The 115,343-nt window shown below is 70.0% G+C and carries 102 protein-coding genes and 3 tRNA genes (2 of these 105 only partly in view); 53 read left to right on the top strand and 52 right to left on the bottom strand.

The features are described from left to right. Positions 1–713: the 3' portion of a TetR/AcrR family transcriptional regulator gene (locus ABD798_RS08535; RefSeq protein ID WP_344872398.1), read on the top strand. It extends 13 nt beyond the left edge of the window; the window shows 713 of its 726 coding nt (coding positions 14–726); its start codon lies off the left edge, out of view; its stop codon occupies positions 711–713. 10 nt (positions 714–723) lie between these two features. Here the strand turns inward: ABD798_RS08535 and ABD798_RS08530 are convergent, their stop codons facing one another. The 8 genes from ABD798_RS08530 to ABD798_RS08495 all read right to left on the bottom strand — a co-directional run bounded on the left by ABD798_RS08530 (position 724) and on the right by ABD798_RS08495 (position 12,916). Continuing rightward, on the bottom strand, positions 724–1,176 hold the full coding sequence (locus ABD798_RS08530) for a macro domain-containing protein (protein WP_344872397.1): 453 nt from the start codon (positions 1,174–1,176) through the stop codon (positions 724–726). Between the two features lie 30 nt (positions 1,177–1,206). Further along, a complete protein-coding gene (locus tag ABD798_RS08525) occupies positions 1,207–2,757 on the bottom strand; it encodes an alpha/beta hydrolase (RefSeq protein ID WP_344872396.1) in 1,551 nt (516 codons plus the stop codon). Between the two features lie 78 nt (positions 2,758–2,835). Then, entirely contained in the window at positions 2,836–5,694 is a 2,859-nt protein-coding gene (gene leuS, locus ABD798_RS08520; protein WP_344872394.1) for a leucine--tRNA ligase, read from the bottom strand. A 214-nt stretch (positions 5,695–5,908) separates the two neighbouring features. Continuing rightward, entirely contained in the window at positions 5,909–6,514 is a 606-nt protein-coding gene (locus ABD798_RS08515; protein WP_344872392.1) for a Uma2 family endonuclease, read from the bottom strand. A gap of 51 nt (positions 6,515–6,565) precedes the next feature. Continuing rightward, positions 6,566–8,911, bottom strand: coding sequence for a serine hydrolase (locus ABD798_RS08510; RefSeq protein ID WP_344872390.1), 2,346 nt, complete (start codon positions 8,909–8,911; stop codon positions 6,566–6,568). Next, positions 8,911–10,590: a glycoside hydrolase family 3 protein gene (locus ABD798_RS08505; protein WP_344872388.1), complete on the bottom strand. Its 1,680-nt coding sequence runs from the start codon at positions 10,588–10,590 to the stop codon at positions 8,911–8,913. Before ABD798_RS08505 ends, ABD798_RS08510 begins: the two co-directional genes overlap by 1 nt. Positions 10,591–10,633: 43 nt before the next feature. Then, complete coding sequence (locus ABD798_RS08500; protein WP_344872386.1) at positions 10,634–11,728, bottom strand: esterase-like activity of phytase family protein; 1,095 nt, start codon at positions 11,726–11,728, stop codon at positions 10,634–10,636. 45 nt (positions 11,729–11,773) lie between these two features. Further along, positions 11,774–12,916, bottom strand: coding sequence for an esterase-like activity of phytase family protein (locus ABD798_RS08495; RefSeq protein WP_344872384.1), 1,143 nt, complete (start codon positions 12,914–12,916; stop codon positions 11,774–11,776). 86 nt (positions 12,917–13,002) lie between these two features. On the opposite strand from ABD798_RS08495, the gene ABD798_RS08490 reads away from it, so the two are divergent. Beyond that, entirely contained in the window at positions 13,003–13,449 is a 447-nt protein-coding gene (locus ABD798_RS08490) for an SdpI family protein (RefSeq protein WP_344872382.1), read from the top strand. Here ABD798_RS08490 and ABD798_RS08485 read toward each other — a convergent pair. Both ABD798_RS08485 and ABD798_RS08480 read right to left on the bottom strand, forming a co-directional pair. After that, positions 13,427–14,464 (bottom strand): ADP-ribosylglycohydrolase family protein, encoded by a 1,038-nt coding sequence (locus ABD798_RS08485; protein ID WP_344872380.1) that lies wholly within the window; start codon positions 14,462–14,464, stop codon positions 13,427–13,429. The genes ABD798_RS08490 and ABD798_RS08485 overlap by 23 nt on opposite strands. After that, positions 14,455–15,036 (bottom strand): YqgE/AlgH family protein, encoded by a 582-nt coding sequence (locus ABD798_RS08480; RefSeq protein WP_344872378.1) that lies wholly within the window; start codon positions 15,034–15,036, stop codon positions 14,455–14,457. Before ABD798_RS08480 ends, ABD798_RS08485 begins: the two co-directional genes overlap by 10 nt. A gap of 107 nt (positions 15,037–15,143) precedes the next feature. On the opposite strand from ABD798_RS08480, the gene ABD798_RS08475 reads away from it, so the two are divergent. Beyond that, positions 15,144–16,469: an MFS transporter gene (locus ABD798_RS08475; protein WP_344872376.1), complete on the top strand. Its 1,326-nt coding sequence runs from the start codon at positions 15,144–15,146 to the stop codon at positions 16,467–16,469. A 179-nt stretch (positions 16,470–16,648) separates the two neighbouring features. On the opposite strand, the gene ABD798_RS08470 is transcribed toward ABD798_RS08475, so the two are convergent. Both ABD798_RS08470 and ABD798_RS08465 read right to left on the bottom strand, forming a co-directional pair. Beyond that, a complete protein-coding gene (locus tag ABD798_RS08470; RefSeq protein ID WP_344872374.1) occupies positions 16,649–17,005 on the bottom strand; it encodes a PASTA domain-containing protein in 357 nt (118 codons plus the stop codon). 20 nt (positions 17,006–17,025) lie between these two features. After that, positions 17,026–18,522 carry a CCA tRNA nucleotidyltransferase gene (locus tag ABD798_RS08465; RefSeq protein WP_344872372.1) on the bottom strand — a complete coding sequence of 499 codons (1,497 nt, stop codon included), beginning with the start codon at positions 18,520–18,522 and terminating at the stop codon, positions 17,026–17,028. Between the two features lie 32 nt (positions 18,523–18,554). Here ABD798_RS08465 and ABD798_RS08460 point away from each other — a divergent pair, with 32 nt between their 5' ends. From ABD798_RS08460 to ABD798_RS08420, 9 genes are all read left to right on the top strand, one after another. Further along, a complete protein-coding gene (locus ABD798_RS08460; protein WP_344872370.1) occupies positions 18,555–19,064 on the top strand; it encodes an NUDIX hydrolase in 510 nt (169 codons plus the stop codon). After that, complete coding sequence (locus ABD798_RS08455; protein WP_344872368.1) at positions 19,061–21,235, top strand: DUF6049 family protein; 2,175 nt, start codon at positions 19,061–19,063, stop codon at positions 21,233–21,235. Before ABD798_RS08460 ends, ABD798_RS08455 begins: the two co-directional genes overlap by 4 nt. Then, positions 21,235–22,893, top strand: coding sequence for a murein biosynthesis integral membrane protein MurJ (gene murJ, locus ABD798_RS08450; protein WP_344872366.1), 1,659 nt, complete (start codon positions 21,235–21,237; stop codon positions 22,891–22,893). Before ABD798_RS08455 ends, murJ begins: the two co-directional genes overlap by 1 nt. A 98-nt stretch (positions 22,894–22,991) precedes the next feature. Continuing rightward, complete coding sequence (locus ABD798_RS08445; RefSeq protein WP_344872364.1) at positions 22,992–24,560, top strand: protein kinase family protein; 1,569 nt, start codon at positions 22,992–22,994, stop codon at positions 24,558–24,560. A gap of 48 nt (positions 24,561–24,608) precedes the next feature. Beyond that, positions 24,609–25,226 carry an RNA polymerase sigma factor SigM gene (sigM, locus tag ABD798_RS08440; protein ID WP_344872362.1) on the top strand — a complete coding sequence of 206 codons (618 nt, stop codon included), beginning with the start codon at positions 24,609–24,611 and terminating at the stop codon, positions 25,224–25,226. After that, the gene (locus ABD798_RS08435) at positions 25,223–26,035 is read left to right on the top strand and encodes a hypothetical protein (protein ID WP_344872360.1); all 813 of its coding nucleotides are present in this window, start codon (positions 25,223–25,225) and stop codon (positions 26,033–26,035) included. Before sigM ends, ABD798_RS08435 begins: the two co-directional genes overlap by 4 nt. A gap of 103 nt (positions 26,036–26,138) precedes the next feature. Next, entirely contained in the window at positions 26,139–27,101 is a 963-nt protein-coding gene (trxB, locus tag ABD798_RS08430) for a thioredoxin-disulfide reductase (RefSeq protein ID WP_344872358.1), read from the top strand. 30 nt (positions 27,102–27,131) lie between these two features. Further along, on the top strand, positions 27,132–27,455 hold the full coding sequence (trxA, locus tag ABD798_RS08425) for a thioredoxin (protein ID WP_344872356.1): 324 nt from the start codon (positions 27,132–27,134) through the stop codon (positions 27,453–27,455). A gap of 198 nt (positions 27,456–27,653) precedes the next feature. Next, positions 27,654–28,802 carry an N-acetylmuramoyl-L-alanine amidase gene (locus tag ABD798_RS08420; protein ID WP_344872354.1) on the top strand — a complete coding sequence of 383 codons (1,149 nt, stop codon included), beginning with the start codon at positions 27,654–27,656 and terminating at the stop codon, positions 28,800–28,802. 65 nt (positions 28,803–28,867) lie between these two features. Here ABD798_RS08420 and ABD798_RS08415 read toward each other — a convergent pair whose 3' ends face one another. Beyond that, positions 28,868–29,503: a GNAT family N-acetyltransferase gene (locus ABD798_RS08415; RefSeq protein WP_344872352.1), complete on the bottom strand. Its 636-nt coding sequence runs from the start codon at positions 29,501–29,503 to the stop codon at positions 28,868–28,870. A 174-nt stretch (positions 29,504–29,677) separates the two neighbouring features. Here ABD798_RS08415 and ABD798_RS08410 point away from each other — a divergent pair, with 174 nt between their 5' ends. Both ABD798_RS08410 and ABD798_RS08405 read left to right on the top strand, forming a co-directional pair. Beyond that, the gene (locus ABD798_RS08410; protein WP_344872350.1) at positions 29,678–31,036 is read left to right on the top strand and encodes an aminotransferase-like domain-containing protein; all 1,359 of its coding nucleotides are present in this window, start codon (positions 29,678–29,680) and stop codon (positions 31,034–31,036) included. Between the two features lie 105 nt (positions 31,037–31,141). After that, a complete protein-coding gene (locus ABD798_RS08405) occupies positions 31,142–32,089 on the top strand; it encodes a D-alanine--D-alanine ligase family protein (RefSeq protein WP_344872348.1) in 948 nt (315 codons plus the stop codon). A gap of 89 nt (positions 32,090–32,178) precedes the next feature. Here the strand turns inward: ABD798_RS08405 and ABD798_RS08400 are convergent, their stop codons facing one another. The 8 genes from ABD798_RS08400 to rpmH form a co-directional block, all read right to left on the bottom strand. Next, positions 32,179–33,156, bottom strand: a complete 978-nt coding sequence (locus ABD798_RS08400) for a ParB/RepB/Spo0J family partition protein (RefSeq protein ID WP_344872346.1) — start codon at positions 33,154–33,156, stop codon at positions 32,179–32,181. Next, positions 33,153–34,049 (bottom strand): ParA family protein, encoded by an 897-nt coding sequence (locus tag ABD798_RS08395; protein ID WP_344872344.1) that lies wholly within the window; start codon positions 34,047–34,049, stop codon positions 33,153–33,155. The genes ABD798_RS08400 and ABD798_RS08395 overlap by 4 nt, the downstream gene beginning before the upstream one ends. Before the next feature lie 97 nt (positions 34,050–34,146). Beyond that, positions 34,147–34,860 (bottom strand): 16S rRNA (guanine(527)-N(7))-methyltransferase RsmG, encoded by a 714-nt coding sequence (gene rsmG / locus ABD798_RS08390; protein ID WP_344872342.1) that lies wholly within the window; start codon positions 34,858–34,860, stop codon positions 34,147–34,149. Positions 34,861–35,276: 416 nt separating this feature from the next. Further along, the gene (locus tag ABD798_RS08385) at positions 35,277–35,819 is read right to left on the bottom strand and encodes a Jag family protein (RefSeq protein ID WP_344872340.1); all 543 of its coding nucleotides are present in this window, start codon (positions 35,817–35,819) and stop codon (positions 35,277–35,279) included. A gap of 27 nt (positions 35,820–35,846) precedes the next feature. After that, entirely contained in the window at positions 35,847–36,887 is a 1,041-nt protein-coding gene (gene yidC / locus ABD798_RS08380; RefSeq protein ID WP_344872338.1) for a membrane protein insertase YidC, read from the bottom strand. 4 nt (positions 36,888–36,891) lie between these two features. Next, a complete protein-coding gene (gene yidD, locus ABD798_RS08375; RefSeq protein ID WP_344872336.1) occupies positions 36,892–37,215 on the bottom strand; it encodes a membrane protein insertion efficiency factor YidD in 324 nt (107 codons plus the stop codon). Next, the gene (gene rnpA / locus ABD798_RS08370) at positions 37,212–37,619 is read right to left on the bottom strand and encodes a ribonuclease P protein component (protein WP_344872334.1); all 408 of its coding nucleotides are present in this window, start codon (positions 37,617–37,619) and stop codon (positions 37,212–37,214) included. The genes yidD and rnpA overlap by 4 nt, the downstream gene beginning before the upstream one ends. 14 nt (positions 37,620–37,633) lie before the next feature. Beyond that, complete coding sequence (gene rpmH, locus ABD798_RS08365) at positions 37,634–37,771, bottom strand: 50S ribosomal protein L34 (protein ID WP_010849920.1); 138 nt, start codon at positions 37,769–37,771, stop codon at positions 37,634–37,636. A 543-nt stretch (positions 37,772–38,314) separates the two neighbouring features. Between rpmH and dnaA the strand changes: the two genes are divergently transcribed. From dnaA to ABD798_RS08305, 12 genes are all read left to right on the top strand, one after another. Beyond that, entirely contained in the window at positions 38,315–39,862 is a 1,548-nt protein-coding gene (dnaA, locus tag ABD798_RS08360) for a chromosomal replication initiator protein DnaA (protein WP_344872332.1), read from the top strand. Between the two features lie 906 nt (positions 39,863–40,768). Then, positions 40,769–41,902, top strand: a complete 1,134-nt coding sequence (gene dnaN, locus ABD798_RS08355; RefSeq protein ID WP_344872330.1) for a DNA polymerase III subunit beta — start codon at positions 40,769–40,771, stop codon at positions 41,900–41,902. Between the two features lie 53 nt (positions 41,903–41,955). Then, positions 41,956–42,843, top strand: coding sequence for a phosphogluconate dehydrogenase (NAD(+)-dependent, decarboxylating) (gene gnd / locus ABD798_RS08350; protein WP_344872328.1), 888 nt, complete (start codon positions 41,956–41,958; stop codon positions 42,841–42,843). 12 nt (positions 42,844–42,855) lie between these two features. Further along, positions 42,856–44,010: a DNA replication/repair protein RecF gene (gene recF, locus ABD798_RS08345; RefSeq protein WP_344872326.1), complete on the top strand. Its 1,155-nt coding sequence runs from the start codon at positions 42,856–42,858 to the stop codon at positions 44,008–44,010. A 94-nt stretch (positions 44,011–44,104) separates the two neighbouring features. Then, positions 44,105–44,677: a DciA family protein gene (locus ABD798_RS08340; protein WP_344872324.1), complete on the top strand. Its 573-nt coding sequence runs from the start codon at positions 44,105–44,107 to the stop codon at positions 44,675–44,677. Positions 44,678–44,900: 223 nt separating this feature from the next. Next, on the top strand, positions 44,901–46,859 hold the full coding sequence (gene gyrB / locus ABD798_RS08335) for a DNA topoisomerase (ATP-hydrolyzing) subunit B (RefSeq protein WP_344872322.1): 1,959 nt from the start codon (positions 44,901–44,903) through the stop codon (positions 46,857–46,859). A gap of 55 nt (positions 46,860–46,914) precedes the next feature. Beyond that, the gene (gene gyrA / locus ABD798_RS08330) at positions 46,915–49,518 is read left to right on the top strand and encodes a DNA gyrase subunit A (RefSeq protein WP_344872320.1); all 2,604 of its coding nucleotides are present in this window, start codon (positions 46,915–46,917) and stop codon (positions 49,516–49,518) included. A gap of 120 nt (positions 49,519–49,638) precedes the next feature. Further along, positions 49,639–50,508 carry a DUF3566 domain-containing protein gene (locus ABD798_RS08325; protein WP_425549192.1) on the top strand — a complete coding sequence of 290 codons (870 nt, stop codon included), beginning with the start codon at positions 49,639–49,641 and terminating at the stop codon, positions 50,506–50,508. Between the two features lie 71 nt (positions 50,509–50,579). Next, positions 50,580–50,654: transfer RNA gene (locus ABD798_RS08320), tRNA-Ile, on the top strand. A gap of 60 nt (positions 50,655–50,714) precedes the next feature. Then, positions 50,715–50,837 (top strand): DLW-39 family protein, encoded by a 123-nt coding sequence (locus tag ABD798_RS08315; RefSeq protein WP_210407818.1) that lies wholly within the window; start codon positions 50,715–50,717, stop codon positions 50,835–50,837. 78 nt (positions 50,838–50,915) lie between these two features. Beyond that, positions 50,916–50,988: transfer RNA gene (locus tag ABD798_RS08310), tRNA-Ala, on the top strand. 232 nt (positions 50,989–51,220) lie between these two features. Next, complete coding sequence (locus ABD798_RS08305) at positions 51,221–51,772, top strand: DUF2020 domain-containing protein (protein ID WP_344872316.1); 552 nt, start codon at positions 51,221–51,223, stop codon at positions 51,770–51,772. Between the two features lie 139 nt (positions 51,773–51,911). On the opposite strand, the gene ABD798_RS08300 is transcribed toward ABD798_RS08305, so the two are convergent. Further along, entirely contained in the window at positions 51,912–52,532 is a 621-nt protein-coding gene (locus ABD798_RS08300; RefSeq protein ID WP_344872314.1) for a hypothetical protein, read from the bottom strand. An 87-nt stretch (positions 52,533–52,619) separates the two neighbouring features. Here ABD798_RS08300 and ABD798_RS08295 point away from each other — a divergent pair, with 87 nt between their 5' ends. Together ABD798_RS08295 and ABD798_RS08290 are read left to right on the top strand one after the other, a co-directional pair. Continuing rightward, complete coding sequence (locus ABD798_RS08295; protein WP_344872312.1) at positions 52,620–53,174, top strand: peptidylprolyl isomerase; 555 nt, start codon at positions 52,620–52,622, stop codon at positions 53,172–53,174. A gap of 10 nt (positions 53,175–53,184) precedes the next feature. Further along, positions 53,185–54,081 carry a rhomboid family intramembrane serine protease gene (locus tag ABD798_RS08290; protein WP_344872310.1) on the top strand — a complete coding sequence of 299 codons (897 nt, stop codon included), beginning with the start codon at positions 53,185–53,187 and terminating at the stop codon, positions 54,079–54,081. On the opposite strand, the gene ABD798_RS08285 is transcribed toward ABD798_RS08290, so the two are convergent. Both ABD798_RS08285 and crgA read right to left on the bottom strand, forming a co-directional pair. Beyond that, positions 54,067–54,501 carry a PH domain-containing protein gene (locus ABD798_RS08285; RefSeq protein ID WP_344872308.1) on the bottom strand — a complete coding sequence of 145 codons (435 nt, stop codon included), beginning with the start codon at positions 54,499–54,501 and terminating at the stop codon, positions 54,067–54,069. The two genes, ABD798_RS08290 and ABD798_RS08285, sit on opposite strands and share 15 nt — an antisense overlap. 205 nt (positions 54,502–54,706) lie before the next feature. Next, a complete protein-coding gene (gene crgA / locus ABD798_RS08280) occupies positions 54,707–54,973 on the bottom strand; it encodes a cell division protein CrgA (RefSeq protein WP_344872306.1) in 267 nt (88 codons plus the stop codon). Positions 54,974–55,124: 151 nt separating this feature from the next. Between crgA and ABD798_RS08275 the strand changes: the two genes are divergently transcribed. Genes ABD798_RS08275 through ABD798_RS08260 form a run of 4 tightly spaced genes read left to right on the top strand, consistent with a single transcriptional unit; the run spans position 55,125 to position 57,955 of the window. Then, positions 55,125–55,859, top strand: a complete 735-nt coding sequence (locus tag ABD798_RS08275; RefSeq protein ID WP_344872304.1) for a DUF881 domain-containing protein — start codon at positions 55,125–55,127, stop codon at positions 55,857–55,859. Continuing rightward, positions 55,856–57,139: a class E sortase gene (locus tag ABD798_RS08270; RefSeq protein WP_344872303.1), complete on the top strand. Its 1,284-nt coding sequence runs from the start codon at positions 55,856–55,858 to the stop codon at positions 57,137–57,139. The genes ABD798_RS08275 and ABD798_RS08270 overlap by 4 nt, the downstream gene beginning before the upstream one ends. Positions 57,140–57,141: 2 nt before the next feature. Continuing rightward, entirely contained in the window at positions 57,142–57,297 is a 156-nt protein-coding gene (locus ABD798_RS08265) for a hypothetical protein (protein WP_169748560.1), read from the top strand. 13 nt (positions 57,298–57,310) lie between these two features. Next, positions 57,311–57,955, top strand: coding sequence for an aminodeoxychorismate/anthranilate synthase component II (locus tag ABD798_RS08260; RefSeq protein ID WP_344872300.1), 645 nt, complete (start codon positions 57,311–57,313; stop codon positions 57,953–57,955). A 28-nt stretch (positions 57,956–57,983) separates the two neighbouring features. Here ABD798_RS08260 and ABD798_RS08255 read toward each other — a convergent pair whose 3' ends face one another. The 8 genes from ABD798_RS08255 to ABD798_RS08220 all read right to left on the bottom strand — a co-directional run bounded on the left by ABD798_RS08255 (position 57,984) and on the right by ABD798_RS08220 (position 68,046). After that, the gene (locus tag ABD798_RS08255; RefSeq protein ID WP_344872298.1) at positions 57,984–58,385 is read right to left on the bottom strand and encodes a nuclear transport factor 2 family protein; all 402 of its coding nucleotides are present in this window, start codon (positions 58,383–58,385) and stop codon (positions 57,984–57,986) included. Positions 58,386–58,470: 85 nt separating this feature from the next. After that, positions 58,471–60,399: a Stk1 family PASTA domain-containing Ser/Thr kinase gene (gene pknB / locus ABD798_RS08250; protein WP_344872296.1), complete on the bottom strand. Its 1,929-nt coding sequence runs from the start codon at positions 60,397–60,399 to the stop codon at positions 58,471–58,473. A 71-nt stretch (positions 60,400–60,470) separates the two neighbouring features. Next, on the bottom strand, positions 60,471–61,931 hold the full coding sequence (locus ABD798_RS08245) for a serine/threonine-protein kinase (RefSeq protein WP_344872294.1): 1,461 nt from the start codon (positions 61,929–61,931) through the stop codon (positions 60,471–60,473). Between the two features lie 3 nt (positions 61,932–61,934). Continuing rightward, the gene (locus ABD798_RS08240) at positions 61,935–63,404 is read right to left on the bottom strand and encodes a peptidoglycan D,D-transpeptidase FtsI family protein (RefSeq protein ID WP_344872292.1); all 1,470 of its coding nucleotides are present in this window, start codon (positions 63,402–63,404) and stop codon (positions 61,935–61,937) included. Next, a complete protein-coding gene (locus ABD798_RS08235; RefSeq protein ID WP_344872290.1) occupies positions 63,401–64,864 on the bottom strand; it encodes an FtsW/RodA/SpoVE family cell cycle protein in 1,464 nt (487 codons plus the stop codon). Before ABD798_RS08235 ends, ABD798_RS08240 begins: the two co-directional genes overlap by 4 nt. Further along, the gene (locus ABD798_RS08230) at positions 64,864–66,270 is read right to left on the bottom strand and encodes a PP2C family protein-serine/threonine phosphatase (RefSeq protein WP_344872288.1); all 1,407 of its coding nucleotides are present in this window, start codon (positions 66,268–66,270) and stop codon (positions 64,864–64,866) included. Before ABD798_RS08230 ends, ABD798_RS08235 begins: the two co-directional genes overlap by 1 nt. Then, positions 66,267–66,731, bottom strand: coding sequence for an FHA domain-containing protein FhaB/FipA (locus ABD798_RS08225; protein WP_344872286.1), 465 nt, complete (start codon positions 66,729–66,731; stop codon positions 66,267–66,269). The genes ABD798_RS08230 and ABD798_RS08225 overlap by 4 nt, the downstream gene beginning before the upstream one ends. A gap of 49 nt (positions 66,732–66,780) precedes the next feature. After that, positions 66,781–68,046 carry an FHA domain-containing protein gene (locus ABD798_RS08220; RefSeq protein WP_344872284.1) on the bottom strand — a complete coding sequence of 422 codons (1,266 nt, stop codon included), beginning with the start codon at positions 68,044–68,046 and terminating at the stop codon, positions 66,781–66,783. A 201-nt stretch (positions 68,047–68,247) separates the two neighbouring features. Here ABD798_RS08220 and ABD798_RS08215 point away from each other — a divergent pair. The 3 genes from ABD798_RS08215 (at position 68,248) to ABD798_RS08205 (ending at position 71,145) form a co-directional block, all read left to right on the top strand. Further along, a tRNA-Leu gene (locus tag ABD798_RS08215) sits at positions 68,248–68,330 on the top strand. A 334-nt stretch (positions 68,331–68,664) separates the two neighbouring features. Further along, positions 68,665–70,146, top strand: coding sequence for a family 43 glycosylhydrolase (locus tag ABD798_RS08210; protein WP_344872282.1), 1,482 nt, complete (start codon positions 68,665–68,667; stop codon positions 70,144–70,146). A 375-nt stretch (positions 70,147–70,521) separates the two neighbouring features. Continuing rightward, the gene (locus ABD798_RS08205; protein ID WP_344872280.1) at positions 70,522–71,145 is read left to right on the top strand and encodes a hypothetical protein; all 624 of its coding nucleotides are present in this window, start codon (positions 70,522–70,524) and stop codon (positions 71,143–71,145) included. A gap of 29 nt (positions 71,146–71,174) precedes the next feature. On the opposite strand, the gene ABD798_RS08200 is transcribed toward ABD798_RS08205, so the two are convergent. Next, on the bottom strand, positions 71,175–72,497 hold the full coding sequence (locus tag ABD798_RS08200; protein ID WP_344872278.1) for a D-arabinono-1,4-lactone oxidase: 1,323 nt from the start codon (positions 72,495–72,497) through the stop codon (positions 71,175–71,177). An 89-nt stretch (positions 72,498–72,586) separates the two neighbouring features. Here ABD798_RS08200 and ABD798_RS08195 point away from each other — a divergent pair, with 89 nt between their 5' ends. Next, the gene (locus ABD798_RS08195) at positions 72,587–73,795 is read left to right on the top strand and encodes an amino acid deaminase/aldolase (protein ID WP_344872276.1); all 1,209 of its coding nucleotides are present in this window, start codon (positions 72,587–72,589) and stop codon (positions 73,793–73,795) included. 9 nt (positions 73,796–73,804) lie between these two features. On the opposite strand, the gene ABD798_RS08190 is transcribed toward ABD798_RS08195, so the two are convergent. The 3 genes from ABD798_RS08190 to ABD798_RS08180 all read right to left on the bottom strand — a co-directional run bounded on the left by ABD798_RS08190 (position 73,805) and on the right by ABD798_RS08180 (position 76,187). Then, a complete protein-coding gene (locus ABD798_RS08190) occupies positions 73,805–74,419 on the bottom strand; it encodes a TetR/AcrR family transcriptional regulator (RefSeq protein WP_344872274.1) in 615 nt (204 codons plus the stop codon). A gap of 1,164 nt (positions 74,420–75,583) precedes the next feature. Continuing rightward, positions 75,584–75,913, bottom strand: coding sequence for a hypothetical protein (locus tag ABD798_RS08185; RefSeq protein WP_030427917.1), 330 nt, complete (start codon positions 75,911–75,913; stop codon positions 75,584–75,586). A gap of 10 nt (positions 75,914–75,923) precedes the next feature. Continuing rightward, complete coding sequence (locus tag ABD798_RS08180; protein ID WP_086823355.1) at positions 75,924–76,187, bottom strand: hypothetical protein; 264 nt, start codon at positions 76,185–76,187, stop codon at positions 75,924–75,926. Positions 76,188–76,428: 241 nt separating this feature from the next. Between ABD798_RS08180 and ABD798_RS08175 the strand changes: the two genes are divergently transcribed. The 3 genes from ABD798_RS08175 to ABD798_RS08165 all read left to right on the top strand — a co-directional run bounded on the left by ABD798_RS08175 (position 76,429) and on the right by ABD798_RS08165 (position 79,276). After that, the gene (locus ABD798_RS08175) at positions 76,429–77,856 is read left to right on the top strand and encodes an NsdA family TPR-like regulatory protein (protein ID WP_344872269.1); all 1,428 of its coding nucleotides are present in this window, start codon (positions 76,429–76,431) and stop codon (positions 77,854–77,856) included. Next, entirely contained in the window at positions 77,853–78,767 is a 915-nt protein-coding gene (locus ABD798_RS08170; protein ID WP_344872267.1) for a phosphotransferase enzyme family protein, read from the top strand. Before ABD798_RS08175 ends, ABD798_RS08170 begins: the two co-directional genes overlap by 4 nt. 203 nt (positions 78,768–78,970) lie before the next feature. After that, positions 78,971–79,276, top strand: a complete 306-nt coding sequence (locus tag ABD798_RS08165; protein WP_086823420.1) for a hypothetical protein — start codon at positions 78,971–78,973, stop codon at positions 79,274–79,276. Positions 79,277–79,392: 116 nt separating this feature from the next. On the opposite strand, the gene ABD798_RS08160 is transcribed toward ABD798_RS08165, so the two are convergent. The 4 genes from ABD798_RS08160 to ABD798_RS08145 are packed head-to-tail and all read right to left on the bottom strand — an operon-like array spanning position 79,393 to position 82,289. After that, positions 79,393–80,403 (bottom strand): copper resistance D family protein, encoded by a 1,011-nt coding sequence (locus ABD798_RS08160; protein WP_344872265.1) that lies wholly within the window; start codon positions 80,401–80,403, stop codon positions 79,393–79,395. Positions 80,404–80,406: 3 nt separating this feature from the next. Beyond that, positions 80,407–80,991 carry a copper resistance CopC family protein gene (locus ABD798_RS08155; RefSeq protein WP_344872263.1) on the bottom strand — a complete coding sequence of 195 codons (585 nt, stop codon included), beginning with the start codon at positions 80,989–80,991 and terminating at the stop codon, positions 80,407–80,409. Next, complete coding sequence (locus tag ABD798_RS08150) at positions 80,988–81,698, bottom strand: YcnI family copper-binding membrane protein (protein WP_344872261.1); 711 nt, start codon at positions 81,696–81,698, stop codon at positions 80,988–80,990. The genes ABD798_RS08155 and ABD798_RS08150 overlap by 4 nt, the downstream gene beginning before the upstream one ends. A 45-nt stretch (positions 81,699–81,743) precedes the next feature. Continuing rightward, complete coding sequence (locus ABD798_RS08145; protein ID WP_344872259.1) at positions 81,744–82,289, bottom strand: hypothetical protein; 546 nt, start codon at positions 82,287–82,289, stop codon at positions 81,744–81,746. Positions 82,290–82,788: 499 nt separating this feature from the next. Here ABD798_RS08145 and ABD798_RS08140 point away from each other — a divergent pair, with 499 nt between their 5' ends. From ABD798_RS08140 to ABD798_RS08120, 5 genes are read left to right on the top strand one after another with little or no spacing between them, the layout of a single operon-like run. Further along, complete coding sequence (locus ABD798_RS08140; protein ID WP_344872930.1) at positions 82,789–84,486, top strand: BCCT family transporter; 1,698 nt, start codon at positions 82,789–82,791, stop codon at positions 84,484–84,486. After that, positions 84,483–85,127 carry an ABC transporter permease gene (locus ABD798_RS08135; RefSeq protein WP_344872257.1) on the top strand — a complete coding sequence of 215 codons (645 nt, stop codon included), beginning with the start codon at positions 84,483–84,485 and terminating at the stop codon, positions 85,125–85,127. The genes ABD798_RS08140 and ABD798_RS08135 overlap by 4 nt, the downstream gene beginning before the upstream one ends. Beyond that, positions 85,124–86,254, top strand: a complete 1,131-nt coding sequence (locus ABD798_RS08130; protein WP_344872255.1) for an ABC transporter ATP-binding protein — start codon at positions 85,124–85,126, stop codon at positions 86,252–86,254. Before ABD798_RS08135 ends, ABD798_RS08130 begins: the two co-directional genes overlap by 4 nt. A 34-nt stretch (positions 86,255–86,288) precedes the next feature. Next, positions 86,289–87,050: an ABC transporter permease gene (locus ABD798_RS08125; RefSeq protein ID WP_344872253.1), complete on the top strand. Its 762-nt coding sequence runs from the start codon at positions 86,289–86,291 to the stop codon at positions 87,048–87,050. Further along, positions 87,047–88,033 carry a glycine betaine ABC transporter substrate-binding protein gene (locus ABD798_RS08120; protein WP_344872251.1) on the top strand — a complete coding sequence of 329 codons (987 nt, stop codon included), beginning with the start codon at positions 87,047–87,049 and terminating at the stop codon, positions 88,031–88,033. The genes ABD798_RS08125 and ABD798_RS08120 overlap by 4 nt, the downstream gene beginning before the upstream one ends. Here ABD798_RS08120 and ABD798_RS08115 read toward each other — a convergent pair. Next, a complete protein-coding gene (locus ABD798_RS08115) occupies positions 88,030–88,473 on the bottom strand; it encodes a DUF6474 family protein (protein ID WP_344872249.1) in 444 nt (147 codons plus the stop codon). The genes ABD798_RS08120 and ABD798_RS08115 overlap by 4 nt on opposite strands. Before the next feature lie 139 nt (positions 88,474–88,612). Here ABD798_RS08115 and ABD798_RS08110 point away from each other — a divergent pair, with 139 nt between their 5' ends. Further along, positions 88,613–90,253: a TM0106 family RecB-like putative nuclease gene (locus ABD798_RS08110; protein ID WP_344872247.1), complete on the top strand. Its 1,641-nt coding sequence runs from the start codon at positions 88,613–88,615 to the stop codon at positions 90,251–90,253. 9 nt (positions 90,254–90,262) lie between these two features. Here the strand turns inward: ABD798_RS08110 and ABD798_RS08105 are convergent, their stop codons facing one another. Both ABD798_RS08105 and ABD798_RS08100 read right to left on the bottom strand, forming a co-directional pair. Further along, positions 90,263–91,021, bottom strand: a complete 759-nt coding sequence (locus ABD798_RS08105; RefSeq protein ID WP_344872245.1) for an SDR family NAD(P)-dependent oxidoreductase — start codon at positions 91,019–91,021, stop codon at positions 90,263–90,265. A gap of 289 nt (positions 91,022–91,310) precedes the next feature. Beyond that, entirely contained in the window at positions 91,311–92,273 is a 963-nt protein-coding gene (locus ABD798_RS08100; protein WP_344872243.1) for an aldo/keto reductase, read from the bottom strand. A 152-nt stretch (positions 92,274–92,425) separates the two neighbouring features. Between ABD798_RS08100 and ABD798_RS08095 the strand changes: the two genes are divergently transcribed. The 3 genes from ABD798_RS08095 to ABD798_RS08085 all read left to right on the top strand — a co-directional run bounded on the left by ABD798_RS08095 (position 92,426) and on the right by ABD798_RS08085 (position 96,308). Beyond that, a complete protein-coding gene (locus ABD798_RS08095; protein ID WP_344872241.1) occupies positions 92,426–93,724 on the top strand; it encodes a UDP-glucose dehydrogenase family protein in 1,299 nt (432 codons plus the stop codon). 310 nt (positions 93,725–94,034) lie between these two features. Continuing rightward, the gene (locus ABD798_RS08090) at positions 94,035–94,472 is read left to right on the top strand and encodes a DoxX family protein (protein WP_344872239.1); all 438 of its coding nucleotides are present in this window, start codon (positions 94,035–94,037) and stop codon (positions 94,470–94,472) included. Positions 94,473–94,520: 48 nt separating this feature from the next. Next, positions 94,521–96,308: a gamma-glutamyltransferase family protein gene (locus tag ABD798_RS08085; RefSeq protein WP_344872237.1), complete on the top strand. Its 1,788-nt coding sequence runs from the start codon at positions 94,521–94,523 to the stop codon at positions 96,306–96,308. 7 nt (positions 96,309–96,315) lie between these two features. Here the strand turns inward: ABD798_RS08085 and ABD798_RS08080 are convergent, their stop codons facing one another. Further along, positions 96,316–96,648, bottom strand: coding sequence for a hypothetical protein (locus ABD798_RS08080; protein ID WP_344872235.1), 333 nt, complete (start codon positions 96,646–96,648; stop codon positions 96,316–96,318). A gap of 224 nt (positions 96,649–96,872) precedes the next feature. Here ABD798_RS08080 and ABD798_RS08075 point away from each other — a divergent pair, with 224 nt between their 5' ends. Then, positions 96,873–97,160 carry a hypothetical protein gene (locus ABD798_RS08075; RefSeq protein ID WP_344872233.1) on the top strand — a complete coding sequence of 96 codons (288 nt, stop codon included), beginning with the start codon at positions 96,873–96,875 and terminating at the stop codon, positions 97,158–97,160. A 59-nt stretch (positions 97,161–97,219) separates the two neighbouring features. Here ABD798_RS08075 and ABD798_RS08070 read toward each other — a convergent pair whose 3' ends face one another. The 4 genes from ABD798_RS08070 to ABD798_RS08055 form a co-directional block, all read right to left on the bottom strand. Then, complete coding sequence (locus ABD798_RS08070) at positions 97,220–98,647, bottom strand: alpha-amylase (protein ID WP_344872231.1); 1,428 nt, start codon at positions 98,645–98,647, stop codon at positions 97,220–97,222. A gap of 88 nt (positions 98,648–98,735) precedes the next feature. Beyond that, a complete protein-coding gene (locus ABD798_RS08065) occupies positions 98,736–99,398 on the bottom strand; it encodes a response regulator transcription factor (RefSeq protein ID WP_344872229.1) in 663 nt (220 codons plus the stop codon). Continuing rightward, on the bottom strand, positions 99,395–100,810 hold the full coding sequence (locus ABD798_RS08060; RefSeq protein WP_344872227.1) for a sensor histidine kinase: 1,416 nt from the start codon (positions 100,808–100,810) through the stop codon (positions 99,395–99,397). Before ABD798_RS08060 ends, ABD798_RS08065 begins: the two co-directional genes overlap by 4 nt. Then, positions 100,807–101,142 carry a hypothetical protein gene (locus ABD798_RS08055; RefSeq protein ID WP_344872225.1) on the bottom strand — a complete coding sequence of 112 codons (336 nt, stop codon included), beginning with the start codon at positions 101,140–101,142 and terminating at the stop codon, positions 100,807–100,809. Before ABD798_RS08055 ends, ABD798_RS08060 begins: the two co-directional genes overlap by 4 nt. A gap of 122 nt (positions 101,143–101,264) precedes the next feature. Here ABD798_RS08055 and ABD798_RS08050 point away from each other — a divergent pair, with 122 nt between their 5' ends. The 3 genes from ABD798_RS08050 (at position 101,265) to ABD798_RS08040 (ending at position 107,362) form a co-directional block, all read left to right on the top strand. Further along, on the top strand, positions 101,265–103,610 hold the full coding sequence (locus tag ABD798_RS08050) for a transketolase-like TK C-terminal-containing protein (RefSeq protein ID WP_344872223.1): 2,346 nt from the start codon (positions 101,265–101,267) through the stop codon (positions 103,608–103,610). A 456-nt stretch (positions 103,611–104,066) separates the two neighbouring features. Further along, a complete protein-coding gene (locus tag ABD798_RS08045; RefSeq protein WP_344872221.1) occupies positions 104,067–105,416 on the top strand; it encodes a glycosyltransferase family protein in 1,350 nt (449 codons plus the stop codon). Then, positions 105,413–107,362 (top strand): glycosyltransferase, encoded by a 1,950-nt coding sequence (locus ABD798_RS08040; RefSeq protein ID WP_344872219.1) that lies wholly within the window; start codon positions 105,413–105,415, stop codon positions 107,360–107,362. The genes ABD798_RS08045 and ABD798_RS08040 overlap by 4 nt, the downstream gene beginning before the upstream one ends. Before the next feature lie 50 nt (positions 107,363–107,412). Here the strand turns inward: ABD798_RS08040 and ABD798_RS08035 are convergent, their stop codons facing one another. Continuing rightward, the gene (locus ABD798_RS08035) at positions 107,413–107,910 is read right to left on the bottom strand and encodes a hypothetical protein (RefSeq protein ID WP_344872217.1); all 498 of its coding nucleotides are present in this window, start codon (positions 107,908–107,910) and stop codon (positions 107,413–107,415) included. A 284-nt stretch (positions 107,911–108,194) separates the two neighbouring features. Here ABD798_RS08035 and ABD798_RS08030 point away from each other — a divergent pair, with 284 nt between their 5' ends. Then, complete coding sequence (locus ABD798_RS08030) at positions 108,195–109,223, top strand: serine hydrolase (protein ID WP_344872215.1); 1,029 nt, start codon at positions 108,195–108,197, stop codon at positions 109,221–109,223. Here ABD798_RS08030 and ABD798_RS08025 read toward each other — a convergent pair whose 3' ends face one another. The 3 genes from ABD798_RS08025 to ABD798_RS08015 all read right to left on the bottom strand — a co-directional run. Further along, complete coding sequence (locus tag ABD798_RS08025) at positions 109,224–112,844, bottom strand: glycosyltransferase (RefSeq protein ID WP_344872214.1); 3,621 nt, start codon at positions 112,842–112,844, stop codon at positions 109,224–109,226. Then, positions 112,844–114,184: a hypothetical protein gene (locus ABD798_RS08020; RefSeq protein WP_344872212.1), complete on the bottom strand. Its 1,341-nt coding sequence runs from the start codon at positions 114,182–114,184 to the stop codon at positions 112,844–112,846. Before ABD798_RS08020 ends, ABD798_RS08025 begins: the two co-directional genes overlap by 1 nt. Before the next feature lie 79 nt (positions 114,185–114,263). Then, a protein-coding gene (locus ABD798_RS08015) for a hypothetical protein (RefSeq protein WP_344872210.1) crosses the window boundary here: on the bottom strand, positions 114,264–115,343 show its 3' portion. The gene runs 480 nt beyond the window's last position; only the last 1,080 of its 1,560 coding nucleotides appear in the window; the start codon falls outside the window, past its right edge; it ends in the stop codon at positions 114,264–114,266.

The following is a 115,343-nucleotide window of genomic DNA, read 5'->3' as shown; positions in this document are numbered from 1 at the left end:
CTCGGCGCGAGAAACTGCGGGCCGACACGGAGCGCGAGATCCTCGCCTGCGCGCGCCGCCTGCTCGTCGAGGACGGCAGCCACGCCGTGACGCTGCGCGCCATCGCCCGTGAGCTCGGCATCACCGCCCCCGCGCTGTACCGCTACTACGACTCGCGCGCCGACCTGCTGCGGCACGTCTGCGACGACATCTCCGCCGACCTCGCCGCGACCCTCACCCCGCAGATCGCCGCCGTCCCGCTCGACCAGCCCGCCGAACGCGTCTTCACCGTCTGCCGCGCCTTCCGCCGCTGGGCGCTCGCGCACCCCAGGGAGTTCACGCTCGTCTTCGCCACCAGCCCGGAGGAGACCAACACCCCGGTCAACCGCCCAGCCCAGGACCACTTCGGCCGGGTGTTCCTGGAGATCGCCGGGCAGCTGCTGTCCGAGCACAAGATCTTCCTGTCGGAGTCCCTCGACGTGCCCGAGCCCCTGCGCGCCGAGCTGGCCGCCTACCGCGACGACGTCAGCGCGAGCCTCGCCGCGACCGGCATCCGCGTGCCCGAGGAGAAGCTCCAGCTCGGCACCATCTACCTGATGCTCCAGTGGTGGGCGCGGTTGTACGGGCACGTGGCACTGGAGGTCTTCGGCCGCTTCCCGTTCGCGGTGCCCGACGCCGAACCCCTCTTCGAGTCCATGCTCACCGAACTCGCCTCCGTCGTCGGCTTCTCCTGACCCACCGGGCTCAGCGCGGCGGGAAGAGCACCACGTCGACCCCGGTCAGCGGTTCGAGGTGGGCGAGCAGCACGGAGTGCACGCGGTCCCAGTCAAGCTCGCCGAGCCCGCAGCCGAGCGCGGGCACCGCGACGGACGGGATCTCGTTCTCCCGCAAGGCGTCCGCGAGCGCGACGACTCCGGCCTCCACGTCCTCGATGCGGCTGCGCGAACGCCAGTGCCGCTTCGTCGGAAGATTGACTATCCACTGTGGACAGTTGCCTGCGCCCCGGTCGACCACGTGCGGCCGCCCGGGCGCGAGCCCGCCGCTGCCGCACAGCGCGCGGTACGGCTCGAAGATCTCCGGGAACCTGGACCGGAACTCCTTCGCGAGCCCCTTCCCCATGGTGCCGACGCAGTTCACCGGGTTGACCAGCGCAGCGACGGGCTCGTCGAAGAGGCTTCCGGACGAGGTTCTGACCATGCGCCGGACGCTACGTGCGACCCCTGACAGTCAGCCGCTGAACGGGACGGTGTTGGGCTTGCAGGTGGTGCCGGGTTGGGGGAGTGCGCCGGTCACGAGGTAGTCGGAGGTGGCGGTGATCGCGCAGGTCGACTGCTGCGCGGCGATGTGGCCCCAGCCCTCGGCGATCAGCAGGCGGCTGTTCAGCGTGCGGCTCAGCTCGACGGCTCCGGAGATCGGCGTCGCGGGGTCGTAGCGGTTGTTGATGATCAGCGCGGGCCGCGCGTTCTTCGGCCGCCACGGGCCGGTGTAGCGCTCCTTGGGCTTGGCCTGCCACGACGCGCACTGACTGGTCTCGTAGGCGCGCAGCGTCGCGAAGTTCGGCGCGATCCGCTCCCGGCGCTCGGCCGCCTTCCACCACGCGAGCGCGAACTTGGACGTGTCGTCGTCGTTGCACGTGAAGGCGCTGTAGGCCGGAGTCAGCTCGTTGTACGGGTTGTCGGGCTCGAACTCGTCCAAGTAGGACACCACCTGGGCCAGCTCGGAAGCCGCCTGGCCACCGGGTTCGGTGAGGGCGCGGTGGGTCAGGTCGAGCATGTAATCGATCCCCGACCACGCATCGGTTTGGTAGAGCCGCCCGCCGATGTACACGACGAGCTTGGAGTAGGTCAGCGAAACCGGCTTGCCCTCCGGCGTGGTCAACGCCAACGGCTCCGCACGGAGCGCCGCGAGCAGGTCGCGGTGGGCGCCAGGTCCGTACTTGGCGAACTGGCAGGTCTTTCCCTGCGCGCACAACCGCAGGAACTCGCGCATGGTGTCGCGGGTCGAGTTGTCCGTACCGCTCCGTTCGGACTGCACGGAGCCGATCGCGCCCGTCGTGGTGATCGCCGGGTTCACCACGCTGTCCAGCACCAAAGCCCCTGTGCGCGCGGGGAACATGTTGGCGTAGACGGTGCCGAGCGCGACGCCGTAGGACTGGCCGAGGAAGTTCAACCGCTGCTCGCCGAGCGCCGCGCGCACCAGGTCGAGGTCCCGTGCGACTGTGGCGGTCGACAGGTGGTCGAGGAGCTTTCCGCTGTGCTTGCGGCACTCCGACGCGAACTCGGCGTCCTTGGCGGCGCGCTTCATCACCTCGGCCAGGCTCACCGGAACCGTGGGCACACCAGCTCCGAACGCCGCGGCAGCCTCCGGAGTGGCGAAGCACTTCACGGTGGGCGTCGCCTTGCCAACGCCGCGCTGGTCGAGCGCGATCACGTCGTAGCGGTCCCACACGCGGTCGTCCCACGGCGCGGGCAGGTGCTTGCCCTTGATCAGCTCCAGGTACTGGATGGTGGAGAAGCCCGGACCGCCGCGGTTGACCACCACCGAGCCCAATCGCTCAGCCTGCTTGCGCGCGGGCGCCTTGACCAGCGCGAGCGTGACGCGTTCCCCGCGAGGATCGGCGTGGTCCAAAGGCACGTCGAGCGACGCGCACTTCAACTCCGCGCAGTCCTTCCACGACAACGGGTTCGCCTGCGCCGGCGTGGCGCACACCAGCACCGCCGCGCCCACGACGCCCGCCATGAGCAGCGCGCGACGCCGTCCCCCCGTTGCACCGATCATGAACCCGAACGTACCCAACAAAGCGCCGCCCACTGCGTTGTTTCACAGCGGGCGGCGCAGAGTTCACGAAAAGACTTGCTACAGCACCACGTTGACCAGGCGGCCGGGCACGACGATCACCTTGCGGGGCTCGCCACCGGCCAGCGCTGCGACGATCTTCTCCTCGGCCAGCGCGGCGGCCTTGACCTGGTCGACCCCCGCGTCGGCCGGAACGACCACGCGCGAGCGGACCTTGCCGTTGACCTGGATCGGGTACTCCACCGAGTCCTCGACCAGGTACCGCTGCTCGGCGACCGGGAAGGGCCCGTGCGCCAGGGATTCCGCCGAGCCCAGCCGCGACCACAGCTCTTCGGCCAGGTGCGGGCACAGCGGCGCCAGCATCAGCACCATCGCCTCGGCCACCTGGCGCGGCGTGCCCGCCTCGGCGGAGAAGCGCTTGGTGACGTGGTTGTTCAGCTCGATCAGCTTCGCGGCGGCGGTGTTGTTGCGCATGTTCTGGTAGTCCTCGCGGACCCCGGAGATCGCCTTGTGCAGCGCGCGCAGCGTGTCCTCGTCCGGCTCCGCGTCGGTGACGCGCAGCCCGCCGGACTCCTCGTCGATCAGGTTGCGCCACAGCCGCTGCAGGAACCGTTGTGCGCCAACGACGTCCTTGGTCGCCCACGGCCGGGACAGCTCCAGCGGCCCCATGGACATCTCGTACAGCCGGAAGGTGTCGGCGCCGTAGTTGTCGCACATCTCGTCCGGCGTGACGACGTTCTTCAGGCTCTTGCCCATCTTGCCGTACTCGCGGTTGACCTCCTGGTCCTGCCAGAAGTACTTGCCGTCACGCTCGACGACCTCTTCGGCGGGCACGTAGGAACCGCGCGAGTCGGTGTAGGCGTAGGCCTGGACGTAGCCCTGGTTGAACAGCTTCCGGTAGGGCTCCTCGGCCGTCACGTGGCCCAGGTCGAACAGCACCTTCTGCCAGAACCGCGAGTACAGCAGGTGCAGCACCGCGTGCTCGACGCCGCCGATGTACAGGTCGACGCCGCCGGGGTCGCTCGCGCCGTGCTTCGCCGGGTCCTTGCCGACCCAGTACTGCTCGGCGGCCGGGTCGCACAGCGTCTCGGCGTTGTACGGGTCGATGTAGCGCAGCTGGTACCAGCAGGAGCCCGCCCAGTTCGGCATCGTGTTGATGTCGCGGCGGTAGGTCTGCTTGCCCTCGCCCAGGTCCAGCTCGACCTCGACCCAGTCGGTGGCGCGGCCCAGCGGCGCGAACGGCTCGCTCTGCGCGTCCTCGGGGTCGAAGGTCTTCGGCGAGTAGTCGTCGACCTCGGGCAGCTCGATCGGCAGCATGCTCTCCGGCAGCGCGCGCGGCACGCCGTCGGCGCCGTAGACGATCGGGAACGGCTCGCCCCAGTAGCGCTGCCGCGAGAACAGCCAGTCGCGCAGCTTGTACTGCACGGTGCCCTCGCCGACGCCGCGCTCCTGCAGCCACTCGATGATCTTCGGCTTGGCCTCGGCGACCGTCATCCCGTCCAGGAAGCCGGAATTGATCGCCACCCCGTCACCGGTGAAAGCCTTGCCCTCGAAGCCTTCCGAGGGCTTGACGGTGCGGATGATGGGCAGCCCGAAGGCTTCCGCGAAGTCCCAGTCGCGGGTGTCCTGGCCGGGCACCGCCATGATCGCGCCGGTGCCGTAGCCGCTCAGCACGTAGTCGGCCACGAAGACCGGGATCTTGGCCCCGTTGACCGGGTTCTCCGCGTAGGCGCCGACGAAGACGCCCGTCTTGTCCTTGTTCTCCTGGCGCTCCAGCTCGGACTTCATCGAGGCGGCGCGGCGGTAGGTCGCGATCGCCTCGGCCGGGGTCGCCGCACCCGAGGTCCACCGAGCGTCCACATCGGACGGCCACGCGTCCGGGACCAGCGAGTCCACCAGCGGGTGCTCGGGCGCCAGCACCATGTAGGTCGCGCCGAACAGCGTGTCCGGGCGGGTGGTGAAGACCTCGATCGAGTGCTCACCGGAGGCGAAGCTGACCCGAGCGCCCTGGGAACGGCCGATCCAGTTGCGCTGCATGGCCTTGACCTTGTCCGGCCAGTCCAGCCGGTCCAGGTCGTCGACCAGACGGTCGGAGTAGGCGGTGATCCGCATCATCCACTGGCGCAGGTTGCGGCGGAACACCGGGAAGTTGCCGCGCTCGCTGCGGCCGTCGGCGGTGACCTCCTCGTTGGCCAGCACAGTTCCCAGGCCGGGACACCAGTTCACCGGCGCCTCGGACAGGTAGGCCAGGCGGAAGGAGTTCAGCTCGCGCTGCCGGTCCGAGGCGCTCAGCTCGGCCCAGGCGCGACCGTCGGAGGTGGCGCGCTCACCGGCGGCGAACTCCGCCTCCAGCTCGGCGATCGGCCGGGCGCGGTTCACCCGCGCGTCGAACCAGGAGTTGTAGATCTGCAGGAAGATCCACTGCGTCCACTTGTAGTAGCCGGGGTCGATCGTGGAGATCCGCCGCCGGTCGTCGTGGCCCAGGCCCAGCCTGCGGATCTGCCGCAGGTAGGTCTCGATGTTGGCCTCGGTGGTCTTGCGCGGGTGCTGCCCGGTCTGCACCGCGTACTGCTCGGCGGGCAGGCCGAAGGCGTCGAAGCCCATGGTGTGCAGGACGTTGCGGCCGTTCATCCGGTGGAAGCGGGCGAAGACGTCCGTGCCGATGAAGCCCAGCGGGTGGCCGACGTGCAGCCCGGCCCCGGAGGGGTAGGGGAACATGTCCTGGACGAACAGCTTCTCGCGACCGGCAGCGGCGCCCGGGTCGGCCAGGGAGCCAGCGGGGTTCGGCGCGTGGAACGTGCCGTTGTCCTCCCAGTGGTCCTGCCAACGCCGCTCGATCCGGCCGGCCAGCGCCGCGGTGTACCGGTGTGCCGGTACCGCGTCCTGGGTGCCGCTCTCGGCGGCTGCCTCGGTGCTCATCGTCGTTCCCTTTCCTTCCCGGGTGCGGGCGTCCCCGCGCGAACACTTCTGGCCCTAGCAACAACAAACCCCCCAGCCCAGGGAGGGCATGAGGGGTTGCCGCGCGGACCGTTCCTACGGTCAGCGCGGCTGGCTAAGGAGCAGAAAACCAGTGCTCACACCTTCAGAGTACTCCCCGTGTTCAACCCCCTTGGCGCCCGGGCTCGCGCGCCGGTCACCGGCTCCGCCGCTCCGGGGGAAGGATGTCGTGCACGATCAGCTTGACCACGACCTCGTCCGTCACCGACACCTCGGCGGTGGCCGTGCCGTCGGCGAAGGCCACCTGCCGGTAACTACCGCCGTCCAACTCGTAGCAGAAGATCGTCGGAGTCCGTGCCGTGGAGAACTCGACCCGCCAGTAGCGGGGGATTCCGGCGGCGGCGTACGCGGCCGGTTTCTCCAGTCGATCGGCCCTGACGGTCGAGGGTGACATCACTTCCACGGCGAGCAGGATCTCTTCGGCAGGCGTCACCACGGAATCGGTCAGCCCGCAGACCGCGACATCGGGAATGTAGCCGCGGTCGCCGACGCGGACGTTGATCCCGGTGACCGCGACCAGCCCGAGCCACTTGACCGCGTTCTGCAGAACGACCCTCAGTTCGTCCGCGACGTAGTTGTGCAGCATGGCCGGAGCTGGGCTCATGACGTAGTGCCCGTCGACAAGCTCAACGCGGTAACCCTCCACCGGCTCAAGGTTCAGCCAGTCGTCCAGGGTGTAGGGACCCAACTGCACGGCGCTGGACATCTCATTCACCGCCTCTCGCTGGTCTTCGTCGTCCACGTCTATTCTCCCGCGCTCTCCCGATTGCCAAAAGGGGAAGCCAAACGCACTCTAGGTAGCACTCGGAGCGAATCCTGAAGCAAGGAGTTTTGCCTCGTCAACGGGCTTCCCATCGACCCGGATCGCGTCCACGTACACACCTCGCCCCTGCATTTCCGCGTTGTTCCTTTGCCACCACCGCAAATGCACGGCGGTCGCGGGCAGAGTGGTCGACGCCCGCGCCCACGAGCGTCCCAGGAATCCGGAAACGGTGCCGGGCGAGGACCACGCGCCGTCGGAATCGCGCAGCGAGAAGGGAAGCGGTTGCCACGCGACACCGTCCGAGGACGTCTCCAACGAGAACGTGTCACCGGGTTCGGTGTCGACCCACAGGCCGAACTCCACGGCTGAGCCTCCCTTGACGGGCAGCGTCAAGGTGGAGGTCGGCGCGGTCGCCAACCACGCGGTGGGCCCGGACAGCGGCCGGACGGGCACCGATCGGGCCACGGCGTCGGCGATGGCCTGGCGCTGGGGACTCAGGGAGGGGCCGGACGACGTGGGGTGGACGCGGTTGGTCATCAAGATCAGGATCGAGCGCGTCACGGGATCGATGACCAGCGAAGTTCCCGTGAAACCGGTGTGCCCCACGGTCGACGGCGCGGCCATCGCGCCCATGAACGAGTGCTTGTAGATGTCGAGCCCGAGCCCACGATCGGCGCCGACGAACGCGGCGTTCCAGTTCGTGGTCATGGCGCGCACGCTGTCCGGCGACAGCACCTGTGCGGAGCCGTAGCGCCCGCCGTTGAGCAGCATCTGCGCGAACACGGCGAGATCGGCGGCGGTGCTGAAAACCCCCGCGTGGCCAGCGGTTCCACCGAGGTTCCAGGACGTCGAGTCGTGCACCACACCCCAGATCAGCCCGCGCGCGGCGGTGACCTGCGTCGCAGCGATGCGGCTGCGCAGAGACGACGGCGGGGTGTACATGGTGTCGCGCAAGCGAAGCGGCCCGGTGATGCCGTCAGCGACCAGCTCCGGCAGCGCGCGCCCGGACACCCGCTCCAGAACCTTGCCGACGATGATCAGGCTCAGGTCCGAGTACTCGTAACGGGTTCCCGGCGCCGAGCGCAGGCCGACGCGGTAGATCGCCGCGAGCCGCTCGGGAATCGTCGGGATGGAGCCGATCGCGAGCCCGGCGGGAAGCCCGGAGGTGTGCGTCAACACCTGCCGGAGCGTCACGTTCTCCTTGCCGTTGACGGCGAACTCCGGCAGGTGGCGAGCCACGGGTGCGTCGAGGTCGATGCGCCCGCGCTCGGCGAACTGCATCGCGACGACGCTGGTGAACAGCTTGGAGATCGACGCGACGTCGAAGATCGTGTCCGGCCGCATCGGCAACCGCGAAGCAGGCGGCAGCTCGCCGGTCTCGTTGTGCCGCAGCGCGTCCCCGAACGCGGAGTGCTCGAAGATCACGCCGTCCCGAACGCCGAGCACGACTCCGCCCGGATAAGGCCCGTCCTTCGCGATCGGAGCGAGCGGGGGCACGGCGGCGGTTCCCTTGCGCAGCACCTCGCTCGCCGCACCCCACGGCGAGCGAGGTCGCGGCAGCACGATTTCGCCGAGCACGGGGAGGTGGTCGGACACAGGGCTGACCAGCACGTCGATCGACCGGAACCGCACAGGCGAGGACGCGGTGATGTAGTCGATGCGCTTCTCCGGCGGGTCAACGGGATACGTGAGCCCGCCGGAGCGCCCGTGAACCGCCGACCACCCGTCGCTCAGCTCTGTCCACAGTGGACCAAGCTCGGGCGCGTCCGGGCCCGCGTTGAAGTCGCCGACGAGAATCCTCGGCGCGCCACGGTCCTGGCCGAGCACCTTCACCGTGTCCGCGACCTGCATCCGCCGCACAGCGGGATCGCCCCGGTAGTCCAGGTGCGTCGTGTAGACGTGGGTCCGCACTCCGTGGACGTCGATCACGATCTCCGGGAAGCCTGGCATCAGCTCGGGAACCGGATTGCCGCTCTGCGTGGAAAGCCGCGTGATCTTGTGGTTCTCCGCCGACAGGATCGGGAAGCGGCTCAACAGCGCGACACCGAACTGCCGTCGAGGTTTGCCCGCCTGCACCGGGTCGAGGTCGTAGATCGGCGCGAAGAACACGTGCATCCCCAGCGCGGACGCGAGCGAGGACGCCTGGTCGGCCCAGTTGCTCCGCTCCGACCAGTGCACGTCGACCTCTTGCAGGCCAACGACATCCGCCTTGGTGGCACGGATCGTCTGCGCGACGCGGGTCAGGTCGAGCCGGTTGTCCACGCCGATGCCGGTGTGGATGTTGAACGACAGCACCCGCAGACCGGCAGGTGAAGCGAGCGCGGCCGTCCCGGTGAGCAGGAGCGCCGCGACGACGAGGAGAACGAGGCGGCGCATCAGATCCTCCAGCTCAGCCCGTGGCCGAACGCGAAGTGGCCGGGCACCGTCACGGGGAGCTTGCCGCGCGGAGCGACCTCGCCGTAGATGACGCGAGCCGCCGACTCCAACGCCGGGCGCGAGTAGGAGTACGTGGCCAAGTACGTCCCGGTCAGCGAAGCGGCTTCGTAGGGCTCGCGGACGCCGATCACCACGACGCGCTTCCCCGTGCCCTGCAAGGCTTTGACCAGCTGTTGCTGTTCGACGGAGGCGTTGTTGGTGATGACGACGTTGAGGTCGGCGGCAGCCGCGACGGCCGCGTCGATCTGCGCCTGCGTCGGCTTCGCCCCGGTCGGCAGCACGGTCGTGGCCGCACCTCGCCGTGCCAGGGACTCGCCGAGCTTGGCCGGAGCCGGTTCTGCCGCCGTTCCCCACCCCGTGACCAGGACCTTCGACGGCTTGTCCCGCAAAGGCAACACCGAGTTGCGCAGCACGGTCGTGCCACGATCAGCGACCTCCTGCGCGGCGCGGAGGCTCCCGGGCATGCCCACGACCGGCTTCGGGTCGACGAAGCGGTTGGCGAACAACCCGCGCTGGCGCTTCATCTTGAGGATGCGGCGCACTGACTCGTCGATCCGCGCCTCCGTCAGCTCGCCGTCGCGCACCGCCTTGAGCACGGCGTTGTAGGCGAGGTCGATGTTCGGCGGCTTCAGCAGCTGGTCGACGCCCGCCTTCAGCGCGAGCACCGGAACGCGCGCGTCGCCGTACTTCTGTCGCACGCCGGCCATGCCGAGCGAGTCGGTCACCACCACGCCCCGGAAGCCCAGCTTCTCGCGGAGCAGGCCGGTGATGATCGGCTCGGACAGCGTCGCCGGATCGCCGGAGGCGTCGAGCGCGGGCACGACGAGGTGGCCGGTCATGATCGAGTCGATGCCGCTGGCGATGGCCGCGCGAAACGGGGGAGCGTCGAGCCGTTCCCACTGCTCCCGGCTGTGGTTGATCACCGGGATGCCGGTGTGGCTGTCCACGTTGGTGTCGCCGTGGCCGGGGAAGTGCTTGGCGGTCGCGACCACGCCGCCGCGCTGGTAGCCCTCGACCTGAGCGGCGGTCAGCCGCGCAGCGAGCTTCGGGTCCTCGGCGAAGGACCGCGCGCCGATCACCGGGTTGGCCGGGTTGACGTTGACGTCCGCGTCGGGCGCGTAGTTCTGGTTGATGCCCAGCGCGCGCAGCTCCCGCCCGGCGATCCGTCCGGCGTCCTCGGCGAGGTCGGCGGAGCGCGAGGCGCCCAGCGCCATGCTGCCGGGGAACTGCGTCGCGGGTTCGCCGACGCGGTAGACCACGCCGTGCTCCTGGTCGGTGCTGATCAGCAGGGGCAGCTTCGACGCGGTCTGGAGCCCGTTGGATAACCCGGCGGTCTGCGCGGGTTTGTCGGTGTTGCCCGCCCACGCGAAGTAGATGACACCGCCGAGGTGGTACTTCTCGATGAGCTGCTTGGCGTTGTCGACGCCGAGTTCCTTGCGGTTGGCGGCCACGTGCGCCGGGTCGGTGGTGTCGGCGGTGGCCCCGTAGGCGTAGGTGACGAAGAGCTGGCCGACCTTCTCTTCGAGGCTCATCCGCGACTCCTCGGCCGCCGACGCCGGGGTGGCGGCGGCGACCGAGAGCGCGGTCACGAGTCCGATCAGGTGAAGTCTTTTCGCCATGTCGACTCTCCCGGTGAGTTGCTGACAACTCCGGGAGTGGACGCTACGGCCAGCGCAGCGCGAGCGCGATCACCTGAGTGGCCTCCTCCTGCGTGAAGTTGTCGTCCCCCACCAGCACCAACGACCGCTCACCCGTGGACAGCGGCGGGCCCCAGGTCATGCCCTCGATGTTGAACACCGCCTTCATCGGCAGCTCGGCCAGATCCAGCAGCAGCCGCTTGCTCACGGGCTTGACCTGCGTCTTCGCCAGCGAGTCCACGTCCTTCACGTCAGTGGCGCCGCGCGTGGAGATCTCGTAGACGCGTGCCTTGTAGCCCGGACCGGGCACGTAGGTCCGCTCCAGCACCAGGTAGCGGCTCGGGTCGACGGGGTCGGCCAGGATCGACGCGACGCCGGTGTCCGCGTGCCACGGGCTGCTCGGATCGGACTCCGCGTACAGCGGTTCCTGCTTGTAGGCGTGCTGCGCGAAGACTCCACCGCCGCGCGAGTGCAGGGTGATCCGCGAGAGCGCGCCCGCCTTCGTGGTCGGCACCGGGCCGTCCTCCAGCAGCGGCCCCTCCATCGCGCTGGTCAGCACCGCGCCGCGACGGCTGAAGGTGATCGCTTCGAGCACCAGGTTCTGCCGGGGGCCGCGCTCCGCCGTGACCTGGTAGTTCGCCGGGAGGGGGAGTTCACCCGCGTGCGCCCCGGTGCGCTCGGCCCGGTGGATCGTCGGCTGGATCGTCGGGTTGGCGCGGTTGCCCTCCTGGCTGATCCAGTACTGACCGCTCCACGGGTCGACCCGGATCTCCTCGGGGTCGATCCCGTTCAGCGGGTAGGTCGAGCCGTCCGGGCGGCGCAGCGGCTGGGTGCCGGTGAAGCGCACCGAGCGCAGCGCGGTCCTGTCGATGTCGATCCGCGCGCGGTAGACCCGCGCCGGTTGCAGGTAGGAGCGGTCGTCGCTGATCAGGACGTACTCGCCGCCCCTGGGGTCGTAGTCGATGCCGGAGAGCCCGCCGACCGTCGTTCCCTGGAAGTCGAGCTTGAACGGGACGACCTGCTCGCCGAGGAAGCGCACGCCCGGCGCCGCGCTCGCGACGGCCGGGGTGAGCAACGCGGCCAGCAACGCGAACGCGGCGGCCAGTGATCGAGTTCTCATGCTCTCGACCGAACTGACCGCCGCGTTCCGGCGCAGCTACCCGGTTCAGCGAACCGCCAGGGCAATCACCTGGGTCACCTGGTTCTTCGCGAAGTTGTCGTCGCTGACCAGCACGAGCGTCCGCTCCCCCGTGGGCAGGCGCGGGCCCCAGCTCATCCCCTCCACGTTGTCCACAGTGGACAGCTTCATCGACGCGAGGTCGACGAGCAGGCGCTTGCGCACCGGCTTGAGCTTCCTGTCGTCCTTCAGCGAGCCGAGCCGCTTCACGTCGGTGGCACCGGAGGTGTCCACCTCGTAGACGCGGATGCTGTTGGCCGGAGTCGCGCCTGTGGAGAACGACCGCTCCATGACCAGGAACTTCGTCGGGTCGAACTGGTTCACCGCGAGGATCGCGTCCACACCGTTGACGAAGAAGCCGCCCGCGGGGTTCGGCGCGGCGTGCACCTTGTCCAGCGGGTAGGCGTACTGCGAGAGCACCCGCCCGGCGAAGCGGTCCTGGACGGTGATCCGCGACAGCGCGCCGTCGGTCAGCGTCGGGTCGACGCCGTCCTGGATCAGCGGGCCCTCCATCGAGCTGACCACCAGCGAGCCGCCCGCGGCGAAGGTCAGGCCCTCCAGCACGGCGTTGCGGCGCGGACCCACCTCCTGCGCGGACATCTTCAGGTTCGGCGCGAGGGGGAGCTGCCGGACGAACGTGCCGTCCTTGCGGACCGCGCCGACGGTCGGATCGACGAGCACCGGCTTGTCCCCGGTGGTGCGATCTCCCTCACTGGTCCACCAGTAGTCACCGGTCCACGGGTCGATCCGGATGTCCTCGGGATCGGTCGACCGGGCGGGGTCCTTGCCGTACGCCGGGAAGGTGCTGCCATCGGCGCGGAGCAACGGCTTGGTCCCGGTGATCTCGACGCCGCGCAGGGCGTCCTCGGTGATGTCGATCTTGGCGGTGTAGAACCGCGCGGGCTGCCGGTCTGACCTGTCGTCGCTGATCAGGACGTACGTGCCGGTCTTCGGGTCGTAGTCGATCCCGGAGAGACCGCCCACCGTCGTGCCCTGGTAGTCCTGCGCGAACGGAACGAGGTGCTCGCCCAGCAGGCGCACCCCGGGGGAGTGCGCGGAGGCGGGCGCCGCAGAGGCCAGCAGGAGCGCTGTGGTCGTGGCGAGGGCCACGGGGAGAAGACGTCGCAGCATGACGCGGAGCACACCCCATTCGGATGACGGCAAGGTTGCTGAGCGGTGGAGCGTAGAGGACACCTGCCCTCGCTTACCCTCGTGGCGTGACGAACGCTGCTGGGATCGACGCGCCCGCCCCCTTCATCGTGCAGACCGCGCTCGGCGCGGTGCTCATCGTGGCGGGGCTGGCCGTCGCGGTGATCGGCGCGCTCGGGCTGCTCAGCCGACTGCCGCGCAACCGCTTCGCCGGGGTGCGCACCGAGGCGAGCATGCGGGACGACGACACCTTCCGCGCCGCCAACCGGGTGGCCGGGCTGCCGTTCCTGGCCGCCGGAGCCGTCGCGGCCGTCGCGGGCGGGATCGCCATCGCCGTCCCCGACGCGCTGGCCACGGTGATCATCATGGTGATCGGCGTCGTCGGGCTGTTCGGGATGATGATGGCGGGCGGTTCGCTCGGCAACCAGGCAGCGGCGGCGGTGCCGGAGAAGCCCGCCGGTGGCTGCGGCGGCTGCTGCGGCGGCGGCTGCGCTAAGGCCCTGCTGGGCGGCTGAGCAGCTCGTAGGTGTCGTCGGCGATCTCGCGGACGACCTCGACCAGCTCGACACCTGCCTGCCAGCGCACCGGGATCACGCCGACGCCGTCGCGGGCGCCGAGCAGGTTGCCGCAGATCGCCCCGGTGGAGTCCGAGTCCCCGGAGTGGTTGACCGACAGCAGCAGCGCGTCCTCGAAGTCCTTGCCGACGAGCGCGCAGCAGACCGCGATCGCCAGCGCTTCCTCGCCGACCCAGCCCCCGCCGAGCGTCTCAAGGTCCTCCGGCGTCGGCCTTCCTCTCGCGGCGAGCGCACGAGCCTGGGTCAGCGCGTTCAGCGTCTCCTCGTGGCGCGGGTGTTTGCGCAGCTCAGCCGTTGCGCTGTCGAGCGCGGTCGGCAGGTCCGCCCCGCGCAGCAACAGGCTCGTCATGGCCGCGAACACGCCCGCCGACAGGTAGCCCGAGGGGTGTCCGTGGGTGAGCGCGGCGACGGCCGAGCCCAGCCAGAACGAGTCGCTGACGTAGGAGCTGAAGATCCCGGCGGGCGCCGCGCGCATGACCCCGCCGCAGCCCTTGGAGTCGTTGATCGGGTCCGTGGTGGTGCCGACCTTGCCGTAGGTGCTCGCGCGCAGGGCGGTCACGCAGGTGTGCCCGGGGGCGCGCTGGCTGTGCAGCTCCTGCACGTGCACCAGCTTTCCCGCGGGCTCAGGCTCGACGTCCTTCGTGGACCGCGAGACCTCCTCCCACGGGAAGCCCTGGGTGTGCAGCCAGCGAAGGTACGCGCGCAGCACGGACGGCACCGGGTTGCCCGCGCGGTCGGAGAGCAGCAGCCCTTCCAGCGTGAACAGCGTCATCTGGGTGTCGTCGGTGATCGCGCCGCCGTCCCTGCGGTAAGCGCCGTCGAAGTCGCGGGACCCCTGCTCGCCGTAGCGGTTGCGGATGTCGCGCAACGACATGAACTCCACCGGGGCGCCGAGCGCGTCTCCGACGGCTCCGCCGAGCAGGCAGCCCAGCAGGCGGTCCTTGGTCAGTTGCACTTCACGTCCTCCGGGTAGGTGGCCAGCAGCGACAGGGGCATTCCCTGTCGACGCAGCACACGGCCCCAGAGATCCGCGCCAGGGGGATTGAGCACATCGTTGGGCAGCGCGGGAACCACGAACCAGTCGTCGCGCTCGATCTCCTCCTCCAGCTGACCGGAGCTCCAGCCCGAGTACCCGGCGAACACCCGCAGGCCGCGCACGCGGGGCATCAGCTCCTCGGGCTCGATGTCCAGGTCGACCAGCGCGACCGGCCCGCTGACCTGGATCAGCCCGTCCAGCGACGCCACGTCCTCGCCCGCCCGTAACGCCGCCAGGCACAGGGCCGTCTTCTGCTCGACCGGCCCGCCGACGAAGACCGCCTGCGGCTTGCTGGCGTGCTCGCCCCACACCGGCAGCACGTCGTGCACGGCGATCTCGCTCGGCCTGTTCAGCACGACGCCGAGGGTGCCCTCGTCGCGGTGGTCTATGACGTAGACGACCGTTCGGCGGAAATTGGGATCGACCAGGCTGGGGGTCGCGACGAGCAGCGTTCCCGGCTCGACCTCTACCTCGGCTTGCACGCCGACCATGATCCCACTCACCTTCTCTGCCGCCGACAACCGCGCCGGAAAGCCGCGTTCCCCTGTACGGGGTCGCGGGCTCGTGCTCGGTGTCGTCGGCCCCGTACCCTCGGTCCGTGACGACCGCCACGGGGGACCCGGCCGCCGCAGAACCCTCGACGAAGCCGCCCCGGCTCGGCCTGCGCCGACTGCTCGGCACCCCCGGCTACGCCAGGTTGTTGATCACGCGGTTCCTCGCCCACTGGGGCGACGGCGTCTTCCAGGCGGGCATCGGCGGCGCCGTGCTGTTCAACCCCGAGCGCGAGGCCGATCCGCTGGCCATCGCGGCTGGTTTCGCCGTGATCCTGCTGCCGTACTCGCTGGTCGGACCGTTCGCGGGCGCGCTGCTCGACCGGTGGGACCGGCGCCAGGTGCTGTTGGTCGCGAACCTCCTGCGCGGCGCGCTCATCCTGCTGGTCGCCGTTGCGGTCGGCACCGGGGTCGCCGGGCTGCCGCTGTACGCGAGCGCGCTGCTCGTGATGGGCGTGAGCCGCTTCGTCGGCGCCGGTCTGTCCGCGTCGCTGCCGCACACCATGGACGAGAAGCACCTCGTCGAGGCCAACGCCATCCTCGCGACCGGTGGTGCCGCCATGGCCGCCGTCGGCGGTGGCTGCGCCTTCGCGCTGCGCTCGGTCTTCGGCGGTGACGACTTCGGCTCCGCGTGGGTGACCGCGTGCGCCGTGTTCGGCTCCGTGTTCGCCGCACTGGCCGCCTCCGGCTTCGCCAAGGGCTCGCTCGGCCCCGATGAGCGCGACGAGCCCGCGAAGGCCGTCACCGCGATCGCCCACGGCCTGATCGACAGCGGCAAGGTCGCCGCGCGCACCCGCAGCGTCGCCACCGGCTTCGCCGCGCTGATCGCCCACCGTGTCGGCTTCGGAACGTCGATGCTGCTCGGACTGCTGCTCATGCGCTTCGCCTTCACCGACGTCGGCTGGCTCAAGGCCGGGATCGCTGGGGTCGGCGAAGCGCTGGCCGCCGGAGCGGTCGGCCTGGTGCTCGCCGCCTTCATCACCGCGCCCGCCGTGCACCGCTTCGGCAGGAAGGCCACCGTCTGCGGCGCGCTGTTCGTCTCCGCCGCCGCTCAGCTCGGACTCGGCCTGATCATGACGCTGCCCAGCATCCTCGGCGCCGTGCTCGTCGTCGCGTGCTGCAGCCAGATCATCAAGCTCTGCGTGGACTCCGCCGTGCAGCACGACGTCGGCGACGAGGCGCGGGGGAGGGTGTTCGCGCTCTACGACGCGCTGTTCAACCTGACCTTCGTCAGCGCGATCACCGTGACCGCGCTGCTCGTCGCCCCCGACGGCAGGTCCCCCGAGCTGATGGCGGCGGGCGCCTGCGCCTACCTCGTCGGCCTCGCCGCCTACCTGCTCGTCGACCGCCGCATGAGCCGCCGCACCGCCTGACCGCCACGGGGTTCAGGCGTCTTCAAGGCCCCCGAACCCCGCACTCGTGCTGACGATCACGGAGACAGCTGCCCCGACGATCCCGACCACCGAAGGCGACGCGGACGAGGTGGTCCGCGCGGGCCACGGCCGATGCCGGTTGTGCCGCTGCACCACTTCTCCGCCCACGAGCAGGGCGTCTAGTCGTCCTTCTTCTTGGACTTCAGCAGGACCTTGGTCGTCTTCGGGACGACGGAACCGGCTGCGGGCTCCTGGGTGACGACGACCCAGTTCCTGTCGTTGATCAGCAGGCGCTTGCGGCCGGTCGCGTCCTCCTCCGCGAGGTTGCGCAGACCGGCCGCCTGCATCGTGTCCTGGGCCTTCTGGTGTTCCATGCCGACGACGTTCGGCACCGTCACGTCACCCGAGGCCACCGGAGCCTTCGCCACCGTGGTCGTCGTGGTGGTGACGGGAGCGGCCGGTGGCGGCGCGGTGGTCGGTCTACATCCCACCAGCGCGACGACGGACAGCGCGACGACAACGAACTTCCTGATCATGCGACCCCCCTTGGTCGGCCTCAGGAACCCCCGTCGCCCAGCCCCTTCGCCTTGGCCCACTCCTTGAGCTCGGCCTCGGCCTCGTCCCTGCTGAGCGGTCCCCTGTCGAGGCGCAGTTCCTTGAGGTGCTTCCAAGCCTGGCCCACCAGCGGGCCGGGGGACAGGCCCAACAGGCTCATGATCTCGTTGCCGTCGAGGTCCGGGCGAACCCTGTTGAGGTCCTCTTCGGCGGCGATCCTGGCGATCCGCTCCTCGAGGCCGTCGTAGGTGCGCTGCAACGCCCCGGCCTTGCGCCGGTTGCGGGTGGTGCAGTCCGCGCGCACTAGCTTGTGCAACCGAGAGAGCAGATCACCCGCATCGGTGACATAGCGGCGAACCGCGGAATCGGTCCACTCGCCCTTGCCGTAGCCGTGGAAGCGCAAATGCAGATAGACCAGCTGCGCGACGTCCTCGACGATTTCCTTGGAGTACTTCAGCGCGCGCAGCCGCTTGCGCACCATTTTCGCGCCGACCACCTCGTGGTGGTGGAAGCTCACCCCGCCACCGGACTCGAAACGCCTGGTCGCGGGCTTGCCGATGTCGTGGAGCAGCGCGGCCAGGCGCAGCACCAGATCCGCGCCGTCCTCTTCGAGGTCAATCGCTTGATCAAGAACAACCAGCGAGTGGTGGTAGACGTCCTTGTGCTGATGGTGTTCATCGATTTCCAGCCGCATCGCGGGAACTTCTGGCAGCACGTGGTCCGCGAGACCCGTGTCCACCAGCAGTTCCACGCCCCTGCGCGCGTGCTCGCCGCAGAGCAGCTTCGACAGCTCCGCCTGCACGCGCTCAGCGGTGACGCGGTTGATCTCCTCGGCCATGCCGCGCATCGCCTCGACCACCCTCGGCGCGACGGCGAAACCGAGCTGGGCCACGAAGCGGGCGGCGCGCAGCATGCGCAGCGGGTCGTCGGCGAAGGACTCGTTCGGCGGAGCCGGGGTGTCGAGCACCTTCGCGGCCAGCGCCTCGCGGCCGCCGTGCAGGTCGACGAAGCGGCGCGAGGGCAGCTCGACGGCCATCGCGTTGACGGTGAAGTCCCGCCGCAGCAGGTCGCCGTCGATGGTGTCGCCGAAGACCACCTCGGGGTTGCGGCTCACCCGATCGTAGGTATCGGCGCGGAAGGTCGTGACCTCCAGCGTGCTGCCGTTCTTGACGATGCCGAGGGTGCCGAAGGCGATACCGGTGTCCCAGACGGCGTCCGCCCAGCCGGCCACCACGCGCTGCACCTGCTCGGGGCGCGCGTCGGTGGTGAAGTCCAGGTCGTTGCCCTCGCGGCCGAGCAGCAGGTCGCGCACGCTCCCGCCGACGAGGAACAGCCGATGGCCCGCCGCGGCGAAGCGCTCGCCGAGCTCGTCGGCGAGGGGGGCTATCCGAAGCGGTTCCACGGGGGCGTCCTGCTCGGTTGCTGCGGAGGGGGCTGCTGGTCCGGACACGAGAAGCGAGCATATGGCAGCCCGCCCACTGACTTCGCGGCTCGTCATCACCGCAACCCCCCGCCACTACCATCGCCGGTATGCCTCCCCCTTCCGGCCGTTCCGGCGGTACCAAGCCGGGTCGACGGAACCGACGGACCCCCAAGCGGCCCCTGCGGACCGTCGACGAGGTCTCGGCGGGCGGGCTGGTGCTGGACCCCGGCCGCGCGCACGCCGCGCTCATCGGCAGGCTGGACCGCAGGGGGCGACTGCTCTGGTCGCTGCCGAAGGGCCACATCGAGGCCGGTGAGACCGCCGAGCAGGCCGCGGTGCGCGAGGTGGCCGAGGAGACCGGCATCAGGGGCAGGATCCTGATGCCGCTGGGAACGATCGACTACTGGTTCGTCGCCGAGGACCGGCGAGTGCACAAGACCGTCCACCACTTCCTGCTGGAAGCGGTGGGCGGAGAGCTTTCCGATGAGGACGTGGAGGTCACCGAAGTGGCGTGGGTGCCGCTGGGTGAGCTGGACGCGCGGCTCGCGTACGTCGACGAGCGCCGACTGGTGCGCCGGGCGGCCGAGCTGCTGGGTGAGGGTCAGGAGTCGGCGTGAAACGCCTGTTCGCGGCGCTGGGAGTGGCCGCTTTTCTGCTCGGTACGACGCCGCTGGCGCACGCGCAGCGCGGGACCGGGGACACCGGTGCCGACGTGCCCAAGCACGGCAGGCTCGACCTCGACGCGATCTCCCCGAGGGTGGTGACATCGGACGCGACGGAGATCAGGGTCACCGGACGGCTGACCAACATCAGCGACCGCAAGGTGAGCCGGATCGAAGCGCGCGTCCAGGTCGGCCAGGCGCTGGCCAGCGACGACAAGGCCCACGCGGCGCTGACCGGGACCGTGGCCACCGACCAGTCCTCGCGCTGGTCCAAGGTCGCCGACGCGCTCGACCCCGGGCAGAGCGCGCGGGTGGACTTCACCGTGCCGCTGGACGCGCTGAAGATCACCGCGCCCGGTGTCTACCCGATGCTGGTCAACCTCAACGGCTATCCGGAGTACGGCGGGCAGACCCGGATCGCGGAGAGCCGGATGCTGCTGCCCGTGCTCGGCACGGCGGGCGGGACCGCGCCGCCGCCCGCCGCACCCGCGACGATCACCGTGCTCTGGCCGATCACCGACAAGCCGCACCTGCTGTCGGCGTTCGACTCCTACCAGGAGAAGCGCAAGGTGCTGCGCAACGACGAGCTCGCCAAGGCGCTCCAGCCGGGCGGGCGGCTGTCGAACCTGGTCGAGGCGGTCGAGGAGGCCGCGCCGAAGAACTCCGCCGTCGGCAGTTCCCTGTGCTTCGCCATCGACCCCGACCTGATCAGCACCGTGAGCGCGATGACGACGAACTACGCCGTCCGCAGCGGGGAGCAGATCGTCGAGCGCTCGGCGTCGGCCGCCGCGAAGCAGTGGCTGGACCGGCTCAGGGACGTGGTGCAGGGCCGCTGCGTGCTCACGCTGCCCTTCGCCGACGTAGACCTGGTCGCGCTGTCCAGGGCCGGGCTGACCGACCTGGAGAAGCTCTCCCGCGAGAAGGACTCCATCGTCACCGAGGCGCTGAGCGCGGTGCCGCTGCAGCACGTCGCGTGGCCCGCTGACGGCGTGCTCGACGCCAGGGCGCTGGCCGACCTTGACGAGACCGTCGTGGTGATGGACCAGCGCGGGCTCCAGCAGAACCCGCCCGCCCACCAGCCGGTCCGGGTGACCGCGGCCAAGGAGGGCGTGCAGACCGGCCCGAGCGTGCTGATCGCCGACCCCATCGTGAACACCGCCTTCGAGCGGGCGAACCAGAGCGGCGCGCTGCGCATGCAGAACGCCCTCGCCGCGATCGCCTACCGGGCGGGCGTGGTCGGCAAGACCGGCGGCAGCGTGCTTGTGACACCGCCGAGGCGGTGGACGGAGTCCGCGGAGGAGCTGACGGCGCTGCTGCGCGCGACCGGGCAGCTGGTCGAGGGCGACCGCCTGGCCAAGGCGAAGCGGCTGACCGACCTGGCCGCGGTGTACAACCCGGGCCGCACGGTGCCGTTGAACTACCCGCCTGCGGGTGGTGCGCGGGAGATCTCCCCAGAGCTGACCAACAAGGTGCTCGACGCCCGCAACACGATCCGCGACATGGTCAACTACATGGAGGAGGACCCGGCGCGGAAGGTCCGGCCGAGCGCGCTCACCGATCCGCTCCAGCTCGGCCTGCTGCGCGCGATGTCCTCGGCGTGGCGCACCGATCCCGCCGGTGGTGCCGGGGCCAACGCCGAGGTCCTCGACCAGGTCGCGGCGCTGACCAGCAAGGTAGACGTTGTCGAGCCGCCGACCTCCTACGCGCTGGCCTCCTCGTCGAGCCCGCTGCCGTTGACGCTGCTCAACGACCTGCCCGTGGTGATGAAGGTCCAGCTGAACTTCTCCGACACCCCGGGACTGCGCACGGAACCGCTGGAGGAGAAGCTCGCTCCCGGCGGCGGCCGCCAGGTCAAGGTCACCGCCGAGGTGAACCGCTCCGGCCAGTTCACCGTGGACGCCTGGCTGACCACGCCCAAGAAGGGCATGGTGCTCGGCAACCCGAAGCGCCTGACCATCCGCTCCGCGGCCTATGGCAGCGTCACCCTCGGCATCACCCTGACGGCGGGGCTGCTGATGGTCGGGATGATGGGCAGGCGCGTGTACAAGCGGCTGCGCTACGGCCCGACGATGAAGAAGCCCGTCGAGGACATGAACGAGCGACTCCCGCAATCGGAAGGCACGTGATGACCGCCAGCACGACCGGCGCGAACGGTCCGGCTCCCCTGCCTGCGAAGCCAGAACCGTCGCTGGCGAAGACCAGCGGTTCGATGGCGATCGCCACCCTGGTCAGCCGGATCACCGGGTTCGGCTCGCGGGCCATGCTGCTGTGGATCATCGGCTCCGGCGTCATCACCGACTCCTACAACGCGGCGCTGACCGTGCCGCTGCAGATCTACGAGCTGCTGCTGGGCGGGGTGCTCACCAGCATCCTGGTCCCGCTGCTGGTGCGGGCGCAGAAGGACGACGCGGACGGCGGGCTCGCCTACACGCAGCGACTGCTGACGATGGGGCCGATCCTGGCGACGGGCGCGGCGATCGTGGCCGTCGCCTGCGCGCCGCTGCTGACCAGGATCTACGTCGACGGCTCGACCAATCGCGCCAACCCGGACCTGGCGACGGCGTTCGCCTACCTGCTGCTGCCGGAGATCGTGTTCTTCGCGATCGGCGCGCTGTTCATGGCCGTGCTCAACGCGCGCGGGGTCTTCGGCCCCACCGCGTGGGCGCCGGTGATGAACAACGTGGTCGTCGTGATCACGCTCGGTGTCTACGCGCTGCTGCCCGGCGAGCTGACCCTCGACCCGGTGCGGATGACCGACGCGCACCTGCTCGTGCTCGGCGTCGGCACCACGCTCGGCATCGCCGTGCAGGCGTTCGTGATGCTCCCGGCGATGCGCAGGGCCGGCGTGCGGTTCCGCTGGCGCTGGGGCTGGGACAAGCGGCTGACCGAGTTCGCCGGGCTGGCGGGCTGGACCTCGCTCTACGCGGTCTTCGGCATCATCGGCATCGTCGTGAACACCCGCGTCGCCACGGCCGCCGACAACGGCGCGCTGACCCAGTACAGCCTGGCGTGGCAGCTCTTCCAGCTGCCGTACGGCATCCTCGGCGTCTCACTGCTGACCGCGATCATGCCCCGGATGAGCCGCAACGCCGCCGACGGCAACATGAAGGCGGTCGTCGGCGACCTCGGGCTCGGCACCCGGTTGATGGCGCTGATGCTGGTTCCGGTGAGCGGTGCGCTGACCGTCATCGGCGGCGACATCGGCGTCTCGATCTTCAACCTCGGCAAGACCAGCTACGAGCAGGCGTACAGCCTCGGCTCGACGCTCGCCGTGTCCGCGTTCGGTCTGCTGCCCTACGCGGTGAACCTGTTGCAGATGCGCGTGTTCCAGTCCATGAAGGACGCGCGCACGCCCGCGCTGATCATGCTGATGATGATGGCGTTCAAGATCCCCGCGATCCTGCTCTGCCCCAAGCTGCTCGACCCGGACGACGTCGTGCTCGGCCTCGCCGTCGTCAACTCGGCGACCTTCCTGCTGGGCTGGGTGATCGGCGACATCTGGCTGCGCGTCCGGCTGGGCAAGCTGGGGACGGCCAAGACGCTGCGCAGCGTCGCGCTCGCGGTGTTCGCCACGGTGATCGGCGGCGCGATCATGTTCAGCGCCTCGGTCCTGGTCGACTGGATCGTTCCGGTCGGCTCGTCGAACTACTGGTACTCCGTGGTGTCGCTCATCACAGCGGGACCGCTCGGTCTCATCGCGACCTTCGCTGTCCTTGCGGCACTGGACATCGAGGAGCTCCGCCCGGCGCTCGCCAAGATCGGTCGCCTCGTTCGCCGCAAGTGAACTCCGCTTTTCACGTACCCTGAGTGACGACTGAGCTGACCGCGCACGCAGGGGCGACGGCCGTCCTCGACGGCGCGCGGCAAGAGGGAGAGTGCGGGGTGACTGGCACGCCGTCCGAGCACAAGGCACCGCGTCGGGAGGCGGCAGGTGCCCTGCTGCCCGGTGCCGCGATCGCGGGTGGCCGTTACCGGTTGCTCACGCGCATCGGCTCCGACGACCGGGTGCCCGCGCAGTTCTGGCGCGGCAAGGACAACTCGCTCGGGCGGGACGTCGCGCTCACGCTGCTCGTCGGCGACCCCCGCGACCCGAACAGCGCGGCCCGCGCGCGGCGCACCCTCGAACGCTCCATGCGCCAGGCCGGTTTCTCGCACCCCGGCGTCGCCCGCCTCATCGACGTGCTGTGGCAGGGCAACGGCCTCGACCCGGCCGAGGGGCTCTACGGCATCGTCGTCGCGGAGTGGACCCAGGGCACCGACCTGATCGACCTCGTCGCGGAGGGGCCGCTGCCTGCTGGCACGGCGTCGAAGCTGCTCGAACCGCTCGCCGGAGCCGTGGAAGCCGCGCACCACAACGGTCTCGTGCTCGGCACCGACCACCCGATGCGCCTGCGCGTGACGGCCGACGGCAAGCTCCGGCTCGCCTTCCCCGGCCCGTTCCCGGAGGCCGACGCCCGCCAGGACGTCCGAGGGCTCGGCGCCGCGCTCTACCTGCTGCTGACCGGCCGCTGGGCGCTGCCCGAGGGCACCAACGGACTGCCCACGGCCCCCACGGGCCCTGACGGCACCGTGGTCTCTCCGAGGACGCTGCGCCCCACGCTGCCGCACGAGATCTCCACGGTCGCCGTGCGGAGCCTGGTGGAGACCAGCATCGGCGGACTGCGCACGGGTGCCGCGATCCTGCGCGTGCTGGAGCAGACGGCCGCCGACGAGGCCGAGGCCGCCGCCATCAAGGCGGAGGACGAGCGGCTCGCCGCCGAGCAGGCGGAGTCCGCGGACGAGATCGCCAAGACCAAGCGCGGCCGCAAGCGCAAGCTCGCGCTGAGCTTCACCGCGCTGGCCGCCGCGACGGTCGGTGTCTTCGCGTGGCTGGCGTTCCAGGTGGTCGGGATGTTCCAGCAGCAGCCGAGCCACTCCGGCCCCACCGTGGCGTTCAGCCAGTCGCCGGGCGCGAACCCGCAGCCGGGCGGGGGCGGCAACGCCCAGCCCCCGGTCAACCCGCCCAAGGCCGGTGGTCCCGCCGCAGTCGCCTCGGTGAGCGTCTACAACGTCTCCGGCGAGCCCGACAACGTGAACCGGATCAAGCGCGTGATCGACGGCGATCCGCGCTCCAGCTGGAAGACGCTGACCTACCGGCAGCCGTTCCCCGCGCCCAAGCCCGGCGTTGGCGTGATGGTCACCTTCGACGAGGCCGTGAAGCTGGCCAAGGTCGTGGTGGACTCGCCGAGCGACGGCACCACCGTCGAGGTGCGCAGCGCGACCTCCGACGACGCCAGCCTCGAGGACACCAAGGTGATCGGCTCGGGAACGCTCGCCTCCGGCGACACCGAGATCCAGCTGAACCCCGAGGGCAGCACCAAGTACGTGCTGCTCTGGATCACCGGGCTTGCGGGCAGCGAGGGGCGCAACGTCTCCGAACTCTCGGAGCTGACGTTCCTCCGAGCGGAGTAACACCCGGGAGGGTGAAGGTCGTTTCACGTGGAACGTTATTCTCGCGACGTGACAGCCGCTGCCAGTACGGACGGTGCTCTCATCGCGGCGCACGCCGCGGGTGATCCACACGCCTTCACCGAGTTGGTGCGCAGGCACCGGGACCGGTTGTGGGCGGTTGCCCTGCGCACCCTCCGCGATCCGGAAGAGGCGGCCGACGCGCTCCAGGAGGCGTTCATCTCCGCCTTCCGCGCCGCCGGCTCCTTCCGCGCCGAGTCCCAGGTGACGACCTGGCTCCACCGGATCGTCGTGAACGCCTGCCTCGACCGCATCCGCCGCCGCCAGGCGAGACCGACCGTGCCGTTGCCAGAAGCAGGCCCGGGGGAACCCGCGGTCAGCAGGGACGCCATGGCCGACCGGGAGACCTCGCTCGCCGTGCAGTCCGCGCTCGCGGAGCTGCCTGCCGAACAGCGGTCGGCCATCGTGCTCGTGGACGTCGAGGGCTACTCCGTCGCCGAGACGGCGAAGATCCTGGGCATCGCCGAGGGCACGGTGAAGAGCCGCTGCGCGAGGGGCCGGGGCAAGCTCGCCAAAGTGCTGGGGCATCTGCGGAACCCCGACGCGGGTGACGGCGTCCCACTTGATGGTCGAGCCAGGCAGGCACGGCGCCAAGGGGAGGGAAGATGACCGGCAACGAGGGGCGTTCACGGACGCCCGACGGACCGCCGTGGTCCGTTGACCTCCTCGCTGACCTGCACGCGGGAGTGCTCGACGGTGACGTCGCGGCCGATCTGCGGCACAGGGTGGCACAGGACCCGGAGGCCCGCGCGGTGCTCGCCGCGCTGGACGCGACGACCGCGGACCTCGCGGCGCTGCCCCCGCTGACCATGCCGCCGGAGGTCTCCTCCCGCATCGAGGCGGCGATCCAGAACGAGGTCCGCGCCGCCATGGCGAACGTCGGCCTCCAGGTTCCCGCCGCATCGGAGGCGGTAGAACAAGCGCCACAGGACAACGTGGTCCCGATCGACCTCGCGCGGCGCAGGCGCAGGAAACAGCTGGGCTGGGGCGGCGGCGTGCTCGCCGCGGCCGCGGCCGTCTTCGGGATCGCGATGATGACGATCCCCGGTGGCACCACGGTCGGCACACCGCAGGCACAGCCGGGCGTCGGTTCGAGTTCTTCCGCACCTGGGCCAGGGGACGGGTCCATGACGCTCAAGGACTCCGACCTCAGCTCGGTCCCGCCGGGAGTCGTCGGCAACAACGACCTCGGCCCGCTCAGCGACAGGGCCAGGCTCACGGCCTGCCTGCAGGCCAACGGCTACCCGGCCACCACGGCACTGCTGGGTGCCCGTCAGGTGACGCTGGACGGCAAGCAGGGCGTGCTGCTGATCCTCGGCGACCCGGTCACGGTCGGCAGGCAGCGGCTGCTCGTCGTCGGCCCGAACTGCTCCACGAGCACGCCGGACAAGATCGCCGAGAAGACCGTCGGCAGGTAGTCCCGTCGCCGTTCACTGTGACGTGAACGGCGACGGGAACAGCCCCACCTAGGATCGCGTTGAGCCCGAGTACCGGGAGATGAGCAAGACGCGGAGGCCCTAGGTGAGTGCAGACGTCCGAAACCTGATCATCGTGGGTTCCGGCCCGGCCGGGTACACCGCGGCGGTGTACGCGGCGCGCGCCCAGCTGGACCCGCTGGTGTTCGAGGGCAGCCAGTTCGGCGGCGCGCTGATGACCACCACCGAGGTGGAGAACTACCCCGGCTTCCGCGACGGCATCATGGGCCCGGACCTGATGGAGCAGATGCGCGCCCAGGCCGAGCGCTTCGGCGCCGAGCTGCGCGCGGAGGACGTCGAGGAGATGGACCTGACCGGCGAGCTCAAGTCGGTCCTGGCCAACGGCGTGCGCTACCAGGCTCGCGCGGTCGTCCTCGCGATGGGCGCGGCAGCCCGCTACCTGCACGTTCCCGGGGAGCAGGCCCTGCTCGGCCACGGTGTGTCGGCGTGCGCGACCTGCGACGGGTTCTTCTTCAGGGACCAGGACATCGCGGTCGTCGGCGGTGGCGACTCCGCGATGGAGGAGGCCACCTTCCTCACCCGCTTCGCCAGGTCCGTGACGATCATCCACCGCCGCGACGAGTTCCGGTCCTCGCGGATCATGCTGGAGCGCGCACGGGCCAACGAGAAGATCAAGTGGCTGACCAACGCCGCCGTGACCGAGGTGCTCGGCGAGAGCAGCGTCACCGGAGTCCGCGTCACCGACACGGTGACCGGCGAGGAGTCCCTGCTGCCGGTGACCGGCCTGTTCGTGGCGATCGGGCACGACCCGCGCAGCGAACTGGTCCGCGACCAGGTGGACACCGACTCCGACGGCTACGTCGGCGTGCGGCACCCGAGCACCGCCACCAGGATCGACGGCGTCTTCGCCTGCGGCGATCTCGTCGACCACACCTACCGCCAGGCGATCACGGCGGCGGGCTCCGGCTGCTCCGCCGCGATCGACGCCGAGCGCTGGCTCGCCGAGCACGCTCCCGCCCAGGAAGCCGTCTCCGCGGCAGCCAACTGACCCACCAGCGACAACACAGGAGAGAACACCATGGCCAACACCGTGACCGTCACCGAAGCGACCTTCGCCGACGAGGTCCTCAAGAGCAGCAAGCCGGTGCTGGTGGACTTCTGGGCGACCTGGTGCGGTCCGTGCAAGATGGTCGCCCCCGTGCTGGAGGAGATCGCCTCCGAGAAGGCCGACCAGCTGACCATCGCCAAGCTGGACATCGACGCCAACGCGGGCATCGCGCGGGACTACCAGATCATGTCCGTGCCGACGCTGATCCTGTTCAAGGACGGCGAGCCGGTGCAGACGATCGTCGGCGCCAAGCCGAAGGCCGCGCTGCTCAAGGAGATCGCCGACCACATCTGAGGTCGTGAGCTGATCGACGCCGTGCAACCCCGGTCCACCCAGATCCGTCTTAGAGGGGTGGGCCGGGGTTCGCGCTGTGCGTGGGCGTCCGGCCACTCCCCGTAGCCCGAAGAAGGGCGCGTCGAGTAGCAGGGCACAATATGGCTTTCACGATCCGCGCCGCGTCTTTCGGCGCCTGAATACACGAGCGAGGGGTGCATGCAGCTGCTCCGCCGCGGTGACGACGGTCCTGCCGTTGCCGAGATCCGAGCCACCCTCGTCACGCTGAAGCTGCTGCCCCCCGCGAACGGTTCCGGCCCGTCGGACGCCTTCGACGGCGCCGTCGAGCACGCGGTGCGCACCTTCCAGCAGCAGCGCGGGCTGATCACCGACGGCATCGTCGGCCCCGCCACCTACCGCAGCCTCTGCGACGCGCGCTGGCGCCTCGGCGACCGCAACCTCGCCTACCTGGTGTCCAACCCGATGTGCGGCGACGACGTCAGCGCGCTGCAGGAGCGGATGCTGGAGCTCGGCTACAACGCGGGCCGCGCCGACGGCGTCTTCGGCAGCCAGACCGAGCACGCGCTGCGCAACTTCCAGCGCGACTACGGCCTGGTCGTCGACGGCATGTGCGGGCCGGGCACGTTGCGCGCCCTGCGCCAGCTGTCCCCGCGCGCCCGCGGTGGCCGCCAGGTGTTCCTGCGCGAGCAGGAGAACCTCCGCAACTCGGGCCCCAGGCTGAGCGGCAAGCGCATCGTCATCGACCCGGGTCACGGCGGCCAGGACCGCGGCGTGTTCGTCGCCGGTGTCGCCGAGGCCGACCTGGTCTGGGACCTCGCCCGCAGGCTCGAGGGCCGCATGGTCGCCACCGGTATGGAGGCGCTGCTCTCCCGCGGTGAGCAGGTCTGCCCGGCCGAGGCCGACCGCGCGCAGTTCGCCAACAAGGCGGGCGCTGACCTGTTCCTGTCGCTGCACACCGACGCCAACCGCTCGCCGCTGGCCGAGGGCGTCTCCACCTACCACTTCGGCAGCGGTCAGGGCACCACGTCGTCCACGGTGGGGGAGGCGCTGGCCGGTTTCATCCAGCGCGAGATCACCGCGCGCACCGGGATGCTCGACTGCGGCTCCCACCCCAAGACCTGGGAGACGCTGCGGCTGACCCGGTGCCCGGCTGTCCGCGTCGAGGTCGGCTACCTGACCAGCGAGAACGACCGCCGCAGGCTGCTCGACCCGGCGTTCCGCGACATCGTGGCCGAGGGCATCCTCGTTGCCGTGAAGCGGCTCTACCTGCTCGGTGAGAACGACCAGCCGACCGGCACGTTCACCTTCAAGGACCTGCTCCAGTACGAGCTGGCCAAGGCCGACTGAGTCCCCGACAGCACGAAGAAGCCCCCCGGCCGCTCGGCTCGGGGGCTTCTTCGGTGAACGGGGCCTCAGCGCAGGCTGGACTCGGAGATCGTGGCGGTGCTGGTGATGCTGACCTCGCCGAGCAGCCGCTCCAGCGCGGCCTCGACGTCTTCCTTCCAGGTCAGGCCGGTGCGCAGCTCCAGGCGCAGCCTCGGCCAGCGCGGGTGCTCGCGCACGGTCTTGAACCCGACGCTGACCAGGAACGCCGCCGGGATGACGCAGCTGTCGGCGTCTTTCTCCTGGGCGTGGCCGAACGCCTCGATCGCCTTGACACCGCGGCGGGTGAGGTCCTTGGCGACGGCCTGGACGAGCATCCGCCCGAGCCCGGTGCCCTCGAACTCCGGCAGCACCTTCAGCGAGGTGAGCATGACCGCGTCCGGGCTGACCGGCGCGGTGGGGAAGGCGGCAGCGCGCGGCACCGCGTTGGGCGGCGCGTAGAGGACGAACCCGGCGGGCACGTTGTCGCTGTAGGCGATCCGGCCGCAGGAACCCCACTCCAGCAGGACGCTGGAGACCCAGGCTTCCTTCTCGAGCTCGGTCTGGCCGAACTCCTCGGCCTGCTCCTTGATGTGCGGGGCCAGCTCCCAGAACACACAGCCCCGGCAGTGCCGAGGCAGGTGGTCCAGGTTGTCCAGCGTGACGCTGTCGACGCGTCGCGACACCTGACCTCCCCGCAGAAGGACGTCACTCGCCTTCTCCGACGAGAACGCTTACCAGCATAAGCGCGCCGAGCCCACGGCCGAAAGTGACATAACCAGCACGGTGGGGCCGCCCCGACCGGCGTCTTTCTAGACTAGGCCGACGTTGTCGGTGTGCACGGCCCCAGGGAGCGCCGCATGAACCTACCGGGACAGGGACCTGATCAGCAAAGCAACCCCTCGGTTGCGGCAGCTGCGGGTCGCAGCCTCGACCCGCACGTTCAGCGCTACGCGGCCAGGACCGCGGGCATGACGGCCTCGGAGATCCGCGCGCTGTTCGCCGTCGCCAGCCGTCCGGAGGTCGTCTCGCTGGCCGGTGGCATGCCGTACCTGGCCGCGCTGCCGATGGACGCGCTGGCCACCGACGTGGCCGAGCTGATCGCCACCGAGGGGCAGCAGGCGCTGCAGTACGGCTCCGCCCAGGGCATCCCGAGGCTGCGCGAGCAGATCTGCGAGGTCATGGCGCTGGAGGGCATCTCGGCGCACCCGGACGATGTGGTGGTGACCGTCGGCTCGCAGAGCGCGCTGGACATGGTCACCAGGATCTTCTGCGACCCGGGCGACGTGGTGCTCGCCGAGGCCCCGTCGTACGTCGGCGCGCTGGGCACCTTCACCGCCTACCAGGCCGAGGTCGTGCACGTCGAGGTCGACGACGACGGCCTGATCCCGTCCGCGCTCAGCGCCGCGCTCGACGCCGTGCGGGCGAGCGGCAGGCGGGTGAAGTTCCTCTACACGATCCCGAACTTCCACAACCCGGGGGGCGTGACGCTCTCCGTCGAGCGCCGCCCTGAGGTGCTGCGGATCTGCGCCGAGCACGGCGTGCTGGTCATCGAGGACAACCCGTACGGGTTGCTCGGCTTCGACGGGCAGACCTATCCCGCGCTGCGCGCCAGCGAGCCGGACAACGTGGTGTACCTCGGCTCGTTCTCCAAGACCTTCGCCCCGGGCCTGCGGGTCGGCTGGGCGCTGGCCCCGCACGCGGTGCGGGAGAAGCTGGTGCTGGCCGCCGAGTCCGCGACGCTGTGCCCGCCGACGATCACCCAGGCCGTGGTCTCGGCGTACCTGACCAAGCACGACTGGAAGGGCCAGATCAAGGTCTACCAGCAGGCCTACCGCGAGCGGCGCGACGCGATGCTCTCCGCGCTCGAACAGCACCTGCCCGCGGGGTGCACGTGGACGAAGCCGGACGGCGGCTTCTACGTGTGGCTGACCGTGCCGGAGGGGATCGACACCAAGGCCATGCTGCCGAGGGCGGTCACCCACCGCGTGGCCTACGTGCCGGGCACGGCGTTCTACGGCGACGGCTTCGGCACCAGGCAGATGCGGTTGTCCTTCTGCTACCCGACCCCGGAGCGCATCCGGGAGGGCGTGCGGCGGCTGGCGACGGTGCTGGAAGGCGAACTGGAACTGCTCCGCACCTTCGGAACGGCGTTGGTGAAGGGCGGGACAACGCGCCAGGTCAGCGGCCCGCACTCGCCGTCACCGGACACCGCCTGACCCGGAGTTGTCCACAGCTGTCCATTGCCTGTGGGCAGTTGTCCCCAGCTTGGGGCCGAGTTGTCCACAGGGTTGTCCACTGGTATGTCGGATCGAGGAGTACGGGTGTCGGATCGCTGGATCGCCGTGTTGTCCGGCGGGCTCTCGCACGAGCGCGAGGTCTCGCTGCGGTCGGGACGGAGGCTCTCAGCGGCCCTGCGCGGCACCGGCCTCGTCGTTGAGGAGTGGGACGCCGACGGAACGCTGCTGAGCCGTCTGCGGGGCTCTCGGCCCGATGCGGTGGTGGTCGCGCTGCACGGCGGGGAGGGCGAGAACGGCGCGGTGCAGTCCGTGCTGGAGCTGGCGGGCGTCCCGTTCGTCGGGACCGACTCGAAGGCGTGCCGCAGGGCATGGGACAAGCCGACCGCCAAGGCCGAGCTCGCGCGCTCCGGGCTGGCGACGCCGGAGTGGGTGGTGCTCCCGCACAGCACCTTCCGCGTGCTCGGCGCCCAGGCCGTGCTCGACTCGCTGGTCGACCGGCTCGGGCTGCCGCTGATCCTCAAGCCGGACCAGGGTGGCTCGGCGCTCGGCGCACGCGTGGTCCGCGACGCGGCCGAGCTGCCCGCCGCGATGGTCGGCTGCCTGGCCTACGGCGACACCGTGATGGCCGAGCGCTACATCGAGGGCGTCGAGGTCGCCGTGACGGTCGTGGACGGCCCCGAGGGACCGGTGGCCCTGCCCGCCGTGGAGATCGTTCCGGAGAGCGGCCTCTACGACTACTCCGCGCGCTACACCGCCGGGCTCACCCACTACCACGCGCCGGCGCGGCTCTCCGAGGCCGAGGCGAAGGCGGTGGGGGAGCTGGCGGTCGCCGCGCACCGGCTGCTCGGTCTGCGCGACGTGTCGCGGACGGACGCGATCGTGGCGCCGGACGGCACGGTGCACTTCCTCGAAGTGAACGTCTCGCCCGGACTGACCGAGACCTCGCTGCTGCCGATGGCGGTCGAGGCGGCCGGGCTCTCGCTCGGTGCGGTCTTCGCCGGACTCGTCGAGAAGGCCGTCACTCGCGGCTGACGAACGCCGAAGGGGCCCCTGGACGCTCAGCGCGTCCGGAGGCCCCTTTTTCGGTTTCGTCACCGTGACAAAACGACCCGGTGTGACGACTAGGCTCCGTTTTGTGCCCGATTTGTCCCGTTCGGCTGCATCATCGCGACGATGCGCTCCAGGTCGTCGACCGAGCCGAACTCGACGACGATCCGGCCCTTCCGCTTGCCGAGTTCGACCTTCACCCGCGTCTCGAAGCTGTCGGAGAGCCGCTCCGCCAGATCCTGGAGACCGGGCGCGTGCATCGGCTTGCGGGGAGCGGGCTTCGGCTTGGCGGGCAGCTCGCTCTTCGCGAGGGTGACCGCCTCCTCGGTGGCCCGCACCGACATGCCCTCGGCGACGATGCGCGCCGCCAACTCCTCCTGGCCGCCGGAGTCCTCCAGCCCGAGCAGGGCGCGGGCGTGACCGGCGGAGAGCACCCCGACGGCGACCCGGCGCTGCACGGGGAGGGGGAGCTTCAGCAGGCGGATCATGTTGGTGATGACCGGGCGACTGCGCCCGATCCGCGAGGCCAGCTCCTCGTGGGTGACCTCGAACTCCTCCAGCAGCTGCTGGTAGGCCGCCGCCTCTTCGAGGGGGTTCAGCTGGACGCGGTGGATGTTCTCCAGCAGCGCGTCCCGGAGCATCGCGTCGTCGGCGGTCTGCCGGACGATGGCCGGGATCTTGGTCAGCCCGGCCAGCTTGGACGCCCGCAGCCGCCGCTCACCCATGACGAGCTCGTAGGAGTTGCGGGACAGCTCGCGCACGACGATCGGCTGCATGAGGCCGAACTCGCGGATCGAGTGCTCCAGCTCGGCGAGCGCCTCGTCGTCGAAGACCTGCCTCGGCTGCTTCGCGTTGGTCTTGATCTCCGAGATCGGGACCTCGCGGTAGACCGCGCCCGCGACCTTCCCGCTGAACTCCTCGGGCTTGCCGCCCTCTCGGTTGGCAACGGCGAGAGCGCCGCCCGAGGCTCCTGCCGCAGGGGCACCGCCCGGCGGGCCCTGGGGGATCAGGGCGGCGAGCCCCCGTCCGAGGCCGCCTTTCCGTTCGCTCATGTCCGCTCCATCTGCGTGCCCCGGATGGCCAGCTCGCGCCCGGCGTCGAGGTAGCTCATCGCTCCACGGGAACCCGGATCGTAAGCGAGCACGGTCTGTCCGAAGCCCGGCGCCTCCGAGACCTTCACACTTCTGGGGATGACCGTCTTCAGCACGTGCTCGCCGAAGTGCGAGCGCACCTCCGTGGTGACCTGGTCGGCCAGCTTGGTGCGCCCGTCGTACATCGTGAGCAGGATCGTGGAGACGTCCAGCGTGGGGTTCAGGTGCGCCTGGACCAGCTCGATGTTGCGCAGCAGCTGGCCGAGACCCTCCAGCGCGTAGTACTCGCACTGGATGGGGATGAGCACCTCACGGGCCGCCACGAGCGCGTTCACCGTGAGCAGGCCGAGCGACGGCGGGCAGTCGATGAAGACGTAGTCCGGGCGGAGTTCGTCCAGCGCCTCGGGGGAGAGGGCCTCCTTGAGGCGCCCCTCGCGGTTGGGCATGGAGACCAGTTCGATCTCCGCGCCGGCCAGGTCGATCGTGGCCGGGACGCAGTACAGGTTGTCGGACTGGCTGCTGACCGCCGCCGCGTCGGACACGGAGATCTCGCCGATCAGCACCTCGTAGATGGACGGGGTACCGGAGCGGTGTTCGACGCCCAGGGCGGTGCTGGCGTTGCCCTGCGGGTCGAGGTCGATCACGAGGACCTTCAGCCCGTGGATGGCCAGGGCCGCCGCCAGGTTGACCGTGCTCGTGGTCTTGCCGACGCCGCCCTTCTGGTTCGCGACGGTCATGATCCGGCGCCGGACGGGCCGGGGGAGTTGGTGCGCGTCGGGGTGGAGCACCTTGGTGGCCCGTGCGGCCTCCTCGGCGATCGGGGTCCACCCGGAGAACTGGTCGGAGGTCGTCACCGCGTGTTGCCCCTCTCCGGCATTCGGCGCGCTGTGCGCTCCGTACGAACCCACTGTTTCACGTGGAACATCCACCGCTCCGTTCTGCGACTCACGCTCACCGATCCTTCCTCCTGCGCCGCCGGGAGTCCCGGCCGTGGTCGACCTCGACCCGCGGCACGAGCACCACCGTGGTCGGCACCTCCAGGACGCCTTCACCCCGGGTCACGACCTCGGCGACGCCGCCTCCGGCCGCCTTCACCTCGCGGGCGTCGCGCTCGATCTCCTCCGCCGCACTGGCCCCCTTGAGCGCGATCAGCTGGCCGCCCGGGCGAGCCAGGGGGAGGCACCAAGCCGCGAGCTTGGCCAGCGGAGCCACCGCGCGCGCGGTCACCACATCGGCCCCGCCGTGGTGCGTCCGCACCGACTTCTCCTCGGCGCGACCGCGGACGACCGTCACCGAGGACAGGCCCAATTCGTCCGCCACGTCCTCCAGCCATCCGACGCGGCGAGCCATCGGCTCCAGCAGCGTCAGGTGCAGATCGGGGCGGGCGATGGCCAGCGGGACACCGGGGAGCCCGGCACCGGAACCGACGTCGATCACGCGGGCACCTTCGGGGAAGAGGTCGCGGATCACCGCCGAGTTCATCAGGTGCCGATCCCACAGCCGGTCGACCTCGCGGGGGCCGATGAGCCCCAGCTCGACGCCGCGCTGGGCCAGCATGTCGTGGAACCGCACGGCGAGCTCCAAGCGGGACCCGAACACCTGCTCCGCTCCGGGCGGGGGGCCTGCGGGGGTCGGCGCGGACGGACGCTGTTCGGTTTCGTTCATCTCTCTCCAGCTCGCGGTTGCGTTTCACGTGAAACACGGGCGCTCGGCACCGCGGCCGCGTCGCCGTGTTTCACGTGAAACGAGTATCGAGGGTTCGCCCGGGGCCACCCACTCCGGCTCGCCGCTCACGCGCCAACGGGCGCGGCGATCGCGCCACCGGCCAAGCATCACGGGTCCGAAGCGAGAAGGGAAGCGGATGGCGGGCGAGGTGAACCTCGTTACGCGCGGCGTGACGAGGGTGGCTTTCGCCCGGTGCGGGTTCCCCCAAAACAAGGGTCCTCCGCGGCGGGTGAGGCGGTCAAGCTGAGGGGGCGCTTGTGCGGAGATTCGTTCGGCAGTTCCTTCGTCCGGGGCAGCCCGGCACGCGAAAGGACCCCGCGGTCGGTGACCACGGGGCCCTTCGGGGGAGTGCTGCGTCAGGAGGTGCGGAACACCACGACGCGACGGTTGGGCTCCTCGCCCTCGCTCTCGCTGTGCACACCGCTGACGGTGGCGACCGCGTCGTGCACGACCTTGCGCTCGAACGGCGTCATCGGGCGCATGCGGATCGACTTCTCGGTCTCGAGGACCTTCTCCGCCGTGGAGCGGCCCAGCTCACTGAGCTCCTCCCGACGCTTGGCCCGCCAGCCCGCCACGTCGAGCATCAGGCGGCTGCGGACACCGGTGGCCTGCTGCACCGCGAGGCGGGTCAGCTCCTGGAGGGACTCCAGCCCCTCACCGCGGCGACCGACCAGCTTCTCCAGGTCCTCACCGCCGTCGATGCTCACGATCGCGCGCCCGGCCTCGACGTCGAGGTCGATGTCGCCGTCGTAGTCGAGCAGGTCGAGCAACCGCTCCAGGTAGTCCCCGGCAACGTCGCCCTCGCGCACGAGCAGCGACTCGCCGCCCTCGGCCTCATCGGCTGAACCGGCGGCGTCGGTCCGCACGTCCGCATCCGCGGCCTGCAAGGTCTCCGACACGGTTTCTCCTCTCAACTTGCAGCCGCCTCAGCGGCGCTTGCGATTCTGCTTCTTGCCGCGAGACCGGTCGTCGATGATCCCAGGAACGGTGCCCGGCTTGGGGCGGGCGGAGTCGTCCTTGGGAGCAGAGCCGTTCGCGGCGGGCTTGTCGGCCGGCTTGTCGTTCTCGGCCTTGGTGGGGTCCTCGCCGGAGGAGGTCGCGGTGGTGTCCGCGGCGGGGCGCTTGCGGGCGGGCTTCTGGCCCGGCTTCGGCGCGAGGTTCTGCCGCTTGGAGATCGCGTCCTGCTTCTTCTGCTCTTCCTCGCGGTCGATGCGGTGGTACACGACGTACTGCTGCATCAGCGTCCACAGGTTGTTGCTGACCCAGTAGAGCAGCATGCCCATGGGGAGGAAGAGGCCTGCGACGAGCACGCCCAGCGGGAAGACGTAGAGCGCCAGCTTGTTCATGATCGCGGTCTGCTGGTTGGCCGCGGCGGGGTTCTGCCGGGCGACCGAGTGCCGCGAGGTGAGGTGCGTCAGCGCGCTCGCGACGATCATGATGGGGATCGTCACGAAGATCTGGACGTTGCGGTCGGTGCCGTAGTGGGCCAGCGTCTCGGCGGTCGCGGTGAGCGAGGACGAGAAGTTCGCGCCGAGCAGCTTGGCGGCCAGGTAGGACTTCACGTCCTCGGCGCCGAAGAAGAAGTTCTGCTCAGCCCCGGCCTTGAAGCCCTGGAGCACGTTGGTCAGACCGAAGAAGACCGGGATCTGCACCAGCATCGGCAGGCAGCCGCCGAGCGGGTTGAAGCCGTGCTCGGACTGGAGCTTCTGCATCTCCGCGGCCAGGCGCTGCCGGTCGTTGCCGTACTTCTCCCGCAGCTTCTGCATCTGCGGAGCGAACTCCTGCATCTGCTTCATGGAGCGCACGTACTTGACGAACGGCTTGAAGAGGATGGCCCGCAGGGTGAAGACCAGGAACATGATGGACAGCGCCCAGGAGATGCCGCTGGCGGCTCCGAACAGCGTCCCGAAGACCTTGTGCCAGACCCACATGATGCCTGACACCGGGTAGTTGATGAAATCCAGCACGAAGCTACTCCTCGGCGGGGATGTGGTGAACCCGCTCCTGGTCAGTGGACTCGCCACGTGACCCTCGGCGCGGTGGAACGGGGTCCATGCCTCCAGGGTGCCAGGGGCCGCAGCGGAGCAGTCGGCGCGCGGCGAGCCAGCAGCCGCGGAGCGCGCCGTGCACGGTGATCGCCTCGACGGCGTAGGTGCTGCAGCTTGGGTAGAAGCGACAGGACGGGGGGAGCAGGGGGGAGATCCATCTGCGGTAGCCGCGGATGGGCAGCAGGAGCACGCGCCCGGCGAGACCGGGACGGCCCGGCTCGGACTCGGGTGGCTGCTGCTCGGTCATGACGACGGTCCGCGCGCGGGACGCCGGAGCTTGCGCAGCGCGGCGTCGAGGTCGGCCGCGAGCTCGGTGCTCGTCGCGTCAGCCGCGGGAGCGAGCGCGCGGACGACGAGCTGGGAGCCGGTGGGCAGCTCGGCCAGCCGGGGCCCCAGCAGGTGCCGGAGCCGACGGCTGACGCGGTGCCGCACGACGGAGTTGCCGACTGCCTTGCTCACGACAAAGCCCACTCTCGACGGGGGAACCCCGCCTGGAGTGGGCAGCGTCGCATCAACCGCTTCGGCCATGCCTTCCTCCCGCTCGGGCAGCAGAGCGTGCACCACGAGCCGGGAACGTCCACTGCGCCGTCCCCGGCGCATCACCAGACCGAAGTCCTGGCGACGCCTGAGCCGGGAGACCGCGGGGAGCACGGCGTGGACGGCTGTCAGGCCGACAGCTCAGCGCGTCCCTTGCGACGGCGAGCGGCCAGGATGGCGCGGCCGGCGCGGGTGCGCATGCGCAGCCGGAACCCGTGGGTCTTGGCGCGACGACGGTTGTTGGGCTGGAAGGTGCGCTTGCTCACGGACGGATCTCCCGGTTGCTCATTACTGGCAGGTCGATGGTCGTCCCACGCCCGCCGAGGTAAGGAAGGTGCTGCCCCACGACGTCGTTGGCTCGGGAGAGCCACATGACGGGCGCAGCGCAACGCTCCCGCTGCGAGCGGGAGACCGTTCGAGGGTACGCACCGGGCATCCGCACATCAAATCCGGGGCCTTCGACCACCACCGGGCTACGGACTGCACACGGTCGGTTGACTTCCACACCGCCCATCGCGGGCGCCAGCTTGTCCCTCGCGGTCGCCGTTGCTAGCGTGCCTGTCCGCGCTCGGGACCGGAAGCTCCTGGGAGTTCGCCGGACACCCTGCACACGCGATCGGCACCGCCTGCGGGCGGGGGTCGTTCGAGGCAGCGGGGCAGCCCGCCGTACCTTCATGCACAGTTGTGGATAATCCTGTGGACGCCCATATCCTCACCGACTCAGCGGTCGCGACTCGGGTACGGGCAGGCGGGTGTCTCCCGCCGGCCAGACGGGTCGCGTGCGAGGTGGAGGGGAGGGGAGCGCAGCAGTGTCCGACAACCACGATCTGGCTCTCATCTGGGACCGGGTCGTCCAGGAGCTGTCAGCAGGCACCCTGACCAGGCAGCAGCGCGCGTGGATGCAGATCACCAGGCCGATCGGCCTGCTCGACGGCACCGCCCTGCTCGCCGCCCCGAGCGACTTCGCCAAGGACGCCATCGAGCGCAGCCTGCGCGGACCGATCACCGCGGCGCTGTCCCGTCACCTCGGCGGGACCGTCTCGCTCGCGGTGAAGGTGGACACCGCCCAGCCGAGCGCGGCCGTCGCCAGCCCGCCGCCGGGGATCGGCGCGGGCCCGGGGCTCGCCGTCCCGCCGGAGACCGCTTCCGAGATCACCCGCCCGCTGCCGGTCATCACCGACGACGGCGAGGAGGAGGTCGACGAGGAGCGCGAGGCGCTGGCCACGGTCAACGAGATCTGGCCGACCTTCAACGGCCAGGCCCCCGAGGGCGGGCTGGCGGGTCAGCCGTTCACCATGCCCCGGCACGGGCCGCCGACCTCGCAGACCAAGCTCAACGAGAAGTACACCTTCGACACCTTCGTCATCGGCGCCTCCAACCGCTTCGCCCACGCGGCGGCGGTCGCGGTGGCCGAGGCACCGGCGCGCGCCTACAACCCCCTCTTCGTCTGGGGGGAGTCCGGGCTGGGCAAGACCCACCTGCTGCACGCCGTCGGGCACTACGCGCAGCGGCTGTTCCCCGGGATGCGCGTGCGCTACGTGTCGACGGAGGAGTTCACCAACGACTTCATCAACTCACTGCGGGACGACCGCAAGGTCGCCTTCCAGCGCCGCTACCGGGACGTCGACATCCTGCTCGTCGACGACATCCAGTTCCTGGAGGGCAAGGAGGGCACGCAGGAGGAGTTCTTCCACACCTTCAACACGCTGCACAACGCGAACAAGCAGATCGTGGTCTCCTCCGACCGCCCGCCCAAGCGGCTGGAGACGCTGGAGGACCGGCTGCGCACCCGCTTCGAGTGGGGCCTGATCACCGACGTCCAGCCGCCCGAGCTGGAGACGCGGATCGCGATCCTGCGCAAGAAGGCGGCACAGGACCGGCTGAACGTGCCCGCGGAGGTGCTGGAGTTCATCGCTGCCCGGGTCGAGCGCAACATCCGCGAGCTCGAGGGCGCGCTGATCAGGGTGACGGCCTTCGCCTCGCTCAACCGGCAGCAGGTGGACACCCAGCTCGCCGAGATCGTGCTGCGCGACCTGATCCCCGACTCGCACGCCCCGGAGATCACCGCGCCGACGATCATGGCGGTCACCGCGGAGTTCTTCACGCTGACCATCGACGACCTCTGCGGCCCCGGCAAGACGAAGGCGCTCGCGGGCGCCCGGCAGATCGCCATGTACCTGTGCCGCGAGCTGACCGACCTGTCGCTGCCCAAGATCGGCCAGACCTTCGGCGGCCGCGACCACACGACGGTCATGCACGCGGACAAGAAGATCCGCAAGGAGATGGCGGAGCGCCGCCGCACCTACGACCAGGTGCAGGAGCTGACCTCCCGCATCAAGATGCGCGCCAAGGGCTGACCCCGGCGCTCGTCCTCACCCCCGCACGGCTCGCACGGGCCCGCTGACGCGCGCTCGCGTGCCGGGGCCGCCCCAGCTCGTCCTCGCGCTCGGCACTCCTTCTTTATTCAGGATGGGGAGCGCGCGGACGGGCATGGTCGAGACCGGCCTTCCGGCGTTCTCCGGGGGTGTGATCCCCTGTCCCTCGGCGGTTGAAGCCGGGCCGACCCGCGCCCTCGTCCCGTAACCCACACCCGGAGAAACCCCCGCCGACGCGCCTCGGCGACAGCCGTCCCACCGTCAGGGACGGCGTTTTTTATTGGCCCTGTGGGTCGCCCGGCGGGCTCGCGCCCCCAGAAAAGTTGCCGATTTTGTCCCCCATCCAGGGAGATCCGGACCACGTGCGGGCTGTGGGGAACCTGGGGGCAACCCCACCCACATCTGGGGAGCGATCTGTGGACAACTGGGGACAGATGTGGATCGCGGCTGTGGACCGAAGATCCATCCACATGCGACCCGAGTTATCCACCGATGGCATCCACCGACAATCCACACTGGAGAACCCGTCCGGACCTGCGCGGACGTCGTCTGTCCACACAATCCACAGCCCCTATTACTGCTGTTGGTTTTCCCTTGAAGTTGAAGAACAAAGAAAAAGCAGGGGGCTGGGGATCTGGGGATGGCTCGGCCGCCGAGGGGCTCGGGGACCTCCAGGCCGAGATGACGGGCCGGGCGTCGACGCTCTACCGTGGTGCCACCGCACACCAGCCGCCGGTCACTCGCCGGTCCTCAGCCGGCGTCGGCCGCTCGCTCGCCACTCAGGGTTTATTGGCGGTGTGGAGCGTCCTTGTCGGTCCGGTGCGCGAAAATCGCGTGGTTGTCTCGTCGCCGCGTCGGCGGTGCGTGCCGAACCCGAAAGGAAGCCCCATGAAGATCCGCGTCGAGCGCGACGGCCTTGCCGACGCCGTCGCCTGGGTCGCTCGCAGCCTGCCCTCGCGGCCGCCGGTGCCGGTCCTCGGCGGTGTGCTGCTGGACGCGGGCTCGGGTGAGGACTCCGGTGAGACCCTGACCATCTCCGGCTTCGACTACGAGGTCTCCGCCCAGGTCGGCGTGCCCGCGATGGTCGCGACCGGTGGCAAGACCCTGGTGTCCGGGCGCCTGCTGGCCGACATCACCAAGTCGCTGCCGAACCAGCCCGTCGAGATCTCCGTCGACGGCAGCCGCGTGAGCATCACCTGCGGCAGCTCGAAGTTCAGCCTGCCGACCATGCCGGTCGAGGACTACCCGTCGCTGCCGACCATGCCGCAGCTGGCCGGACTGCTCCAGGCCGAGGTCTTCGCCGGTGCGGTCAGCCAGGTCGCGGTCGCGGCGGGCAAGGACGACACCCTGCCGATGCTGACCGGTGTCCGCCTGGAGATCGCCGACTCCAAGCTCACCCTCGTCGCCACCGACCGCTTCCGCCTCGCCATGCGCGAGTTCGAGTGGGAGCCGTCGGGTGCGGTCGAGACCGCGGTGCTGGTTCCCGCGCGCACCATGGCCGACGCGGCGAAGACCCTCGGCGGTTCCGGCAGCAAGATCGAGCTGTCGCTCGGCTCGACGGACGGTCTGCTCGGCCTCGCGGGCTCCGGCCGCCGCACCACCACCCGGCTGCTGGACGCGGAGTTCCCGAAGTACCGCCAGCTGCTGCCCAGCGAGCACAGCGCCGCCGCCGTCATCGAGGTCTCCAAGCTCGTCGAGGCGATCAAGCGCGTCTCGCTGGTCGCCGAGCGAGGCACCCAGGTGCGGCTGGAGTTCAGCGAGGCCGGCCTGAAGCTGACCGCGGGTGGCGACGACGAGGGCAGCGCGGAGGAGGAGCTCGCCGTCGAGTTCACCGGTGAGCCGCTGACCATCGCGTTCAACCCGGCCTACCTGCTGGACGGCCTCGGCGCGCTGCACACCGACCGCGCCCAGCTGGAGTTCACCAGCTCCAAGCGCCCCGCGCTGGTCAAGCCGGTCGGCGACGAGGGCGACGTGCTGCCCGGCTACGTGTACCTGCTGATGCCGGTTCGGCTGCCGGACTGACGAACACCCCTATCCCGCAACGCTTTCAGCCCCGTTCACGAAGGATGGCATCGGTGCAGCTCGGACTCGTCGGTCTCGGCAAGATGGGCTTCAACATGCGCGAGCGGCTGCGCCGCGCCGGGCACGACGTGGTCGGTTTCGACCGCAACCCGGACGTCAGCGACGCCGCTTCGCTCGCCGACCTGGTGTCGAAGCTGGACGGGCCGCGCACCGTCTGGATCATGGTTCCGGCGGGCGGCCCGACCAGGCAGACCGTGGAGGAGCTCGGCGAGCTGCTCAGCGAGGGCGACCTGGTGATCGAGGGCGGCAACTCCCGCTTCACCGATGACCAGGAGCACGCGAAGTTCTTGGCGGACAAGGGAATCGGCTACATCGACTGCGGTGTGTCCGGCGGCGTGTGGGGCCTGGAGAACGGCTACGGCCTGATGGTCGGTGGCGAGAAGTCCTTTGTGGACCGTGCGATGCCGATCTTCGACTCGCTGCGCCCGGAGGGTCCGCGCGAGGAGGGCTTCGCGCACGCGGGCGCGGTCGGTGCCGGCCACTTCTCGAAGATGGTGCACAACGGCATCGAGTACGGCCTGATGCAGGCCTACGCGGAGGGCTTCGAGCTGCTGGACGCGTCGAAGGTGGTCACCGACGTGCCCTCGGTGATCAAGGCGTGGCAGCGCGGGACGGTCGTGCGGTCCTGGCTGCTCGACCTGCTGGTGCGGGCGCTGGACTCCGACCCGGAGCTGGACGACCTGCGCGGCTACGTCGAGGACTCCGGCGAGGGCAGGTGGACCATCGAGGAGGCGATCAACCTCGCGGTGCCCGCCCCGGTGATCTCGGCGGCGCTGTTCGCGCGGTTCGCCTCCCGCCAGGAGGACTCGCCCGCGATGCGTGCCGTCGCGGCGCTGCGCAACCAGTTCGGCGGTCACGCCGTGCACAAGTCCGGAAGCTGACAGCCGACCCGCGTGTACGTCAGACACCTCCAGGTCACCGACTTCCGCTCCTGGGAGCACGCCGACGTGCCCCTCGAACCGGGCCCCAGCGTTCTGATCGGGGCGAACGGCCAGGGCAAGACCAACCTGGTCGAGGCGATCGGCTACGTGGCCACCCTGTCCTCGCACCGGGTGGCCACGGACGCTCCACTCGTCCGGATGGGCGCTCCGCGCGCCGTCGTCCGCACGGCCGTCGTGCACAGCGGCCGCGAACTGCTGGTCGAGCTGGAAATCACGCCGGGCAAGGCCAACCGGGCCCGGATCAACCGCGCCCCCGCGGGCAAACCGCGCGACGTGCTGGGCATTCTCCGCACGGTGCTGTTCGCGCCGGAGGACCTGGCGCTCGTGCGGGGCGATCCCGGTGAGCGCAGGCGCTTCGCCGACGACCTGCTGGTGGCGCGCACACCGCGACTGGCCGGGCTGCGTTCGGACTACGAGCGCGTGCTCAAGCAGCGGGGCGCACTGCTGAAGACCTCGGGCGCCGCGCGGCGGGCGGGCAGGGGCGGCGACATCGGCACGCTGGAGGTCTGGGACGGGCACCTCGCCCGGCATGGCGCCCAGTTGCTCGCCTACCGGCTGAACCTGGTCGCCGACCTGGAACCGCTCGTCGAGGCCGCGTACGCCGGAGTCGCGCCGGAGTCGCGACCAGCGCACATCCGCTACCGCAGCACCCTGGGCGAGGACCTGCCCGAGGGCTACGGTGTGCCGGGCGGGCCGAGGGCCGACGCCGAGCAGCTGGAGACGTTGCTGCTGGAGTCGATGGCCAAGGTGCGCTCGCAGGAGCTGGACCGAGGGGTCTGCCTGGTCGGACCGCACCGCGACGACATCGAGCTGATCCTCGGTGAGGCGCCCGCGAAGGGCTACGCCAGTCACGGCGAGTCGTGGTCGTTCGCGCTGGCCCTGCGCCTGGGCGCCTACGAGGTGCTGCGCGGGGACGGCGTCGAGCCGGTGCTCGTGCTCGACGACGTGTTCGCCGAGCTGGACCGGCGGCGACGGCAGCGCCTGGCCGCCGTCGCGGCGGCTGCCGAGCAGGTCCTGGTGACCGCGGCGGTCGCAGAGGACGTGCCTGCGGAGCTCGACGCGGTCCGCTACGACGTGCGGGAAGGAGAGATCCACCGTGTCCGATGAGCAGCGGGACCAACGTCGCACATCTGGGGATAACCCTGTGGACAGTGTGGACAACTCCGTCACGCGTCGAGGTGGGACGGCCCCTGACCCAGGGATGAGCCCGGAAGGTTCCACCCGGTCGGGTGGTGACAACGCCGGGTCCGAGCACGCACTGCGAGGATCCGACCTCGCCAGGGCCGCCCTCGACGCCGCGAAGGCGGAAGCGAAGGCCCGGGGTGCGCCCAAGGGCAGGGCGAAGGGCTCGGCGGCGAGCATCGGCCGGTCGAGCACGTCGCGCAAGCGCCGCCGCTGGTCCGGGCCGGGGGTGGACGACCGCGATCCCCAGCCGCTGGGCAGGCTCGCCGCGCGGATCATGGCCGACCGGGGCTGGCAGGGCCAGCTCGCCGGGGGGCACGTGTTCAGCCGCTGGGCCGCGCTGGTCGGCGACGAGGTCGCTGAGCACGCCAAACCGGTTGCGCTCCAGGACGGCGAGCTGACCGTCCAGGCCAGTTCGACCGCATGGGCGACGCAGTTGCGGTTGCTCCAGCGGCAGCTGCTCACCAAGATCGCCGCAGGGGTCGGAAAAGGCGTCGTGCGCAGGTTGAAGGTCCAGGGACCGGCCGCACCGAGCTGGAAGCACGGTCCGCGCCATGTACCCGGGCGAGGCCCGCGCGACACGTACGGTTGAAATCAGCCGCCAAGGAGAGCGCCGCAGGCGTGTCGAACCCGCGTCGCGGCACTCTGGACGTGGTGAAGTTCCCGCACATCGCCCTGTGACGTTCTCAGGGGTGTCCTAGTGCCCGTTCTGTCGGTGCCGACCGGTAGGATTGAGAAGGTTGGGGCCAGCTCTCCTGCGAGGTAGCTCCGACTCACCATCGCGTGCACCTTGTCTGCGAGGAGACACCAGGCCCGTGGCTGACAACAAGAACGAGTACGACGCGTCATCGATCACCGTCCTCGAAGGCCTCGAAGCCGTTCGCAAGCGGCCGGGCATGTACATCGGTTCGACGGGTGAGCGCGGCCTGCACCACCTGATCTGGGAGGTCGTCGACAACGCGGTCGACGAGGCGATGGCGGGCTTCGCGACCGTCGTCGACGTCACCCTGCTCGCCGACGGCGGCGTCCGCGTCATCGACGACGGCCGCGGCATCCCCACCGGCATCATGCCGGGCGAGGGCAAGCCCGCCGTCGAGGTCGTGATGACCAAGCTGCACGCGGGCGGCAAGTTCGACGGCGAGAGCTACGCGGTCTCGGGTGGTCTGCACGGCGTCGGCATCTCCGTGGTGAACGCGCTGTCCACCGCCGTGGACGTGGAGATCCACCAGAACGGCTCGGTGTACCGCCAGCGCTACGAGGCGTCCAAGCCCGCGCACGAGCTGCGCAAGGACGAGGACACCGACCGCACGGGCACCTCGATCACCTACTGGGCGGACGGTGAGATCTTCGAGACCACCGCCTACAACATCGAGACGATCGCCCGCCGGCTGCAGGAGATGGCCTTCCTCAACAAGGGCCTGACCATCGTGCTGCGCGACGAGCGGGTCGCCGAGGGCGAGGAGGACGCGGAGATCGGCAAGGTCCGCGAGCGCACCTTCCACTACCCGGGTGGCCTCGAGGACTTCGTCCGGCACATCAACGCCACCCGCGACGAGATCCACAAGACGGTCATCGCCTTCGAGGGCAAGGGCGACACCCTCGAGGTCGAGATCGCGATGCAGTGGAACACCGGCTACTCCGAGTCGGTCTACACCTTCGCGAACACGATCAACACGCACGAGGGCGGTACCCACGAGGAGGGCTTCCGCGCCGCGCTGACCCGCGTCATCAACGAGTACGCGCGCGACAAGAAGCTGCTCAAGGAGAAGGACGCCAACCTCTCCGGCGACGACGTGCGCGAGGGCCTCGCCGCGATCATCTCGGTGAAGCTCAAGGAGCCCCAGTTCGAGGGCCAGACCAAGACCAAGCTCGGCAACACCGAGGCGAAGTCCTTCGTGCAGAAGGCGTGCAACGAGCACTTGGCCGACTGGCTGGACCGCAACCCCGCCGACGCGCGGACGATCATCACCAAGGCGATCTCCTCGTCGCAGGCCCGGATGGCCGCGCGCAAGGCCCGCGAACTGGTGCGGCGCAAGGGCGCGCTGGACATCGGCGGCCTGCCCGGCAAGCTCAAGGACTGCCGTTCCACCAACCCGGCGGAGTGCGAGATCTACGTCGTCGAGGGCGACTCGGCGGGCGGCTCGGCTAAGGAGGGCCGGGACTCGATGTACCAGGCGATCCTGCCGATCCGCGGCAAGATCATCAACGTTGAGAAGGCGCGCATCGACCGCGTGCTGAAGAACAACGAGGTGCAGAGCATGATCACCGCGCTCGGCACGGGCATCCACGAGGAGTTCGACCTCGAGAAGCTGCGGTACCACAAGATCGTGCTGATGGCCGACGCCGACGTCGACGGCCAGCACATCCGCACGCTCCTGCTGACGCTGCTGTTCCGCTTCATGCGCCCGCTGATCGAGCACGGCCACGTGTACCTCGCGCAGCCGCCGCTCTACAAGATCAAGTGGCTGCGGGCGGAGCCGGAGTTCGCCTACTCCGACCGCGAGCGCGACGGGCTGATCGAACAGGGCCTCGCCGCGGGCAAGAAGCTCGGCAAGGACGACAACATCCAGCGCTACAAGGGTCTCGGCGAGATGAACGCCGACGAGCTGTGGGAGACCACCATGGACCCGGCGCAGCGCGTTCTGCTCCAGGTGACCATGGACGACGCCGCGACGGCCGACGAGCTGTTCAGCGTGCTGATGGGGGAGGACGTCGAGGCGCGGCGGTCCTTCATCACCCGCAACGCCAAGGGCGTCCGCTTCCTCGACGTCTGACCGGCTCGCTCCCACCCCTCCCGGCCCGCCCAGCTGAAGCACGAGAAGGACTGCAATGACGGACACGACGCTTCCGCCGCAGCACGACCGCACAGAACCGCGCGACATCCAGCAGGAGATGCAGAACTCCTACATCGACTACGCGATGAGCGTCATCGTGGGTCGAGCCCTGCCGGACGTGCGCGACGGTCTCAAGCCGGTGCACCGCCGCGTGCTCTACTCGATGTTCGACTCCGGCTTCCGCCCGGACCGCGGCTACAACAAGTGCTCCCGCGTCGTCGGCGACGTCATGGGCAACTACCACCCGCACGGTGACTCCTCGATCTACGACACCCTCGTGCGGATGGCCCAGCCGTGGTCGCTGCGCTACCCGCTCGTCGACGGCCAGGGCAACTTCGGCTCCTCGGGCAACGACCCCGCCGCCGCGATGCGCTACACCGAGTCCCGGCTCGCGCCGCTGGCCATGCACCTGCTGGCCGACATCGACGAGGACACGGTCGACTTCCGGCCGAACTACGACGGCCGCACCCAGGAACCCGACGTCCTGCCCGCCCGCATCCCGAACCTGCTGATCAACGGCTCTGCGGGCATCGCGGTCGGCATGGCGACGAACATCCCGCCGCACAACCTGCGCGAGGTCGCCTCCGGCGTGGTCTGGGCGCTGGAGAACTGGGACGCCGGCGAGGACGAGACGCTCGCGGCGATGATGGCGCGGATCAAGGGGCCGGACTTCCCGACCTCCGCGCAGATCCTGGGCACGCAGGGCATCGAGGACGCCTACCGCACCGGCCGCGGTTCGGTCCGGATGCGCTCCGTCGTCGACATCGACGAGGACGCCAAGGGCCGCACGATCCTGGTCGTCACCGAGCTGCCGTACCAGGTCAACCCGGACAACCTGGTCGAGAACATCGCCAACCTGGTGCGCGACGCCAAGCTCACCGGCATCGCCAACATCGCCGACGAGTCCAACAGCCGCAAGGGCATGAGGATCGTCATCACCATCAAGCGCGACGCCGTCGCCAAGGTGGTGCTGAACAACCTCTACAAGCACACCCAGCTGCAGTACTCCTTCGGCGTCAACATGCTGGCCCTGGTCGACGGCGTGCCGCGCACGCTGCGGCTGGACCAGATGATCCGGCACTACGTGAAGCACCAGGTCGAGGTCATCGTCCGGCGGACCAAGTACCGCCTGCGCAAGGCCGAGGAGCGCGCGCACATCTGGCGCGGCCTGGTCAAGGCGCTGGACATGCTCGACGAGGTCATCGCGCTGATCCGCCGCTCCGACACCCCGGACACCGCCCGCTCCGGCCTGATCGAGCTGCTCGGCGTCGACGAGGTCCAGGCGAACGCGATCCTGGAGATGCAGCTGCGCCGCCTCGCCGCACTGGAGCGGCAGAAGATCGTCGACCAGCTGGCCGAGATCGAGGTCGAGATCGCCGACCTCAAGGACATCCTCGCCAAGCCCGAGCGGCAGCGGCAGATCGTCCGCGACGAGCTGATGGCCATCGTGGACAAGCACGGCGACGACCGCCGCACCAAGATCATCCCCTTCGACGGCGACATGTCGATGGAGGACCTGATCGCGGTCGAGGACGTCGTCACCACGATCACCAGGACCGGCTACGCCAAGCGCACCAAGACCGACCTCTACCGCTCGCAGAAGCGCGGCGGCAAGGGCGTGCAGGGCGCGCAGCTCAAGCAGGACGACATCGTGGCGCACTTCTTCGTGTGCTCGACCCACGACTGGATCCTGTTCTTCACCAACCAGGGCCGGGTCTACCGCGCGAAGGCCTACGAGCTGCCGGAGGCCAACCGCACGGCCCGCGGCCAGCACGTGGCGAACCTGCTGGCCTTCCAGCCGGACGAGCACATCGCCCAGGTCATCCACATCGCGGACTACCAGGCCGCGCCCTACCTCGTGCTCGCCACGAAGGGCGGCCTGGTCAAGAAGTCGAAGCTGTCCGACTTCGACTCCAACCGCAGCGGCGGCCTCATCGGCATCAACCTGCGCGAGGGCGACGAGCTCGTCGGCGCGGTGCTGTGCTCCTCCGAGGACGACCTGCTCCTGGTCTCCGCGGACGGCCAGTCCATCCGCTTCCACGCCAGCGACGAGGCGCTGCGCCCGATGGGCCGGGCGACCTCCGGCGTGCTCGGCATGCGCTTCAACGAGGGTGACGAGCTGCTCGCGATGGGCGTCGTGGCCGAGGACAAGTTCGTGCTCGTGGCGACCGACGGCGGCTACGCCAAGCGGACGCCGCTCGGCGACTACCCGATCCAGGGACGCGGCGGCAAGGGCGTGCTGACCATCCAGCACGACCGCAGGCGTGGCAGGCTGGTCGGTGCGTTGATCGTTGACGTCGACGACGAGCTCTACGCGATCACCTCCAGCGGCGGCGTCATCCGCACGAGCGCGGCCGAGGTCCGCAAGGCGGGCAGGCAGACCAAGGGGGTGCGCCTGATGAACCTGGGCGAGAAGACCACTCTGGTCGCGGTGGCGCGCAATGCTGACGACAATGAACCCGAGCCCGGCACCGAGGCCGCAGACGGTCCCGGAGTCGAAGCCGTGCTCGGCGCGGCGGTGGACGAGGTGACCGAGTCCGTTGACGAGGTCGTCGCCGACACCGACGTGAGCGATCAGACCGAGGAAGGCAACAACTAGGCGGCCGTGCGCGTCTAGCTGGATGGACAGCACCATCGGCAAAGGACCGTGATGACTTCACCCCAGAACCCCGACCGAACCGAAGACCAGGCAGGGAAGTCCGAGGACCGGACGTCGCTGATCACCAGTCCCGGGGCGGACGGGGGCGCCGAACCCGTCGAGCAGGCCGACGCCGGCGACGGCGCGACGCAGGCTCCGCAGGAGACCGCACGGGCTGAGGGCAACGGCTCCGCCGAGGCCACCCAGAAGGTGGCCAAGCCCGCCAAGGGCGAGGGTGGTGGTCCCCAGATCGACGCCAAGACCGAGCACATCGCGCTCGGTTCGGCTCCGCCGCCGTGGCAGCGGGTCACCGTGTCCGGACAGGGCACGGCCCCGCCGCCACCGACGGCTCAGCAGCCGCCCGGCGGGCTCGGACGCCCGCCGGAGCAGCCGAGGGACTTCGCCGAGGAGTTCCAGGACGAGCCCACGCAGCACACCGAGCAGCCGATGTTCGCCGGGTTGAGCGACGAGTCGATCGGCGGGCGCACCACCGTGACCTTCCCCACAGCGGGTGGTCGCCCGGCCGCGTCCGCCGCCGCCTCGGCCGCGACGGCGGCGGCACCGAGCGCCCGTCGCACCGGACGGGGCCCGCGCAGGGCCAGCCTCCAGGTCAAGCGGATCGACCCCTGGTCGGTGCTGAAGCTGGCACTGGTGCTGTCGGTGGCGCTGTTCTTCGTGTGGATGGTCGCCGTCGGCGTGCTCTACGGCGTGCTGCACGGGATGAGCGTGTGGGACAAGCTCAACGGCACCTACAAGGACCTGGTGCAGACCGCCGACGGGGCCAACGCGGAGCCTCTGATCAGCGTCGGCCGCGTGTTCGGCGTCTCGGCGATCGTGGGCGCCATCAACATCATCCTGTTCACCGCGATGGCCACGGTCAGCGCGTTCGTCTACAACGTCTCCGCCGAGCTCGCGGGCGGCGTCGAGGTCACGCTCTCCGAGCGTGACTAGGGACTTTGCCGTGAAGCTGGCCCCGGTTTGGGCCGGGGCCAGCGCATCGGGTAGTGTCTGTTTCACCGCAAGGGCCTATAGCTCAGCTCGGTTAGAGCGCTTCACTGATAATGAAGAGGTCGGAGGTTCAAGTCCTCCTAGGCCCACTGCAAGTTCCTGTCTTGGGGGCACCCGGGATCATTGCGCCGCTAAGGAGGCGACCGGACGTGAAGAAGTTGCTCGCTCTTGCTGCTGTTGCAGGCGCCGTGCTGTTCTTCGTGAAGCGCAACCGCTCGGCGAAGGCCGAGGCGGACCTGTGGCGCGAGGCCACCGCGCCGACCGAGAACTGATCTCGCGACGAGCGCCAGCCGCTCGTTGAGGACCTGTAGCCCCGGTGGCCTTCTGGCCGCCGGGGCACATGTCCGCTCGGGGACATAGCTCAATTGGCAGAGCACCGCCTTTGCAAGGCGGGGGTTAGGGGTTCGATTCCCCTTGTCTCCACGTACTTTGGACGACCCTGCTCAGGTGCTGGCGCACCTTCGCCGGGTCGTCCGTCCTATGTTGGGGGGCCGAGCCCCCCACGCCCCCCACGGTGCGGGCTCCTGCTGAACCAGCGTGGTTTGCTCGGCTTCGCCGTTGCCTCGTTGGGTGTTGACCAGCGTTCGGCTGCTTCGCTTCGCTCGCATGATTCGGCTGTGCCGTCGCGGGTTTGGGTTCTGGTTGACTGCCTGGCATGAAGCGGATCGTTGGTGTGGCCGTCCTGCTGACTTGTGTTGCTGGGTGTGGTGGGGGGACACCTTCTGCTGGCAGTACAACGACATCGTCGGCTGCGGCATCTTCGGCTTCTGGTGGGGGGACGGTGGAGGCGCCTCGGTGGCCGGGGGTGGGGGGCGAAGGGAAGTGTCCGTACCTGGGGAGTGCGGATGTGGCTCAGTTCAACGGGCAGCAGGTGGGGAAGGTGAAGTTGGGGGACGGGGCCGCGGGGGAGCATCCGGTGTGCTTCTTCTTCCGGCCCAACGGGGAAGAGCAGTTGAGGGTGCGGATCTTCACGGGGACCGAGGCTGAGGCGAAGGCCTTGGTGGACTCGGTGGCGCCGGTGGCCACCTCCTCGCCGGTCACGTTGGACGGCGGGTGGAAGGGCGGGGCGCAGCCCACTGAGAAGGGGGCCGTGTTCGCTGTCGCCAAGGGCGGGGTCGCGGTTGCGGCGGTGTCCAACCAGAAGCGGACGATCGCGCCCAAGCGGGCCGTTGAGAAGGCGGTTGAAGCGGTGAAGACCGCTGGATGACGGCCCTGTGGGCAACTCTGTGCGGTTGACGAACAACAGCCCATGACAGGCCACAGGGCCGGTGTCATGGGCTGTTGCGTGATCGAGCGCTGCGCGAAGAGCCCTCCGCCAGCGGGGCGAGCAGGTGCTCGTGGTGGGGCTACTTCTTGGTGTTGTTGGTGCCGGGCTTGGTCGCGCCACCCGCACCCGCGGTGGTGGTGGGCTTGGCGGTGTGCTTGCCATCGCCCCCGTTCCCATTGCCGTTGTCGCTGGACGTGCGCTGCTGCGGCGGCTGGAGCTGGTCCTCGACCTCCTCGTGGAGGGAGACCTGCTCCGGGCGCTTGGACAGCACCGTCGCCACGGCGGCGCCGATGCCACCGAGCAGCAGCAGGACCACCGGCCACCTGCGCCGCTTCTTCGGCTGCTCCTTCGCGAACTTCGCCGCGAGGTCCTTGTAGGCCGCGGTCGTGGTCTTGTGCAGCTCCTTGCGAGCCGCCTTGAACTCCTTGCGCGCGGCCTTGCTGCGCTTGCCGAGCTGCTTGCGGGCCTTGCGGCCGCGCTTTCCGAGGTCCTCGGCCGTGTCCGCGACGCTGGCCTGGATCTTCTCGGGGGTCAGTCCGCGCTTCGCCAACTTCTTCTCCGCCTTCGCCAACGCACGTTTCGACACCTTGATGCCCTGCTCAGCGGCCTTCTCCGTGCGCACACGCGCCGCCTTCAGGCCGGTCCCCATCGCCCTGCCGACCTTCTCGCCGGCCTGGGACATGGTCTTCACCTCGTCCATGGCACTCCTCCAAGACACGCCTGTGGACAGCCATACCCAATCCTGCCCCTTCCCACGCGAACTCGCCGTGGATGGCACGATGGCGTGGTGGCTGAGAGCAACGAATCCCTCGTGGGCAAGACCGTGAAGGTCACCCTGAACACCTCGCACGGCGAGATCCGGCTGGACCTCTTCTCGAACCACGCGCCGAAGACGGTCAGCAACTTCGTCGGCCTGGCGCAGGGCACGAAGGAGTACAAGGAGAACAACGCCAAGGGCGAGACGACCGGGCCGTTCTACGACGGCTCGATCTTCCACCGCATCATCGACGGCTTCATGCTGCAGGCGGGCGACCCGACCGGAACCGGCCGCGGCGGCCCCGGCTACCGCTTCGCCGACGAGTTCCACCCGGAACTCACCTTCAGCAAGCCCTACCTGCTGGCGATGGCGAACGCGGGGCCGAACACCAACGGCTCGCAGTTCTTCATCACCGTCGGCCCCACCACCTGGCTGAACTTCAAGCACACCATCTTCGGCGAGGTGGCCGACGCCGAGTCGCGCGCCGTCGTCGACGCGATCGCCAAGGTGCCGACCGATCAGGGCGACAAGCCGCTGACCGACGTGACGCTGGACAGCGTCACCGTCGAGATCACTGCGGACTGAGCGGACCGGCATGACGGTTCCGCCGTCCCCACCGACGGGGCCGGACGGGGGCCAGCCCGCGCTGCCGGGCTGCGTGCGACACCCCGACCGGCCCACCGGGCTCCGCTGCACGCGGTGCGAGCGGCCCGCCTGCCCGGACTGCCTTCGCGAGGCCGCGGTCGGCTACCAGTGCGTCGACTGCGTCCGCGAGGGCAACCGCGATGTGCGGCGGCCGGTCACGGTCGCGGGTGCCGAACTGGTCAGCAAGCCGATCGTGGCTCCGGTGCTGATCGCGCTGAACGTGGTGGTCTTCGTGATCACCGCGGTGCAGTCGGGCAGCATCATGACCAACTACGACGGCTCCGACCTGTTCCTCGACTGGTTCATGCGGCCGGTCCTGGTCGCGACCGACGAGTGGTGGCGACTGGTCACCAACGGCTTCCTGCACGACGGCGTCGCGCACCTCGGCGTGAACATGCTCGCGCTGTGGTTCCTGGGCAGGGACCTCGAACTGCTGCTCGGCCGAGGGCGTTTCATCGCCAGCTACGTGCTGTCGCTGCTCGGCGGCTCGGTCGCGATCATGCTCTTCGACTCGCCGATGACCGCGGCGGTCGGTGCCTCCGGCGCGATCTACGGCCTGCTCGGCGGCCTGCTGGTCGCCGTGCTCAAGCTGAAGCTGAACATCGGGCCGGTGCTCGGGGTGATCGCGCTGAACGTGGCGATCACCTTCAGCGTCCCGAACATCTCCTTCCTCGCTCACGCGGGTGGCTTCGTGGTCGGGGCCGCGCTGATGGCGGCGATGCTCTACGCGCCGTCCAAGCAGCGCGGGCTGTGGCAGCTCGGCGCGTTCGTGGCCACCACCGTCGTACTGGCCGGGCTGACGCTCTACCGCTACAACGAGTTGCAGGCGCTGCTACTGGGCGGCTAGCCCGAGCAGTTCCTTCGTGACGTCGACCGGATCGGCGCCGAGGTCCAGCCTGGTGAACACCAGCAGGGTCTCGGCGCCGTCCCGCGTCTGGACGTCGATCTCCAGCACCGTGCTGTTCCTGCCGAACCGCCGCGAGCTGTGCAGGCGCGGGGTCAGCTCGGCCCAGCTCCACGAGCGTGCCCCGGTCAGGCCGCGGACGGTGATGCCTTCGGTGTCGGCGGTGAGCCGCGGCCGGGCCAGGGTGCCGAACAGCGCGGCGAAGCCGATCAGGGCCGCAGCGACTCCGGCGAAGACCTGCGTCGGGGTGTCGCGCGCGAGGAAGACCCATGTCAGAGCCCCAGCGGAGAGCAGCCAGCCGCCGCCGACCGCCACGGCTGGCGGGGACCAGTTCCGGGGCCCGGTGGCGCTTGCGTCGTTCATCCGACCGTCTCCCAGAGTTCGTGTTGGGGCTGCGGTAACCACATCATCTAGTGCCTCGGGGCCGACCGGGACCGGCTATCCAGTGGACGTCCCGGCGAGTTATCCACAGCAGTTGTCCCCAGTGGGGATGAACTTACGAGCGAACGGCCCGGACACCGTGGTGTCCGGGCCGTTCGGCGGCACGATCGGCCTGTCGGCCGGGTGGTCAGCGCCAGCGCATCGTCATGAGCAGGCCGGTGATCATCAGAGCGAACCCGACGGCGAAGTTCCACGGGCCGAGGTCCTGCATCACCGGGATCTGCGTGCCAGCGAGGTAGTTCACCACCAGCCAGGCAAGACCGAGCAGCATCATGCCCAGCATCACCACGACGTACACGGGGTGTGACGGGCCGGCACCCCGCACCTTCACCGGCGTGCGCCGGTCTGGCGGTGCGGTGTACACGTCCTTCTTGCGGACCTTGGACTTAGGCATTCTCGTCCTCGCGTGCTCCTCGACCGGCCGGTTACCGGGCGTTTCCGGGGTCCGCAAAATCCGGCCCCGGCCCTGTGAACACGTTAACGTAACCGCCTGGGTTAGCGAACTACCTCTGTGGTCACCGCAGCCGAATGAACGGGAGGGCCGGGTGCGCAGGCTCGACGGCTGGCGGTTCGCCGTGCCCGCGGTGTGCGTGGTGACCGGCCTGTTGTTCGCGGTGAGCCGCAACGCCTCGGACGGGTACGACCTCAGGGGTGGCAGGACGACGGAGCTGTCCGGGGTGGTGCGCGAGGCCGAGTCCGACGTCAGCGGCGCTCAGCAGCGGCTCGCCGGGCTGCGTGCGGAGGTCGACCGGCTCAGCCTTGCACAGGCGGGCTCGGACCAGCGGGTCTCCGAGGCGCGCGGGCGGGCGGACCGGCTCGGCGCCCGGGTCGGGCTGAGCCCGCTGATCGGCCCCGGCGTCGCGGTGCGGCTGACAGACGCCCCGCGCGGACCGGACGGCCGCTATCCCAAGGACGTGGACCCGGACTCGCTCGTCGTGCACCAGGCGGACGTGCAGAGCGTGCTCAACGCGTTGTGGGCAGGCGGAGCAGAAGCGATCTCGGTCGCCGACCAGCGGTTGGTGAGCACCTCGGCTGTGAGGTGCATCGGGAACACACTGCTCTTGCACGGACGCACGTACTCTCCGCCTTACGTCATACAAGCGATCGGGGACACGGAACGGATGAGCGCGGCACTGGACGCGGAACCAGGGGTGCGTCTGTTCCGTCAGTACGCCCAGGTCTACGGCCTTGGCTACCGCGTCTCGGCGAGTGAGGCGATCGGCGTGCCCGGCTACACCGGGCCGTTGCGGCTGGACAAGGCGCAGGAGGTGCCGCGGTGAGTACGAACCCGCCCCCGGGGCAGCGGCCGGTCCCGCGCTACCAGCGCGACCAGTCCCAGCCGCAGACCCCGCCTCCTGGCACGCCCGTCCCGCAGGGTCCGCCGCCGCCCGCCCGGCCGCAGGGACCACCCCCCGGCGCTCGGCCTCAAGGACCGCCGCCGAGGCAGAACCCGCAGCCGGGACCGCGTCCGCCTCAGCCGGTGCGCGCACCGCAGCTCGACGAGCCGCCGACGCAGCCGATCCCGCGCGTGCGCGCTACGCCACCGCCCCCGCAGCCGCCGAGGCGCCCCGCCCGGCTGATCGAGGACGACCAGCCGACGCGGCACATCCCGCGCGTGGTGGACGAGGAGACCACGGAGGTCGAGAAGCCACCGGAGGATGTCATCGCTGCTGCTGCTGCTGCCGCCGCGGCCGCGGTCGCCGACGAGGAGCGCGAAGAGCTCCCGGCCAAGCCGCCGGAGGAACAGCCGAAGGAGACCGGACGCGTCGTCGTGCGCTCCATCGGCGAAGTGCTGATCACCGCTGGCCTCGTGGTGCTGCTGTTCGTCTTCTACGAGGTCTACGTGACCGACTGGCTCTCCGCCGGCAAGCAGTCCGACGCCACGGTCGCGCTGGACGATCGCTGGAAGGGCCAGGAAGACCCGCAGCGCAAGACGCAGTTCCAGGTCGGCGACGGCGAGGGCTTCGCCAAGATCCGGATTCCGAAGTTCGGCGCCGACTACGTCTACACGGTGCTCGAAGGCACCACCGACAAGATCCTCGAGGTCGGCCCCGGCCACTACAAGGGCACGGCCTTCCCCGGGCAGACCGGCAACTTCGCGGTCGCGGGTCACCGGGTCGGCAAGGGCGCGCCGTTCAACGACATCGACCTGCTGGACGCCTGCGACGCCATCGTGGTCGAGACCTCCGACAGCTGGTTCGTCTACCGGATGATGCCGAAGTCCAACGAGGTCAAGGACTGGGACAAGACCAAGGCCGCCAACCAGAAGTGCCAGCGGGTCGGGACGCTGCGCACCAACGCGGCCGACGGCGGCGCCTACGGCAAGACGGTCGGCCAGGAGATCGTGCTGCCCAGCCAGAGCGGCGTCATCGCACCCGTGCCGAACCGCCCGGACGCGCAGCTGCCCTCGGGCCAGCAGGCCTCGCTGATCACGCTCACCACCTGCCACCCCCGGTTCTCCGCGCGGCAGCGGCTGATCGTGCACGGCGTGCTCACCCACCAGTACAAGAAGGACCCCGCCAAGCCCGGTGAACTGCCGCCCGAGATGCAGGAGAGCTAGCGATGTACGGCTGGATCTGGCGCCACCTGCCCGGGCCGCTCCCGGTGCGGATCTTCGAAGCGCTGCTGCTGATCTCCGCGGTGGTCGCCCTGCTGCTGTTCGTGGTGTTCCCGTGGATCGAACCGCGGCTCCCGTTCAACCAAGTCACCACTGGATGAGGGTGGTATTCCCGTGCGCGTTCTCGTCGTCGACAACTACGACAGCTTCGTCTACAACCTGGTGCAGTACCTCGCCCAGCTCGGCGCCGAGTGCGTTGTCCAGCGCAACGACGCGGTCGAGGTCGACCGGATCACCGAGTTCGACGGCGTCCTGATCAGCCCCGGTCCCGGCACCCCGGAGCGCGCGGGCTCGAGCATGGACGTGATCCGGCGCTGCGCCGACGCGCGGCTGCCGATGCTCGGCGTCTGCCTCGGCCACCAGGCGCTCGGCGCCGCGTGGGGCGCGACGGTGGAGCGCGCGCCGGAGCTGCTGCACGGCAAGACCAGTCAGGTGCTGCACGAAGGCGTCGGCGTGCTCGAAGGACTGCCGAGCCCGTTCACCGCGACCCGGTACCACTCGCTGACCGTCCGCGAGGACACCATCCCCGACGAGTTCCAGGTCACCGGCCGCACCGACTCCGGCATCGTGATGTCCATGCGCCACCGCGAACTCCCGCTGCACGGCGTGCAGTTCCACCCGGAGTCGGTGCTCACCGAGGGCGGCCACCGCATGCTGGCGAACTGGATGGCCGGCGCCGGTCACCCGGTCGAGGAGGCCAGGGTTCGCGAGCTGGAGTCGGGCATGCGCGCGCTCGCCGCGTCGGCGGCCCCCGCCTGAAGCTGATGTTTCACGTGGACCCAGCGGTTCACGTGCCCCGGATCGCCGCCCACGCAGCCCGCAGCGGGTGCGTGTCGTAGATGATCCGCAGCTGCGCGATCCGGCCGACGTCGTCCAGTTCGATCGTGTCGACGCAGTCGAAGCTCGTCCTCGTGCCGTCGCTCATCGTCCAGCCGTAGCGGAACTCCACCGCGACCCGGCGCGGGTCCCGCACGGAGACGTACAGGTCCTGCTGGACGATCTCCGAGCGCTGGGTGTCGGCGACCAGCTTCGGGTAGAACCGCGCCGCCGGCAGCGTGCCGTACAGCGGGGAGACCACGGTGCCGTCCGAGGTGAACAGGGCGATCACGCCGTCGACGTCCGCGGCGGCGAGCAGCTCCAGGTAGCGCTCCACGGTCGCCCTGGCACGCAGCACGGCTTGGTCGTCCATGGTCTGCAGAGACTACGAGCAACCCGGTGAAAGAAAGAGGGCCCGATCCACGATGTGGACCGGGCCCTCTCCTCGTCTGTGCGCCTCAGCGTGAACTGGATGTGCCGATCGCGCCCACTTGGACGTCGATCGTGGCGTTCTTGCTGACCGCCTGGCCGCTGGACGGCGTCTGGTCCTGGATCTTGCCGAGGTCCCACGGGTTGTCCGGGGTGACCGGGGTCTGCTTGAGGGTCCCGGTCCAGTTGTAGTTCTGGCGCAACAGGTTCTCCGCCTGGGTGGGCGTCTTGCCCTCCAGGTTCGGCATCTTGAACTGGTCGCCCTTGGAGACGGTCAACGTGATCTTCGTGCCCTGCGCGTGCTTGCCGCTGCGAGGGGACTGGTCGAACACCTTGTCCTTCTCCTCCGCCGAGCTCTCGTACTTCACCTCGACGGTGAACTTCAGGTCTTCGAGCGTCTTCTTGGCGGTGGCGAGGTCCTGGTTGCGCACGTCCTGGACGGTGGACTTCTCCTGGAGCTTGCCGAGGGTGATCTTCACCGAGTCGCCCTTGGCCGCGAACGTGCCCGGCTCCGGCGTCTGCTTGACCACCTTGTCGACCTGGGAGCTGTCGTCGGTCGCCTGGGAGTCGGTGGTCGGGTTCAGGACGAGACCGACCTCCTTGAGCAGCTTCTCCGCGTCGGAACTCGACTTGCCGGTCAGCGACGGCACGGTGATCCGGTCCGGTCCGCCACCGATCCTCAGTCGGACCTCCGAGCCCTTCTTGACCTTCGTACCGGGCTCGGGGGAGCTGCCGAGGACCTTGCCGAGCTCGTTGGGCTCCGATGGTGCTCGCTCGGAGACCGGGCGCAGGCCCAGGTCCTTCAGCTTGCTCTCGGCCGGGCCCTGCGACATGGCCTTGAGGTCGCTGGGGATGGTGACCTCGTCAGCAGAGCTGCCGGGGCCGAAGAACAGGCTGGAGATCCACACGGTCAGCGCGAGCACCGCGACGAACAGGCCGGTGAGCAGCGCGATCCTGGTGGCCCGCTTGCGCTTGGCGTCGCGGTCGTCGTCATCGTCGTCGGAGAGCGAGCTGGGCCGGTGCCGCCCGGCGCTGAGCACCTCGGTGGCCGAGGAACCGCGCGAGGACATCATGGCGGTGCGCTCGTCCTCGCTCATCACCATGGGCGCCATCGGCCGCTGACCGGACAGCACGCGCACCAGGTCGCCGCGCATCTCGCCGGAGGACTGGTAGCGGTTGGCCGGGTTCTTGCTCATCGCCTTGAGCACGATGGCGTCGAGGACCTGGGGGATCTGCGGGTTGAGCGAGGACGGGGGCTTCGGCTCCTCGCGCACGTGCTGGTAGGCCACCGCGACGGGGGAGTCACCGGTGAACGGCGGCTCCCCGGTCATCAGCTCGAAGAGCACGCAGCCGGCCGCGTAGACGTCGCTGCGGGCGTCGACGGACTCGCCGCGCGCCTGCTCCGGCGAGAGGTACTGGGCGGTCCCTATCACCGCGGCGGTCTGCGTGACGGCGGCCTGGCCGTCCGCGACGGCGCGCGCGATGCCGAAGTCCATCACCTTGACGGCGCCGCCACGGGTGATCATCACGTTGGCGGGCTTCACGTCGCGGTGCACGATGCCGTGCCGGTGGCTGAAGTCCAGCGCCGCGCAGACGTCGGCCATGACCTCCATGGCCCTGCGGCCGTGCAGCGGCCCCTCTGTCTTCACGATGTCGCGCAGCGTCTTGCCGTCGACGAACTCCATGACGATGTACGGCAGCGGCCCGTGCTCCGTCTGTGTCTCGCCGGTGTCGTAGACGGCGACGATCGCCGGGTGGTTCAGGGACGCGGCGTTCTGGGCCTCGCGCCGGAAGCGGATCTGGAACTGGGGGTCGCGGGCGAGGTCGGCGCGAAGCACCTTGATCGCCACGTCACGGCCGAGGCGGACGTCCTTGCCCTTGTGGACCTCCGACATTCCGCCGTAGCCGAGCGTCTCACCCAGCTCGTAGCGGTTGGAGAGCAGTCGCGGAGTGCTCATCGGTGCGTCGTCCCACTCCTCGTCAAGAAACTTCTCGTCATGCTTACTGTCTGTCCCCGACCCGACACGCGTTAGCCGCCCGGCTCAGATTCACAACTGAGTGTGATCCGCTCCCCGACCCGCACCTCTCCGGAGGGCACCATCTGTGTGACGGTGCACAGGCTCGGATCGGTTGGCTGGTGACCGGACTCGTTCCGGGTGACAGAGTCAAAGCCCAACCGGGTCAGCTTGGCAACTGCCTCACTCGCCGATCGGTCAACGAACTCACTGGCGTCGAGCCGTACCAGACTGCCCGGTCGCGATCCGTTGTCGCGCGTGGGGTGGGTGGTGCTCGACCGCTGACCGCCCTGGGAGGCGCTGTCCAGCGTCATCCGGGGGTGGACGGGCTCGCGCAGCAGCCACACGCTCAGACCGATCAGCGCGAGCAGGAGCAGGACGATCATCACCCAGAGCCCGATCCTGCGGGGTTTCCCGCCAGGCGGCAAGGGCATTCCGTGTGGCGCGTAACCACCGTGCACCGGACCGAGCGAGATCATCGCCTGGCCACCCATCGGGGTACCGCCGTGCTGCGGCGGGGGCTGTTGGAGGCCGTGCTGCGGTGACGGCGGCATCATCTGGGCCGACAGCACCGGAACGCCGGTCACCGGGGTCGGCGCCGCGCTGGACATGCCGTGCGTCGACGGCCTCGGCAGCGGTAGCCCGGCCCTGATCGCGGCGACCGCGCTGGCGAACTCCCCGCCGCTGCGGTAGCGCTGCCACGGGTCCTTCACCAGCGTCGCTTCGACGAGCACGCGGGCGTGGTGCGGCACGTCCGGCGGCAGCGGCGGCGGCACGTCCCTGATGTGCATCATCGCCACGGTCACCGCGTTGTCGGACAGGAACGGCCGGTGCCCGGCGAGGCACTCGTAGCCGACGACGGCCAGCGAGTACACGTCGCTCGCCGGTTCCGCCTCGCTGCCGAGCGCCTGCTCGGGAGCGATGTAGTGTGCCGTGCCCATCACCATGCCGGAGCGCGTCACCGGCGCGGCGTCGGCGGCCTTGGCGATGCCGAAGTCGGTCAGCTTCACCTTGCCCGCCGGGGTGACCATGATGTTGCCCGGCTTCACGTCGCGGTGCACGAACCCGCGCTCGTGCGCGGCCTGCAACGCCTCGCCGGCCTGCTCGAGCACGTCCAGCGTGCGATCGGCGGCCAGCCTGCCCTCCCTGGCGATGATGGTGGCCAGCGGCTCGCCCTCGACCAGCTCCATCACCAGGTAGGCGGTGTCCTCCGGCCCGTCCGGCACCGCGGCGGTCTCGCCGTAGTCGTGCACGGAGGCGATGCCCGGGTGGTTCAGCGAGGCCGTCATCCGCGCCTCGCTGCGGAAGCGGTGCAGGAACTCGGCGTCCCCGCACAGCTCGGCTTTGAGCACCTTCACGGCGACCCTGCGGTCCAGCCGCGTGTCGGCCGCCTCCCAGACCTCGCCCATCCCGCCCACGGCGATGCGCCTGCCGAGCCGGTAGCGGTCGGCGAGCAACTGGCCGGAGGTGAGCACGACTCAGCCACCTTCCAGCCCTGCGCGGATCACCGCGCGGCCGATCGGTGCCGCGACGGAACCACCGGTGGCCTCCAGGCCTCGGTCGCCGCCGTCCTCGACCATCACCACGACCGCGATCTTCGGCTTGTCGGCAGGGGCGAAGGCCACGTACCAGGCGTGCGGCTTGGTCTGCTTGGGGTTGGCCCCGTGCTCGGCCGTTCCGGTCTTGGAGGCGATGGTGACGCCGGAGATCTTGCCGCCGCCCTGGGTCCGCTCCTCAGACTTGATCATCATCTGCTTGAGCGTCTCGGCGGAGCTGGAGGACATCGCGCGCTCGGCCTGCTTCGGGTCGATCTCGGAGAGCACGCTCACGTCGTGGGTGACGATCCGCTTCTTCAGCTGCGGTTCCATCCGGATGCCGCCGTTGCCGATCGTCGCGGCGATCATGACGTCCTGCAGCGGGGTCAGCTTCACGTCGCGCTGGCCGATGCCGGTCTGGAACAGCGCGGCGTCGTCCGGGATGTCGCCGAGCGAGGACCCCACGACGCCCATCGGGATCTTGAGGTCCTGCTGGCCGATGCCGAACTTCTCGGCCTGGCGGCGCAGCTTGGTCTCCCCGAGCTGACCCGCGAGCTCCGCGAAGGCGGTGTTGCACGAGCGGGCCAGCGACTCCTCCAGCGAGGCCGTCTGACCGCCGCCGCAGCGGTTGCCGTCGAAGTTCTCCAGCTTGGTCTTCGTGCCGGGCAGCTGGATGTTGGGCGCCGCGGTGAGCTGGTGGTCCTTGGTCAGCCCGTTCTCCAGCGCCGCCGCTGCCACCACGAGCTTGAACGTCGATCCCGGCGGGTAGTTCTCCGAGATCGTCCGGTTCAGCATCGGCTTTTCTTTGTCGTCGTTGAGCTCGACCCACGCCTTCTGCCTGGCGGAGGAGTCGTGCGTGGCGATCCGGTTCGGGTCGTAGGACGGCGTGCTGACCATGCCGAGGATCTCGCCGGTGTCCGGGCGCAGCGCCACGACGGAGCCGGTGAAGCCCTTGTCCGACATGGCCTTGTACGCGGCCTCCTGGACCTTGGCGTTGATCGTGGTCTCGACGTTGGCGCCCTTGGGGTCCCGCCCGGTGATCAGGTCGGAGAGCCTGCGCACGAACAGCGCGCTGTCGGAGCCGTTGAGGATCGCGTTCTCGGCCTTCTCCAACTGGGTGGGCGCGTAGCTCACCGAGTAGAAGCCGGTGACCGGCGCGTAGGCCGGGCCGTTCGGGTACTTCCTGAGGAAACGCAGCTTGTTGTTGGTCTCCTCGGAAGTGGCGATCACCCCGCCGCCTGCCACGATGATCTTGCCGCGCTCCCTGGAGTACTCCTCGAAGAGCACCCGCTGGTTGCGCGGGTCGTTGCGGTAGTCATCGCCCTTGATCACCTGCACGTAGGTGGCGTTGGCCAGCAGCAGGACGATCATGCCCATCATCGCGAGCGCGACCCGGCGCAGGGGAGTGTTCATGTCGGACGCTCCACGAGCACGGTGCTGGCCTCCGCGATCGGCGCCTGCTGGGGCTTGGGGCCCTTGGGGGACTGGGGAGCCGGTCGGCGCGCGGCGTCGGAGATCCGCAGCAGCAGCGCGATCGCGGCGTAGTTGGCGATCAGCGAGGATCCGCCGTGGGAGAGGAACGGCGCGGTCAGACCGGTCAGCGGGATCAGCTTGGTGACACCGCCGACGACGATGAACACCTGCCAGCACACCGCGAAGGCCAGGCCACCGGCGAGGAGCTTGCCGAAGGTGTCGCGGACCGCGAGCGCGCTGCGCAGACCGCGCATGACCAGCAGCAGGTAGAGGATCAGCAGCGCGGCAAGGCCGATGAAACCGAACTCCTCGCCGATCGCGGCGATGATGAAGTCGCTCTGCGAGAAGGTCACCAGCTCCGGTCGCCCGGCACCGAGGCCGGTGCCACCGAGCCCACCGGTGCCGAGGCTGAACAGCGACTGGCTGATCTGGTTGCCCTTGCCGAAGAAGTCGGCGAACGGGTCGAGCCAGGTCTGCACGCGGGTCTGCACGTGGCCGAAGAGCTGGTAGGCGATCAGACAGCCGCCGATGAAGAACGACAGGCCGATCACCAGCCAGGCAACCCGCTCCGTCGCGATGTAGAGCATCACCAGCACGATGCCGAAGAACAGCAGCGAGGTGCCGAGGTCCTTCTCCAGCACGAGGACGCCGACCGAGAGCGCCCACGCCACCAGCAGCGGCGCGAGGTCGCGGGCGCGCGGCAGCTCCATGCCGGCGAACTTGCGCCCTGCGGCCATGAACAGGTCGCGCTTGGACACCAGGAACGCGGCGAAGAAGATCAGCAGCAGGATCTTGGCGAACTCACCCGGCTGGATCGACATGCCGGGCAGCCGCAGCCAGATCTTGGCGCCGTTGACCTCGGAGAGGCTGGACGGCAGCAGACCCGGCAGCGCGAGCGCGACCAGGCCGACGAGACCGGCGGTGTAGCCGTACTTCGCCAGCATCCGGTGGTCCTTGACCAGCCACATCACCACGGCGAAGAGCACGAGGCCCGCCGCCGTCCACACCACCTGCTTGGGCGCGGACTCCGACGGCACGAACCGCTGGAGGTCCTTGGCCCGCTGGATCACCGCGGGGTCGAGGCGGTTGATCATCACGAGGCCGAGCCCGTTGATCAGCGCGACGCACGGCAGGATCAGCGGGTCCGCGTACGGCGCCCACTTGCGCACCGCGAGGTGCGCCAGCCCGAACAGGGCCATGAACGCCGCGCCGTAGTACAGGATCTGGCTGGTGAGCTCCTGCTCCTGGTTGGCGTCGGAGATCGCCAGAGCGAGGGTCACCAGACCGGCGGCGAAACCGAGCATGGCGAGCTCGGTGCCGCGCCGCGTCTGGACCTGGGGTGCCTGTGGCGTGCTGACCGGCCCCAGGCTGGGGTTGGTTCCGGATGCCGGACGCCCCATCAGCCCACCGTCCGGCAGTCCACACCCGGCGTCGGCTTCGGGACCGGCGACGGCTGCTGGCCGTTCGGGTCCTGCGGGTTGCCGGGGTCGGCCGGAGCCGTCGTCGTGGTCGGCGGAACCTGCGAGCCGCCGGTGTTGGGCGGCGGCACCTGGCCGGCCCCCGCGGCGGGGCAGACCGGCAGCAGCCAGTCCAGCCGCAGCCTGCGGACCGCCATCCTGGCGCCCTCGATGCCCTCGACGTTCTCGTTGGTGATGCCGTTGCGCACCAGGTCCTTGCCGAGGTTCTTGAGGTCCTTCAACGAGACCTCCTCGCACGGCTGGGCCGCGTCAGGAGCGCAGGAGCCCTCGACCTCGCGCTGCAGCTTGAAGCCGAGCACGTCGCCACGCAGGCCCTGGAAGATCGCGACCTTCTCCTGCTCGTTGACCCCGACGTAGTACTGCTGGAGCACCCACCACCTGAGCACGAAGCCGCCACCGGCGAGCAGCGCAAGCACCACCAGCGTGATCAGGAACCCGCGCAGCTTGCTCCTGCGCCTCGGCGGCGGGGGAGTCTCCATCGCCCGTCGCTGCGGCGCGTTGTTGCGCTGCGGGTTGATGGCGCTCGCCCTGGCGGCGGGGGTGTCCGGCGGCGGCGGGTCCTCGCTGCCGTCACCGGCCGCACCGCCGACGATCGGGTCGTTCTCGCCGTAGTCGACGTCGACCACGTCCGCGACGATGCACGTGACGTTGTCCGGTCCGCCGCTGCGCAGTGCCAGCTCGATCAGCCGGTCGGCGCACGCCTGCGGATCGGGGATGCGCATCGCGTCGTCGAGGGTCTCCTGGCTCACCGGCCCGGAGAGGCCGTCGGAGCACAGCAGGAACCGGTCGCCCGCCCGCGCCTCCCGGATCGCGAAGCTCGGCTCCACCTCGTGCCCGGTCAGGGCGCGCAGCAACAACGAGCGCTGCGGGTGGGTGGTCGCCTCCTCCTCGGTGATCCGGCCCTCGTCGATCAACGACTGCACGAAGGTGTCGTCGTGGGTGATCTGCGAGAACACCCCCTCGCGCAACAGGTACGCGCGGGAGTCGCCGACGTGCACGAGGCCGAGCTTGTTGCCCGCGAACAGGACGGCGGTGAGCGTGGTGCCCATGCCCTCCAGCTCGGGGTCGGTCTGCACGAGCTCCGAGATGGCCGCGTTGCCCGCGATCACCGCATCCCGGAGCTGGCTGATGAGGTCGTCGCCCGGCTCGTCGTCGTCGAGGGGGGCCATCGCGGCGATGACGACCTTGCTCGCGACTTCACCGGCGGCATGGCCACCCATGCCGTCGGCCAGTGCGAGCACACGGGGGCCCGCGTACACGGAGTCCTGGTTGTTGGAACGAACCAGGCCCCGGTCGCTTCGGGCCGCATAACGAAGGACGAGGGTCATGAACGCAGCTCGATCACCGTCTTACCGATACGGATCGGTACGCCGAGCGGGACCCGGACGGGTGCCGTGACCTTCGCCCGGTCTAGATATGTGCCGTTGGTGGAGCCCAGGTCCTCGACGTACCAGTCGGTTCCCCGCAGGGCCAACCGGGCGTGCCGAGTCGACGCGTAGTCGTCGTCGAGCACGACGGTGGAGTCGTCCGCGCGGCCGATCAAGATCGGCCGCCCGTCGAGGGAGATCCTGGTCCCCGCCAGCGCCCCGTGCGTGACGACGAGCTGACGAGGTTGTTTGTTGCCTCGGGCCTGCTGCTTCCCGGAGGAGCGGCGGAACCCCGGCATGGAGACCCGGATGCCGGATGCGGCGTACAGGTCGGAGCGGACGACACGCAGCGCAGCCAACACGAACAACCAGAGCAGGGCAAGGAACCCTGCTCTGGTCAGCTGCATCACCAGATCTGGCACCTGTTGTGTTCGCTCCTGCCTCGTGCGACCGCGTCGTCGTGGAGTGGGTCTAGCCCTGGGCGCGGAACACCAGGGAGGAGTGGCCGATGCGGATGACGTCACCGTCGGCCAGCTGCCACGCCTGCGCCGGGTTGGAGTTCACCGTGGAGCCGTTGGTGGAACCCAGGTCCGCCAGCATGGCGTTCTGACCGTCCCAGGTGATCTCCAAATGGCGGCGCGACACGCCGGTGTCCGGAAGGCGGAAATCCGCGTCCTGGCCGCGACCGATCACGTTGGAGCCCTGCTTCAACGTGTAGTTGCGGTTCGACCCGTCGTCCAGCTGCAGCGTCGCGGTCAGCTGGCGCGGAGCTCCACCCACGGCGGGCGGGGCGTACCCCTGCTGGCCGTAGCCCTGGTCGTAGCCGCCCTGCTGGGGCTGCTGACCGTAACCCTGGTCGTAACCGCCCTGCTGGGGCTGGCCGTAACCCTGGTCGTAGCCCTGCTGCTGGCCGTAGCCCTGGTCGTACCCCTGCTGGCCGTAGCCGCCCTGCTGGGGCTGCTGACCGTAGCCCTGGTCATACCCCTGCTGCTGGCCGTAGCCCTGGTCGTAACCGCCCTGCTGGGGCTGCTGACCGTAACCCTGGTCATAACCCTGCTGGGGCTGCTGGTCGTAGCCGGGCTGCTGCGGCTGCTGGCCGTAGCCCTGCTGCTGCTGGTCGTAGCCGTACTGGCCGCCGTAGTTCGGGTCGTAGCCGCCCTGCTGGGCCTGCTGCTGACCGTAGTTGGGGTCCTGCCCGTACTGGCCCTGCTGCTGCTGGCCGTAGCCCTGGTCGTAGCCGTACTGACCCTGCTGCGGAGGGGGCTGCTGCTGGGCGTACCGGTCGCCCTCGGGGTACTGGCCGGGTGGCTGGCTCATGGGTCGGTCTCCTGCGGTGCGAGGTGGTGCCGGCCGTCGGGTCGGCGCTGCGTCTGGGTCGACTGACGAGCTGGTACGGAACTGTCCGGTGTGCAGCGTCTCAGAACGCTCCATGGAGACTACGACGTCACCGTATGTATCCCACCCGTGCTCGGCCAGATGCTCGTTGATGCAGTCCGCGAGCAGTTGGCTCACTCGCTGTTCATCCGATGCGAGTCGGTCGAAGTCGGCTGGGCCCAGTCTGACGACGTAGTGGTTGGGAGCGAGCAGACGCCCTCCGGCGAGCTCCTTGATGTTGTCGTCGGCCTCTCGCTCTAGGGCCTGCGCCACCTCCTGCGGTACGACTTTGCCTCCGAACACACGCGCGAACGTATTGCCGATCACACCTTCCAAGCGGCGCTCGAAGCGCTGCAGGCCCACGGCAACCCTCCACGTGATGTGTTCCTCGAAGCATCGGTCCTAGGACGTCTGACCATGGTCCTCCGTTCCTCGGCCGAGCGCTTCTTCCCTTCGATCGTATCCGGGTCCTCCAGGGGGCACAGGGGGCGTTTTGCAACCCACCCGGGGGTGCGTGCTAGGCTTCCGCCGCACCACAGAGCACGACAAAAGAACAGCAGTTCCGGGCAAGTGGCGGAATGGCAGACGCGCACGGTTCAGGTCCGTGTGTCCGAAAGGACGTGGGGGTTCAACTCCCCCCTTGCCCACCCGAGAAGTCGATGGCGGCGTATGCCTGCGGAAAGCGCAGGCGGCGTCGCCTTCGTCGTTTTCCGCCCTGGGGGTCCAACCCCCAGACCCCGGCCGGAGGGCTGCGCCCCCGGACCCCCGTCGTCTCCGGTCGCCTCGGATTTGCCCTTCCGTTCCAGCAGGGGCTGAGTGCGGGTACCGGCTTCGGTCTTCACGTTTCGGGTATGGCGGGCGAGGTTCTCCGCGCTGGTGCGCGGAGACACGTGGGTAATCGTGATTCTTCAATCTGGTTCCTGGGTGAGACAGGTCACTACCCTGGAGAGGTTGGGTCACTGCGCGCACGTGGGGGAAACCATGCGTGGTTGGGGATCTCGTCTCATCGTTCTGCTCGCCGCTGTCGTGGTGGGCGTCGCGGGGCTGCCTGGGACCGCACCGCCTGCACAGGCGGCGGCCGGTGAGGTGGTGTCGATCCGTTCGCACAACTTCCCGAACGCGTACTTCAGGCACGCGGACTGGCTCGGGCGCATCGCGGACGTCTTCCCGGACAGCGCGGACCTGGTCAAGGAGGACGCGACCTGGGAGCTGCGGCCGGGCCTGGCGAACAGCAGCTGCCTCTCGCTGGAGGCGCGCAACTACAAGAACCACTACCTGCGCCACCGCAACGGTGAGGTGGTGCTGGAGCGCCAGTCCGAGGACTTCGGCTTCCGCCAGGACGCCACCTTCTGCAAGGTGCCGGGGCTGGCCGACGCCAACGGGTTCTCGTTGCGGGCGCTGCAGTTCCCCAACGCCTACCTGCGGCACGCCTTCGGCCTGCTGAAGCTCAACGACTACGACGGCGGCGAGCTCTTCCGCCAGGACGCGACCTTCCACACGGCGGCGCCGTGGATCACCGGGCGGTTCTACAACCCGATCCTCAACGCGGGCGCCGACCCGAGCATGGTGATCCACAACGGCCAGTACAACCTGGTCCAGGGCGACTTCTACAACGACGACGACATCGTCATCCGCCAGGCGAGCACGGTGGAGGGCCTGCGCACCGCGACGCCGCACGTGGTGTGGCGCAACCCCGCCTGCCCCGCCGTGGCGTGCAAGGAGATCTGGGCGCCGGAACTGCAGCGGATCGGTGACCGCTGGTGGATCTTCTTCACCGGGCAGGACGGCTCCGGCGGGCACACCCACCGCATGTACGCGTTGCGGTCGACCACCTCGGAGATCACCAGCCGCTACGACTTCCTCGGCGAGCAGAAGCTGCCGGGCGACACCTGGGCCATCGACGGCACCTACCTGACCCACCAGGGCAAGGACTACTACCTGTGGTCGGGCTGGGAGAGCCAGAGCGCGAACCGGGTGCAGCACCTCTACATCGCGCGGATGCAGGACCCGATGACGCCGATCGGCGACCGCGTCCGGATCTCCTCGCCGACGCAGCCGTGGGAGACGGTGCCCAACGGGCTCGGCATCCTGATCAACGAGGGGCCGCAGCCGATCGTCGCGCCGAACGGCAGGCTCTCGGTCGTCTACTCGGCCAACGGCAGCTTCACCAACGACTACTGCCTCGGCAGGCTCACCCTCGACGGGGACCCGATGAACCCCGCGTCGTGGACGAAGTCCGGCGGCAGCGTCTTCTCCGGCGTGCACACGGCGACCTCGCCGGGGCACAACGGCTTCGTGACGATCGGCGGCCGCCCGTGGATCGTCTACCACGCGAACATGGACCCCGGGACGGGCTGGCCCGGCCGCAGCGTTCGGATCCAGCCGATGTCCTTCGACGCGGCCGGACTGCCGGTGCTGGGCGTTCCGACCTACATCCACCAGGGGATTCCGCTGCCGAGCTGAGGCGCGGTGGACCAGGAGTGATCCACGCCACGACGACCGGTCAGCCATGGCCGATGAGCGGTCCGCGCGGCTCGCCGCGTGGACCAATCATCGCCTGAATGCGCCGTGGAAGCCCTGACCTGCTTTTCGTCGGCAGGCGGACGAAGTGCCCCTCTGCTCACACGAACGGCCGCACAGCCGGACTGAAGTCGCAATGCCGTTCACCGACCGGTCACCGCTCGCGCCGGGCCGCCGGTCGCAGCACCCCCGGTTTCGTAGATACGTCGCACCCGCGGTCCTGGTACTCCAGTTACTGCAAACAAATGCAGCCGCTGATTCCGGCGCAGGGTGTGAATGCGGGAATCACGCGGTGAAAGCCGAGGGGAGGCGAAGCGCGTGAGCCGCACTACTGGGCAGACGGCGGTCGACGGAGGTTTCCACGTCCTGCCCACCCGGGCCGTCCCCGCGGTCGAATTACCAGCTCCCGCGGAGCACCTCGCGGCGCAGGCCGCCGAGCTGCTGGGCTGGCGCGGCATCATGCTGCCCCCGATGACCCTGCTGGGTCGCAAGGTGATCGTGGTCGCCGAGCTGCTGACCGCGGAGCACGCCGAGCGCGTGTGCCTCGGCGCGCCGCCGGTCACCGATCGCACCACGGTCTCCACCTGGGTCTGGCCCGAGATGGCAGGCCGCGTTCCCCCCACCGCCGTGCGCATCGTTGGCGTGCTGGCGGTCTCAAGGCACTGGCGCAGCGCGCTGACATCGGTCGTGCCCTTCGCCAGGTTCACCAACGCGGCGGTCGTGGTCCCCTCCACCGTCGCGGGCGCTGACGACTTCCTCCTCAACTGCCTCATGCGGGCCCGGCAGTACGGCGTCGCCGTCGCCACCGCCGAGGAGCGCGACGGGGTCGAGCTCGCCATGCCCGCCCGCGCCGAGCAGCCCGCAATGGACCTGCAGGAATCCATGATCCGCTGGATGCACGAAATGGTGTACGAGCAGCTGCTCGCCACCGTGCCCGCCTGAATTGTTTCCCCCGCGACGCCGACGATCCCTCAGATTTCCCCGAGAACCCGATCGAGGTAGGCGTTGCGGAATCGGCCCGCGGGGTCGACCTTCGCCCGCACCCGGCGGAACTCGTCGAACTTCGGATACCGACCGGTAAGTATTTCAAAGTTGCACCTGTGCATTTTGCCCCAGTGCGGGCGGCCGCCGACGGCACCGACGACGGACTCGAACACGTCGAACCAATGCCGGTGCGGCATGCCCACGAACTGGTGCACGGCGATGTAGGCGCTGTCCCTGCCGTGCGCGGTGGACAACCACACGTCGTCGGCCGCGGCCACGCGGACCTCCACGGGGAACATCACCGGGTGCTCCAGGCCGGGTAGCGCCGCTCGCAGCTCGCGCAGCACGTCGCGGACGGACTCGCGCGGGATCGCGTACTCGGACTCCACGAAGCGCACCTGGCGGTCGGTGACGAAGACGCGGTGCGAGCGGTCGCTGTAGGAGCGAGGGGACAGCAGCTCCGAGGACAGCCGGTTCAGCGGCCGCACGAGGCCCGGCACCGCCCGGCCCAGCCGGCACACCGTGCCGAAGGCCAGGTTCTCCATCACCTGGTACTCCCAGAACTTCCGCGCCGGGCTCAGCGGTCGGCACTCCGCCCCGGCAGGGAGCCTGTTGTTCCGCTTGACGAGCGCCTTGCTGCCGTAGGGGAACCAGTAGAACTCGAAGTGGTCGTTGCCCTCGGCGAGCTCGTCGAAGCGCTCCAGGACCTCCTCGAGCGGAGCCGGGTACTCGTTGGCCTCCAACGCGTAGGCCGGTTCGCAGCGCAGGGTCACCGAGCTGAGCACGCCCAGCGCGCCGAGCCCGACCCGCGCCGCCGCGAACTCGCTCGGGTTCTCCTCCGCCGAGCAGCGCAGCAGCGAACCGTCCGCCAGCACCAGCTCCAGCGCGGCGACCTGGGTGGCCAGCCCGCCGAAGCGCGCGCCGGTGCCGTGGGTGCCGGTGGAGATCGCGCCCGCGACGGTCTGCCGGTCGATGTCGCCGAGGTTGGTCATGGCAAGCCCGAGCCGGTCCAGGTCGGCGTTGAGCTGCTGCAACGTCGTTCCCGCGTGCACCTGCACGAGACCGGTCGCGGTGTCGGAGGAGATCACCCCGGAGCACGCGGAGAGGTCGATGGCCACGCCGTCCGTTGCCGCGATGGAGGTGAAGGAGTGACCGCTGCCGACCGGCCGCACGGGCAGGTCCTCGCGCTCGGCGGTGCGGACGGCCTCGGCGATCTCCTCGGTGTCACGGGGGCGGAAGGTGTGCCTGGGGCGAGCCGTGGCGGTGCCCGCCCAGTTCGTCCAAGTGGCGGGGACGGAGTGTGAGTGCATCACTGCCCTCCGTAGCGGAGATCACGGGTGCCGCCGAAATTACGTGAAACGCTTTCGTCTATCAAGGTGCTGGCTCTACCGTGCATAACGTGGCTATCAACGGACTGCGCGCGCGTTATGACTCGGCGACCGTCGAGCTCGATCCGCCGTTCGCACTGGTCGACCTCGAAGCGTTCCGCTCGAACGCCCAGGAACTGCTCCGGCGGGCCAACGACCGCCCGATCCGGGTGGCGAGCAAGTCGGTCCGCTGCCGCGACCTGCTGAGCCAGGTGCTGGCGATGCCGGGTTTCGCCGGAGTGATGGCCTACTCGCTGTCCGAGGCGCTGTGGCTGTTCGAGACGGAGCTGACCGATGACATCCTCGTCGGCTACCCGACCGCCGACCGGGGCGCGCTGCGGGCGCTCGCCAAGGACGACGCCGCGCGGGCCGCGATCACGATCATGGTCGACGACGTGGCGCAGCTGGACCTCGTCACCGACGCGCTCGGCGCGGGGCACCCGGACATCCGGGTCTGCATCGAGCTCGACGCGTCCTGGCGCCCGCTGGCCGGGCTCAAGCAGGACTGGCTGCACGTCGGTGTTCGGCGCTCGCCCGTGCACACGCCGCTGGACGCGGCGAGGCTGGCGAGGGAGGTGCTGAGGCGCCCGGGGTTCTCGCTCATCGGCGTGATGGCCTACGAGGCCCAGATCGCCGGGCTCGGCGACGCCCCGCGCGGGAAGCCGGTGCGCGCCGCCGCCGTGCGGATGATGCAACGACGCTCCTTCGCCGAGCTGGCCGAGCGGCGGGCGGCCGCCGTCGCCGCGATCCGGGCGCTGGCCCCGCTGGAGTTCGTCAACGGGGGTGGCACCGGGAGCCTGGAGCGGACCTCCACGGAGGACGCGGTGACCGAGCTGGCCGCGGGGTCCGGCCTGCTCGCGCCAACGCTGTTCGACACCTACCAGGCCTTCCGGCTGCGCCCGGCCGCGCTGTTCGCGCTCCCGGTGGTGCGCAGGCCCGCCAGCGGCGTGGCCACCGTCTTCGGCGGTGGTTACCTCGCGTCCGGGCCGGTCGGCAGCGACCGGCTGCCGACCCCGTACCTGCCACAGGGCCTGCGACTCACCGGCACAGAGGCGGCCGGTGAGGTGCAGACCCCGTTGTTGGGCGCTGTCGCGGACGAGCTGACCGTTGGCGACCGGGTGTGGTTCCGGCACGCCAAGGCGGGTGAGCTCGCCGAGCGGTTCGCCCAGTTCCATCTACTCGACTCCGGCGGGCTCACCACGGTCCCTACGTACCGCGGTGAGCGACGCTGCTTCGGCTGAGGTGGCGGTTCAGCCGATGCGCTTGGAGAGGTAGTCCCTGATCAGTTCCTTGGCCTCCGAGATCAGCACGGCGTCGCCGTCCGGATCGCGGCGGAAGGCCAGCTTCAGCACGCTGTCGGCGGCCTCTATGGCCACGGCCATCGGGGTGACGACCTGGCTGGAGGGGAAACCGAAGCGCTCGGTGATGAGCGTGGACAACCGTTCGGCGATCACGGTGTTGCTGTCCCGCTGCTCGTCCATCAGGTGCGGGTCGATCACGTCGCCGAAGTGGACCTTGCGGAACGCGGGCAGGTCGCGGTGCATCGACACGTAGATGTCGAACACCGAGTCGACGACCTGCCACCAGTCGGTGAGCTGCTGCTCCGCGAAGCGCTGCCCGACCTCGTTCATGAAGCGGTCGAGGTTGCGCAGGGTGAGGGCCTGCACGACAGCGCGCTTGTCGGGGAAGAACTGGTAGAGCGAGCCGACCGCGACGCCTGCTCGTTCGGCGATCAGGGTCGTGGTGACCCCGTCGTAACCGACCTCGGCGATCAGGTCGGCGCAGGCGTCCAGCATTCGTTCCACCCTGCGCGCACTGCGCTGCTGCACTGGACGGCGACGCAGCGGTGTGACGTCGGCGGGCACGGCTACTCCTTACTTGGGGGCTCGGGCGGCCGGGGCCGCGAACAGGGTCGCTGTCCGCGTGCTCCGGACACGCCGCCGTATGGACGTGTGTGCGGTGGCCGGTCCAGTCGTCCCACTAGTTTCCCGGCGTCTTCCTTCGGAGCCTGGGTTCTTCCGCCGATCAGGTGGAGGACCCGGTCCGAGCGGTACGGCCTGTCCGTGCGAGTGGAAGAACCCCTGCTCTCACAAGGGGTCTGACGCACGAGGAAACCACAGGGACACCCCCTGTGATCACCAACACCGTTACCTCGACGTCATCTTTCCTAAGCGTGTCAAGACCTTCGCCGGTTACCCAGAGTCCATCTTCCGATCGACGGACCTCGTAGGGAAACAGGGTTTCCTTAAGGTCTGCTGCCTCGGCTTTTACGATCAAGATCGCAACGAATTTCAGATACGGGCTGCTATACCCGCTGTTACTTTCGGGTACCCGGCGCGCCACCTGACCGACCGGTCGGCTGCGGCACGGCCGTCAGGGGGCGGTGTCACTCGTGAATCGGTTACACGGCGTGGCGCAACTAAACGGTCGTATATGAAACTCAGACGCGACTATCCCCCGTAAAAACGGCAAGGTTCACTCGAATGGGGGACAAGGCGGCGGGCTGTAGGACCGAATGGGTGGCCCTTCTCAGGGAGGCCCTGAGCGTCGTCCCTCCCCGAAACGTGCAACGCACCGTCTCCGTTCGAGTGCCCTCGGTGACAGTTTGCGGGGGTGGCAAGGTCGTTGTTCGGCGCCAATCGACGACCACCCGGCTCCGGGGAACCCGCCCCATCGGGGCAGTCCGCATTCTACTGGTCACCTGACCAACAATGGCGGCAGAGAAAAACCCGGCGCTCGCGGGAGGTGAGCGCCGGGTTTCTTCCCTTACTGCGGGGGACGGGAGTTGGAATTCCGCGAACCGGTGCCGGTCGGGGGGAGGGGGAGTGCTTATCGGCACCGGCCCGCGGAGGTCTGTTGAGTTGTCCGGCCGTCTCCGGCCGCGTTCTCCACTGTTCTGACACGTGGCCCGGCGGTCCAGGTCCGAGTCGGTCGGGGGTTCGCCCGGACCCGGACCACCAGCCACGGGGCGGTCTCCTGGCGCCTGCGCTCGGGGGGCGCGGCTCGGCAGGACCGCCGTGTGTCCTCTCCTAGGACACCTTCGCCACGGGCTGAGCCGTGCGGAGATGCCTGGCAGGACGTGGCGCGAGGCCGCCGGCGACGAGGTGCTCGTAAGCCGCGCGCCACACCGAACACGGTGCCTTCTGCTGGCGCCAACGGGTCGAGCACTCGGGGCAGTTGCCCCGCTCGTCGGGCTCGTGGGCGGCGAGCATGGCGCGCCATCCCTCGGTGAGCCTTGGCAGTTCGGAGCGGGCTACGGACAACAGGGACGGGGCGTCCGCGCGGTCGGCCAGCTCGGTGAGCATGTCGAGCCGCTCCCAAACCGCGTTGCGCAGCACCTGACCCAGAATCTCGTCCACAGCTCCACCGTCACCTTTCCGCCTGCTCGGCGGCCTCGCGCAGAGCTGACCTGAGCTGGGATACCTCGCCCTGGCACAGCACCGCGGTCTCGCCGGGGGGTCCGACGAGGAGAACTCGGTTCTGCTCGACGACCACGGTGAGGCTCCGGTGCCGGTTGGCCACGTCGCGGCAGCCGATCAGCCACTCGCGACGAGATCCGTTCCTGGCGGCCGAGGCGGGCGTGACGGGCTTGCTGCCGCCGGTGGCGGTTCCCGTCTGCTCGGCCAGTTCCACGGTCCCGGTGTCCCTCCGTGTTCGTTCACTTACAGGATCTAAGGTTGGGGGGAGTCGAACCGGAACGGGGACTTTCAGCGCCGATCGGCGTCAGTTCCACGGTGAGCGGCATCTCAACTTCGGTCGGACCGATCAGGAGACCGGTCGGACCGCTCAGCGCCGGCGATCAGCACTTCACCGGCGCGCGAAGATGCCCTTACTCTTCGAATGACGCCCGTCGGACCGTAAAAGGGGGCGCTTAATGAGCACCATCGGTTCCCAAGGATCGCCTGTTACTCCCGAGGTCTGGGAGCAGCAGGAGATGCGGGACGCGCTGGCAGCGCGGGACGTGTCCTCCGTGTACCGCCTGCTCCGCAGGCACGGGGTCTCCCAGCGCCAGATCGCGGCGCTGACCGGGCAGTCGCAGTCCGAGGTCTCGGAGATCCTCAAGGGTCGCCAGGTCATGGCCTACGACGTGCTGGCCAGGATCGCCGACGGCCTCGACGTGCCGAGGGGCTACATGGGCCTCGCGTACGACGGGGGCACGGCCATGAGGGTGGTCGGTCCTCCCGACGACCCCCAGGCCGAGGAGGAAGAGTCGGTGAAACGGCGCATGTTCCTCGCCCACGCCGCCGCCATCACGATGGGCGCGTCGGTGTTCGGCGACAAGCAGGGCCACTGGGTCACCAACCCGACGCAGACCCCCGCCCGCGAGCGGATCGGCAAGACCGACGTCCAGCAGGTCGAGGCCGCGACCAAGGCGCTGCGCGCGCTCGACTACCAGTACGGAGGGGGCACCTGCCGCGACGCGGTGGTCGCCCAGCTGTCCTGGGCCGAGCAGCTGCTGCGCGCCGACGCGGCCGAACCCGTTCGCCGCAGGCTCCAGCTGGCGCTCGCCGACCTGCACAGCCTCGCGGGCTGGACGTCCTTCGACACCGGCATGCTCGACCCGGCGCGCAACCACTTCGGCAAGGCGCTGCAGTTCGCCAAGCACAGTGAGCACAACGAGCTGGTCGCGAACATCCTCTACCGGATGGGCCGCGTGTACCTGCACTACGAGGCGCCCAACGACGCGCTCAAGCTCTTCCAGCTCGGCCAGCTCGCCGCGCAGGACTCGGGTTCCGCGCTGACGGTGGCCGTGCTCTGCGCGAACGAGGCGTGGGCCTACGCGATGATGGGCAAGCGCGACCAGGCCATGAAGATGGTCGGCCGCACCAAGGACGAGTTCGCCCGCGCCGACTTCGCCACCGCGCCGGACTGGGTCAAGTTCTTCACCGTCAACGACCTGCACGGGATGATCGGCTCGGTGCACCACTCGCTGGCGGGCATCGAGGAGTTCCGCGCCAAGCACGCGCCGCTCGCCGTGGCCGAGCTGATCAAGTGCACGCAGGGCTACGAGTCCGACATGAAGCGCACCCACGTGTTCGGCCTGAGCATGCTCGCCGCCGACCACATCCGGGCGGGCGACGTCGACCAGGGCCTGCGCGTCGGCAGGGTGGCCTTCGACATGGGCGAGGGCGTGAACTCGGTGCGGGTCGCCGACCGGATGAACCACATGCAGGAAGAGGCGGGCAGGTACCAGCACATCGGTGACGCCAAGGAGCTCGCCGCCGACGTCCAGCAGTTCCGGCTGCGCACCGGCTCCCCGCACTTCCGGGGCAAGCTCGCGCCCGGGAACCCCAGTACGTGACGGTGGACGTGCAGGCGGGGACGAGCGGGCGCTACACCCGCCCGAAGCTCGCCACCGCGTTGCGGGCCATCTGCGACGCGGTCGGACTGGATTCCCGGGGAGCGCGGCTGCTGCGCTTCGTCAACAACGCGGTGTTCCAGCTCTCGGCCCAGCCCGTCGTGGTCCGCATCGTCCTCTCCCCGTCCCTTCGGCATAGAGCTGACAACGTTGTCAAGGCCGCGACCTGGCTCGCTGAGCACGACGTGCCCGCCGTGCGCCTGCTGCCGGGCATCGCCCAGCCGATCGAGGTCGACGGCCACCTCGCGACGCTGTGGCAGTCGGTCCCGGAGAACGGTCCCCGGCCGACCGGCTTCGACCTGGCGCGGTTGCTGCGCCGGATGCACGAGCTGCCGCACGCGCCGTTCAGCTTCCACCGGTGGGAACCGCTGCTGGACGTGCGGCGAAGGCTCGCCGACGCCGAGGAGCTGGACGGCGGCGACCGGGACTTCCTGGAGCTGCGCGTCGACGAGGTCGAGTCCGAGCTCGCCTCGCTGCGGTTCCCGTTGCGCCAGGGCGCGATCCACGGGGACGCCCACCTCGGCAACCTGATCTCCGGGAGCGCGGAGATGCTGCTGTGCGACCTGGACTCGGTCTGCGTGGGGCCGCGCGAGTGGGATCTGACGCCGCTCGCGGTCGGCATGCTGCGCTTCGGGCACGGCACCGAGCGGTACCGGGCGCTGGCGCGCGGGTACGGCTTCGACGTGACGCGCTGGCCGGGCTTCCGGGTGCTGCGGCAGGTGCGGGAGCTGAAACTGACAACGGGCGTGCTGCCGATCCTGCGCAGCAATCCGGATGTCCGTCCTGAGTTGGCGCGTAGGCTGAAAACCTTTCGTTCGGGTGACATGTCAGCCAAATGGACGCCTTACCAGTGAGCTGCCTGGCAGCCGTGCTCACCGCCTTGTGGACGATGCCAAGCATGACAATCGTTCCCCAGAATGAGTTTGTCCGTAACGCAATCCTTCTGTAGGACGACATGCGGATGTCGGGGCTAGGTCAGGCCCCGCGCTCTGGTTACCGCCAGTAATGGGCGGTTTCTCTCGGCGGGTCACGGTGTGTGCACAGCGGAGGGGTGGAGATGGTGTTGGGCATCGGTGGGCTCACAGGCAGGAAGTGGCACAGTCGCCGCGCGCTGCAGGCAGCGGAGATGTTGGACGAGGTCGTCGACAGCCAGTTGCCGCTGGTGACGGAGCTGTCCGAGGAGAGCAGGCGGCGTTCCGCCGAGTACCTGTCCGAGCTGGTCATGCTGGCTCAGGACTACCGGCACTTCGCCGCGGGCTGGATCGACCAGGCTGAGCTGGAGCGCAGGGGCAACGCCACCGTCGCGCGACTGGAAGTGCTCAGCAAGCACCGCCTTCCTGCCCGGTTGACCGAGCAGGACTGAGCAGGACCGAGCAGAACGGCCGTCCGTCCGACGTGGGGGCGCAGACGAACGGCCATCACCGACTTCGACCGGGTGGGGACCTCCGTGATTCCCCGCCGCCGGTCACCGCAGGCACCTCAGCCGGGAGCCGCCCGTCCGAGCGCGGCGCCCAAGCCCACAGCAAGGGCCATGACCAGCAGTTCCGCCGTGATCCAGCCCGCGAGGACCAGCCGTGAGCGCGCAGAGGCGCCCGGCGAGAGCCCGGGCAGCAGCCGGAAGCGCAACTGGGCGCCGAACACGGCGAGCACGGCGAGCAGCACCGCCTTCACGATCACCAGCCAGCCATAGCCCGTGCCGGTCAGCGCGTCGAACAGCGGCCTGTCCACGCGCACCGAGAGCTGGACGAGCCCGCTCACCACGCCGCTGACCGCGACCGCGGCCAGGCAGCAGGCGGCGAGCCGGGAGAACTTCGGCAGCACGCTCGCCAGCAGCGCGCGGTGCGGCGCCACCAGCAGGAACACCGCGAGCAGACCGCCGACCCACGCCGAGGCCGCGAGCACGTGCACCGCCGTCGCCAGCATCGCCGGGGTGTGTCCAGCAGAGCCCGCCGCGTGGCCGGTGAGCGGCAGCGCGACCACGCCGAGCAGTGCCACCACGACGGGCAGCTCAACCGGCACGGTCCGGCTACGCGTGGTGACGAGGCTGAGCACGCCGAAGGCCAGGCCGCAGCCCGCGGTCACCAGGAGTGCTCGACCACTGCTGACCTGCGAGGAGTACTCCGCCAGATCGCCGATGCGCAGGCCGAGCCCGTTCGGCGACAGCTCGGCGGCTTGCCACCAGAGCAACGCGAGCGCGGCCAGCACCCAGGCGGCGCCGAGGACCACGCCGGCCCGCTGAGCGGTCGCCGCCGTCGCTGACGCCCTGCGCTCACCTCGGAGCAGCCACCCGAGCACGCCAACACCGACCGCGCCGATGCCGACCGCGTCCACGAGCAGCCGCACCACGGGCAGGCCGATCCGGACCACGGCGCTGTCGGGCAGGCCGGGCAGCGCTGCGGGAGCGGTGGCGGCGACCCCGGCGAGCACGCTCGCGAGGGCCGCCACCAGCACGCCCGGCAGCAGCAACGTCCGGCCGCCGCGAAGGAGCACGGCCTAGTCCCGCGCGGTCGCGCCCCGGGAGAACCGGAGTGCGACCACGACGCCGACGCCGAGCAGCACCGCGGCTCCGGCGAACCACACCCACACCGGGATGCCGCCGTTCGCATCGGCCTGGCGACCGGCGACAGCGGTCACGGTCGCCGCCTCCGAACCACTCGGCTTGGGCGCGGCCGAATCGGGCTTGGAGTTCGACAGCGGGGTGCCGGGGCCGTCCTTGGTGAGGCGGAAGGACAGCTTGTCGCCGACCGGGTGGCCGTCGGCGGAGAGGATCCGGAAGGCGATCGTGTACTCACCGGCCGGGCCGAGCGGGGCGACCGGGACGGTCACCGTGGTGTTCTCGACCTTCGGCTTCTCCGTGGCCCACCTGGTGTCGCCGGGGCCGGTCAGGGTCACCGTGTTGACCAGGTCGGCCGCCTGGACCTGCTGGTCGAACACCAGTTTCAGCTCGGTCGGGCTGACCTCGACCTGGGCGTTCTTCTTCGGGCTGCTGTCGACGAGGACGTTGTGCGCCAGCGCGGGGCCGGCGCTGAGCACCAGCGCGAGGCCCGCCACCAGCAGTGCGCCGAGTGCGCGCCTCATGCCGAGGTCGCCTTGCGGCTGCGCGCGATGGCGCCGATGCCGAAGCCGACGCCGAGCGCGCCGACGACCAGGCCCGCGCCGCCGAGCATCCGCGCGGTGTTGTCGGCGGTCTCGGTCTTCGCCGCGGCATCACCACTGCCACCGCCGTGCGAGTGCGAGCCCGCGGCAGCCGCCTTCGGGGTCAGCTTGAGGACGGGGGCGGGGCGCTCGGGCTCGGCGCCGTTGGTCGGCAGCTGCTCCCACTTGACGACCTTGCCGTCGTCGTAGGTCTGCGTGGTGGGCATGACCAGCTTGTCGGTGTTCTCCGGGAGCTTGCCGAGGGAGACCTCGAACTCGGCGAACTCGTTGTTGCCGATCTTCACGCCGGGGTCGGCGGTCCAGGTGACCGTGCGGACCGCCTCGGTGATCTTGGTGCCGTGCGATTCCACCGGCGTGGCCAGCGGCGCCTTGGTGACCTCGGCCTTCCAGCCGGGCACGGCCTTGGTGCGCACGGAGGTGAGCGGGTGCTCGGCGGGCAGGGAGACCTCGATCTTCACGGTGCCCGCGGTCGAGGACTCGTTCGGCACGCGGAAGGCGACCTTGGTGTAGCCGCCCTGCTCGGCGGTGCCGGGCTGCGCCGTGACGTGGGCGAGCGCGGGGGCCGCGGTGAGCAGCGTGGCGACTCCGGTGACGGCGAGCACGCCGAGGACGCGTCGGTATGACGACATGGCTTGGTGACTCCTGATGCGTTGGGAAGGGGGTGAAGGCGCGTTTCAGGAGGTCAGCGGTGGGCCGCGGCGGGCGTGCGCCCGGCGCAGGAGCACGTCGAGCGCGGTGAACAGCCCGGAGCGGGCGGGGATGACCGCGAGCAGCGGCGCGAAGACCGGCGGCCGCGGTGAACGGCGGGGGAGCACGGCGCCGAGCGCGGCGGCCATGCCGAAGATCGCCGACTCGGCGCCGACGAGCAGCAGCGCGGTGATCAGGGTCGCTGCGGCGTGCGCGGCGAACATCGTCCACGAGTCGATCACCTCGGTCACCGCGCCGTGCTCGTGCAGCGTCAGCGCGTTGAGCAGCAGGTGCGTCGCGAGCTGGGCGGTGCCGAGGGTGGTGAGGATCGCGAGCGGACCGCGCCGCTTGTCGGCGAAGGCGACCGCGACGGTGGCGATCAGCACGGTGAGCAGCGCGGTCAGCGCGGTGTCCGGGGCGGAGCCGCCCGCCGCGACGTGGCCGACGGTGGCCAGCGCGGCCGACGTGGTGGCGAGCAGACACCCGCGGAGCGCCCGCAGCGCACCGCGGACCGGGACCAGCCGTACCGCCACGAGCAGTGAGCGTAAGTCCTCTACCCATCGCGCGGGTGACCAGCGGGCTCACCTCACGTGATCAACAGTGCTGATCACGGGTTTGGGCGACCTCGGATCGGGTAATCCCTGCGCCGTTCTCCGTGGCATCACACGGACGGGCTAAGCAGCGCGGACGCAGCTGCCGCGGTTGTTGCGCATCGCGGAACTGATTGCGACTGATGGAGCAGAAAGGGTGTCGGTTAGGCCACGCCGACGGTGAGTCCGGTTGACCCCGCTACGCCGAACGGGTCAGGTTGGGATCGCTGAAGGCGGTCGGGGCCGGTCTGTGAAGACGGGTTCGCCTGGGGCGACGGGTCCGGCCGCGTGGCGCTTCTGTTCGCTTTTGTGAAGGAGGGCGCGCCTAGCGGCGCACTGCATCGTGGCTACCGAGAACCCAGAACACCAGCGACAGGAAGACCACCGTCCCCTGGAACCTGAGGGGGCCACGACACTGCCCGGCGAACCGAGGACGCCGTCGCTGGCCGAGCGCCCCGCGCGGCTGGACCCCGTCGTGTTCGGGGTCGCGGCCGTCGTCACGCTCGCCTTCATCGGCTGGGGCGTCTTCGGCACCGAGAGCCTGAGCACCGTCTCCGGCGCCATCCTGAAGTGGATCATCGCGAACGCGGGCTGGGCCTTCGTGCTCGCCGCATCGGGCTTCGTGGTCTTCGCGCTGTGGCTGGCGCTGAGCCGCTACGGCAAGATCCCGCTCGGCAAGGACGGTGAGGAACCGGAGTTCCGCACCGTGTCCTGGGTGGCGATGATGTTCAGCGCCGGTATGGGCATCGGGCTGATGTTCTACGGCGTCAGCGAACCGCTCTCGCACTTCACCAACCCACCGCCCGGCACCGTCCCACCGATGACGGACGAGGCGCTGGAAACGGCGATGGCCACCACCCTCTTCCACTGGACGCTGCACCCGTGGGCGATCTACGCGGTGGTCGGGCTCGCCATCGCCTACGGCAGCTTCCGCAGGGGCAGGCGCCAGCTGATCAGCGCCGCGTTCGAGCCGCTGATCGGCAAGAAGCAGGCCAACGGTCCCATCGGCAAGGCCATCGACGTGATGGCGATCTTCGCGACCCTCTTCGGCTCGGCCGCCTCGCTCGGCCTCGGCGCGCTCCAGATCGGGCGCGGGCTGAAGGAGGTCGGCTGGATGGAGTCGGCGGGCACCACGGTGCTCGTGCTGATCATCGTGGTGCTGACCATCGCCTTCATCGCCTCGGCGGTGTCCGGTGTCGCCAAGGGCATCCAGTGGCTGTCCAACATCAACATGGTGCTGGCCGGGCTGCTCGCGCTGTTCCTGTTCGTGGTCGGCCCGACGGTGCTGATCCTGAACCTGCTGCCCGCCTCGATCGGCCACTACTTCGCCGACGCCGCCGAGATGGCCGCGCGCACCGCCGCCAGCGGTGGTGACGCCATGGCCAGCTGGCTCGGCGACTGGACGATCTTCTACTGGGCGTGGTGGATCTCGTGGACGCCGTTCGTCGGCATGTTCGTCGCGCGGATCAGCCGTGGCCGCACCATCCGCCAGTTCGTCAGCGGCGTGATCCTGGTGCCCAGCATGGTCAGCCTGCTGTGGTTCGCGATCCTCGGCGGCACCGCGCTGAACTTCCAGCGCAACGGCGTCGACCTGGCGGGTGCCAGCGGCCAGGAGGCGAAGCTCTTCGGCGTGCTCCAGCAGTTCCCTGGCTGGGCGGGCATCGCGAGCGTGGTGGTGATGGTCCTGGTGGCGATCTTCTTCGTGTCCGGGGCCGACGCGGCCTCGATCGTGATGGGGACGCTCTCGCAGCGCGGCTCGATCGAGCCGAAGAAGTCCGTCGTGGTGTTCTGGGGTGCGCTGACCGGCGCGGTCGCCGCGGTGATGCTGATGGTCGGCGGGGCGACGGCACTGGACGGCCTGCAGAAGCTGACGATCATCGCGGCCGTTCCGTTCGCCGCCGTGATGGTGGCGATGTGCGTCTCGCTCGCCAAGGATCTGCGCAGCGATCCGTTGGTGCGCAGGGAGAACAAGGGCCTCGAGGTCGTGGAGGCGGCCGTCATCCAGGGCACCGAGCAGTACGGCGAGGAGTTCGCGCTGGAGATCTGCGAGGGCAACGGCGCCAACGGGAACGGCTCCAGCAACGGCAAGGTGCCGGTCGCCGAGGCTTCCAAGATCACTGAGAACGAGGCGCTGCGGTGAGCTTCTGGGAGTTCCTGGCTTCCCGGTGGGAGCAGGTGCTCGTGGACGCCTCGCTGCACGCGAGCGCCGTGCTCCAGTGCACGGTGATCGCCGCGGTGATCGGGGTCCTCGTCGGCGTCGGGGTGTACCGCAGCCCCGGAGGTTCGGCGGTCGCGACGGCGCTGACCAGTGCCGTGCTGACCATTCCGTCCTTCGCCCTGCTGGGCCTGCTGATCCCCGTGCTGGGGCTCGGTGTCGCTCCGACGGTGACCGCGCTCGTGCTCTACGCGCTGCTGCCGATCGTGCGCAACACCATCGTCGGACTGTCCAGTGTGGACAGATCGGTGACGGACGCGGCGCGCGGCATCGGGATGAGCAGGGCCGGTGTGCTGACGCGGATCGAGCTGCGGCTGGCGTGGCCGTCGATCCTCGCGGGCATGCGGGTCAGCACGCAGATGCTCATGGGCATCGCGGCGATCGCCGCGTACGCCAAGGGACCCGGGCTCGGCAACCTCATCTTCTCCGGCCTGCAACGGGTCGGCGGAGCGAACGCGGTGAACATGGCGGTCGCCGGAACCCTCGGCGTGATCGTGCTGGCCCTGGTGATCGACGGGCTGTGGGTGCTCGTCGGTCGACTGACCACCCCGAGGGGGATTCGGTGAACGGCAAGACCGGTGTGGAGATCCACCTCGACAACGTCAGCAAGCGCTACTCCGGCCAGAAGACCGCGGCGGTGGACGAGGTCACCATGACCATCCCGGCGGGGGAGACGGTGGTCTTCGTCGGCCCCTCCGGCTGCGGCAAGACCACCACGATGAAGATGATCAACCGGCTGATCGAGCCGAGCGGCGGGCGGATCACCATCGGCGGCGAGGACGCGCTCAAGCTCGACCCGGACCAGCTGCGGCGGCGGATCGGCTACGCGATCCAGCAGGCGGGCCTGTTCCCGCACATGACCGTCGGGCAGAACGTCGGCGTGGTGCCCGGCCTGGTCGGCTGGGACAAGAACAAGATCGCCGACCGGGTGGAGGAGATGCTGGACCTGGTCGGACTGGAGCCCAGCGAGTTCCGGGACCGCTACCCGCGCCAGCTCTCCGGCGGCCAGCAGCAGCGCGTCGGCGTGGCAAGGGCGCTCGCGGCCGACCCGCCGGTGCTGCTGATGGACGAGCCCTTCGGCGCGGTCGACCCGATCACCAGGGGCAACCTCCAGGACCAGTTGCTGCGGCTGCAATCCGAGCTGGGCAAGACGATCGTGTTCGTCACCCACGACTTCGACGAGGCCGTGAAGCTGGGCGACCGGATCGCCGTGCTGGGGGACCGCTCGAAGATCCTCCAGTACGACACCCCGGACGCGATCCTGGCCAACCCGGCCGATGACACCGTTGCCGGATTCGTCGGCGCGGGCGCATCGCTCAAGCAGCTCACGCTGTTGCGGGTGCGCGACGTCGAGCACGGCGACGTGCCGACCGCGACCGTCGACGACTCGCCGGAGCAGCTGCGCGAGCGCGTCGGCAAGGGCAGCGGGCTCCTGCTCGACGCGCGCCGCAGGCCGTTGCGGTGGGTTTCCGCGCGCGACCTCGGGCCGGGGAAGTCCTTGCGCACGGCGGGACGCCCGGTGGAGGACAGCGTGTCCGAGGCGTCGACGTTGCAGGACGCGCTCGAAGCGATCCTCACCGACGACGACGGGCAGGCGGTCGTTGTCGGCACCCGGGGCGAGTACGTCGGCGTCGTGGACATCGACACCGTCATGACCACGATCCGCCAGCTCCGAGAAGAGGCAAGGGCGTGACCGGCGACGTGATCTTCCCAGCGGAGGCGGCATCATGACCGCGCCCACCGCCGAGCGCGGTTCGCGCCGGGCCGAGCGGATCAGGCTCTACGCCCAGCCGCTCATCGTGCTCGGCATCGTCGGCGTGGTGCTGGCGTGGGCGTTCAGCAGCGACCTCGACGACATCGAGAAGCGCAGCATCAACGCCTCGACCATCCTCTCGCTCACCTGGCAGCACGTGGAGATCACCGCAGTGGTGACCGCACTCGTGCTGGTGGTGGCGGTGCCGCTGGGCGTGGTGCTGACCCGTCGGTGGGCGAAGCCGCTCGCGCCGCTGGTGCTCGGCATAGCCAACATCGGCCAGGCCGCGCCTGCGGTCGGTCTGCTGGTGCTGTTCTTCCTGGCGACAGGGTGGACCGGGTTCTGGGTGGTGGTGCTGCCGACCGCGCTCTACGCGCTGCTCCCGGTGCTGCGCAACACGATGGTCGGCCTCCAGCAGGTCGATCCGTCGCTCGTCGAGGCGGGCAGGGGGATCGGCATGTCCGGCTTCTCCGTGCTGCGGCGCATCGAGTTCCCGCTCGCCGTGCCGTTCGTGCTGGCCGGTCTGCGGACCGCGCTCGTGCTCGCGGTCGGAGTGGCGACGCTGGCGATGCTCGTCGACGGCGGCGGGCTCGGCGTGATGATCGATACCGGCTACAAGCTGCGGCGCACGTCGGTCCTGGTGGTCGGCGCGGTGCTCGCGGTCGCGTTGGCCCTGCTCGTGGACTGGCTCGGCGCGTTGGCGGAACAACTGCTCGGACCGAGGGGGCTGCGATGAGGAAAGCTGTCGCTGTACTGGCGTGCGTCGCGCTGCTGTCGGGGTGCGGGCTGTCGGCGGGATCGTCGGTGCCGCTGGAGGTGAAGCCCGGCAGCATCCGGCCGATCCCGCAGCTGCGGGACGTGGAGATCACGGTCGGCTCAAAGGACTTCAGCGAGCAGATCATCCTGGGCTACCTCGCGGAGTTCGCGCTGACCGCCGCGGGCGCGAAGGTCCGCGACCTGACCAACATCTCCGGCTCCAACTCGCAGCGGGACGCGTTGACCAGCGGGCAGATCGACCTGGTGTGGGAGTACACCGGCACCTCGTGGATCAGCTACCTGGGCAACACCGACGCGATCCCGGACGCGGCAGCGCAGTTCGAGGCCGTGCGCAAGGCCGACCTGGAGAAGAACAAGGTCGTCTGGGTGAACATGGCGCCGCTGGACAACACCTACGCGTTCGCGATGACCAAGCAGAACGCGCAGCGCCTCGGCATCAAGACCACCTCCGACATCGCCAGGCTGGCCAAGGAGAACCCGGCGGAGGCGACGTTCTGCGTCGAGACCGAGTTCGCCAACCGCAACGACGGGTTCCCCGGGCTCCAGCAGACCTACGGGTTCTCCGTGAAGAAGGAGAACGTGCGGACGCTGGCCACGGGCGCGATCTACCCGGCGATGACCGACAGCAAGATCTGCAACTTCGGCGAGGTGTTCACCACCGACGGGCGCATCCTCGCGCTCGACCTGGCCGTCGTGGAGGACGACAAGAAGTTCTTCCCGCGCTACAACGCCGCGCTGAACATCCGGCAGGAGCTGTTCGAGAAGCACCCGGAGATCGCTGAGGTGATCAAGCCGATCGCGGACAGGCTGACCAACGACGTGATGCTCAGGCTCAACGCCCAGGTGGACGTCAACGGCAAGGACCCCGCCGACGTGGCCAGGAACTGGCTGGTCGAGCAGGGCTTCGTGACCCTGACCGGGCCCGTGGTGACGCGCGGCTAGCTGACCCCGAAGCGGCGCAGCAGCTCCGCTTCCATCCGGTCCAGCTCCGCCGCGACGCTGTGGTGGGCCGCCTTGCGCCGTGCCGTCGGCATGCGCTCGGCGGCCCGCACCGCCGAGGCGAGCTGGACGAGTCGCTGCTCGCTGTCAGCGGCGAACTCGTCCGCCTCGGGTGTGGAGCGTCCGCTCGTGCGCAGGTCACCGATCGCGTTGCCGACGCCGACCAGGCGCGCGTGCAGCGCACCGCCCTTGCCGGAGAACTGGGCGAGGCTGTCGACGGGGACGCCGAGCTTGCGCGCCCGCATCTGGTCGTAGCGCTCGCGCGCCACCGACGCGGCCTTCAGCGCGATCGGCGCGAGCACCGGGATCAGCACCTTGCCGACGCCGATCAGGTTCTTCGTGTTGCTGGCCGTGAGCTTGGGAACTCGCCGCTTGCGCGCCATCCTGCCGTCACCTCCGCGATCTCCTGGCCACACTATGGCGCAGCGGCGGGCACGGCAGCGCGGCGCGCGGGTCAACGATTGGTGATCGAAGCCGGAGTACCTGCCACTGATCTCGGGCGGGGCACCTACCCTGGGGTATGTGAGTTCTCAGGTGTTGCTGGACGCGGGGGTGGTGAACCGCTGCCGACGTCGCGTGCACCTGGAACACGACCCGAACATGGCGGACGTGCCGAAGGCGCCGACCGATCCGGCCGGTGCCCAGCGGATGGCCGACGCCCAAGCGCACCGCAGGGCGGTCGCCGACCGGCTCGCGCGCGGCCTCGGAGCGCAGTGGGCCGAGGTGCCGACGGGGGAGTCCGCCGCCGACCGTGAACGCGTCACCCTCGCGCTGCTCTCCGCCGGTGCGCCGTACGTGTGGGGCGGGCTGCTGCCCGCTGACCCGCTCGGCGGCCGTCGCGGCGGGGTCGAGCTGCTGGTGCGCAGTCCCTACGGCGGCTACGTGCCGCTGATCGTGGTGCGGCACAAGGTCTCCGACCCCGGCTCCGGCGCGAGGACCTCGCCGCTGAGCCTGCCCTACCCCGGTGGCGCGCGCTCCGACCCGCTGCGCAAGGTCCGCCCGCAGCCCCGTGACCAGCTGAGGTTGGCGCACGCCACGCGGCTGTTGCAGGCCAGCGGTTTCGCCGCGTCGGGGAGGGCGACCGGCGGGGTGATCGGCATGGACGCCGACGTGGTGCTCTGGCACGACCTCGAAGCACCGACCTGGCCCAACGGCCGCACCGCGCTCTCGGAGTACGACGCCCGCTTCGCCGACCGGCTCGCCGTTGCTCGGGCGGCCCGCGCGGAGGCCGACCCGCTCGCAAGGCCCTCGCGGATCGTGGAGTGCAGGACCTGCCCGTGGTGGCCGACCTGCGAGTCGCAGCTGCGCGACACCCGCGACGTCAGCCTGGTGGTGCGCGGTGAGGACGCGGCGGCGCTCCGAGGGATCGGAGTGTCCACTGTGGACAGGCTGGCCGAGCTCGACCCGCGCGCGGAGGCGCCGGTTCCCCTGGTGGGCATGCCGTTCGAGGACTCCGTGCTGCTGGCTCGCGCGTGGCTGCGGGGGATGAACCTGGTGCGCCGCGTCGAGCGGATCGACGTGCCGCGCGCCGATGTCGAGGTCGACGTGGACATGGAGAGCTTCGGCGACTCGGGCGCGTACCTGTGGGGCTGCTGGCTCTCCGGCGCGGACGTCGACGAGGGGCAGGGCTACCGCGCCTTCGCGACCTGGGAGCCGCTGCCGACCGAGGACGAGGGCCGCTCGTTCGGCGAGTTCTGGACGTGGCTGACCGGCATCCGGGTGCGTGCGCGTGCGCGCGGGCTGAGCTTCCGCGCCTACTGCTACAACGAGCTCGCGGAGAACCGGTGGATGCTCTCGAGCGCGGAGCGCTTCGCCGGGCAGCCCGGAGTGCCGACGGTCGCCGAGGTCAAGGCGTTCATCCACTCCGGACAGTGGGTCGACCTGTTCGGCATCGTGCGCGACCAGTTCCTGTGCGCCAACGGCAAGGGCCTCAAGACGATCGCGCCCGCCGCGGGCTTCCACTGGCGGGACCCCGAGGCGGGCGGCGAGAACTCCATGCGGTGGTACCGCGACGCGGTCGGGATGGACGGCGAGGCGCCCCAGTCCGACCAGCGGCGGCGGCTGCTGGAGTACAACGAGGACGACGTGATGGCCACGTGGACCCTGCGCAGCTGGATGAGCTCCGAGGGCGCCCACGAACTCCCGTTCGCGGGCGACCTCTGAGGGTTTTTTCTAGCGCGGCGCCATGCGGAGGGCGCCGTCCATGCGGATGACCTCGCCGTTGAGGTAGTCGTGCTCGACGATCATCGCGGCGAGCTTGGCGTACTCCTCCGGCTCGGCGAGGCGCTTCGGGAACGGGACGCCCGCGGCGAGGCCCTCGCGGAACTTCTCGTCGACACCGGCCAGCATCGGGGTGTTGACCAGGCCCGGGGCGATGGTCATCACGCGGATGCCCTTGTTGGACAGGTCGCGCGCTGCGGGCACGGTCATGCCGACGACGCCGCCCTTGGACGCGGAGTAGGCGATCTGGCCGATCTGGCCCTCGAAGGCCGCGACCGAGGCGGTATTGATGATGACGCCGCGGTGACCGCCCTCGAGCTCCTCGGTGGTGGCGATGGCGGCCGCGGTCAGGCGCATCACGTTGAACGTGCCGACCAGGTTGATCTCCACGACCTTGCGGAACAGGTCGTAGTCGTGCGCCTCGCCCGCCTTGTTCAGGATGCGGCCTGCCCAGCCGACTCCCGCGCAGTTCACCACGACGCGCAGCGGGCCGGCGGCGTTCGCCTGCTCGATGGCGGCCTGCACCTGCTCGGGGTTGGTGACGTCGGCCTCGACGTAGGTGACGCCGTCCACCTGGTCGGCGGTCTTGATGGAGTTCTCCAGGTCAAGCGCGAACACGCGCGCTCCCTTGGCGGCGAGGGCGCGGCTCGTGGCCGCCCCGAGGCCGGAAGCACCACCGGTGACGATCGCAGCGGTGTCGGTGATCTGCATGCCTGTCCTCTCAGCGTTGAGAAGGCGGCCCGAGCTGCCGCCCGCGCTGTGAGGCTACGGGGTCCAAGCGAGCGCTTGGGAGGTGAGATGGCTTACCGTCGGCGGGCCTCCACGGTGTGCAGCACGGCGACCAGCGGCACGGCCGCCAGCAGCGCGAGCCCACCGAGGAGGGCGAGGATTCCGAGAAGCTCCATGGAGAAATCCTGGCTGCCCGCACACTGCGTGAGCATCGGCCATGTGGCCAGTGGAGATCAGCGAACGGGCGACCTGACTCGTTACTGAGCGTGACTCAGCGGCGGCCGGGCGGGCAGATCCGGTCGATCTCCTGGAGGTCCTCGGCGCTCGGCCGCCAGCGCGAGCCCTCGGCGTTGCCCTTGATCTGCTCCGCGCTGGTCGCGCCCGCCATCACCGAAGCCACCGAGGGCTGGTGCGCCAGCCAGCCGACGGCGAGGTCGACCATGGAGATCCCGCGCTCCTCGGCGAACCCGCGCAGCGCGTCGATGCGCTCCCACGGGGCGTCGGAGAGCAACCGCTCCCTGCCGACGAGGCGGCTGCCAGCAGGCGGCTCGGCGTCGCGCTGGTACTTGCCGGTGAGCAGGCCGTTGGCCAGCGGGAAGTACGGCAGCAGGCCCAGCCCGAAGCGGGTGCACGCGGGGATCACGTCGCGCTCGGCCTCGCGCTCCAGCAGCGAGTAGTGGTTCTGCGCGGAGATGGGCGCGACGTGGTTGGTGGTCTTCGCCGTCCACGCGGCGTCGGCGATCTGCCAGCCCGCCAGGTTGCAGTGCCCGACGTAGCGGACCTTGCCCGAGCTGATCAGGTCGTCGGCCGCGGCCAGCGTCTCCTCGACCGGGGTCGACGGATCGGGCCGGTGCAGCTGGTAGAGGTCGATCCAGTCGGTGTTGAGCCTGCGCAGCGAGGACTCCACGGCCCTGGTGATGTAGCGCCGCGAGGCCCGCGCGCCGAAGTCGGGGCCGTTGGTGCCCTGCATGTCCATGCCGAACTTGGTGGCGATCACCGCGTGCTCGCGGACCCCGGTCAGCGCCTGTCCGAGCAGGTCCTCGCTGCGGCCGCGCGGCGCGCCGTAGACGTCGGCGACGTCGAAGAAGGTCACCCCGGACTCCAGAGCGGCGTTGATCACCTCGCGGGTGCCCGCCAGCGACTCCGTTGGTGTGCCGGGCCTGCCCAGGTTGTTGCACCCGAGGCCGACGGCACTCACGACGAGGCCGGAATTACCTAGACGACGCTGCTCCACAAGCCGATGACCCTAATGCCCGGTTACCGCTCAGTCACTCCCAGTTGCGCAGAATTGGCCGGTTGGCGATGCGTCCGTGCACGATGCCAGGATGCCAGGGCTGTGGTCCGCTCTTCAGTCCTCTCTTCCCTGGCCGCCTCGGGGGTGGTGTCGTGTTCGCCCGTCGTATCGCCGTTGTCGGCTCCGGCTATGTCGGACTGACGACGGGCGCGTGCCTTGCCTCGCTCGGGCATCGCGTGACCTGCGCGGACGTCGATCCGGAGAAGGTGGACCGGCTGTCGGCGGGCCGCGTCTCCATCCTGGAGCCGGGGCTGAGCGAGCTGGTCGCGGAGGGGCTCGCGGCGGGACGGCTGGAGTTCGTGCTCGGCGCGAGCAAGGCCGTGCTGGACGCCGAGGTCGTCTTCATGTGCGTGCCGACCCCGATGGGCGTCGGCGGCGCGGCCGACCTGGTGGCCGTGGAGTCGGTGATCTCCGAGGTGCGCGACCTGCTGCCCGCTGGCTGCGTGGTGGTGAACAAGTCGACCGTGCCCGTCGGCACCGCCGAGCGCATGCACCAGCTGCTGAACCGCCCGGACATCGCCGTGGTGAGCAACCCGGAGTTCCTGCGCGAGGGCAGCGCGGTGCACGACTTCCTCAACCCCGACCGGATCGTGGTCGGCTCCAGCGCCCAGGACGCGGCCGAGCGGGTCGCGGCGCTCTACGCGCGGCTCGGCGCGCCGACCGTGCTCACCGACGCGCCCAGCGCCGAGCTGGTCAAGTACGCGGCGAACTGCTTCCTCGCGATGAAGCTGTCCTACGTCAACGCGATCGCCGAGCTGTCGGAGCGGTTGGGCGCCAACGTCGCCGACGTCACCGAGGGCATCGGCTACGACCGCAGGATCGGCCAGGCGTTCCTCCAGCCCGGGCCGGGTTGGGGCGGCTCCTGCCTGCCGAAGGACACGCACGCGCTGATCCAGGCCGCCGACGCGGTCGACTTCGACTTCATGCTGCTGCGCGCCACCATCGACACCAACACCCGCCAGCGGCAGCGCATCGTCACCAAGATCCGCGAGGCCTGCGGGGGATCGCTGGACGGCGTGCGGCTCGGGCTGCTCGGGCTGACGTTCAAGGCGGGCACCGACGACCTGCGCGACTCGCCCGCGCTCGCCGTCGCCGAGCTGCTGCGCGACGAGGGCGCCGAGCTGACCGCCTACGACCCCGGTGTGGCCGGAGCGGTTCCGGGCGTGACCGACACCGTGCGCGTGGTCGACGACGCGTACGAGGTGGCCAAGGGGGCGGCGGGCCTGGTGCTGCTGACCGAGTGGCCGGAGTTCCGCACGCTGGACTGGGCGCGGGTGGCTTCGCTGCTGGAGGGCCGGGTCGTCGTGGACACCCGCAACCACCTGGACCCCGACGTGCTCCGCCGCGCGGGGCTGAGCTGGCGCGGCGTCGGCATGCAGCCCGTGGACTAGCTGTTTCCAGCTCGCACCGGTTCCAGCGTGGGGGTCGGCTTGACCTGGGCCCCTTGCGCGTGCCCCTGGGCATGACAGGGGCACGGGTGGAACACCCGGCCCTCGCGCGAGCGTATGGCACGCGCACCCCAGGTAAAGCCGACCGGAGTTTGGTTGGCGGCTGGCGGTTTCTGGGCCGTGGCGGGTGGCAGCGGTGGTTTGCTGGTCTTCAAGTACAGCGAACCCGCCTGTTGATCATCGTTAAGTGCGGCAAACCCCTGAGTGAAACGGTTTTGTAACGGCGTTCTGAAACGGTGTTATGCTTGCGGGCATGGCACCGTTGATCGCACTTCTCGCTGGTTGGGGTCTTGCGCGCGTCGTGGGACTGCTCGGAGTCGACGTCCTGGACGGGTGGCAGTCGGCGCTGCGGGTGGGCGTCGCGCTGATGTTCCTGCTGACGGGCTTCGCGCACTGGTCGAAGCTGCGCGCGGGCATGATCGCGATGGTTCCGCCGTGGCTGCCGAACCCGGGTCTTCTGGTCACGGTCACGGGCGTGCTGGAGATCGCGGGCGCGGTCGGGGTGCTCGTTCCGGCGACGGCTCGCATCGCGGCGATCTGCCTCGCGTTGCTGCTGCTGGCGATGTTCCCGGCGAACGTCCACGCGGCGGTGAAGCGGATGGACTTCGGCGGACGACCCGCGACGCCGCTCGTTCCGCGCACGGTGATGCAGGTCGTTTTCGTGGCGGCCTGTGTGGGTGCGGCGCTCTGAATCGATACGGTACTTAGCAAGTCTAACGACTTCGCCTAGGTTGGGAGCGTGTTCACGACCAGGCCCGAGCTCGTCGGGACTTACGGCATGGTGGCCTCCACGCACTGGCTCGCCTCGGCGGCGGGCATGGCGGTGCTGGAGGACGGCGGCAACGCCTTCGACGCGGCGGTCGCGGCGGGCTTCGTCCTCCAGGTCGTGGAGCCGCACCTCAACGGCCCCGGCGGCGAGGTGCCCGCGCTGTTCGCGACGGCGGGCTCCGACAGCGTCGAGGTCCTGTGCGGCCAAGGCGTCGCCCCGGCGGGCGCGAGCATCGGGCACTACCGGGACCAAGGGCTCGACCTCGTCCCGGGAACGGGGCTGCTCGCGGCCACGGTGCCCGGCGCTTGGGACGGCTGGCTGACTCTGCTGCGCGATCACGGCACGCGCTCGCTGCGCCAGGTCCTCGGTTATGCGATCGGCTACGCGCGCGACGGCTTCCCGCTGATCGACCGCGTGCCGATGACGATCGCCACGGTCGCTGAGCTGTTCACCGAGCACTGGCACAGCTCGGCGGCGATGTGGCTGCGCGACGGCAAGCCACCGGCTGCGGGCAGTCGCTTCACCAACCCCGTGCTGGCCGACGTGTGGGAGCGCCTGCTCGCTGAGGCGGATGCGGTCAACGGGCGTGAAGCGCAGATCGATGCTGCTCGACGTGCGTGGTCGCAGGGCTTCGTGGCGGAGGAGATCGACGCGTTCTGCCGCACTCCGGTGCGCGACGACTCCGGCGGTGATCACGCGGGAGTGCTGACGGCGCAGGACATCGCGAGCTGGCAGGCGTCCTACGAGGCGCCGCTGACGGTCGACCTCGCGGACGGCTGGGCGCTGCACAAGATCGGCCGATGGAGCCAGGGGCCGACGCTCGCTCAGCAGCTGCGGCTGCTCGAAGGCCGTTCTCTGTCCTATGTGGACGGTGTGGCGACGGCGGACACCGTGCACCAGGCGGTCGAGGCGACGAAGCTCGCGTTCGCCGACCGGGAGGCTTGGTACGGCGACGATCCCGACGTGCCGATCGACGCGCTGGTGTCGCGGGCGTACGCGGCTTCCCGCGCATCGTTGATCGGCTCGCGGGCGTCGTTGGAGCTGCGGCCCGGCTCGCCGGAGGGACGGAGCGCGGCGCTTCCGTCCTATGTGGACTCCGGGCGGGCCGCTGAGCCGGTCAGCTCGGCGGTAGGCGTTGGCGAGCCGACGGTGTCGCGCACCGGCACCACGCGCGGCGACACGGTGCACGTCGACGTGGTGGACCGCTGGGGGAACATGGTGTCGGCGACGCCCTCCGGCGGCTGGCTCCAGTCCTCGCCGACGATCCCCGCGCTCGGGTTCTGCCTGGGCACGCGCGCGCAGATGTTCTGGCTCGACGAAGGACTGCCGAACTCCCTCGCGCCCGGCAAGCGACCGCGCATCACGCTCAGCCCGTCCATGGCCAGCAGGAACGGCCAGCCGGTTCTCGCCTTCGGCACGCCCGGTGGGGACCAGCAGGACCAGTGGCAGCTGTGCTTCTGGTTGGCGCACACCGTCGGCGGGCTCAACCTCCAGGCCGCGATCGACTCGCCCTCCTGGCACTCCAACGCCGTGCCCAGCTCGTTCTACCCGCGCAACTGGACACCGGGGGAGTTGGTCGTGGAGTCACGGCTCGGCGCTTCCACGATCGCCTCGCTGACGGAGCGCGGGCACCGCGTCGTGGACGGCGGTGCCTGGTCGCTGGGCAGGATGTCGGCCGTCGCGCGCGACCCGGAGACCGGATTCCTTTACGGCGCGGCCAATCCGCGCGGGAACCAGGGCTACGCCGCCGGGCGGTGAACGCCGGTCAGGAGTACTCGGCCCTGGCGATCGTTCTCGTCATTTCGGGGAAGCTCCGCTTCTTGCCGTTCGAACAGGACACCTCATCCCAGGTCGACGGCCTCTCCCCGACGAATTTGAGAACTATCTTGTGGCCACTCGCCGCCCAGCAGCCGGTGATCTTAAGAAAGTCGATCGTTTCCTTACCCTTCTTTTTCCGGCACTCCCAGCCGTTCCTCTTCTCCTTGAAGCCGACGATGCTTCCCTTGGGGCACGGGCTGTCTGCGGCAGCGGCGACCGGCACTGCCAGCAGGCTTGCCGCGATGGAGAAGGCGGAAGCAAACGCGAAAGTTTTGCGCATGTGATTACTCCTTGGAGTGGCTTGATTAAATAGCCTACTCTGCGGGTGTGCGGATCGCGCGGCGGGGATTTGATTTCGCCTCTGGTCGAATTCTCGGATTTCAATCAGGGCTGCGCCGCCGGGCTGATCGGTTCGGCCACACCCGAATGGCACTCGCGAACCGGAACGGGGAGAACCCGCAGCGCATCTCTGTGGGTGTCCTGGTTTCTCAGTTGGGAGTTGTGGTGAAGCATTTTCGTCGGGCCGCGCTGGCCGGAGTCGGACTGGCGGTCCTCGCGCCGTTGCTGACGGTCGCCCCCGCATCGGCCCGTGACTACGCGCCGACTTGTGTGACGTGGAAGGACAACCAGTGGAAGGCACGCATTGAGGTGACCAACCACTGCAAGAGCACCCAGCGCGTCAAGCTGGTGATGAAGTTCGCGACGGACAGCGACTGCAAGGTCTACAAGCCCGGCCAGCGCAAGGACCACTACAGCTGGAGCGCGCGGGTCGACCGCCTGGAGCGCTGCTGACGAAACCCAGCGGCTCGTTCAGCGCACCCCCAGTGCGCTGAACGAGCCGTTGTGCCGAGTCAGCCCACGCGGGCGTTGGCGTGCAACGCGATCGCGTCGTGCGCGGCCACGTCGGCGCGGAACCAACCGCCACTGTCCACTGTGTACACAGGGCCGGAGCACTTGCCGCCGGAGAAGTCCCCGTGGATCACGTCGCAGTACTTGCCAGCAGGCAGCGGGGTGCGGAACGAGCGGCCGGTGACGGCGGAGCCCTCGTCGTTGAGCACGAGGTAGCCCTTGTCGCCGCGACCGAAGGTGATCAGGTCGTTCCCGTTGTCCCACCAGCTGTTCACGTTCGTGCCGCGCACCGCGTTGTGGAAGCCGATCATGTTGCCGATCACCTGCCACCGGTGCTCGCAGCGCCAGCCGTCGGCGAAGCAGGTCGTGTTCTTGGTGCGCCCGGCGGCATCGCTCGGCGGACCCTGGTCGGTGTTGGCGAACTCGTAGGAGCTCATCACCTGCGGGGTGCCGTACGGCCACGCCAGCACGAACGCGTTGGCCAGGGCGTAGCGACCGCCGTCCTTGTGCGTCAGCACCGGGTGCCCGCGCTGCGTGTCGTGGTTGTCGGTGAACACCACGGCCTTGTCGCTGGGCAACGAGGAGCCGAAGGTGCGCAGGTGGGACAGCTTCTCCTGGTTGAAGATCCGCGCGAGGTCGTAGCCGTAGGAGAACACCTTCACGTCGCCGTTGGGCAGGTACTCCTCCGGCACGATCGGTTCACCGGCGGCGAAGGTCGTCTCCTGGAAGATGTAGGCCGGGCGCGAGAGCTTGGCCTTGATCGCGCCGATGTCCGCCGACGCCATGTGCTTGGCCGCGTCGATGCGGAACCCGTCGACCCCGAGCGAGAGCAGGTCGTTGAGGTAGCCCGCGATGCGGTTGCGCACCGGCTCGCTCTCGGTCTTCAGGTCCGCGAGGTTCACCAGCTCGCAGTTCTGCACCTCGAAGCGGTCGAAGTAGTTCTTGATGTCGTCGTTGCCGTTGCGACCGCAGTGGTGGAAGTCCTTGTCGGCGTAGATGCCGGGGTAGGAGTAGTGGTCGTAGCCGCTGCCGGCCCAGCCCTTGCCCGGCACGTCCTGACCGGCCATGTGGTTGATCACGGTGTCGACGTAGACCTGCACGCCCGCCGACTTGCAGGAGCGCACCATCGAGGCGAACGCGGCGCGGTCACCGCGGCGGCTCTCGATCTTGTAGCTGACCGGCTGGTAGTCCTGCCACCACGGGCTGCCGAGGTCCGGGCGCACGACGTGCTCCTGCGGCGGGGACACGTGCACGGCACCGACGCCGCGCGGACCCAGAAATTCTTTGCACTCCTTGGCCACCGACGGCCAGTTCCACTGGAACAGCCTGACGATCACGTCCTTGCCGCCCGGCGGCGCGGCTGATGCCGTGACCGGCGCTAACAGGGTGGCCGCAAGCAGGGAAGAAGCGGCCAGAACGAGCTTTCGCATCGAGACCTCGCAGCACTGGGAGGGGGCGATCGCTCGATCATGCAGGGGATGGCGGATTCAGGACAGAGCCTGCAAATATTTTCAAGAATTAGCGACCGAGGCGGTAGCCCATCCCGCGCACCGTGTCGATCCGTTCGGCCCCGACCTTCTTCCGCAGCGCCCGCACGTAGACGTCCACCACGTTCGAGCCGGGATCGAAGTCGTAGCCCCACACGTGCGACAGGATCTGCTCCCGCGCGAGCACCTGGCCGGGGTGCCGGAGGAACAGCTCCAGCAGCGCGAACTCCCGCGCGGTCAGGTCGACCACCTGACCGGGCAGCTGGGCGCGGCGGCTGCGCAGGTCCAGCGACAGGTCCTCGTGCCGCAGCACCGTCACCTCCGGCGCCCGCTCCGGACCGCGCAGCCGCAGCCGCACGCGCGCCAGCAGCTCCTCGAAGCGGAACGGCTTGGTCATGTAGTCGTCGGCGCCGCCCTCCAGGCCCGCGACCGTGTCGTGCACGGAGTCCCGCGCGGTCAGGATGATCACCGGCGCGGTCACCTTGGCCTCGCGCAGCGCGCGCAGCACGGAGAAGCCGTCCCGGTCCGGCAGGCCGAGGTCGAGCACCACCAGGTCGAAGCCGCCGGTCACCGCGTAGTCGATCGCGGTCTCCCCGTCGCCGACCACCGTGGTGCTGAACCCGTTGGCGCGCAGGCCCTTCTCCACGAAGGAGGCGATGCGCTGCTCGTCCTCGACGATCAGGATGCGGCTCACTGCTGTTCTCCCGTCGCGGGCAGGTCGATGCGGAAGGTCGCGCCCAGCCCGGGCTCGGAGACGACCCCAGCCGTGCCGTGGTGCGCCTCGGCGATGGCCAGCACGATCGCCAACCCCAGCCCCGCCCCCGTCCGGTCCCGTCGTCCGGTGGCGCGGCCGAAGCGCTGGAAGATCTTCTCGTGCTCCTCCGCGCGGACTCCCGGCCCGGAGTCGGTGACCCAGAACGACACCCGCCCGTCGATCAGCGCCGAGCCGATGCGGATCTCCGCGCCGGTCCCGGTGTGCTGCACCGCGTTCTGCGCGAGCTGCACCACGGCCTGCGTGACGCGCTGCTCGTCCAGCCGCACCGTGCCCTCGCCCATCGCCTCCAGCACCCACCTGCGCTCGCCCAGCGCGCGGACCTTGGCGTCGATGTCGCTGGTCAGCTCGTGCAGCACCACCTCGTGCGGGTTCACGAAGTCCGGCCGCTCCGCCTTCGCCAGCAGCAGGAGGTCGCCGACGATGCGGCTCATCCGGTCCAGCTCGTCGGTGCACAGCCGCACGACCTCGGCGCGCTCGGCCGGATCGTCGCCCATGAGTTCGAGGTGGCCCTGGATGATCGTGATCGGCGTCCGCAGCTCGTGCCCTGCGTCGTCGAGGAAGCTGCGCTGGGTGCCGAAAGCGTGCTCGAGGCGGTCGAGCATCGCGTTGAACTGCTCGGCCAGCGCGGAGATGTCGTCCTTGCCGTGCACCGGGATGCGGCGGGAGAGGTCGTGCTCGGTGATCTCCGCGGCGGCCTGCCGCACGGTCCGCACCGGCGCCAGGATGCGACCGGCGACCACCCACGCCACCCCTGCCGCGAGCACCAGGCCGAAACCGCTGACCAGCAACAGGATGCGCACGGTGGACAACGCCGCCGCGCGCATCCCGCCGACGAAGTACGCGGTGACGAAGTAGGACGGGGCGATCTGCTCACCGGACAGCCGGGTCTTCGCCCAGCGGATCGTGCCGCCCTCGGTCCCGGTGTCGCCGTAGCTCGACGGCGCGTCGACGATCCGGCGGAACAGCTCCTCGTCCGAGCGCATGTCGTAGGCGGGATTGCCCTCGACGCGGATGGTCATCCGGTCCGGCTGCACCACGACCCCGGCGTGCACCTCGTTGTTCTCCGGGTACTGCGTGGACAGGTGCGCGGCGAGCAGCCTCGTCGGATCGGAGATCGGCTCGCCCGTGCGCGGGTCCCTGCCCGCATGGACGAAGTCGGCGAACTCGCGGACCTCCTGCTCAAGGCCGCGGTTGACCCGGTTGTCCACGTCGGTGAGCGAGAGCTGCCAGACCATCAGGACCACGACGCCGAGCACCGCGACCATCAGGCCCAGCAGCCAGCCCATGATCCGCACACGTGCTGGGACGCGGCGGGCTCCGGGCTCACTCATCGGCAGTCATCGAGGTCATCCAGGTGGTCGTCGAGGTCGTCGGCGTCGTCGACGTCATCGGGGTCGTTCACGTCGTCCGGGTCGTTGATGTCGTCAAGATCGTCGCGGTCATCATCGTCGTCCTGGCAGAGCACCGGGGCCACCGGGGCGACCGGCGCGCCGGGCTGGGGCTGGACGGTGTTCACCAGGCCGGGGAAGGGCGGCACCTGGGCCTCGCCGGAGACCACGGGCGGAGTGGCGGGCTGACCGGCGAACGCGTACACCCCCGCAGTGAGGCCGATCACTCCGGCGGTGACCAGGGACACGATGCCGATGCGGCTCGAAGAAGTCATGACAGCCACTCTGGGCTCCGACTTCGAAGCCACCGTGAGACCCGGATGAGGGTCTCTTCATCTGCCGCTGGTGAGGTTCGTCGCTGCCCGAAGGCCACTGCCGTCGTCTACCGTCCCGAGCTGTGAGCAGCGTCGCTACCGAAACCGGCCTTGACCTCGACGTCCTGCGCTCTGTTGAGCGAAGGGTGTTGTGGCTCGCCACCTCGATCGTGCACCACGCCAACCACGTGCGCGGTGACTCCTCCGGCCTCAAGGTCGGCGGCCACCAGGCGTCCTCGGCGTCGATGGTCTCGTTGATGACCGCGCTCTGGTGCGGCTCGCTGACCAGCGAGGACCGGGTCAGCGTGAAACCGCACGCCTCACCGGTGCTGCACGCGCTCAACTACCTGCTCGGCGACCTGGACGCCTCGTACCTGCCGCGCCTGCGCGAGCTGGGCGGGTTGCAGTCCTACCCGTCGCGCACCAAGGACCCCGACACCGTCGACTTCTCCACCGGCTCCGTCGGCATCGGCGCCACCGCGACCATCTGGGCGGCGCTGGCCCGCCGGTACTGCGACGCGCACTTCGGCGGCGGCCGCTCCACCAGCCCGCGCGGCCGGATGATCGCCCTGGTCGGCGACGCCGAGCTGGACGAGGGCGCGGTCTGGGAGGCCGTGCACGACCCGCAGGTCGCCCAGCTCGGCGAGCTGCTGTGGGTGGTCGACCTCAACCGCCAGTCGCTGGACCGCGTCATCCCCGGCATCGCCTACGACCGAATGTCCGGAATGTTCGCAGCGGCCGGGTGGGAGGTCCTGACCTGCAAGTACGGCCCGCTGCTGACGTCGCTGTTCGAGGCTGACGGCGGCGAGCTGCTGCGCGCCCGGATCGACAGCATGCCCAACGCCGAGTACCAGCGGATGCTGCGCACGAGCGGGGACGAGCTGCGCGCGCGCCTCGTCGGTGAGCGCCCAGACCCCGCGTTCGGCCGCCTTCTGTCCACTGTGGACGACGCGGGCCTCACGGCGGCGCTGCGCGACCTCGGCGGGCACGACCTCGGCGGGCTGATGAACACCTTCGCCGGGGCCGACCAGACCCGGCCGACCGTCGTCTTCGCGTACACGGTGAAGGGGCGCGGCCTGCCCGTCGAGGGCCACCCCGCCAACCACTCCGCGCTGCTCAAGCCCGATCAGTACGCCTCGCTCGCCGGGTCGCTCGGCACGTCGGTCGACGACCCGTGGCGGCTGTTCGACGTCGGTAGCCCCGAGGCCGGGCTGCTCTCCGCCGTCGCCTCGCGGCTGAAGCGCCCCGAGATCCGCGCGGTCAGCCCGCTCTCCGTGCCGACCGAGGTCTCCCCGGCGCACAAGGGCACCTCCTCCAGCCAGGCCGCGTTCGGCCGTGTGCTGATGGACCTGCGGCGCAAGGCCCCCGAGGTGGCAGGGCGGGTCGTGACGATCTCTCCCGACGTCGCGTCCTCGACCAACCTCGCGGCGTGGCTGAACAAGGTCGGAGTGTTCACCGTCGATGGTGAGCGGCCTCCGAAGAACTGGTTCTCCGACGACCCGGAGACCCGCATCCACTGGGACGAAGCCGCCGTCGGCCAGCACGTCGAGCTGGGCATCGCCGAGGTGAACCTGGTCGGCGCGCTCGGTGAGTTCGGCGCGACGTGGAGCCGGTGGGGCGAGACGCTGATCCCGATCGGCACGATCTACGACCCGTTCGTCAACCGCGCGCTGGAGCCGTGGACCTTCGGCATCTACGCGGGCGGTCAGTCGATCCTGCTGGGCACCCCGTCCGGCGTGACGCTGTCTCCCGAGGGCGGCGCGCACCAGAGCATCACCACGCCGTCGGTCGGCCTCGAACACCCCGGCGTGATCGCCTACGAGCCCGCGTTCGCCGCCGACCTGGAGTGGACGCTGCTGCACGCGATGAGCTTCGTCGGCAAGCCCGGCGGCTGCTCGGCGTACTTCCGGCTGTCCACGCGCCCGGTCGACCAGGCGCTCGCCGCGGTGCCCACGTCGGATGCGGAGCGGGAGCAGCGCCGTCGGCACGCGGTCGCTGGTGGCTACCGCCTGGTGTCCCCGGAGTCCCCGGACGTGGTGATCGCCGCGATGGGCGCGATGGTGCCCGAGGCGCTCGCCGCGGCTTCGGGCCTGGCCTCGGAGGGCGTCTCGGCGGCGGTCGTCGTGGTGACGAGCGCGGACCTGCTGTTTCGGGCGACCCGGTCCAAGTCGGGTCTGTCGACCGGCGGTCCGGCCTCGCTCGTGGACGAGTCGATCCTCGACGTGCTCTTCGCCGAGGACGTGCCGCTGGTGACCGTGCTCGACGGGCACCCGCACACGCTCGCCTTCCTCGGCACGGTGCGCGGGGTCCCCACGACCACGCTCGGCGTCACCGACTTCGGCCAGTCGTCCTCGCTCGGCGACGCCCATCGCCTGCACGGGATCGACGCCTCCGCCATCCGCGCGGCGGCCCACGACCTCGTCGACTGAGGCCCTGTCGGGGAGCGAGCAGCAGGCTGTGGACAACTCGCTCAGCCTGTGGATAACTTCGCTCGCCTGTGGGCGCGACGTGAGAAAATGAGTGTTAGGGGGTCCCCGGCGCGAAGGGGACCCCTGACTCGTTGTGCGGGTTCGTGCGCGACGGCGGGGCTCTGACCTGGTGTTATGTCGGAGAGTGAGATTTGTTCGTCGCGACGGGTCGGCGTAACCCGGCTCGGGGTGCCGCTCGTCGCCGCTGAGCGTCCGTTCGGCGACAGCCTGTTGATAAGTTGCCCAGATATCCACGGTCGACCGACGGTTGATGCCCAAGATCGTTGATCTTCGGAGCGCCCGCGCGGCCACCCCGTCCCCGCGCGGAGAAGTCCCCTCGGCGGCCGGGGAAACCGGGCTGCGGTGAGGCCACCAGGAGTACGAAACGGGGAAACCAGCGGGCGCTAGGCTCGGCGCGTGCGGGAACCCACGTCGAGAACCATCGGGGCCTTCGCCGTCTGGACCAGTTCCGACCTGCCCGGATTCGGCGACCAGCTCATCGCGCGACTCACCGAGCGGGAGCTGCTGCGGCGGCTCCCGGGCTGGCGGGCCACCTGGTACGCCCCGCTCGGCTGGACACGGCCGATCCCGGAGGACGGCGGGTACGTCGCGGCGCCGCTCAGGGACCACAGTTCGGAGCGGATCGAGCAGATCGCCGCCTCCGCCGACGCCTCGGTGCTGGCCCCGGCCTTCCCGCTCGGCGCGGCCCGCGCGGACTGGCCCTACCCGGACGGCACCGCCCACTCCTACTTCACCGAGGGCCTCGACCCGGACGCCGAGCGGACCCACCCGCTGATCAGCAGCTGCGTGCGGATCGCAGACGAACCGCCGGTCGAGCTGGTCACCGCGCTGGCCAGGCAGCCGTACCTGACCGTGCGCGACCGCCGCTCCTGCGACCGCCTCGCCGCCGCTGGGCTCTCCGGCGACATCCCCGTGGTGCCGCACCCGGCGCTGCTGCTCGACGGCCTGGTCGACGCGGACGCGCTGCGCACGCGCGCCCAGCACCTGCGCCAGCTCGGCGTGCTGCCCGAGAACGGCGGTGTGGTCGTCGTGCAGAGCGCGGAGCTGCCGGTGGACGCGGTGCGCGAGTTCCTCGCGGCGGACCACGTCGTGGAGATGCCGAGCGGGCTCGTGCTGGAGGACCAGCTGGCCCTGCTCAACGCGGCGAGCGCCGTCATCGCCACCGACGAGCACGTCGCGGCCGCCTCCGCGGCGCTGGGCAAACCGTGGGCGCTGTTCGACCCGACCGGAGAGCAGCGCTGGCCCGCGCTGGAGTTCGGCTCGCCGAAGCAGATCGTCGACCGCGCGGACCGGATCACCGACGCGATCAGCGCGGGACTGCGCTTCTCCGCGCCGTCCGAGCACGCCAAGCGCGCGGTCTCCACGCACTTCGACCGCGTCGCCGCCGCCATCGAGCAGGCGTTCACCGCGCGCGGGGGCGACCTGACGCGCCGCATCGCGGAGCTGGCGGAGGAGAACAACGCGCTGCGGCACGCCCAGTGGCGGCTGCGTGACCGGATGCTCGTGGAGCGGCAGAAGCTGAGCGACACGCTCGCGGAGGCCTGGCACGAGGTCGCCGACGCGAAGGCCGACGCCGAGCGCGCGCGCAACGAGCTGGCGGTGGCGCAGACCCAGTTCCGCGAGCTGCGCAACGAGATCGACCGCCTCGCGCTGGACAGCCGCGAGCTGGACGCGCTGCGCAACACCAAGCTCCTGCGCTGGTCGCAGCCGGTGCGCGAGGTCTACGGAAAGATCAAGGGCTCGTGACTCCGCGGCTCACCTTCGTCCTCGTCTCCTACGGCGGGCGCGAGCTGGTCGTCACGTGCCTCAAGAAGCTCGCCGAGCACACGCCCGCGCCCTACGACGTGGTCGTCGTTGACAGCGCTTCGCCCGATGGGACGGGGGAGTGGCTGGCGGAGAACCTTTCGGGAGAGCTGCTTGCAGGCTCGACCCGTTGTCTCAGCGCAACGGTTCTGCGGATGCCGGAGAACCTCGGGTTCGGCGCTGGGTGCAACCTCGGCGTGCAGCACGCGCGCACCGAGCTGGTGTGCTTCCTCAACGCCGACGTCGAGGTGCGCGACGGCTGGCTGGAGCCACTTCTGTCCTTTTTGGACAGTCGTGCCGATGTGGGCGCGGTCGCTCCGGTCATGCTCAACACCGACGGCTCGGTCCAGGAGTCCGGCAGCCTCATCGGCGGTGACGGCTGGTGCCGCGCCTGGGAGGACGCCTCCTTCCCGCGCGAGGTCGACTACGCGTCGGCGGCCTGCCTCATCGTGCGCCGCAAGGCATTCCTTCAGACGGGCGGCTTCTCGCCGGAGTACGAGATCGCGTACTTCGAGGACGTCGACCTCCAGCTGGCCCTGCGCGCGCGAGGCTGGCAGACCTGGGTCATCCCGGAGTCCACTGTGGACCACGCGCGGCATGGCAGCAGTTCCTCCGAGCGCGCGAACGAGCTGATGCGGCTCAACCACGGGGTTTTCCAGCGGCGGTGGGCCGATGAGCTGGCCAAGCGACCCGCCGTGACCTCGCTGGACGAGTGGCCGCACCGCGCGCTCTGGCTCCGCGACCGCAACGCGCCCTACCGCGTCCTGCTCATCGATGACCGTGTGCCGCAAGCGGATCGTGGACGTGGAGACCCGCGCACCGCCGCCGTGGTCGACTCGTGGATCGAAGGCCACCCCAACGCCCGCGTCACCTTCTTCGCGGTCTCGGCGGAGCGCGTGGAGGAGTACGCGCCGCGCTGGCACGCCAAGGGTGTGGAGATCGTCCACGGCGTCACCGACCTCGAAGCCTGGTCGCGCTCGCGCGCGGGGCTCTACGACGTGATCGTGGCGTTCCGCCCGCACAACTACGCGAACTACGGCGTGCCGATCGCGCGCAGCCAGCCGCAGGCGATCCGCGTGTACGACTCCGAAGCGCTGTTCCACCGCCGCCCCGAGCAGCACTTCGAGCACTCGGTGGACTCGGCGGAGCGCCGCCACCACGCGATCGAGGCGGCACGGCTGCGCGAGGAGGAGCAGAGCGCCTTCCGCTGGGCCGACGTCGCGGTGTGCGTGAGCGAGGAGGAGGCGGAGTGGGCGCGCCGGGTCGCTCCGGAGACGCCCGCGCACGTCGCCTGCTACCCGATCGTCACCCCCGACGACGTGCCCGGGGTCGAAGGGCGCCAAGGGATCGTGTTCTTCGGCGGCTTCGACAACACCCCGCGCACGCCCAACGAGTTCGCGGTGCTGGAGCTGGCCGAGGACGTGCTGCCGGGCTTGCGCCTGCGCCACCCCGGCCTGACGCTGCGCGTGGTCGGAGCCGACCCGTCGCCGAACGTCCTCGCGCTGCACGGGGGTCTGAACGAGGTCGTCGGCCGGGTGCCCGATCCGAGGCCGTGGCTCAGCTCGGCGCGGCTGCACGTGGTGCCGATGCGCTTCGGGGCCGGCGTGAAGATCAAGTTCGTCGACTCGATGTCGGCGGGGTTGCCGTTCGTCACCACGCCGGTCGGTGCGGAGGGCCTGCACCTCGGGGCCTACGCGCGGCACCTGGTCGGCGAGTCCCCTGCGGAGATGGTGGAGCTGTGCGACCGCATGCTCCGCGACGACGAGCTGTGGTCCGACGTGCAGCAGGAGATGCTGCGGATCTGCCGCGAGCACTTCTCCGAGGACGGGTTCCGCCGCAGCATGGCGAAAGTCCTGCTGGACTGCGGGATCTGTCCCGTTCCTCGATAGCGAGAAGGCCCCGCCCGCGCAGTGCGGACGGGGCCTCGCGCTCAGGTGTGTCAGCCGACCGGGCCGACGACCGGGGAGATCGTCGGGGTGTCGGCGACACCGGCGGTGTACGGCAGGCGGATCACGTCGGCGTTGGCCGACGGCAGCTTGAACGACACCTCGTCGGTGGGCAAGGTGAGGACGCCCTCGGTCTTCGGGATGTCGATGATGAGCGTGGCGGTGTCGGTGCCCGTCACGTCGATGACGGCCGCTTCCGCGGGCTTCACCATGGGGGTGACCGGGACCGGCTTGCCCTCGTTGTAGAAGGTCAGCTCGCCGGGAAGGCCCTTGAGCTGGCAGTGCACGCCGTCCTTGGCCTTGAACTCCACGACCAGCTGCTCGTGGAGCGGGTCCTGGCCCTGCTGGCCGTCGCTCGCGGTGACGGTCAGGTCGGCGCCGGTGCACGGTGCGACGGTCTGGGCGGAGGCGACACCGGAGGTGGCAACGGCGAGGCCACCGAAAGCGATAGCGGCTGCGGTGATTCCACGGACAACGGTGTTGCGATTCATATCGAATCTCTCCTTGCGCTGGCGGCGAATGTCTCGCTTTCAGTTCTACCCGACATATCCGCTGGTTACACGCCTGGAATCACATTTGATGAATTCTCGTATCGAACCCAACCAAGTGCTCATCCCGGGCGTCTCAAGGTTCTCGTTCGGGTATTTCAGGTGTAGCTGAAACTGGTGACTATTCGCATTGGCAGGTTTCGGCCCACGTCGACGTGTGGGCGAAAAGTGCTCGTGAATGGTAGATGTGTGCGTCCGCACGCACGCCGAGGAAGGTGCTCCGCGACATGGCCACGATCCGACGCAGGGCCGCATTCGGCCTCGCCGCAGCCGCGATGCTCGGCACCACCGCCTCCCCGGCCTCGGCGGAGCCTGCGGAGGCCCCCGAGGACGTGACCCCGCCGGACGCCGCCAGGGCCCGCGCCAGGATCTCCTTCGTCTACCGCAGGGAGACCCGGCGGGCGCGCGGCACCTGGTCCTCGCACGTGAGCATCGTCGACCCGGACGGCAGGGTGATCCCCGCCGTCGACGACAACGCCGACACCGTGGTCAACGCGCAGAGCGTCAACAAGATCGCTGTCGCGGTCGCCGTGCTGGACAAGGTCGACCGGGGGCTGATCAGGCTCGACCAAAAGGTCTCGCTCACGCCGGAGATCATCATCAAGGACGGCGACGGGATCTTCCGGCTGCACAAGGTCTACGGCGACCAGATCACCGTGGCCGCCGCACTCGCCGCGCTGCTGCTGGTCTCCGACGACACCGCCGTGCGGCTGTGCGGCCTGGTCTGCCCGGCGGCCGAGCTGAACGAGATCTTGCGCGCCAAGGGATTCGAGCAGACCCAGGTCATCCCGGTGGCCAACCCGAACCGCTTCTACCTCGGCAAGACCACCGCGCGCGAGACGCACTCCCTGCTGGAGCAGCTGGTCGCGGGCAAGCTTGTGTCGGCCGACTCGACCACCTTCATCCTGGACGTCCTGCGCTCCAAGGACGGCTACATCGACGGCGTCCGCAGGACCATGTCCACCGCCGAGCGCGAGCGCGTCGCCACCAAGGCGGGCTGGCTCAACTCCGACCGGCACGAAGCAGGCGTGATCTTCGACGGCAACGCCAAGCCGATGCTGACCTACGCGGTCTTCGCCACCGGCGCGTTCACCGGCGACGCGGCGGCCAACGACGCCAACTACGGCGGCACACACCCGGCACTCGAAGCCCGCGCCCGCCTGGGCCGCGCCATGCTCGACGCGGTCTCCAGGCTGCACAGCGGCTCCGCCCGCAGCTACCGCATGCGCGCCTACGTCCCCGTCAACGGCGGCTGATCAGTCCAGCGGAGGTGCTGGGCGCGGGGGCAGGTCGAGGCGGCGGGACGACTCCACGCGCTGGCGGAGCGCGGCGGCCAGGAACAGGTTCTCCGCACCCGCCGTGACCGCGCGCGTGGCTTCCGGTAGCCGGGTCAGCTCGTACAGCGGCTTCACCCTGCGGTCGGCCATCACCAGCTCCAGCAGCCGCTCCCGCACCTCACCGGTGAGCCTGCCGGAGTCGCGAAGCAGCAGCACCGTGGCGAACTGTGCGAGCCTCGTCAGCTCGTACTCCGCGACCGCGTCCAACCGCGCGCGCTGCTCGTCGGTGAGCGGATCTCCCAGTCCCACCACGGACATCGCGAGCTTCGACAGCGGCGGCAGGCCCTCGTCGAGGTCGTCCTCACGGTGGCCGGTGATCGCGTCGCCGTGCTGGCGGTAGGAGTAGAGCGGTCGGTCCACGAACGCGATCCGCCCAGCGCCGAGCGCGGCAACGGCCAGCCAGTGGTCGTGGAACACCGACACAGTCCCGGGCGGGAACGGCAGCACGCGCTCGCGCACGAGATCGGCCCGCGCAAGGCACGCGCCGCCGGTCACGGTGTTGAGCTGCGCCAACGCCAGCAGGTCGTCGCACTGGTTGCGCCTGCGGTGCCAGAACGAGTCGGCGAGGTGCCTGCCGTCCTGGTCGACCAGGCGCATGTCGGAGTACGCCAGCCGCACCTCGGGATCGGCCAGCTCGGCGAGCAGGGTGGCGATCTTGTCGCGGTCCCACACGTCGTCCTGGTCGCTCAGCGCCACCGCGTCCGCGTCGGCGGGCACCAGCATCAACGCCCGCTCGAAGTTCCGGTAGAAGCCGACGTTGTCGTCGTTCTCCACGAACACGAAGCGCCGGTCGCCGCCGACCAGCTCGCGGATGAGCTTGCGCGCGGGCTCCGGCGAAGCGTCGTCGCACAGCACGCACACCCAGTTCGTGTGCGTCTGCGCGCGGATCGAGTCGAGCTGCTGCTCCAGGTACTCCCGGCTCGGCGAGTAGGTCGCCATGCAGATCGCGACCTTCTGCCCGGCTCCGGGCCACGTCACGGTCAACGGCTGCGCGCCGGTGCCGGGCAGCGCGGTGAACTCGGGCAACTGGCGCTCCAGCACCGTGCCGTCGACCAGCTCCACCCGCAGCGCCAGGTCAACGCGCTGCTCGGCGGCGAGTGCGCGCACGGGCACTCGCACCCGCAGGCCGCTGCCGTCCGGGACGCGCAAACCCAAGGGGGACAAGGCCGCCACCACGTCCGGGCGCGGGTAGCCGAGGCTCACCGGGTGCTCGCGGCCCTGCGAGATCATCCACGCCGCCCGCAGCGGCAGGTCGGCGTGGAACACCCAGCCGGTGAACTCCACGACCTGACCGAGACCGACGTGCACGGGCTTGTCGGGAAGTTCCACGTGGAACCGGAGCGCTCCCTCACGGGCCGCTCCTGAACGGTGCCTTGCGACCGCGCCGACCACCGCGGCCAGGCCGGGAGCGTGCTTGGCGACCTTGCGCAGCACCGCGTCCGGCTCCTCACCGGCCCGGCCGAGCACCAGATCACGGGCGCCGCGCAGGGCCCTCGCGGTCGGCCAGAAGCGCCGGTGCCCGAGCTTGACCAGCTTCGACGCCTCCAGCTGGTCCAGCCGCGTGCGCGTGCGCTCCAGCCGCTGCGCCATGCCTTCGAGCGCCGCTCGGATCGCGGCCTCCTCCTGGCGCGCGTGCTGCGCCTCGGCCCGCGCACGGGTCTCCTGCTGGGCGGAAGCCGCCAGCTCGCGCATGGCCATGCCCATGCGGCGGTCGAGCTTGACCGCCTCGGCCTTGGCCACTTCGAGGCTGTGCCGGAGCTGCTCGATCTCGTCCATGCGCACCGCGAGTGCTTCCTCGGCGCGCTGGGCCTCGACCCGGGTGTTGTGCAGCAGCTCCTCGAACCCGACGCGCTCAGCTTCCAGCGCGGCAAGGCGCTCGCGCAGCGTGGTCAGCCCGCCGAGGACGTCCCAGAGCGGCGGCAGCACCAGGGCTTCGGCTTCGCTCCGGATCGCGTCGGAGGTGGTCGCGGCGGCCTTGCCGGTCACCAGCTCCTGGAAGACCGACTCCGCGCTGACCAGCTCGTCCCAGCGGCTCTCCGCGGCCTCGCGCAGCCCGATCGGCTCGCAGAGCCGCAACAACAGCCCGCGCAGGGTGATCGCGTCCTGCCAGGGGTGCGCGGCGCGGCTGGTGACCACCTCGCGGCAGAACTCCAGCAGCGCGCGCAGCTCGGCCAGCTCGGCGTCGACACCGGAGCCCGCCAGCCACTCGCGGTCCACGCGCGCGGTCGAGCCGTCCGGCAGCACCACGACGTTGCCGGGGTGGATGTCCAGGTGGTCGGGCGGCAGCACGGGAACACCGGGCCGCCCGGGGAGGAACGGGTGCAGCAGGTCGTCCTCGGCCAACGGTCGCGCGCCCGCGTGGCAGACCTCGCGCCACAACCGCAGCAACCGCTCCAGCTCCTGCTGGTCACCGGCGTGCAGCGCGTCGAGCAGGTGCGCGTCCAACGGCCGCCCAGGAACCAGCGGCTCCTCGGCGATGACCTGGTGGCGGAGCCAGCTGTCGGCCGATTCCCGCGCTCCGCCAACGGTTTCCAGGCGGAACTGCGGGGAGAGCACCCGCGCTCGGCGATAGGTCTCGCGCCGCGAGTTGTTGACCAGCCAGCCGATCTGGTCCTGGGTGTGCGCGCGGATCGCGTCCCCCGACCGCGCGGCGACGATCAGGAAGCACGGCGCGGTGCTCAGGCCGAGCCCCTCGCCGACGAGAACCCGTTGCAGCGCACGGCCGGAGACCACCGCGTCGTTGCCGCCGAAGGCCCCCTGGAGGGGATCGCGCACGAGCTTGTCGATCAGCTCGGCCGCGTCGGGGCGGTTGAAGACCCGGCCGTCCAGCACGACCTTGGGGAGCTTGTAGTCGGGGTAGGGGACCAGCCAGCGCTGAGCGCTCAAGCCGTGCCCGGCGAGCATCTCGGCCAGCTTCTTGGCCCCCCACGTGCGCGGGCTGCGCCTGCCGACCGGGTAGTCGGCCAGCCCCACCCACGGGGTGCTGTGGTGGTCCTCGTGGCGCCCGGCGAGGTAGCCCAGCCCCAGCTGGTTCTCGATCGCCAGTACCAGGACACCGTCGTCGGCGAGCGCGCCGACCGCGCTGCGCAGGGTGTTCTCCGGGCCGTCCGGCTCGCCCGCCGTGTGCTCCAGCAGGCCGCACAGCAGCACCAGGTCGAACGGGTCGCGCCCGGCGAGGCCCTGCTCGACGCGGCCGGTGACGATCTCCACGTTGGCCAGGTCCTGGCAGCGCACGCGCGCGGCCTCCGCCCGGCTCGGGACGCCCTCGACGCCGAGGACGTGCGCCCCGGCCTCGGCGAGCCCCCTGGCCAGCACTCCGCTGCCGCAGCCGAGGTCCGCCGCGCGCACCCCCTCGCGGAGCTTCAGCGGGGCCAGCAACCCTTGGCGCTGCGGGGAGAAGTGGTAGTTCAGCTCCCACCCGACGGCCTGCGCGGCCAGCTCGTCGGAGCCGGAGGACACGTCCTCGGCGGCGCGCAACGCCGACAGCACCGAGTCCTCGGCGCCGTCGGCGTAGCGAACCTCGTCGTCGCGCTCCGCCATTACGCCGGCGGGTACTGCTTGAGCTGGCGCTCGATCAGCGCCTTGAACGCGGTCTCCGCGGCGGCCGCGTCCGGACCGAAGGCCTCGACGCGCACGACCGACGTCGCGGTCTTGTAGTGCGCCCGGTAGGTGGCGCCACCGGTGTCGGTCTTGACGCGGGCCTTCACCGACTCCGGCGTCCCCGCGCCCGTGTAGGGCTGGAAACCGGCGTTCGCGTACATCTTGTCGATCTCGTCGAGGACCTTCTGGAGCGAGTCGGCGCCCGCCTTGAACTCCCAGAGGCCGACCTTCACGCCCTTGTCGTCGGTGCCGTAGCCCAGCACCTCGGTCGCGCCCGCGTCCTTGAGGACCTTCACCTCGTCGGGGGTGGGCACGTTCGCGGTGACCGCGGAGTCGATGCCGTGCGTCATGTTCGCGCGCAGCTCGCCCTCCAGGTCGACGAACTGGCCGCCCTTCGGCTTCGGCTTGGGCGGGGGCGTCGTGGTGGTCGGCGCGGGCGGGGGCGCGGAGGACGAGGCGGCAGGCTGCTCGGTGCCACCGCTGCCACTGGTGAAGTACCAGACCGCGAGGCCACCGCCGACCAGCAGCACCACCGCGGCCACGATCGCGATGATCTTGCCGGTCTTGGAGCCGCTGTTGCTCTCGAACACCTCGGGACCCTGGCGCGGCCACGCGGAGGTGGAGCCGAAGTCCGGCGGCAGGTCGTTGCTCGCCCACGGCGGGGTGGAGCCGTGCGGCTGCTGCTGCGGGTAGGGCTGCTGGTGCTGCGGGTGGTTCGGCCACGGGCTGCCCTGCTGCTGGCCGGGGTACTGCTGGTAGGCCTGCTGGCCGGCGCCGGGGACGACCTGCGTCCGGTCCGCGTCGCCCGCGCTGTGCTGGCCGGAGACCACCTGCGTGCGGTCGGCGTTGTCCCCGACCGGCTTGACCACCTGGGTGTGGTCGGCGTCCCCGACGGGCCGGACGACCTGGGTGGCGTCACTGCTCGGGGCCACGACCTGGGTCGCGTCCGCGGGCGGCTCCTCCTTGGGCGCCTCGTCCTCGGCCGGTGCCTCGGTCTTGTCCTCGGCCTTGGGCTCGGGCTTCGACTCGGGAGCCGGGGTGTCGTCGCGGATCGGCTGGATGATCTGCGTCGTCTCGGTCTCCGCGGGCGCGGAGTTCTCCCACCGGAACGGCGGAGGGAAGGGGTTGTCGCCGCTGCTCGGCTCCGGCTGCCTCGGCGTCGGACCGGCTGCCGAGGCCTGTGCGAGCAGGTGGTCCCGGCGCTGGCGGTACTGGTCGGCCGAGATGTTGCCGGCCGCCAGCTCGGCGTCAAGGCTGCGCAGCTCTTCCTGCCAGCTCACAGGCACCCCCTAGTGGTGTTGTCGGCGAAGCTTGGGGTAATTCTGCCGAAGGGGGACTGGGCCCCTCATCCGGCTCTTCTCAGGCGTCCCGCACCGCGGGCAACCGGTACAGCACGCCACCCGACCCGACGACGACGGAGGCGCCCGCGATCCCCGGGATCGCCACCGCCCGCCAGCCGAGCCGGGCCTGTCTGGTCTGGAGCGCGCCCAGCAGGTCGGGGCGCGGCATGCCGACGGCGCCACCACCCTGCACGATTCCGGCTCCGTCCACCACAAGAACGCAGTCGACGGGCCTCCCGTCGACCACGGCCCAGCCAGAGATCTTGGCATCCCCGGTGATCGGCCCCGAATCGACCGCCCCGGTGCGCAGTTCACGCAGCGGACCGACCTTCGCGCCGAGCTCCGCACCGCACCCGATGCCGAAGTCGTCGTTGAAGGGGTAGCTGCGCATGCCTTTGAGACGGCTCACAACGGTCGGGGTTGAGCCGAGTTCCTCGATCGTCTTGGTGGCGCCCACGTGCATGGCCACCTCCAGGACGCGCTGGTCGAAGTACAGCGCGCGGACCGCCGTCGCGAGGTGCGTGCCGAGCGCGTAGGTCGCAACGCACACCACGAGCGCGTAGGCCAGCACCGGCAACCCCGGCTTGTGCACCGCGAAGAGCACCAGGATCGCGGCGGTGGTCAGCATCGGCGCCAGGGCGAAACGCCCGGCCAGCGCGACGTCCACCCCGGAACCGACGCGGGTGATCGCGATCATCACTCCGATCAGGAAGCCCCACAGGCCGAGCCCGACCCACGCCGCGTTCTCGGCGCTGCGATGCTTGAGCACCGCCGCGACCAGCCAGAACAGCAACACGCAGATCACCGCGCCCGCCAGGACGGCCATGTCCGCGTCCTTGTAGGACCACTGCTGCCCGAGCGTCCCCGCGATCACCGACAGGTAGTTCTCCGGGCCGAGCGGATGCGGTGACTGCAACGAATCCGTCTTGAAGGACAGCGCCCAAGCACCACCCGCGAGCACCAGGACCACCAGCGGGGCCACGACCTGCCACCGCGCGTCTCGGCGCAGCCACGCGATGAGCGCGATGATCGGCCACAGGGCGAATCCGGCTCCGAAGCACGCGCAGGCCACCGCGACCGCGATCATCGCCAGCACCGT

Source organism: Allokutzneria multivorans (assembly GCF_039537405.1).
Lineage (GTDB): Bacteria > Actinomycetota > Actinomycetes > Mycobacteriales > Pseudonocardiaceae > Allokutzneria > Allokutzneria multivorans.
This window is presented reverse-complemented; position numbering and strand designations above follow the sequence as displayed.

Excerpts from the sequence above, each read along its gene's own strand:
- ABD798_RS08530 (WP_344872397.1), bottom strand. The coding sequence starts at position 1,176 with ATGGTCAGAACCTCGTCCGGAAGCCTCTTCGACGAGCCCGTCGCTGCG.
- ABD798_RS08525 (WP_344872396.1), bottom strand. The coding sequence starts at position 2,757 with ATGATCGGTGCAACGGGGGGACGGCGTCGCGCGCTGCTCATGGCGGGC.
- leuS (WP_344872394.1), bottom strand. The coding sequence starts at position 5,694 with ATGAGCACCGAGGCAGCCGCCGAGAGCGGCACCCAGGACGCGGTACCG.
- ABD798_RS08510 (WP_344872390.1), bottom strand. The coding sequence starts at position 8,911 with ATGCGCCGCCTCGTTCTCCTCGTCGTCGCGGCGCTCCTGCTCACCGGG.
- ABD798_RS08505 (WP_344872388.1), bottom strand. The coding sequence starts at position 10,590 with ATGGCGAAAAGACTTCACCTGATCGGACTCGTGACCGCGCTCTCGGTC.
- ABD798_RS08500 (WP_344872386.1), bottom strand. The coding sequence starts at position 11,728 with ATGAGAACTCGATCACTGGCCGCCGCGTTCGCGTTGCTGGCCGCGTTG.
- ABD798_RS08495 (WP_344872384.1), bottom strand. The coding sequence starts at position 12,916 with ATGCTGCGACGTCTTCTCCCCGTGGCCCTCGCCACGACCACAGCGCTC.
- ABD798_RS08480 (WP_344872378.1), bottom strand. The coding sequence starts at position 15,036 with ATGGTCGGCGTGCAAGCCGAGGTAGAGGTCGAGCCGGGAACGCTGCTC.
- ABD798_RS08470 (WP_344872374.1), bottom strand. The coding sequence starts at position 17,005 with ATGATCAGGAAGTTCGTTGTCGTCGCGCTGTCCGTCGTCGCGCTGGTG.
- ABD798_RS08465 (WP_344872372.1), bottom strand. The coding sequence starts at position 18,522 with ATGACGAGCCGCGAAGTCAGTGGGCGGGCTGCCATATGCTCGCTTCTC.
- ABD798_RS08460 (WP_344872370.1), top strand. The coding sequence starts at position 18,555 with ATGCCTCCCCCTTCCGGCCGTTCCGGCGGTACCAAGCCGGGTCGACGG.
- murJ (WP_344872366.1), top strand. The coding sequence starts at position 21,235 with ATGACCGCCAGCACGACCGGCGCGAACGGTCCGGCTCCCCTGCCTGCG.
- ABD798_RS08435 (WP_344872360.1), top strand. The coding sequence starts at position 25,223 with ATGACCGGCAACGAGGGGCGTTCACGGACGCCCGACGGACCGCCGTGG.
- trxA (WP_344872356.1), top strand. The coding sequence starts at position 27,132 with ATGGCCAACACCGTGACCGTCACCGAAGCGACCTTCGCCGACGAGGTC.
- ABD798_RS08420 (WP_344872354.1), top strand. The coding sequence starts at position 27,654 with ATGCAGCTGCTCCGCCGCGGTGACGACGGTCCTGCCGTTGCCGAGATC.
- ABD798_RS08410 (WP_344872350.1), top strand. The coding sequence starts at position 29,678 with ATGAACCTACCGGGACAGGGACCTGATCAGCAAAGCAACCCCTCGGTT.
- ABD798_RS08400 (WP_344872346.1), bottom strand. The coding sequence starts at position 33,156 with ATGAGCGAACGGAAAGGCGGCCTCGGACGGGGGCTCGCCGCCCTGATC.
- rsmG (WP_344872342.1), bottom strand. The coding sequence starts at position 34,860 with ATGAACGAAACCGAACAGCGTCCGTCCGCGCCGACCCCCGCAGGCCCC.
- yidD (WP_344872336.1), bottom strand. The coding sequence starts at position 37,215 with ATGACCGAGCAGCAGCCACCCGAGTCCGAGCCGGGCCGTCCCGGTCTC.
- dnaN (WP_344872330.1), top strand. The coding sequence starts at position 40,769 with ATGAAGATCCGCGTCGAGCGCGACGGCCTTGCCGACGCCGTCGCCTGG.
- ABD798_RS08340 (WP_344872324.1), top strand. The coding sequence starts at position 44,105 with ATGAGCCCGGAAGGTTCCACCCGGTCGGGTGGTGACAACGCCGGGTCC.
- gyrA (WP_344872320.1), top strand. The coding sequence starts at position 46,915 with ATGACGGACACGACGCTTCCGCCGCAGCACGACCGCACAGAACCGCGC.
- ABD798_RS08305 (WP_344872316.1), top strand. The coding sequence starts at position 51,221 with ATGAAGCGGATCGTTGGTGTGGCCGTCCTGCTGACTTGTGTTGCTGGG.
- ABD798_RS08300 (WP_344872314.1), bottom strand. The coding sequence starts at position 52,532 with ATGGACGAGGTGAAGACCATGTCCCAGGCCGGCGAGAAGGTCGGCAGG.
- ABD798_RS08290 (WP_344872310.1), top strand. The coding sequence starts at position 53,185 with ATGACGGTTCCGCCGTCCCCACCGACGGGGCCGGACGGGGGCCAGCCC.
- ABD798_RS08285 (WP_344872308.1), bottom strand. The coding sequence starts at position 54,501 with ATGAACGACGCAAGCGCCACCGGGCCCCGGAACTGGTCCCCGCCAGCC.
- crgA (WP_344872306.1), bottom strand. The coding sequence starts at position 54,973 with ATGCCTAAGTCCAAGGTCCGCAAGAAGGACGTGTACACCGCACCGCCA.
- ABD798_RS08265 (WP_169748560.1), top strand. The coding sequence starts at position 57,142 with ATGTACGGCTGGATCTGGCGCCACCTGCCCGGGCCGCTCCCGGTGCGG.
- ABD798_RS08255 (WP_344872298.1), bottom strand. The coding sequence starts at position 58,385 with ATGGACGACCAAGCCGTGCTGCGTGCCAGGGCGACCGTGGAGCGCTAC.
- pknB (WP_344872296.1), bottom strand. The coding sequence starts at position 60,399 with ATGAGCACTCCGCGACTGCTCTCCAACCGCTACGAGCTGGGTGAGACG.
- ABD798_RS08240 (WP_344872292.1), bottom strand. The coding sequence starts at position 63,404 with ATGAACACTCCCCTGCGCCGGGTCGCGCTCGCGATGATGGGCATGATC.
- ABD798_RS08235 (WP_344872290.1), bottom strand. The coding sequence starts at position 64,864 with ATGGGGCGTCCGGCATCCGGAACCAACCCCAGCCTGGGGCCGGTCAGC.
- ABD798_RS08230 (WP_344872288.1), bottom strand. The coding sequence starts at position 66,270 with ATGACCCTCGTCCTTCGTTATGCGGCCCGAAGCGACCGGGGCCTGGTT.
- ABD798_RS08210 (WP_344872282.1), top strand. The coding sequence starts at position 68,665 with ATGCGTGGTTGGGGATCTCGTCTCATCGTTCTGCTCGCCGCTGTCGTG.
- ABD798_RS08200 (WP_344872278.1), bottom strand. The coding sequence starts at position 72,497 with ATGCACTCACACTCCGTCCCCGCCACTTGGACGAACTGGGCGGGCACC.
- ABD798_RS08175 (WP_344872269.1), top strand. The coding sequence starts at position 76,429 with ATGAGCACCATCGGTTCCCAAGGATCGCCTGTTACTCCCGAGGTCTGG.
- ABD798_RS08165 (WP_086823420.1), top strand. The coding sequence starts at position 78,971 with ATGGTGTTGGGCATCGGTGGGCTCACAGGCAGGAAGTGGCACAGTCGC.
- ABD798_RS08155 (WP_344872263.1), bottom strand. The coding sequence starts at position 80,991 with ATGAGGCGCGCACTCGGCGCACTGCTGGTGGCGGGCCTCGCGCTGGTG.
- ABD798_RS08150 (WP_344872261.1), bottom strand. The coding sequence starts at position 81,698 with ATGTCGTCATACCGACGCGTCCTCGGCGTGCTCGCCGTCACCGGAGTC.
- ABD798_RS08125 (WP_344872253.1), top strand. The coding sequence starts at position 86,289 with ATGACCGCGCCCACCGCCGAGCGCGGTTCGCGCCGGGCCGAGCGGATC.
- ABD798_RS08120 (WP_344872251.1), top strand. The coding sequence starts at position 87,047 with ATGAGGAAAGCTGTCGCTGTACTGGCGTGCGTCGCGCTGCTGTCGGGG.
- ABD798_RS08115 (WP_344872249.1), bottom strand. The coding sequence starts at position 88,473 with ATGGCGCGCAAGCGGCGAGTTCCCAAGCTCACGGCCAGCAACACGAAG.
- ABD798_RS08105 (WP_344872245.1), bottom strand. The coding sequence starts at position 91,021 with ATGCAGATCACCGACACCGCTGCGATCGTCACCGGTGGTGCTTCCGGC.
- ABD798_RS08090 (WP_344872239.1), top strand. The coding sequence starts at position 94,035 with ATGGCACCGTTGATCGCACTTCTCGCTGGTTGGGGTCTTGCGCGCGTC.
- ABD798_RS08080 (WP_344872235.1), bottom strand. The coding sequence starts at position 96,648 with ATGCGCAAAACTTTCGCGTTTGCTTCCGCCTTCTCCATCGCGGCAAGC.
- ABD798_RS08070 (WP_344872231.1), bottom strand. The coding sequence starts at position 98,647 with ATGCGAAAGCTCGTTCTGGCCGCTTCTTCCCTGCTTGCGGCCACCCTG.
- ABD798_RS08060 (WP_344872227.1), bottom strand. The coding sequence starts at position 100,810 with ATGAGTGAGCCCGGAGCCCGCCGCGTCCCAGCACGTGTGCGGATCATG.
- ABD798_RS08055 (WP_344872225.1), bottom strand. The coding sequence starts at position 101,142 with ATGACTTCTTCGAGCCGCATCGGCATCGTGTCCCTGGTCACCGCCGGA.
- ABD798_RS08035 (WP_344872217.1), bottom strand. The coding sequence starts at position 107,910 with ATGAATCGCAACACCGTTGTCCGTGGAATCACCGCAGCCGCTATCGCT.
- ABD798_RS08030 (WP_344872215.1), top strand. The coding sequence starts at position 108,195 with ATGGCCACGATCCGACGCAGGGCCGCATTCGGCCTCGCCGCAGCCGCG.
- ABD798_RS08025 (WP_344872214.1), bottom strand. The coding sequence starts at position 112,844 with ATGGCGGAGCGCGACGACGAGGTTCGCTACGCCGACGGCGCCGAGGAC.